Raw genomic sequence first — 115,343 nt, 5'->3', positions numbered from 1 at the left:
TAATGACTTTTACGTCACTGGTTTTCACTGCGGCGTTAACCAGCATTTTGGATTTGATTTGGGTGGTGATCCAGCTGTCTTTACTGATTTGTCCGACAGAAATTGGCTGACCGACACGGATTTCATTATAGACTTCATTGACATTTTCGACGCCTTTCGCCAGATTGGTGGCAATCTCTTGCAGGCTTTCATTCGGTACTTGCCCGATCAATAAAATACGTCCGCTGTAAGACACGACGCTGACACGCGCCTCTGTTTTAATCTGTTCATCTTTTTTAATTGCCGATAAGACTTTTTCTTCCAGCGTTTCATCGTCCACCTGTGTGCCGATTGTTCTTGGATCCGTTCCGACTTTTGTTGCAACCGCCGCCGTTCCGGCTACGCCTGCCGCAATACAGCCTTGTAGTAATATTGCACTGCCTAAAATAACGGCTAATTTCTTAAGGTTATGAATTTTCATCGTTAAGCTCCTTTGTGTTACTGAATTGGATTTAGATTCATTCCACTACCCATGAGAGAATAATGTGTGATCAATCAGTTCGCAAATCACATTGACAATAAATAAATGATGCTCCAGAATCCGGCTTTCTTTTACCGCAGGTGCGGCGATTTCCAGATCATGTTCAGTTAAAAATCCTTGAATATGATCATTTCGTGCACCGGTCAATACTATGACATTGATTTCTTTATTTAGTGCGCAATTAATTGTATCTAGAATCGTTTCTTCGTTACCGAAAGGCGAAAAGACCACCAAAATATCGCCCTGTTGTGCAATTGCGTTAAATTGCCGTTGATATAAACCGTTTGGAGTGCTGTCAGAAATAATTGCCGAACCGATAGCATTATCCAAACTCAGCAGTACGGAAGGAAAGCTCGGTCGTTCCAGCTCATAGCGGTTAAGTAAATTAGCGACTAGAAACTGCGCATTGGCATAAGAGCGTCCATGACCACAGACAATAATCTTATTTCCGCGCAACAGACAGCTCACCATGGTTTGTACTGCCTGCACAATGGCGTCCGGCAGCAGTTTAGACGCCGAAATATGGGTTTGAATACTTTCGCTATAGAGGTCTTTAATTTTATCTAACATAATGCTTATTCTAAGAAATTGGGAATCCATTCGATATCGTCAAGGGTTTTTCCGAAAGCGACCAGATCAAAACGGCAATCTGTATCTTCCAGACTGCAATCCCGCTGCGCCAGCCAAAGATTCGCCGCATCCAACCATTTTTGTTGTTTAGTCCAATCTACGCTGTCAACGGCGGAACCGAAAAGATCGTTTTTGCGCTGGCGCACTTCCACAAAGACGATGGTCGTTCCCTCGCACATCACCAGATCCAGTTCACCGCATTTAAAATATTGATTGGCAGCGATAAATCGCAGCCCTTTGGATTCTAAGAAAAGGCGGGCCTGTCGTTCAAAGCCCGCCCCTTGTTGACGTGTGGAAGCAAACATCTTAATTGCTGAGTACCGTGATGCCGCCGTTTTGGTATTGGAACCATGTCATATCACGTTCGACATTACAATTCGGACCGGCACTCAAAATACCGGTTAAGCCGGTGACGCTAAAGCCTGGCACCTGGCGCAGTTCATTAAACTGGTTGATCAAAAGCCAAGCATCGGAACCCATGGCATACAAGCGCATCAATGAGTAATCGCCGTTGGTTAACGCTTCCACCTGTTTATATTGTTCGGACTCGGTGTCTTTAAAGAACGGAATATCGCTAAACTGCAACCCGTTCATCAGCAAACGGTATTCCGGACCGTTATTGGAGGAGTTACTACGTGAACTCGCATACAGTTTCAGATGGCTGCCGGAATTGTCAATTACGGTTTTAATCTCGCTTAATTGTTCGCTGGTCGCAACAATATACAGACCTTGCGCGTTTTCGCTTAAACCGGATTGCAGCGCAAAGCTAATATCGTCGGCTTTATTGTAGAATTTGATATTCGCATCGGTTGCGGCAAGTTGTTGCCAGCGCACATTAAAGGCAGAGGCGGTGCGCTGTCCCAAATCGCTTTGCGGTACGATAACCAATGGATTGCGGATTCCGTCGTTCCAAACTCTATTGGCAGCGGATTCCGCTTCGTCTTCCGGTGCCAGACCGTAATAGCACAGCTGACCGATAGCTCGGGCATTGGCGGTGGAATTCAGTGACAGCACGCTTAAGCCCTGAACCGCGGACGGATTATTTAAGACGGCGTCGACATTTTGTTTCAGTAGCGGACCGACAACGGTATTGATGCCTTGCTGTTTGACTTGCGCCAGAATACTGTCAATCGGTGTGGCAATGGTATCAAACACCTGCACTTGAACGGCGGAGTTGCCACGGGCATGATCAAAGCCTTGCTTAATGGTATTGCCGATCAATTGCGCATCACCACTTAACGGTAGTAATAAAGCGATTTGATTCAAGCTGGTTTGCTGGAAATTAAACAGCCCCTGTAATTCCGTCGGGAACAAATAAGCGGCCGTATGGTTAGGGTAGCTGTTTTTCCAGTTTTGCAGTGCCTGACTGAGTTGTGCTGGTTGATTTAGATTATCATTATAGGCTTTTGCCAGTGCCAGCCAGCCGCCTAATGCCGCATTACCTTCTGCCGCGGTATTATTGATTACGCCTTTATTGGTACTACGCAACAACGCCCAAGTGCGGTCGTTATTTGCCTGTTTTCTTTGTGTATCGGTTAAGTAACTGTCAATTTGAATCCGTGCTTTAACGGCATCAATCGGATCATTGCGGTTTTCGGCGATGCGAGCCACCACTTCATAATAACGGGATTTTTGGGACGGGCTCAATAGTGCCAGATTAATGGCGGTTAATTGGGTTTGGGCGCTTTTATTTTTGCCTTTGATTGCCGCGATATTGGCATCAATAATGGATTTGTCCAGCAGTTGCTCATCGTTTAGATCTTTCAGCTCGGCTAACAGCGCTTGGGCTTGCGGAATTTTGTTTTCCGTGACCAGAACCCGGGCGGCTAACAGTTTATAAGTCTGTTTATCTTCATTATCATTGGTTTGCTCGATTTTATTCATATAAAAGTCGGAATTGGCATTGGCATCGTTTTTCAACACGCCGGTGAAGCTGCTGCCGAATAAAGTGGTACAGCCTGCGAGCAAGAGGGCGAATAAAAAAGGCATTAATTGATTTTTAAAATTAATGCGTTGTAATAGAATAGTCATAATTACTCCGTTGTTCAAACAATCTGTACGGATCTTACTTATCTGAATAATTAAAAGCAAATAAAAGAAGTTAAAAAATGAATAATTTAGCCGGAATCCTATATATTGTCGCCACACCGATTGGTAATTTGCGCGATATTAGCCAGCGTGCGCTGGATGTGTTTGCCCAAGTGGATTTAATCGCCGCCGAAGATACCCGCCATAGCGGATTGCTGCTGGCGCATTACGGTATTAAAAAGCCGTTTTTTGCCTTACACGATCATAACGAACAGCAAAAAGCGGCGCAATTGGTGGAAAAATTACGACAAGGGGCGCATATCGCATTAGTTTCTGATGCCGGCACACCGTTAATCAGCGATCCGGGTTTTCATCTGGTCAGACAATGTCGCCAAGCCGGTATTCAAGTGGTGCCGCTGCCGGGGGCATGTGCAGCGATTACCGCGCTGTGCGCATCGGGCATCGCATCTGATCGTTTCTGTTTTGAGGGATTTCTGCCCGCAAAAAGCAAAGGGCGGCGGGATAAGCTGGAAGCCCTTGTCGATGAGGAACGCACGCTGATTTTTTATGAGTCTACCCATCGGATTACAGATTGTCTGGCGGATATGGAAATCTTGTTCGGCGCGACGCGTTATGTGGTGCTGGCGCGAGAAATCACGAAAAGCTGGGAAACCATTTATGGCGATACGCTTGCGTCGCTGCGGCACTGGCTGGCGGAAGATCCGAATCGCACTAAAGGCGAAATGGTGTTAATCGTCGAAGGTAAACCAAAAGTATCAGACGCCGAATTTTCCCCTCAGGCGGTCAAAGCCCTGAGGTTAATCGCCCGTGAGTTGCCGCTAAAAAAGGCAGCGGCAATTGTAGCGGAGATTTACGGATATAAGAAAAATGCACTGTATCAATTCGGCTTGGCGCAGTTGGAATAACGGTTAATTGAAGGCGCCGGGCATGATTTATTGTAATAAAACCATTATATAATCCCTTGGCTTTGTGTATAATTGCGCCAGTTTAGAGGAAGGACAGTCGTATGAGTCAGTTTTTTTATGTTCACCCAGAAAATCCGCAGCCCCGCTTGATTAATCAGGCGGTGGATATTTTACGTCGCGGTGGCGTAATCGTTTATCCGACGGATTCCGGCTATGCGCTAGGCTGTATGCTGGGCGATAAACACGCTATGGATCGCATTGTGCATATCCGACAGTTGCCGGAAAATCATAACTTTACGCTGGTGTGCAGCGATTTATCTGAGCTGTCGAATTATTCCGTGGTAACCAACAGCGCCTATCGTTTAATTAAAAACAATACGCCGGGGCGTTATACCTTTATTCTCACCGCCACCAAAGAATTACCGCGTCGGTTAATGACCTCCAAACGCAAAACCATTGGTATCCGCGTGCCGGACAATCAGATTGCGCTGGATTTATTGAAAGCGTTAGGCGAACCGATTTTATCCTGCTCACTGATGCTGCCGGGTGAAGAACATCTCACCCAATCGGATCCGGAAGAGATCCGTGAGCATCTGGAACATCAAGTAGATCTGATTATCCACGGCGGCTATTTGGGGCAAAAACCGACCACCGTAGTTGATTTGACCGAAGATACACCGGTGATTATTCGTGAAGGCAGCGGCTCGGTAACTCCGTTCATCTGAGTGCTGCGCCGATTATTTAACAAGACGCTTGGGAAAGCGACAAAGAGGAATTATGAAATCAAACAAGCTAAATTCTCGTTCAAATCGACCGCACTTTAATGCTGAAAAGCGTGATAAAAGTGCGGTCGATTTTAGCACCGTTTCCGCTACGGTAAAAAACAAAAAACCGGCGGAAGGGGAAAAACTACAAAAAGTGCTGGCACGCGCCGGTCAGGGATCGCGCCGTGAAATTGAGGCGATGATTGCCGCTAATCGAGTCAGCGTGGACGGCAAAATGGCAACGCTGGGCGATCGCATTGATGTCAATTCGGCGGTGAAAGTGCGCATCGACGGGCATATTATCAATCTGGCGCAAGCGCAGAAAGAAACCTGCCGTGTGCTGATGTATTACAAACCGGAAGGAGAATTGTGTACCCGTCATGATCCGGAAGGGCGCGCGACGGTTTTCGACCGGCTGCCGCGTTTAACCGGCGCCCGCTGGATTGCTGTGGGGCGGCTGGATATTAATACTTCCGGCTTATTGCTGTTTACCACCGACGGTGAATTGGCAAACCGCTTAATGCACCCGAGCCGGGAAGTGGAACGCGAATATTCGGTGCGCGTGTTCGGACAAGTGGACGATGCCATGCTGGCGCGTCTGAAAAAAGGCGTTCAGCTGGAAGACGGTCCGGCGAGTTTTAAAGTGATTAAGCCGGTGGGCGGGCAAGGCATGAATCAATGGTTTGACGTCACCTTGATGGAAGGGCGCAACCGCGAAGTGCGGCGTTTGTGGGAATCGCAGGGCATTCAGGTCAGCCGCTTGATTCGCATTCGCTATGGCAATATCAAACTGATGAAATCGCTGCCGCGCGGCGGATGGGAGGAAATGCCGCTAGACGAGGTGAATTATCTGCGCGATTTGGTCGGCTTGCCGCCGGAAACCGAAACCAAACTGGAGGTCGGTAAAGTGCGGCGACGCCCGAAAACCGGACAAATTCGCAAAGCGGTGAAACGTTACACGGAATTGAATAAACGCTATAAAAAATCCTAAAAAACATACCGCACTTTTCTCAGGCAACCATACAAAGTGCGGTTTATTTTGTGAGAATTTTATGAAAATACAACAACTGCGCTACATTGTCGAAATCGTCAATCAAAATTTAAACGTGACCGAAGCCGCCAATACGCTGTTTACCTCGCAGCCGGGGATCAGCAAACAGGTGCGCCTGCTAGAAGACGAATTGGGACTGGAGATCTTTGAACGTAACGGCAAACATATTAAAGCCTTGACCCCGGCGGGCAAAAAAATTGTCTCTATTGCACGCGAACTGTTGGTCAAAACCCAGAGCATCAAAGCGGTTGCCAATGAATATACCCAGCCCAATCACGGCGTGCTGCGCATTGCAACCACCAATACGCAGGCGCGTTACATGCTGCCTGCGGTGGTAGAGCGCTTTTCTAAACAATATCCCGATGTCAGCCTGCATATTCATCAGGGATCGCCGATGCAGATTTATGATGCCTTGCTGTCCGGCGAAGTGGATCTTGCCATTACGACGGAAGCGCAGTATTTATTTGATGATGTTGTGCTGCTGCCTTGTTATCTGTGGAACCGTTCGGTGATTGTCAAGCCGGATCACCCGCTGGCGAAATGCGACAATCTGACCATCGAAGAGCTGGGTAAATATCCGCTGGTGACTTATACATTCGGTTTTACCGGTGTCTCGGATCTAGATTATTCTTTCAACAGTGCCGGAATTTTGCCGAATATCGTATTTACTGCGACGGATGCGGATGTGATTAAAACCTATGTACGTTTGGGGTTGGGCGTGGGGATTATGGCTTCCATGGCGCATACTGCGGCAGATTCCGATTTGCTGGCGATTGACGCCGGTCACCTGTTCCGTGCCAGCATGACGCAGATAGCCTTCAAACATAGCGTCTTTTTGCGTAATTATATGTATGATTTTATTAATTATTTTTCACCGCACTTAACCCGTCCGATGGTGGAAAAGGCAGAACGCTTGCATGATAATAATGCGGTTAAAAAATTATTTGATAATGTCGAACTGGAAGTTCGTTAACATGCAACCTATTAAATGAAAACCCGCCGTTTCATGTTGTTCGAGACGGCGGTTTTTTATCGGCGGAATACGGATGCCCGCGGCGGCATTAGTTAATGCCGATCCAGTTCGGTAGCGCCAGTGAAATCGCCGGAATATAGGTAATTGCCAATAAGAAACTCAGTAGAATAAGCAGCCACGGCATCGCCGCGCGCACCACATCGGTTAATGGCATTTTTGATACGGCAGACGCTACAAATAAATTAAGTCCGATTGGCGGGGTAATCAGCCCGATTTCCATGTTTACCACCATGATGATGCCTAAATGAATCGGATCAATTCCCAGCTGGATTGCGATCGGAAACAGAATCGGAGCAAGAATCAGAATAATTGCCGAGGGTTCCATAAATGCTCCAGCGATCAGCAGGATAATATTCACTACGATGAGGAACGTCCATGGCTGTAAATCCCATTCAATAACATGTTCTGTGATCAGTTGCGGAATTTGTTCGGTGGTTAATACATGGGCGAACAACATTGCGTTGGCGATGATAAACATCAGCATGATGCTGAGTTTGGCGGATTCCAGCAATACTTTCGGGCAATCGCGTAGTCTGACGTCTTTATAAATAAATACCGCAACGAAAAACGAATACACCGCAGCGACGGCTGCCGCTTCCGTCGGGGTAAAGATACCGCTATAAATCCCACCAAGGATGATTACCATCAACAGCAGACCCCAGCTCGCTTTGCGCGCAGCGCTGCACCATTGACGCACACTGGCTCTGGGCTGTGCTGGTAGTTTTTTAACCCGCGCAACAAGATAAATTGCCAGCATTAACACTATGCCGAGCAATGTACCCGGTATAACACCTGCCATAAATAAACGTCCGACCGACGTTTCCGTTGCCGCGGCATAAACCACCATGACAACGGAGGGCGGGATTAAGATCCCTAAGGTTCCTGCATTACAGATAATACCGGTACCGAAGCCGACCGGATAACCGGAACGTACCATACCGGCGATGGCGATAGAACCTACCGCCGCGACGGTGGCAGGGCTTGAACCTGAAAGTGCGGCGAACAGCATACAGGACATGACGGCGGCAATCGCTAGACCGCCGCGAATATGTCCGACCGTGGCATTGGCAAAATCAATCAGTCGTTTGGCGACGCCACCGGTGGTCATGAATGCGCCGGCAAGTAAAAAGAACGGAATGGCTAACAGGGTATAATGTTCCGATGTTTCAAACAACTTAATCGCCAGTGAGCTGAGCGAATCCTGACTGAAAAACAGAATGGTTACTGCGCCGGATAATCCCAGCGATACGGCGATTGGAACGCCGATAAACATAAAGACAAATAACAGCAGAAATAATACCAGAATTGTCATTTCGCCTCCTTGCGGGTTAGCTTCAGCGCGTCTTCGCTTTCATCGGCAAGCCCCAAATTGCGTTGTTTGCCGCGTAAAATACGGATCAGAATTTCAATAAAACGGATTGCGATTAGTGCAAAGCCAAGTGGCATAATTAAGCCTGTTTGCCACAGCTGAATGTTGAAGTGATGTAAATCATCGGCGCCCACGCCGGTCAGATACATAGCGTGAATCCATTGGTAGCTTGCCGCGCTGATTAAAATACCATAAGTCAAACAACACAATCCGGCGATAATACTGACCGTTTTCTGACTTGAACGGGATAAATGTTTAACCAGAATATCAACACCGATATGACCTGCGGTACGAACGCCGTAAGACGCACCGAAAAAAATCAGCCAGCCGAAACAGACTTTGGTTACCGCGATACTCCAAGTCATTTCCTGAGCCGTCAGCATAATCAATTCTCCGACCGGTTCGGTAAATGGCGCGGTCACGGGGAAACGGTCAGCCAGATCAAAAAACACATTATAAAGATTGTTGAAGATGACATAAAAAAATGTCACTAATGTCATCACCATTAATAAAATTGCGATAAAACATTCCTCAAAACGCTCCCACAACCACTTTAGAGAAGCCATTTTTTACTCCTGCTGCAATAGATGATAAAAGTGCGGCATTAAATTGCCGCATTTTCATGATAGGCGATAACGTCGTTATTGAATATTGGAGGCTGCCGCCGCCTGAATCAGATCGGCACCGATAGCGTCTTCAAATTGTTTCCATACCGGTTTGACCGCATCGCGCCATTGGCTGCGTTGTTCAGCCGTCAGCGTGATAATCTGGCTTGAGCCGGAATCAATAATTTTCTGTTTATCGGCAAGATTCAGCGCATGAGATTGCTTGTTCACTTCAGTGGAAACCTCTGCCAAAATGGTGATTAATTCAGCGCGGATATCCTCGGGCACACTATGCCAGAAGTCTGTGTTGACGATAACCATGTAAGAGAGCAATCCGTGATTCGATTCCGTAATATATTTTTGTACTTCATTGATTTTCTGTGAAAAAATATTGGAATATGGATTTTCTGCACCATTAACCACACCAGTTTGTAATCCCTGATACATTTCACCAAACGCCATTTTACGCGGTACAGCTTTTAATGCTTTGAACTGCGCATCCAGTACTTCGGAGTTTTGAACGCGGAATTTTAAACCGCGCGCATCTTTCGGCAGTCTCAATTCTTTGTTCGCGGAAAGTTGTTTGAGATCATTATTCCAGTAAGCTAGCCCGGTGATGCCTTTATCTTCCATGGATTTCAACAGGGATTTTCCCGCGTCACTTTGTTCGAAGCGTTCTACTGCATTAATATCATCAAACAAAAACGGCAAATCAAACAGTTGAATTTTAGGCGTATATTTATCAAATTTGGCTAGAGAGGGAGCAAGCATTTGAACATTGTTCAAAAGCAGCGCTTCCATTTCCTTACCGTCGCCATAAAGGGAAGAGTTGGGATAGACTTCAACTTTCACTTTGCCTGCCAAACGCTGTTCAACCAGTTTCTGAAACATTAATGCGCCCTGACCTTTTGGCGTTTCGTTGGCGACAACATGTGAAAATTTAATAATAATCGGATCATTGGCCCATGCTGATAATGAAAAAGCGGCACTGAACGCAAATGCCGTGATCATGTTTGTTAGTTTTTTGTATAACATTGTGTTTACCTCACTCGATAGGGTTATAAATCAGAAGATTCGTCAGCTAATTTGCCTTGTTTTTTACAAAAGTAAACATTTTGTTAACAAAATTTTGACAAAGATCTCAAAAAATTTAATTCCCTCTGACCGGAGATGCCGAAATAAAAGAGTGAGTTTTCAATAGAAATATGATAAAAATAAACTCTTTTTTATATAATTTATAGGAAACAACTATGTCAGAGCTACAGAACATCATTGAAGCGGCATTTGAACGCCGCGCTGAAATTACGCCGAAAACCGTAGATGCGCAAACTCGCGCAGCGGTAGAGCAGGTTATTGACGGTTTGGACAGCGGTAAATACCGGGTGGCGGAAAAAATCGACGGCGAATGGGTGACCCACCAATGGCTAAAAAAAGCGGTACTGCTGTCGTTTCGGATTAGCGATAATCAGCTCATTGACGGGGCGGAAACCAAATATTACGACAAAGTGCGGTTGAAATTTGCAGATTATGATGAAGCCCGTTTTCAGCAGGAAGGATTCCGTGTGGTGCCGTCTGCGACCGTGCGTAAAGGTGCATATATCGCTAAAAATGCGGTATTAATGCCGTCTTATGTGAATATCGGCGCTTATGTCGGCGAAGGCACCATGGTGGATACTTGGGCGACTGTTGGTTCTTGTGCGCAGATTGGTAAAAATGTGCATTTGTCCGGCGGCGTAGGGATCGGCGGTGTGCTGGAACCGTTACAGGCCAATCCGACCATTATCGGCGATAACTGTTTTATCGGCGCGCGTTCAGAAGTGGTTGAAGGCGTAATTGTAGAAGACGGCTGTGTGATTTCCATGGGCGTATTTATTGGTCAGTCCACCAAAATCTACGATCGTGAAACCGGCGAAATTTATTATGGTCGCGTACCGGCGGGTTCGGTGGGAGTGTCTGGCAGCTTGCCTTCGAAAGACGGAAAATACAGTTTATATTGCGCGGTTATTGTGAAAAAAGTGGATGCTAAAACCTTAGGTAAAGTCGGCATCAATGAATTATTGCGCGCCATCGACGAATAGTCAGATTTAATAACATAAGCCAAATCACTGAAGGTTTGGCTTTTTTATTGCCCGTATAATTAAAAAACCGAATCGTTAATCTATTAGGCATTGTATGGCGAATGAACATTTAGTCAGATTTTATTATATTTTATTGATGGGAGTCGGTTTTCCTATTATGCGTTTTATGAGTATCCAATTTGATACGTTAAATAATAATGCAGTGCGGTTTCTTTCCGGTGGATTTTTATTTGTTGTAATATGTCTGTTTAAATATAAACATGAATTAAAGAAAATAATTGAAAAACCGAAGCACATTATCTATTTGCTGATGTTGGCGGTTTTTATGACCGGTAATATGTATTGTTTTATAAATGGTCTTAAATATACTTCCGCATTAGCCGGCAGTATTTTCGGTATATTAGCCATGCCGTTATCTGTTGTGATGGCATCGGTCTTTTTTAAGGATGAACGCACTAAAGCGGGACAACCGAATTTTTATATCGGCGGTTTCTTCGCCGTGTTAGGTTCGCTAATTTTTGTGCTTTATGGTAATCAATCCGACGAAGGAGATGATTTTATTACCGGTGCTTTGTTTTTGAGCGCCGCTATTGTTATCCAGTCGATACAAAATCTCATTGTTAAAAAAGTTGCCGAACAGCTAAATGCAATCGTAATCAGCGCCTCCACCGCCACCATATCCGGATTGATTTTCTTAATTCTAGCGATATATACCGGACAAATTCAGCATTTACGAGATGCAAGTGTTGGATTATTAACTGGTCTGGTTTTGGCCGGTATATATGGCATGCTGACGGGCATGTTATTGGCATTTTATATTGTCCAGAAACAAGGCGTCATCGTTTTTAATCTTATTCAGTTAACCGTTCCTTTATCTACCGCCATAGCCGGCTATTTGGTTTTAGATGAAGTGATTTCTATTTACCAAGGTATCGGCGCAATTATTGTTATTATCGGTTGTATTGTATCGTTGAGAAAGAATAGGAAAATATGATGTATTTAATATTGTCAATATCATATTAGTTTTATTATAATTTTTGATTAATAGATAAATTACGTATCTGCAATTGATTTATTTTTCTATAGATTATGAGAAACTATTTATGCCCATAAACGATTATTGTCTGATATAGTAAGTATTCATTTAATAGCAATAAGTTCTCAGAGTAGAATAAACCTTACTAAATAAACTATCTAAAAAGATACCCCTAGAAATTAAAATTTCTAGGGGTAGAGCTTTGCGTAATCTTTCGATCACTTATTGTAATAACGATCTATATTTCGCAGTGTCATCATTACGCGAGCTACTATATAATCAATTTAATTTCTAGTCAAATAAAAAAGGAGAAAATCATGACGTTGCGTTATATTTTAGGCTTGGATTTGGGGATTGCCTCTGTTGGCTGGGCTGTGGTGGAAATTGATGAAAATGGATACCCGATTCGGTTGATTGATTTGGGTGTGAGAGCTTTTGAAAAAGCAGAAACTGCCAAAGAAGGGAAATCGCTCAATGAAGAACGCCGTTTGGCACGTGCTTCTCGCCGTTTGATTCGCCGTCGTGTGCAACGCCTAAAACAGGCAAAACGTTTACTGAAAGAAAATGGCGTTCTGCTTCCCTCAGATTTTATCTCTTCTCAACTTCAACTTCCGATTAATACTTGGCAACTACGTGTAAAGGGGCTATCTGAAAAATTAGAACGTCAAGAGTGGGCGGTGGTGTTGCTCCATTTGATTAAACATCGTGGCTATTTATCGCAACGTAAAAATGAAGCCCAAACTGAAAATAAAGAGCTTGGAGCGATGTTAGGCGGTATTGCGGAAAACCAAAAATTATTACAATCTGCTGAATTTCGCACACCTGCGGAAATTGCGGTGAAAAAATTTGTGGTGGAAGCCAAACATATTCGCAATCAGCGAGGGAGTTACGCACACACTTTTAACCGCTTAGATATTTTGGCGGAAATGCAGTTGTTATTCCAAAAACAGCGTGAGTTGGGTAATCCTTTTACATCTGCAAATTTTGAGAAAAATATGACCGCTTGTTTAATGTTCCAAAAGCCCGCCCTTTCTGGCGAGGCGATTTTGAAAATGCTTGGACATTGCACTTTTGAAACCGACCAATATAAAGCCGCGAAAAATAGCTATTCTGCCGAGCGTTTTGTTTGGCTAACCAAGCTCAATAATCTTCGCATTTTGCACGAAGGCGAGGAGTTTGCTTTAACGGAAGAGCAGCGCCGTTCTATTATTGATGAGCCTTATAAAAAGGCGAAATTGACCTATGCGCAAGTGCGTAACTTATTGAAGCTACCCGAAACGGCGATTTTTAAAGGCGTGCGCTATCGCCAAGATAAAGTGGCAGAAAGTGCAACGTTAATGGAGCTAAAAGCGTGGCATGCCGTTCGCAAAGCCCTGGAAAGTAACAACTTAAAAACAGAATGGGAAGAGTTGAAAACTAAGCCTGAATTATTGGATGAAATCGGCACGGCATTTTCGTTGTACAAAACAGACGATGATATTCGAGCGAAACTGGGTGATAAATTGCCCGAAGCGGTGCTGGAATGCCTATTAGCACAGCTGAATTTTGATAAATTTATCAATCTCTCTTTGCAAAGTTTAGCCAAAATTCTACCGCTTATGGAGCAAGGCGTGCGTTATGACGAGGCTTGCCAACAGGTTTACGGCGATCATTATGGGAGTAAAACGAAGCAAAATGAGATTTTCTTGCCCAAAATTCTTGCCGATGAAATTCGTAATCCTGTAGTTTTACGCACACTCACGCAGGCACGTAAAGTAATCAATGCCGTGGTGCGTCGTTATGGCTCGCCTGATCGGGTGCATATTGAAATCGCACGCGAGTTGGGAAAATCTTTCCAAGATCGGCAAAAATTTATTAAGCAGCAGGAAGAAAATCGTAAAGCGCGAGAAAGAGCGGGTGAAAATTTTCGAGAAATATTTCCGCATTTTGTGGGCGAACCGAAATATAAAGATTTGTTGAAATTGCGTTTATATAAAGAACAAGATGGAAAATGTCTTTATTCTGGAAAAGCATTAGATTTGACACGTTTACTAGAAAATGGTTATGTTGAAGTAGATCACGCCTTGCCGTTTTCTCGCACTTGGGATGATAGCCAAAATAATAAAGTTTTGGTTTTAAAAGCGGAAAATCAAAATAAAGGCAATCGTACGCCTTTTGAATGGCTTGGCGGGGTTGAAAATAGCGATCGTTGGAAAATGTTTAAAGTGAACGTGGAAATGAGCGCATTTTCTTATGCGAAAAAACAGCGGCTTCTTACGCAAAAATTAGATGAAAAAGGTTTTAAAGATCGCAATTTAAATGACACGCGCTACATCAGTCGTTTTATGATGAATTGGATTGCGGATAATATGTTATTGAAAGGTAAAGGAAAACGGCAGGTTTTTGCACCGAATGGACAAATCACGGCATTGCTGCGCGGGCGTTGGGGGTTAACGAAAAATCGGGAAGAAAGCGATCGTCATCATGCTTTAGATGCAGTTGTTGTCGCCTGCGCAACGGTTTCGATGCAGCAAAAGATTACTCGTTTTATGCAATATGAAGCGGAGCATCCTTATAGACAAAATTTGGGACGTGTTGATGTTGAAACAGGTGAAATTATTCCGCTACATTTCCCAGCGCCTTGGGAGTATTTCCGTGAAGAAGTGATGATTCGCGTGTTTAGTGATGTGCCGAAAGAAGATTTAACTATCCAGCTACCTGCTCGCCTAGAAGCCAATCACGAGTTTGTGCAACCGTTGTTTGTATCCAGAATGCCAACACGGAAAATGACGGGGCAGGGGCATAAGGAGACAGTGAGATCTGCAAAAAGGCTAGAGGAAAAAATCAGTATAAAGCGTGTTGCTTTGACAGAATTAAAGTTAGATTTGTTAGAAAATATGGCTAATTGTGAACGTGAAGTTGAGCTTTATCAAGCCTTAAAAGAACGTTTAAATGCTTTTAAAAATGATCCTGTAAAAGCCTTTGCTGAGCCTTTTTATAAGAAAGGTGGGCAATTGGTGAAAGCCGTTCGAGTTGAGTTCTTACAAAAAGCTGGCGTATTGGTACATCAAGGAGCGGGTGTAACGGATAATGCAACAATGGTGCGGGTAGATGTCTTTAAGAAAAATGGCAAATTTTTCTTAGTGCCAATTTATACTTGGCAAGTGGCGAAAGGGATTTTGCCGAATAAGGCCATATATGGCAGTGATGAAGACAATTGGTTGGAAATAGACGAAAGTTATCAATTTTTATTTCCTATGTATCCAAATGATTTAATCAAAATTGTAAAACAAGAAGGAAAATTACAAAACGAATATTTTGGTTATTATAAGGAATTGGATAGATCCGATGCACGAATTATTATTTCTAGCCATGATAGAGATATTCGTAAAGGAAATGTGAAGCAAAAAGGGAGCGACAAGTTAACTGGAAAATTTAGGATTTCAACTAAATCAAAAGTAATTTCTTTTGAAAAATACGAAATCGATGAGTTAGGAAAAAATATCCATCTTTGTCGTTATTCAAAACGTCCTAATGTGCGTTAATTTTGATCCCTGTGTATGTTTATACACAGGGATTTTTTATATGGGAGAAAATATGAGCTGGCGAAGTTTATTAATTAGTAAAGGTGGTAAGCTTTCTTTAAAAAATAATCAGTTGCTGATTTGGCAAGAAGAGAAAGAATTTAGTGTACCCTTGGAGGATATTGCCATTATTGTGGTTGAATGCCGAGAAGTCGTGATTACTGCGCCGCTTTTATCAGCATTTGGATTATATGGAATTACTTTATTAACCTGCGATGAACAATGTTTACCTTGCGGACAATTTTTGCCCTTTAATCAGTATTGCCGACAATATAAAACTTTAAAGTTACAACTTGAAATGTCTCAGCCGTTAAAGAAACAATTATGGCGAAAAATTGTAAAACAGAAAATTTTACATCAAAGCTGGGTATTAAAAGAAATTGGTTGTGAAGCCGAAAGTCAGCGTTTAGAAAAGATGGCAAAGCAGGTTAAATCAGGCGATAAAGATAATTTAGAAGCACAAAGTGCGGTGCTTTATTTTCATACTTTGTTTGGTAAAAAATTTAGCCGTAAAACGGAAAATAATATAAACGCTCATTTAAATTATGCTTATATTGTATTACGTTCAGCGGTGGCAAGAAGTTTAGTTTTACACGGCTGGTTGCCGCAATTTGGGATTTTTCATTGCAATGAATTAAATGCCTTTAATTTAGCCGATGATTTTATTGAGCCTTTTCGTCCGATAGTGGATTTGCGGGTATGGCAACTTTGGGAAAACGGCACATTATCTGAGCATTTATCGCCGTCAACAAAACAGTCGTTGATTAAATTATTGCATTATCAAATGACCTTTCAGCAAGAAACATTAAGCGTACTGGCGGCAATCGATGGTTGTGTCGGTTCGCTACAAACGGCATTGCTCAACAAAAATGCGGATTGGCTAAAAATGCCAGAAATTCGATCGCTTGCGGAGCATTTTTATGAGTGAGGCAATATTTATGCGGATAATCGTCTTTTTTGATCTCCCCGTAACTACAAAAGCGAAACAACGAGCAGCCAACCAGTTTCGCCAATTTTTACGTAAAGATGGCTATCAAATGTTGCAACTTTCAGTTTATTCTCGCATTGTACGCGGACGAGATTCTTTGGAAAAACATAATAAGCGGTTAAGAGCCAATTTGCCCGAAGAAGGATCTGTTCGTTGTTTGGAAGTCACTGAAAAGCAATTTGCTTCAATGGCAATTTTACTTGGCGAGAAGAAAATCCAAGAAAAAACAGTGAATGCCGACCAATTTTTACTGTTTTAACGTGATTTTTTGCAATAAAAAACCGCGCAACGCCTTGATATATAAGGCTTTGCGCGGCTTGAATTATAACACTGCGAAATATAGATGGGAATTACAACTATGACCCCTTTATGGGGATTCTTAAGGGGATTATAACACTGCGAAATATAGATGGGAATTACAACTACTGCACACTTAGATAAGACGGCTTTTAAATTATAACACTGCGAAATATAGATGGGAATTACAACGGTGGTTGATGCTTATCGTGCAAACAAGAAATTATAACACTGCGAAATATAGATGGGAATTACAACTCAAAATTTTCACTTACGGCACGTTTAAATATTATAACACTGCGAAATATAGATGGGAATTACAACTAACGGCTTTTGCGTGCTACGCTCGGTTGGATTATAACACTGCGAAATATAGATGGGAATTACAACTTGTTGTGCCAACATGCCCACTCGGCTTAAATTATAACACTGCGAAATATAGATGGGAATTACAACCAAGGCACTTGCACAAAGCGATCTTCGGTTATTATAACACTGCGAAATATAGATGGGAATTACAACTTAGAAGTCCAATATTCCGATGAATTATTGATTATAACACTGCGAAATATAGATGGGAATTACAACTGCCGTCGCAACTAATCAAGCTGCCGACGTATTATAACACTGCGAAATATAGATGGGAATTACAACTGGATTCATGAGGCTATGTACGCCCTCATTATTATAACACTGCGAAATATAGATGGGAATTACAACATGGTGCCGGACGATATAGATGATAACCCCATTATAACACTGCGAAATATAGATGGGAATTACAACGATAAAATGCTTAGTTCCAAAGCAGTTGGAAAGTCGGTCAGCCCAAATCTGCATTCTTTGGCTGTCGCAAATGCAGATAAACTATATGAAAATGCGTTATATGGCCGGGCAAAACCCGACAGGTCAAATGATCCTAATATTACCGCTATTCATCGTTTATTCTTAGCGATTGAAGACGGTAACAATCAGTATTTGGTCAAGCTGACAGTCAAAGAGATCGCGCGTAAAGACCAAGCGAATAAACTATATACTCTTGAAGCAATAGAATTAAATGAAAAATCTCCCGCAGCTCAATGGGTTGACTCGACTATTCAAGCTGATGGGCTTGACCCGACTTCAATCCGCTCTACGGGAGATATTTGTAAGCTAGCAGAAAATGCACAAAAAAGCAATATCAGCGGTAGGCTAAATAGATTGCTGAAAAAGAGCTCAAGATAAAAGAAGGGAATCGATGAATTTACGCGAAATAGCCAATAGCGCGATCACAGCCGTGAATCCTAATGTCTTGGTTACACTTAAACTGAATGTGGGCTATGGAACTGATGACACTGGAAAGAGAGTTGCAAAGTTTGAGGATGTGAGTGTCGAAATTCAGCCTCAGAGCTTGTCAACGCAGGACTTGCAGTTATTTGATAGCCTTGCCCAGCAAGGGCAACTATTGAATGTATATGTAAGTGGACAAATGCACGCCTTAAGGCGAATCTCGCAGCAAGGTGCAGATAAGTTAGTGTTTAAGGCGTTCGGAGAGAAATCGGAATCAGAATGGTTAATTAAATCCATTACAGAATCATTCCCCGAATGGTGCAAGGTGGTTGTATGGCGACAGAATTAAATACAACGCATAATGATATTTATCGAGAAGTCCGAGAATTGTTGCTCGGGCTTTTTAATTTATCAGGGGAGCGAGTTATTCGTGGATATAGCGACAATGTGCCATTGCCAGAAGGTGGTTTTATCTTGATGAATATTATTCACGGGCAAGATCTATCAACAAATAGCCATAATTATTCCGTTGAACGGGGAAATGTAGAAGTCACACAAAGCGTTGAATTGCAAATGCAAATTGATTTCTATGGTGATCAAGTAAGGAATTTTGCTCGCACTTTTTACAAGCTGTGGCGAGATTTTTATTCCTGTGAGCTGCAAGCCGTTGTATTGCGATAATCCTAAATGCTTACCCTTTACGAATGAAAAGAGCCAGTACGAAGAACGATACCTTGTTACGGCTCACCTAACTTATAACCCCGCTATTACTCATGAACAGGCGTTTATGGACAAAGCGGGAGAAATTGAACTTAATAAACTATAAGAGGAAAACTTATGTTGAAATCCATTCCGGCATCAATTATAACCTGCGAAATATAGATGGGAATTACAACTGATAGATTATGATTACCCTATGCAAATATTGAGAAACTTATCATCTTTATGTACTGAAAACAAAAGGTATATAGAATAGTGAAATGGTAGTTATTTTATATCCTTGCATTGAATATAAGTTATAGTGAATGTTAATCAGAGTTCTGAGTAGATGATTTTTACATACATTATATCTTATTTCTTCCAAACGATATGATATTCCCGTTCTTCTTCACGGTGAGAGATTAAAAATTTAGCGAAAATATCGTCCATTTCGTCCTGTTCGTTGAGTAGACCGATCCAAACTTCGGCGTATGCTTCGGGGTCGATAAGCACACCGATTTCCTGTTCCCAATCTTCAGCGGTTTCGACGAATTCAACGGCGCCACGTTCTTCAAATTGGAGGTTAAATAGCATAATATCCGCCGGATCAAGATTTTCGCCCGCCATTTCAAGAAAAATATCGTAGGCGATGTCAATTGCGGTATCAGGGTCAATCGGTTGAATTTGAGTAGTCATGGTTCTTTCCTGTAAGGTTAAATTGGCGCTATGATAGCACAAAATAAAAAGTGCGGTTGATTTGCGCACTGAATTCAAGTTCGGTAAACACGGCTTAAGGCGTAGTTGGTTTGGGATAATATCATACAATCAACGATTTTTTCGTGCTCATTCCATAATGTCGCATTATTCAATGAGGGGGAGAAGATAATCGGCAAAAAATGGTGAATCTGAGATTCACCATTGCCGTCAGGGTTTATTTTTCTGCTTTTAGAATACCGGAAGAGCCTTCCGAATAATCCCGCGGTTGGTTGTCTTCGCTTGGATCGCCGTCAGCGTCTGGCTCGTTTTGGTGTGCGATAAGATTTTGCGCGAACAATTCCTTATCGGCCAGCTCCGGTAACAATGTATTTGATGATGACGCCAGATGACGATAAAGTTTCTGATAGTCTTGTGCCATCGTTTTCAACAATTCGGCGCTTTCGGCAAAATGTTTTTCCAGTTGTTGTTTTTGATTGCCGAGTTCATGTTTGACTTGCTGTAATTCCGCTTCGGTTTTCACTTGTTTTTTTACCGATCCTTTGGTGAAACGCAACAGCACGTAGCCGATAATTACCCCGACAACCAAACCGATAAGCGCGGCTTGCCACATTTCGGCAGTCCAATTTTGCATAATATACTCCTTAATAAGCTGTAAAGATCGTTTGTTATCATAACGTTAAATTAGGCATATTTCTTTGCGCCGGATCACAGTATGATAAATCGGCGCACAGTTTGACCTGACGCCGGTTTATGCGCAGTGCGGTTTATTGTCGGTGTTCGCGTTTGGCTTTTTGCAGTTTGGCATAGGCGGTAAGCAGTTTCTGATGGGCGTGGAAATGCTGTAACCGTTCGTCGTCGGCTGGCAAATCGTAAAACGGATTGCTGCCTTGTATTGCGTTCCAAGCAAACTCTACCGCAGTATTGCCGTACATTTTCTCAAATACCATGCGGTATTGTTCCGGCGTGCGTGCGCTATCGGAAAACAGCTCAAGAGAGCTGATTAAACAGCGGTAATAGTTGGCACGCGCTGGGCTGAAGACCGAAGCGCTCATATTTAATGTCCAAGTCGCCCATTCCAGTGCATTGTCCAGATCCTGAATCGCCAAATACAACATGGATTTCAGCTCGCCAATACGCAGCGTTGTCCAGCCTGATTGCGGCGGGGCGACAATGCCGATAAATTCGCGCACTCTGGTGGCGTCGTCAATGCCTTGTTCATCCAGTTCCGCCAACAATTCTCGGTAGGTTTCCTGCGTATGATGAAAATGCGGCAGATCGAGCAAAATTTCACGCCAGTCCATTCCCATGTTGTTATTGGCGTAAATCAGATCATCGGCAGGATAAATATCTGACATGCCCGGCACGATAATGCGGCAGGCATACACATCCAGATGAGTATAATCCATAATATAGACTTCTTTTTGCTGCGCTTGAAAGATCGCCATGAGATTCTCGTATTCTTGATGGGTATTGCCGGAAAAATCCCAATCGGCGAAGGCAAAATCCGCCTCTTGTTTAAATACGTCCCATGAAATTAAGCCGCTGGAATCAATAAAATGGGTTTCCAGATTGGCGTGATCGGCGACGTCATCATTATTAAACGACGGCGGGGTGAAAACATCCAAATCCTTTAAGCTGCGCCCTTGTAACAATTCCGTAACGGTGCGTTCCAACGCCACCTGAAAATTCGGGTGCGCGCCGAAAGACGCAAAACAGGTGCCGTTGTGCGGGTTCAGCAAGATAACGCAAATCACCGGGTATTGACCGCCCAAGGACGCATCATAAGCCAGAATCGGAAAACCTTCTTCTTCCAGTTTCCGAATTGATGCTTGCACCGAAGGATAGCGCGCCATCACATGTTCCGGGATCAACGGCAGGCTGATAGCCTCGGCGATGATTTTATTTTTTACATAGCGTTCAAACACTTCCGACAATCCCTGTACTCGGGCTTCATAGCGAGTGTTGCCGGCGGACATCCCGTTGGAGACATATAGATTCGCGATAATGCTTTGCGGAAAATAAACCGTGCGTTGATCCGACTGGCGTACATAAGGCAGCGCCACAATGCCGCGTTCAGCATTGCCGGATTGCAGATCGACCAGCAATTCCGGGCTCAGTTCGTTATTCGGATCATAATAATTCAGCAGTTCCTGATTTAAAATACCCGACGGCAGCAATCCGTCGTCTTCAATCGGAAACCATTTTTCCGACGGATAATGTACAAAGTCGCCATTAGCGATATCTTGCCCGAGATAAAAATCGGCGAAGAAATAATTGGTTGACAGACGTTCGAAATATTCGCCCAGCGCCGACGCCAGCGCAGCTTTCTTGCTTGCGCCCTTGCCGTTGGCAAAACATTGCGGGCAATCTTTGTCGCGAATATGCACGGACCACACGTTTGGTACCGGATTCAGCCACGAGACTTCTTCAATATCAAAGCCAAGTGCGGTCAGTTTTTGTTGAAATTTCGCGATACTCTCTTCAAGGGCGGCATCTTTACCGGGAATAAAGGTTTGTGCTGTCATGCTGTCTTCTCTTGTAGGTTAAAGCAGAGCATAATAGGGGAGTTTGCTTAATCGGGCAAGCATAATGTACTGCTGCTTGCTGATTAACGCCTGTTTTTGAACCTGACCGCCTACGCTTAGTTTTCCTTCATCTGTTTAAAGGCGTTGGCTGGTTCCAGATTACCCGCGGCGCGGAAAGACATTTTCTGCGGTTGCAGAGTGAGCGGATAAACCCGTTTTTGTGCGCAGATCACGGTTAACGGCGCAAACGGTCCGCGCTCATTGTGCAGGGGTAAATGTTGCTGCGCCAGAATGTCAAAATTCAGCAGTTCCAACCAATCGATCACTCGGCACAGCAAATATTGCCGAAAAGGAAAAGGCTGTTGCACTTTAACGCCGAGCGTGCGCTTAAACAATAGACGACTGAACGGGTTAAAGAGTGAAACAAACAAATAGCCGTCGTCGCACAGTACACGGTTGATTTCGCGCAGGATTTGGTGCGGATCCTGACAGAAATTTAACACGTTGAGCAGCAGGCAGGCATTGATCGAATCTTCAACGAAAGGCAGTTCCAGCGGGCTTGCTTGTATCAGCGAGAGATTATCGTCAGCTAAAAGTGCGGTCAGATTTTCGTCAATTTCTGCCGAGACGATTATTTGATGCAACTGCGGCAATTCACAGCGAATTTCGGCGCTGAGTCCGCCGATTTTTAACAAATGATCGCCGACAATATTCGGCAACCAGTTGGCAAAATAGCGGTTAAGTGCATTACAATACTGGCTACCGCGCTGCAACTGCCGCCAGCTGGTAGGCTGATTGAAGTCGGCGGAGGATTTTGCGTTCCATTTCATTATTAACCTCGAGGATAATTACATGTTATTTCCGATTCCTGCACTTCATGATAACTATATTTGGGTTTACGGACGAGAAAATTTGCCCGTAATTGTGATCGACCTTCCGGAAACCGAGAATTTGTTTCGCTTTTTAACCCAGCATAAGCTGGAGGTGGAGGCATTGTTGCTGACGCATAAACATGATGACCATGTCGGCGGCGTGAGCGCATTTAAACGCGCTTATCCACAAGTACCGATATTGGGGCCGGCAGAAACCGCTGACAAAGGCGCCACACAGCTGGTGAGCGAGGGAGAGATTGCCACTACGCATTACCAGATTAGGGTGCTGCCCAGCGGCGGACATACCGCGCAACATGTCAGCTTTCTGATCGACGGACACTTATTTTGCGGCGATTGTTTGTTTTCCGCCGGCTGCGGCAGAGTGTTCACCGGCGATTACCAGCAAATGTTCGATTCGCTTCAGCGATTAAAAGCGCTGCCCGATGAGACGATTGTTTGCCCCGCCCATGAATATACCCTGAGCAATCTGACTTTTGCCGCGACCGTCGCACATGATCCAGCAGTCGTGCGTCGCTATTTGGCACAGGTGGAAGAATGGCGGGCGGCACATAAACCCAGCGTGCCGACCAGATTAGGATTTGAGAAATCCATTAATCCGTTTTTACAGGCAAATTCGCTGGCTGAATTTACGGCGTTGCGTAAAGCGAAAGATGATTTCTAATCAAATCAGGTTATTCTGCATAAAAATAGGGAATCTGATTTGCTACGCTGAGCATAATTGCTTAAAATGACAGGGTTTTATTTTCTATTTTGAGAATGTGGGGATATTGAGCGCGAAGTGCGGTCAATTTTCAACGAGTTTATGACAATTCTTGTGTTAGGTATTAACCATAAGACCGCTTCTGTGGCATTGCGCGAAAAAGTCGCTTTTTCTGAAGAAAAGCGGCTTTTGGCGTTACGCCAACTCAGCCAATCCGCACTGGCGGACAGTGCGGTGATTCTCTCCACATGTAACCGCACAGAAGTATATTTTCACAATAAACAGATCCCGCCGCACGAGGCCAACCATTGGCAGCAACGCTGTATACACTGGTTTGCCGAAGTACACCAGTTAAGCGTGGGCGATTTGAACGATTGCCTTTATTCGGCACAAAATCAGCAGGCCACCGAACACTTAATGCGCGTTGCCTGCGGGTTGGATTCGCTGATACTGGGCGAACCGCAGATTTTAGGTCAGGTAAAACAAGCCTATCAAATCAGCGCACAATTTTATCAACAGCACCAAAGTGCTGTTTCCGGTGAGTTTTCGCGCTTGTTTCAGAAAACCTTTGCCGCCGCTAAACGGGTGCGTACGGAAACCGACATCGGCGAAAATGCGGTGTCCGTTGCTTATACCGCCTGTACCTTGGCGCGCCAGATTTTTGACAGTCTGAGCAAACTGAATATTGTACTGGTCGGTGCTGGAGAAACCATTGAACTGGTCAGCCGCCATTTATTGCGTCACGGGGTGAAAAGCCTGACTATTGTCAACCGCACATTAGCCCGTGCGCAGGCGCTGGTGGAAAAACTGGAGACGGATCAACATATTCGCATTCTAGCGTTGAATGACTTGCAGCAAGGGGTGGATTCGGCGGATATTATTATCAGTTCCACCGGCAGCCAACAGGTACTGATTACGCAGGAAATGGTGCGACAGGCGCAGCGCAAAAGACATCACCAGCCGATGTTGATTGTGGATATTGCCGTGCCGCGCGATGTTGAGCAAAGCGTTGGTGAGCTGGAAAGTGTTTATCATTACACAGTGGATGATTTGCAACATATTATTCAACGTAACGTCAGCCGCAGAGAACGGGCGTCAACGCAGGCGGAAACCATTATCCAACAGGAAAATCAGGATTTTTATCAATGGCTTAAGGTTCATCAGTTTTCCGGATTGATCCGCGCTTACCGCGACAGTGCGGAACAAACCCGTCAGGCATTGTTGGAAAAAGCGCTGTTATCGCTGCGGCAGGGTGAAAATGCTGAGCAGATATTGCAGGAATTAAGCTATAAACTGACCAACAAACTGATTCACCAACCCACCCGCGCAATGCAGACGATGGTGAAATCCGGTAACGCGCAGGGTTTACAGGCATTTTCCGACAGCATCGGCTCCACTTCGGAAGAATGAAGATAACTGAACATTATAAAAGTGCGGTCCTTTTCACCGCACTTTTGCCGTTTACAGCACAATGGTTTTATTCTGGTAAACAAAAATCCGGTCATGCAAGGCGAGATCCAGCGCCCGGGTCAGCACGCTTTTTTCCACATCACGCCCGGCGCGCATCATGGCATCAGCACTATAGGTATGGTCGATATTGATCACGTTTTGCATAATAATCGGACCTTGATCCAACTCATTATTGATGAAATGTGCCGTTGCGCCGATAATTTTCACACCGCGTTCATACGCCTGCTGGTAAGGTCTGGCACCGATAAACGCTGGCAGGAAGGAATGATGAATATTGATAACACGATTCGGATAGCGGGCGACGAACTGCGGATTCAGCACGCGCATATATTTCGCCAGCACGATGTAATCTGGGGCATAATCGTCGATTTTTTCCGCCAGCAGTCTGTCGTGTTCGACTCGGCTTAATCCTTCGTGACTGATGCAGTGAAACGGCACTTCAAAGCGTTCCACTAAGGTTCTTAAGGTGTCGTGGTTGCCGATTACCGCGGCAATGTCTACATCCAGACCGCCATAATAGTTTTTCATCAGAATATCGCCGATACAATGGGCCTCTTTGGTGACCAGAATTACAATCCGTTTTCGCTTGGCGCCGATTAAGCGATTATTGGTGCCTTGCGGCAGACTGAATGCTAAATCCGCTAATAGGGTTTCCGGATTAAAAATGCCTTGCAGTTCGGTGCGCATGAAAAAATGTTTCGTTTCAAAATCGACAAATTGATTATTATGAATAATATTAAGCTGGTGTTTATAGCAAATATTCGTAATTTTGGCGATCAGACCTTTATCGTCGGGGCAATCGGTGAGTAATATTTTATTTTCGATCATAATATTATGCCGCAGTTATTGTCAGATGATAAAAAAGTAAAAACCCATAAATATAACTAAATATGGGTTTTAGATGGTGAATAAATCGGGTTAAATTTCAAAATCGGTCAATGATTTTCCCGCATCCAGTGCGGCTTGAATCGTCCGTGGTGTTCTGCCTTGACCAGTCCAAGTTTTTGTTTCACCGTTTTCATCGGTATAGCGATATTTGGCGGGGCGCGGTGTTCTTTTCTTGCGTGGCGGGGTGCTGTCCGTGTTCAGGATTTCGGCGAGTTCGTCGGCGGTGATGCCGTCTTGTTTCAATAATGCGCGGTATTTTTCAATACGCTCTTGGCGTTCGGCTTCTTGTTGTTGCAAACGGGTGGCTTCTTCTCGTTTTTCCGCCACAACGGTTTGCAGTTTATCTAAAATGCTTTCCAATTGTGCCAAGCTTAATTCACGGGCAGCTGCACGCAGGCTGCGAATATTTGTTAATGTTTTTAATATTTCGCTCATTGCTATTCCTCTGATGTATTAAAAATTAATTAAACGAACTTAAAACAGTTGCTGCATAATAACGAAAATATGTTGTAAGGTAAATGTAATTTTAAATTAAATGCCATATTTTTATATATACGCAGAATAAGTGCGGTTAAAAAAATAAAAAATTTTTATTTTTGCTCTTGGCATTTTTATCAACTTATTGTAATCTTTGCTGCGTCCTATGTATGTAGAGGTGCAGCCATTATAAGTATTTTTTCTGAGTGGATAGCGATGAGGGAAAAGGAAAGGAATGGTTGCCGAAATCAGTTAAAAGTCATTTTAACTGGTTGGGGGCGTCATCGAAAGAGGCGTCACTGTCATAGTTTGGTTAATCACTATGGAGCGCTACTGGTTAGGTTAGGTCATTACTTTTTTACCTGCCTTTTTATTTTAAATCAGACCCATTCTTTAAAATAGTTAACTTCAGTGGTTCTCCCTTATTTTAGGTAGAACATAAATGGAACTTGTAGATTATTCCACCTCGTTGTGGTCGGTTGTGCCGCCGATTTTGGCATTGTTATTGGCAATCATTACGCGCAAAGTGATTTTGTCTTTAAGCGTCGGGATTATTATCGGTTCATTCATGCTGGCGGATTTCAATCTTGTTGCTGCGCTGACATATTTGTTCGGCAATGTGACTTCGTTAGTGTACAGCGGTGATGGCGGCGTTAATTTTGATACTATTAATATTCTTTTATTCCTGTTATTGCTCGGTATTTTGACCTCATTGTTGACCGTGTCGGGCAGTAACCGTGCCTTTGCCGAATGGGCGCAGCAACGTATTAAAGACCGCCGCGGCGCAAAGCTAATGGCGGCGTCTTTGGTGTTTGTAACCTTTATCGACGATTATTTTCATAGTTTGGCGGTCGGCGCGATTGCCCGCCCGGTAACCGATAAATTTAATGTTTCGCGTGCCAAACTTGCCTATATTCTTGATTCTACGGCGGCACCGATGTGTGTGATGATGCCAGTATCCAGCTGGGGCGCGTATATTATCACCCTGATTTCGGGCTTGCTTGCCACTTATGCGATGACTGATTATTCACCGATCGGCGCATTTATGGCGATGAGTGCGATGAATTTCTATGCGATTTTTTCCATTCTGATGGTATTTTTTGTGGCTTATTTTTCTTTTGATATCGGTTCTATGGCAAGACATGAAAAACTGGCGATGGAAAAGGGGGGAGAAAGTGAAGAAATGCAATCCGGCGTTACAGGGCATGTACGTAATCTGTTTTTGCCGATTATTGTCCTGATTGCGGCAACGGTCTCTACCATGCTGTACACCGGTAATCAGGCGTTAGCGGCGCAAGGACAGCCGTTTTCCGTATTAGGTGCATTTGAAAATACCACTGTCGGCGTTTCACTGGTGGTTGGGGGTTCTGCCTCCATTGTGATGGTCACGCTGTGCATTCTGTTTGACCGTCAGGTCAGTGTCGCCGATTATCTGAAATCGTGGTCGGTGGGAATGAAGTCTATGCTCGGCGCGATTTTAATTCTGTGCTTCGCGTGGACAATTAATAATGTCGTCGGCGATATGAAAACCGGAACCTATCTGTCCGGTCTGGTATCGGGAAATCTGCCCGTTGCCGTGTTGCCTGCCTTGTTGTTTATGTTAGCCTCAATCATGGCATTTTCGACAGGCACCAGCTGGGGAACATTCGGAATTATGCTGCCGATTGCCGCAGCGATTGCGGCAAATGCCGCACCGGAACTGATGCTGCCTTGTTTGTCTGCGGTGATGGCGGGTGCGGTGTGCGGTGATCATTGCTCGCCGGTTTCCGATACGACGATTTTATCTTCTACCGGGGCGAAATGTAATCACATGGATCACGTTACTACTCAGCTGCCTTATGCCTTAACTGTAGCCGCCGCGACCATTGTCGGTTATCTGGTTGTGGGTCTAACGCAGTCGGGCGTATTCGGTTTTATTGCGACCGGAGCAACTTTGGCGGCATTGATTTTGCTGTTTAAGAAACGCTGAGTTGCGATCAATATCACACTTTATAATAAAAATATTTAATTTTGTATATTTTATAAAATGCGGCATAAAGTCGCATTTTTTTGTATTTAAGTAAAATTATTTTTATAAAATGCTTTATATTTAATAAATACGATATTTAATTCCTTAAAATTAGTGATTTCATTGAGATAAAGACGCAGATTTTCATAGACAAGCCATTTTGATTCGGGTAAAAATAATCGCAGGAAATAAACAATCAACCGGCAGCCGAAGTGCGGTGAATTTGAGAGGTGAAAATGAAGAAATTATCCGGTGCAGAAATGGTAGTGCAGTCCCTGCGTGATCAGGGCGTTAAATATGTTTTCGGTTATCCCGGCGGTGCCGTGTTGGATATTTATGATGCCATTCATACCTTGACAGGCATCGATCATATTCTGGTGCGACACGAACAAGCGGCGGTGCACATGGCCGACGGCTATGCGCGGGCTACTGGTGAGGTTGGTTGCGTGTTGGTGACTTCCGGTCCGGGCGCTACCAACGCGATAACCGGTATCGCCACCGCTTATATGGATTCTGTGCCGCTGGTAATTTTTTCCGGTCAGGTCATGTCGAATCTTATCGGCAGTGATGCGTTTCAGGAATGCGATATGGTGGGCATTTCACGTCCGGTGGTTAAACACAGTTTTCTGGTTAAACGGGCGGAAGAGATTCCGGCGATCATTAAAAAAGCCTTTTATATCGCCTCGACCGGACGTCCCGGTCCGGTGGTAATTGATATTCCAAAAGACGTAGTAAATCCGGCGCATAAATATCCTTATCAATATCCCGAGGAGATCGCTTTGCGCTCTTATAATCCGACCGTACACGGACATAAAGGTCAGATAAAAAAAGCGCTGAAAGCCTTGTTGGTTGCCAAAAAACCAGTGTTATTCGTCGGCGGTGGCGCGATTACCGCCAACTGCCATGTGCAGCTGACAGAATTTGCCCAGCGTCTGCATTTACCGGTGACCGCTTCATTAATGGGCTTGGGCGCTTATCCGGGAACCGACCAGCAGTTTTTGGGCATGTTGGGGATGCACGGTACCTTTGAAGCGAATACCGCAATGCACCACAGCGATTTGATTTTGGGGATCGGAGTGCGTTTTGATGATCGTACCACCAATAATCTGACCAAGTACTGTCCGCATGCTAAAGTGATCCATATTGATATTGATCCGGCCTCAATTTCTAAAAACGTCCCGGCGGCGATCCCGATTGTGGGGAGCGCCGACAGCGTACTGAGCGAATTTTTAGCGCTGCTGGAGGATGAAAATTTGCTCAGATCGCAGGCGGATCTGAGTGATTGGTGGAAACAGATTGAAGAATGGCGAGCAAAAAAATGTCTGGAATTTGATCGCCACAGCCAAGTGATTAAACCGCAGCAGGTGATCGAAACCGTGTACCGCTTGACACAGGGAAAAGCCTATGTCGCATCCGATGTCGGTCAGCACCAAATGTTCGCCGCACTGCATTATCCTTTTGCCCAGCCACGCCGTTGGATCAATTCCGGCGGTCTCGGCACCATGGGATTCGGCTTACCCGCAGCACTTGGAGTGAAACTGGCGCACCCGCAGGAAACCGTGGTTTGTATTACCGGCGACGGCAGTATTCAAATGAATATTCAGGAACTTTCCACCGCGCAGCAGTACGGTATTCCAATTGTTATCATCAGTTTAAACAACCGTTTTCTGGGCATGGTAAAACAATGGCAGGATTTAATCTATTCTGGACGTCATTCACAATCGTACATGGATTCGTTGCCGGATTTCGTTAAACTCACGGAAGCCTATGGGCATGTGGGTATTCAGATAGATACGCCACAAGAATTGGAAGAAAAGCTGGCACAGGCATTTTCCTACAAAGACAAGCTGGTTTTTGTGGATGTAAAAGTGGATGAAACGGAACATGTTTACCCGATGCAGATTCGCGGTGGCGCCATGAACGAGATGATTTTAACTAAACCGGAGAGTGCATAATGCGTAGAATTTTATCAGTCTTATTAGAAAATGAATCGGGCGCATTATCGCGCGTCGTCGGCTTATTTTCCCAACGTGCGTTTAATATCGAAAGTCTGACTGTAGCGCCCACGGATGATCCGACTTTATCACGCATGACAATAGAGGCTTATGGCGATGAACAGGTGCTGGAGCAAATTGAAAAGCAACTGCATAAACTGGTGGATGTGTTTAAAGTGATCAATCTGAGCGATTGTGACCACGTGGAACGTGAAGTGATGCTGGTTAAGGTGAAAGCGCAGGGCACATCAAGAGACGAGCTGAAACGCCTGACAGAAATTTTCCGCGGGCAAATTGTGGATGTGAGCCAGAAATCTTATACCATTCAACTGGTTGGTACCAAAGATAAACTGGATGCTTTCGTCGGCACAGTAAAAGAGGAAAGCCCGATTATTGAAATTGTGCGTTCCGGTCTAATCAGCCTGTCGCGCGGTGAGAAAAACTGCTTATAAGTGGATTCACCCTTTAGCGAAAGTGCGGTCGGATTTTTAAAAGAAATCGACCGCACTTTTTATTTCAGAATAAATAATCCCGATTTTTGTTGACCGAAATTTAATGTTTATGTTAAAAGAATATATGTTTTTTATTATTTTGGTTAGGAGAGTAAATGGTTCAATATATTAAGTATTTTATGAAACTTGAGTCGTCCAGCGGCATTATGCTGTTGTTTTTCGCCGCATTTGCCATTCTGTTGGCAAACACGCCGCTAAGTCACTTCTATTTTGATTTTCTTGATGCGCCGGTAGTGGTGCAATTCGGATCGCTTGTTGAAATTAATAAACCGTTGTTAATGTGGGTGAATGACGGGTTTATGGCGGTGTTTTTTATTCTGGTCGGTTTGGAAGTTAAACGTGAACTGCTGATCGGCGCGATTTCCAGTTATCAAAAAGCCATCTTTCCGGCTATCGGCGCAGTGGGCGGGATGGTGGTTCCCGCTTTGGTTTACTGGTTGATTAATCAGGACTCTCCGGCATATCAGGACGGCTGGGCAATTCCTATGGCAACGGACATCGCGTTTGCACTGGGCGTATTGGCGCTGTTGGGTAACCGAGTTCCTTTTGCGCTGAAAATCTTTTTACTGGCATTGGCGATTATCGATGACTTGGGCGCCATTGTCGTTATCGCTTTATTTTTCTCCCATGATTTGAGTACCCAAGCGTTAGTGCTGGCGACTATCGCAATTATTGGCTTGATTTTGTTAAACCGGTTTAAAGTCTCGAATTTAGGCGCTTATGCGATTGTCGGGCTGATTTTATGGGTATCGGTATTAAAATCCGGCGTGCATGCCACGCTTGCCGGCGTCATTATCGGTTTCTGTGTGCCGCTGAAAGGCAAACGCGGACGTAAAGTGCTACATGATATGGAACATGCTCTGGCACCGTGGTGTTCGTTTTTTATTCTGCCGCTGTTTGCCTTTTCCAATGCCGGCGTATCTTTATCGGGCATGGGCTGGGAAACATTGACCTCGCCGTTAACATTAGGCGTAACCTTAGGGCTCTTGCTGGGTAAACCGCTGGGCGTCTTTTTATTCAGTTATTTCGGAGTGAAATTGGGGATTGCCAGATTATCCGAGGGCATTAACTTTAAACAGGTATTTGCCGTTTCGGTTCTGTGCGGTATCGGTTTTACCATGTCGATGTTTTTGTCCGGTCTTGCCTTCGGCAGCAGCAACAGCGAATTGAATACCTTCGCCCGTCTTGGCATTTTGCTGGGTTCCGGTGCATCGGCGATTATCGGTTATTTTTTATTACGTTATTTTACCAAGCCGAAAATACCGGCACTGAAAAAGCTGGAAAGCCGCTAAAGGATTGAGGGCGACCGACTGTCGCCCTTTTTTTATGCTTGTTTAAATGCTGTCGCCCAAGTGTATCTGATAACCTAAATTGATCATACTGCTTTGCTGTGGAATACCGTTGAGGCGGTTTAACAGTTCCTGCGCCGCAGTTTTACCGATGTCCAGTCTGGGAGTGATGACCGTGGCAAGCTGCGGCGTCATGGATTGTCCTACATCGTGTCCGTGAAAACCGGCAATAGCGATTTGCTGCGGTATTTTTATGCCCAATCGCTGACATTCAAATAAAGCGCCGATAGCTAAATCGTCATTCGTGCAGAATATGCCGTCGGTCGCGGGGTAGTGCTGCAAGGTTTGGCGCAGCAGCTGGGCGCCCAGCGTAAAAGACGATGGCTGTTCGGTGATCAGGCTGTGCGGTTCCAAGCCGTGTTTACGCATTGCCTGTTCGTAGCCCTGCATTTTCAGTTTGGTTCGTTTATCCATGCGAGCGGTAAAATACACGACATTGTTGTGACCGCGTTTAATCATGGTTTCGACCATGGATTGCGCCGCGGCAATATTATCAAAGCCGATGACCTGCCGATTTCCCACATTGCTACAATCCATAATTTCAATCACAGGAATATTAGCAACTTCCAGCATTTTCAAGGTGCGTTTGCTGTGGTGATTTTCGGCTAAAATCAGCCCGTCCACATTATAGGAAAGCAGACTTTCGATGCGTTGTTCTTCTTTTTGTTCGCTGTAACCGTAATGCGCCAGCATCGTCTGATAGCCGGCGTTATCCGTTACCAGCTCAATGCCTTTTAGCACATCGGCGAAAACCTGATTTGTTAACGACGGCAGTAACACGCCGATAGCGCGGCTTTTGGCATTGGACAGAATATCCGGCGCGCGGTTTGGAATGTAGCCGAACCGCTCTATTGCCGCGGCAATTTTTTGCCGGGTGTCCGGCGCGACGGAATCGGGATTGCGCAAATAGCGACTGATGGTCATTTTGGTAATACCAAGATGATCGGCAATATGCTGTAAGGTTGGGCGTTTACGTTTATTCATGGAGGCGTAACTGTTGCTGTTTCGGCTTATTCTAACTCATTCATAAAAAGAGAAAAGCGAAATTTGTGACACTGCAACTAAATCAGGCATAAACCGCTTGTTTCCATCGGCTGAAAAATTTTACAGAAATTAACCGCACTTTATTCGTAAAAGCGTATAATGCCAAAACCACTGGTCATTTTATTACTTGCGGGAGAAAATATGGAAGCACAACAGTCACAGCAACATCTTAACGAGATTCAAAGCGAACTGGAGGAAACTGTCGCCCATACCGTCCGGCTGACACAATACAGTCACGGTGCGGGCTGCGGTTGTAAAATTTCGCCGAAAGTATTGGAAACCATATTGCACTCGGAAATGGAGAAGCTGACTGATCCTCATTTATTGGTCGGCAACGAAACCAAGGATGATGCGGCGGTTTATGATATCGGCAATGGCATTGGAATTATCAGTACGACGGATTTCTTTATGCCGATTGTGGATGATCCCTTTGATTTCGGTCGCATCGCCGCCACCAATGCCATCAGCGATATTTTCGCCATGGGCGGCAAGCCGATTATGGCAATTGCGATTCTCGGTTTCCCGATTAAATTACTGCCGCCTTCTGTCGCCCGACGGATTGTCGAGGGCGGTCGTTTTGCTTGTCAGCAGGCGGGGATTTCCCTTGCCGGCGGGCATTCTATCGATGCGCCGGAACCGATTTTCGGTCTGGCGGTCACTGGCATTATCGACACCCAAAAAGTGAAAAAGAATGCGTCGGCACAGCCGGGTTGTAAGCTCTATCTGACCAAACCGTTAGGTATCGGTGTACTGACTACGGCGGAGAAAAAAGGAAAACTAAAAGCAGAACATGTGGGATTGGCAACAAAGGTCATGTGCCGCATGAACAGTATTGGCAGTCAGTTTGCCGATATTGAAGGCGTAACCGCAATGACCGATGTGACCGGTTTTGGCTTATTGGGACATTTGTCAGAAATCTGTGCAGGCTCGAATTTAAACGCGAAGGTTTATTTCGATAAAATTAAAACGTTGGACGGCGTGCCACGCTATATTGAAAAAGGCTGCATACCGGGCGGAACAAGCCGTAATTTTGACAGCTACGGTGATAAAATCGGTCCGATGACGGATTTGCAAAAAGCCATTTTATGTGATCCGCAAACATCCGGCGGTTTACTTATCGCGGTCAAACCTGAAGCGGAGGCTGCGGTGTTTGCCGCCGCTCAACAGCAGCATATTGATTTATTTGAGGTCGGCGAACTGATTGCGCCACAAGGAGATGACGTCCTGATTCAGATCCTCTGAGCAATTAATCACACATCAACAAGGGCGTGCTATGCGCCCTTGTAGGGTAAGTTACGGGGTAAGCCGCAAAAGCATAAATCACTGCATTAGAAACGCATCATTACGTTTAGCTACGTCGGCTAGAATACTTGTAAAACGCTATAATTACTTGATGTTGTAAAAATTTTTGAGAAGTTATGAAAAATTACAAGAGAAGAAAATGGTGCGACTAGCTGGACTCGAACCAGTGACCCCCACCATGTCAAGGTGGTGCTCTAACCAACTGAGCTATAGTCGCCCTGCGAAAGTGCGGTAATAATATAGCGTTTTTTTTGTGAATACAAGGGCTTTTTCTAATTTGGAATTTGTTTGTCATAAAATTAATCAATTGTTCAATTTCTTTACGATTTTTTTATAATTTGTGATCTCGATCTGATTTTGTTTTCAGCGTATAATACCCCTCAGTTTTTCGCCGTCGCAGATATGCTGTGAGCGGTAAAAGAATGTTTTAAATTAATCGTAATAATTGACGGAGTAAATAATGTCTAGAAGACTGAGAAGAACAAAAATCGTGTGTACTATGGGGCCATCGACAGACCGCGGCAATAATTTGGAGAAAATTATTGCGGCCGGTGCAAACGTTGTGCGTATGAATTTCTCACATGGTACGCCGGATGATCATATCGGTCGTGCGCAGCGTGTTCGCGAAATTGCAAAAAAACTGGGCAAAACGGTTGCCATTCTGGGCGATTTGCAAGGACCTAAAATCCGTGTTTCGACATTTAAAGACGGAAAAATCTTTTTGAATATCGGCGATAAATTCGTGTTGGATGCTGATTTACCGAAAGGCGAAGGTACACAGGAAGCGGTCGGTCTGGATTATAAAACCCTGCCGCAGGATGTGGTTCCCGGTGATATTTTGTTATTGGACGACGGTCGCGTGCAGTTAAAAGTGTTATCTACTGAAGGTGCAAAAGTCTTTACCGAAGTAACGGTCGGTGGTCCTTTATCCAATAATAAAGGGATCAACAAGCTGGGCGGTGGTTTATCGGCGGATGCGCTGACAGAAAAAGATAAAGCGGATATTATTACCGCGGCGCGTATCGGCGTAGATTATTTGGCGGTGTCTTTCCCGCGTTCCGGCGAAGATTTAAATTATGCCCGCCAATTAGCTAAAGAAGCGGGATTAAATGCAAAAATCGTTGCCAAAGTTGAACGTGCCGAAGCGGTTGCAACCAGCGAAGCGATGGACGATATTATTTTAGCTTCCGATGTGATTATGGTTGCCCGTGGTGATTTAGGGGTGGAAATCGGTGATCCGGAATTAGTCGGCGTACAGAAAAAATTAATCCGTCGTTCGCGCCAGTTAAATCGTGTCGTGATTACAGCGACTCAAATGATGGAATCCATGATCAGCAATCCTATGCCGACCCGTGCGGAAGTGATGGACGTTGCCAATGCCGTGTTGGACGGTACCGATGCGGTTATGCTGTCCGCTGAAACAGCTGCCGGTCAATATCCGTCAGAAACTGTGGCGGCAATGGCGAAAGTCTGTTTAGGTGCGGAAAAAATGCCAAGCATCAATGTTTCTCGTCACCGTATGGACGCACAATTCGATACGATTGAAGAATCTGTAGCGATGTCGGCGATGTTTGCGGCAAACCATATGAAAGGCGTGGCGGCAATTATTACGATGACCAGCAGCGGTCGTACGCCATTATTGATGTCGCGTATCAGCTCCGGTTTACCGATCTTTGCTTTATCCCGTAATGAAGCGACATTAAACCTGTGTGCGCTTTACCGCGGTGTCACACCGATTTTCAGCGAAGAAGTCAGTCGCACGGTTGAAGGGGCGAAAGCCGCAATTCAGTTGTTGAAAAACAAAGGATTCTTAGTAACCGGTGATTTGGTTCTGTTGACACAAGGTGACGAACTGGCAACCGGCAGCACCAATACCTGCCGCACTTTAGTGGTGGAATAATCGCGTTTATCGGTAGAGCGAAAACGGTGAGAATTATTCTCACCGTTTTTTGTTAGAAAGTGCGGTCGGATTTTGGCAAGAAATCGACCGCACTTTTTTATTTGGCGTTATTTATCCTATATCAAGACAGAGCAAGCCGTTTGTTATGGAATTGCTGTAATGTGCAGCGATGACCGATGCTCAGGATAATCATTTGCGGCAAACGCTTTCTGATCATGGCGTAGAGTAATTCTTCCGTCGGTTCGTCCAGCGCCGATGTCGTTTCATCTAAAAATACTACATCCGGTTTACTCAATAGAATTCGGATAAACGCCACTCTTTGCAGTTCGCCCGGTGATAAAATAACTTGCCAGTCATTATCAACATCCAGTGCCGGAATATATTTCTCTAAACGGCATTCCCGCATAGCCTGTTCTAATTCATCATGCTGAATAGCGATGTGCGGATAACAAACGGCTTCACGCAGTGTACCTTGTGGCATATAAGGTCGCTGCGGCAGAAATAAGGCCTCCGCACCGCAGGGGCGTTCGGCATGTCCCATGGTAGCGAAAGGGTAAATTCCCGCGATGGCTTTTAGCAATGTCGTTTTGCCACTACCGGAAGGACCCTGAATCAATAATGCATCGCCGTTGCGTAATTCGATATTGATATTGGCCAGAATAATGTTATCTGCTTGATCGCGAATACCGAAATTGCGCAGTGACACACGATTTGTACATTCCACCGGCTGATGCACTTGAGTATTATCCAGCTCATCCAGTTTGCCGATAAAACCGGCGAGACGGTTTAAGCGTGCTTGATACAGGGTGAATTGTTCATAAAATAAACGGAAAAAAGACAGTGCGCGCATCAGGCGATTAAAAGATTGAACGGTTTGATGCATATCGCCCAAAGTGACTTGCCCGGCAAAAAAGCGCGGTGCTTGTAACATTAGTGGTAGGATCATCGCAATTTGCGTTACGCCGGTGTTAAATCCGTCCAGCCCTAACATTTTACGCACAATCGCCCAGCGGTTTTGAATGACCGTATTGAATTTCTCGCTTAAATTCGACCGCTCTTTTTGTTCGCCCTCATAAAAGGCGATGCTTTCCGCGTTGTCGCGCACTCGAATCAGCGAATAGCGATAGTTACCGTTGAAATGTTCTTTATTAAAATTCAGTTTGACTAAAGGGTAGCCGATCCAGATTGATAATGCGGTTGCGGCAATAATAAAAGCATAGATAAAAAAGACGACACCTTTCGGAATTGCCAGACCGAATAAAACCAACAACCCCGACAGCCCCCACAGAATCAAGGTAAATTCAATGGTTGACACCACCGAGTTAATCACGCCGCGTACCAGTTCCACCGTACTTGAGATAAATTCCCGTGCATCTTGTTCAATACGCTGATCGATATTGTCCGGAATCGCTTTGATATATTTCAGCCGATAATAATTTTTATTTTCCAGCCAACGCATCAGCATTTCCGCATTAAGTTTTTCCAGCCAGCGGATTTCAAATACCTGCTGCATAAAATAATTAATAATGGAATGAATAATTTTAAACAGTACCAACATCACGTTGATACTGGCAAAAAACCAGAACGCGTCGGCTTTTTTGTTCTGTAATGAGCTGTATAACCCATTGTAAAAAAAGGTATTTAATACGCTTATTCGAACTTCAAGCAAAATCAACGCAAACAAAATCAGTCCCAAAGCGATAAGTTTCAGTTTATTGCTTTTGGCGATACAAGGCTGTGTGATCAACCAGAATTTCTGACCGAAATCCGTTTGCTTGAGTATTATCGCTGTCAGCGAAAAGCACAGCGTTAGCCAAAAAAGCGCGCTGATAAGCCAGTAAAAACTATTATTCAGTTCCGTTTGCCAGTTCATCTGTTTATTCCGCTATAAAAACGACAAAAGGGCAGTGAGACTGCCCCGGAATAATATTTAAAATTAGAATGAGTATTCAACATTCAACCAGTATGTACGCGGTAATCCGACCACAGCGAAGCTACGATCATAACGTCCACGCTGTACTTGCCAGTAATTCTGATTAAATAGATTTTCTACCGCGCCACGCAACGTAAGCGTCTGTTTTTGCGTCATGTGAATGACATATTTAGCACCGATATCTACAGTCGTATACGGTGAGAATTTATATTTTTTGGCGTAATCCTGATAAGAGGAACCGTAGTATTGAATCGCCGCATTTAACGTTAAGTTTTGAACAAATGGCGTATCCCATTCAATTGCGCCTTTATAAATAATGCGCGGGCTGGCAACCTGTACACCGGTTACAATCGTACCTTGATCTGCATAAGCCGTACCGAAAGTGGTGTAGTCAATCAACTCGCCTTTGTTATAGGTAATTCCGAAACTCGGACGCAACGTACCGTTTAATAAAGTGGCGTAGGCGTTAAACTCAATACCACGGTTGCGTTCCTTGCCTTGCTCTGCGCCAGTTAACACATTAACTCCGGGACGGCGGATTTGGTATAGACTTAATGTGGTGGTGAATTGTTCTCCCCAGTTTTTACGCACACCGACTTCAATTTGGCGGCTGACAATCGGTTTTGCCATTATACCGGTATCTTCGTCAATAGCACCCGGTTCTAAATCCTCCAGATAGTTTCCATAAAACACTACATTCGGATTAGGCACATAAGCAAGCGTTGCCATTGGACTGAAACGACTTTCATGGGCTTTGATGTTTTTTGCATAATCATGTTGTTTGATCCATTGATAACGCCCGCCGAGGGTTAAACGGATTTGGTTGCCATACAAACCCAGCGTATCGGCAAAAGCTAGGCTGTGTGCCTGCATTTTTTCATCAGTACTTTGAACTAAGCCCGAATAAGTTGGCGAAGTCGGGAAGACAGGATTATAAATAGTTAATCCGGTATAAGCATTTTTTAATGTACCGTAGTTGACGACCGGCGTTTGATCAAAATCACGATAGCGCGTAACGCTGTCAAAAGCTATACTCCAGTTATTTAACACCGAAGCGATTTCAAATTCACCCTGTAATTTCAGATTGCTGCTGGTCGTGCGAGTGCGATAATCCATGCCGCGCATGGAACGAATACTATAATTGCCAGCAGAATCAACCATTCGCACCTGACCGAAAGCACCGTAATATTTTGATTCCATATGACCGATACCGCCGGATAACATCATGTTATATGGCAGATCATATTCAAAAGTGGTCATAATGGTTTGATCTTCTGTGGTTTGACCGGACCAGCTCGGGATTAAATTAGTTTTACCGTTCGGTGCGGATGGTAAAGCGAAATTCAACAGCTGAATATCCTGCACACGAGCACGACCGCCGTTGGTTTTACGCTTGCTGTACATATAATCTATGCCGACACGTAACGTTGCGCCCCGATAATCTGCGCCGATGGCTAGCTCTTTATCTCGTTCGTTATAACCGGCACGTGCAGTATCGCCGGCACGGTATTTTCCGTTAATACGTACGCCCCATTCTTTATTTGCACCGAAACGACGACCGAAATCAACACTTTCCTGTAAACGATTATTGCTGAACCAACCGAAACTGATCTTATTAATATCTTCATCGGTAGCGCGTTTCGTTTCAATATTCATTGCCGCGCCAGCCGAGCCTTCAGGATCCATACCGCTTGTGACCGTAGAAGCGCCTTTAATCAATTGAGCAGAACTGACTCCAGCAGTCGGCGAATTATAAGTAGAGTATAAGCCGGCTAAACCGTTGAGGCTGATTTGACGGGCGTCTAATTGCAAGCCGCGCACATAAACCCCCTGCAAGGTATTGGTTTCGCCACCAAAATTCATTACCGAGGCATCGGTTTTGGCAATTGCATCTACTACGTTACGCGGTTGTTGATCTTCAAACGCTTTCTCATCATAGTTCACCACGTTGATAGGTGAGGCAAAGGCAAGCTGGTTGCCAAGCAGACCTAGATTTGCGACTTCTTTTTGTTTACCGTCAGCAGCCTTGGCTTTTTCCAGCTCTGTGACAATGTTGATTTGTTCTAAACTACTATTATTAGACAGCTGATTGGTTTCAGCTGCTGTTCCGAAAGAAACACCGGCAAAAAGTGCGGTGTAAATTAGGCTTAATTTAAACTTCATAAAAATCCTATCGTGATCAAAGAAACGGTAAAAAATCCGCGCGATTATAGCGAAAACCGCCTCTTTTAACAATAGGAATAATTATCATTTATTATGAGTTATTTTAACTTTTCCAGCTTGGCGAATAAAACCGACTCCGGTAGCGCTTGAATTTTACGCATACGCCGCAGCAGTAGTGCCGCCGCAATAGTGAGACTGACGACAAATCCGATCCAAAACCCTGCGGCGCCAAGATTTTGCACAATCAGATCGGTTCGTGCCAGCGTATAGCCGAGCGGCATGCCTACTACCCAATAGCAGAAAAGGGTGATATATAAGATCGCCTGCGTATCTTTATAACCGCGTAATGCGCCGCCGGAAACCACTTGCACGGTATCGGAAAACTGATATAGCGCCGCAAGTAACAGCAAATTGCCTGCCATGCTGATAACTGTCGGATCGTTTACGAATATCAAGGCAATATGGGTACGGAAAAATACGGTGATAAATGCAGTAACCAAGGCGATAGTCAATCCCACGCCAAGGGCGGCATAAGTCACCTGTTTGGCGTGCGGTGCCGATCCCTCGCCTAAACGTTGTCCGACCAAAATGGTTGTCGCCATACCTAAAGACATCGGCAACATAAACACGAAAGAACTGGTATTCAAAGCGATTTGGTGACTTGCCACCACATTGGTGCCGAGCGGCGATAAAAAGAGAGATGCCAGCGCAAATAACGCCACTTCACAGCATAAGGCGAGGGCGATAGGCACACCCAGACGCAATAATTTGGTTAAGGTATTGAAGTCCGGCTTTTCAATCAATTGAGCAAAAATATTCAGATCACGTTGATTTTTGGCGCGCCGACTGTAAGCAATCATCATAATACACATTGCCCAGTTGACAATTGCGGTGGCAATGCCACAACCGACGGCACCGAATGCCGGTATGCCTAATTTGCCGTAAATGAAAATATAGTTTAGCGGGATATTCAGCAATAAGCCCAAAAAGGTAATCACCATTGCCGGTTTGGTTTTTGCCAGACCGTCACTTAAGCAGCGAAAAGTTATCATCAGCAGATACCCCGGCAGTCCCCACAGCATTGCATGCAAGTAGCCCATGGTGATTTGTGCCAGCTTTTCGTCCATTTGCATATGTTGGATTACAACGTCACTTTTGTAGATTAGAAAACATAGCGGAATAGCACTTGCCAGTACAATCCACAGCCCTTGGCGTACTTGATGGGCGATTCTGTGACGTTGTCCCGAACCGTTCAAATAAGAAATTGTCGGCGGCAGCGCCAGCAGTAAACCGTGCCCGAACAACACCAGCGGCAACCAAATGGACGCGCCGACAGAAATCGCCGCCATGTCGGCGGCACTGACACGTCCCGCCATAATGGTATCCACCAGTCCCATGGAATTTTGAGCGATTTGCGCAAACAGGATCGGGATCGCAATGGCAATCAGTTTTTTGGCTTCCGAATGATAGGCTTTAATAGCGTTAAATTTCATAAAAATCCGAGTTTGTTATCCGAGTTTGGTATATAATAGCGAAAAATTTTAGAGCTGAGAGAATATTATGTTTACAGGAATCGTACAAGGAACAGCACCAATTCATGCTATTACTGAAAGGGTCAATTTTAGAACACAGACAGTAAAAATGCCACCGGAATTATTACATAATCTAGAAGTCGGTGCATCGGTAGCAAATAGCGGTGTTTGCCTGACCGTCACCGCTATTAACGGCGATCTAGTCAGCTTTGATTTAATGACGGAAACTCTGCGCATTACCAATTTGGGGCAACTGAAAGTCGGTGATTTCGTCAATATTGAACGAGCTATGCGCATGGGAGATGAAATCGGCGGGCATGTGTTATCTGGTCACGTTTATTGCACGGCAACAGTGATACAGCGCATTCCTTCACCAAATAATCTGCAAATTTGGTTTGAACTGCCGCAGGCGGTGTTGATGAAATATATTTTAACCAAAGGTTTTATTGCCGTTGACGGTATCAGCCTGACCATCGGCGATGTACAGGGGCAACAATTTTGTGTTAACCTGATTCCGGAAACCCTCCAGCGCACATTAATTGGTCAACGTGCGGAGGGCGATTTAGTGAATATTGAAATCGATCCGCAAACACAAGCCATTGTGGATACGGTAGAACGTTATTTATCCGTCAGAACCTAACTGATTCTAAAGTGCGGTGAAAAAAATGAAATTTTCCACCGCACTTTTAACTTCTGATAGTCAGATAATCGCTTATGCAACACAATGATTTTCTCTCTTCGCTGCTGTTTTCGGCCGGCGTCACTTTCCCGATTCTGTTTATGCTGCTTCTCGGCATGTTGTTGCGTAAGCGCCGTTTTATTGATGATCGTTTTTGCGAACAGGCAAGCAAAATCATTTTTAATATTACATTGCCGGTCTTGCTGTTTTTCAATATTTATAACAATCCGATCACGCATCTTGAAGAGCAGGTTCGTCTGCTCAGCGTCGGGGCGTTTGGTACTTTGTCGTTGTTTATTCTTGCCGAAGTGTTTGCGGCGAAATTTATTGCGGAAAAACGTGAGCGCGGCATCTTTGTGCAGGGCGTTTATCGCTGCAATGCCGGTATCTTAGGGTTGGCTTTTTGTATTAATGCTTACGGTGATGCGGCGTTGGCCGGTGCGTCGATTTACACCGCCGTCTCTGTTTTTCTATATAATATTTTCGCCGTTATTACGCTGAGTCGTTCTTTGTCTGACGACAAAGTGAGCCTGCGTGATATGCTGTTCAGCGTGCTGAAAAACCCGTTGATTATCGGTATTTTGCTGGGTTTACTGGCAAGCATGCTTAACCTGCGGTTGCCAAAGGCGCTGATGACCAGCGGCAACTATCTGGTGAATATCACATTGCCTTTGGCGTTGATCTGCACCGGCGCCAGTATTGATCTGAGAAGCCTGTTTAAAACCTCCAGTGTGTCATGGATGGCGACCTGCGGGCGAATTATTGTGGCACCAGTTTTTATGGTACTGCTGGGCAAGGCTTGCGGATTAAACGGCATGAATTTAGGCATTGTATTTCTGATTACCGCGACACCACTGGCCGCCGCAACCTATGCCATGGTGCGGGGAATGGGCGGAAACGCCGTAACCGTTGCAAATATTATCGCGCTGACCACTTTTGGCTCAATGTTCGGATCGGCAATCGGAGTTTTGCTGTTAAGTCAGCTTGGTTGGATTTGAAAAAATTGTTTTAACCGGTTAGCAGGGCGTTATCTATCGCGGGCTGCTAAGGCGTTTATCCGAACCCGTAAATGTTCGCCTTGTGACATTAATTGATGAATTCTGGCGGTTTCTAGGCAGAGCATGTTGCGATAACCCTGCGCACTCATGCCGCCGGTGGGTTTATGCCACGGATTCCAAAGAACAACGTCGCTGGCATAACGATGTTCGATCACAATATTGCGCTGATAAACCGGATCCATAATGGTATTTGTGACAGGGTCGGAGACGGGATAAATACAATCCACATTTTGTGTAATTTGGCGCGGTGAAGGTACGCTTTCTTGTTGTTGGGTCAGAGAATTAAAACAACTGGTCGGTAAACCGGCGACAGAAACCGATTCAATGGCGCCGATATTAAAATAGCTGTGTAACGCGACTTGTGCCGGTTGTTGACCGTAGTGGACGAATGTCAGTTCGCAGTGGCTATCAAACTGCATGCTAATTTTCGCTTCAATCAGATTATCCGCGGAAAACAGTGAAAATTCCAACCGCACTTTTTCCTCTTCAATCGCATAATCACTGAGCTGCCAGAGCGAAATTCGCGCGTAGCCGTGTGAGGGCGCTTGCGCCGTGCCGAACCACGGGTAGCAAATTGGTACGCCACCGCGAATGGCATTGCCAAGCGTAAATGGTTCGATTTCGCTTAACCACAACACATCCTGTGCGACACCGCGCGGTTTCCAGCTGAACAGCTGTGCGCCCTGTAAAGCGATTAATGCGCTGCCGAGTTTGTGATTTAACGCAAGCACGGGAATTTCATTATATTGCTGTAGGCTGAGTTCGGGTGTGATGGATTTGATATGGCTAATAGTTGGCATTTTCTTTTCTCCTATACTGTTTTTTTATTCAGTGAGCTTGCGAAGTCTGATACAATACGCGCCAAAAAAGGCAGTATGCGAACGATAATGGCGAAGATTGAACAAATAAGCAAGGTATTTTCCGAGGACGGCGAGCTAAGCCGTCACATCAAAGGTTTTCGACCGCGCGCCGAACAACTTGCCATGGCGACGGCGGTGGGCAACGCCATTGAGGCGAAAAGCACCTTAGTGGTGGAAGCGGGAACCGGCACCGGAAAAACTTTCGCTTATCTTGTTCCTTCGTTGCTGGCAAATAAAAAAACCATTATTTCCACCGGCTCCAAAAATTTACAGGATCAATTATTTGAGCGTGATTTACCCGCCGTTAAACAGGCATTGTGTTACAACGGTAAAATCGCCTTATTGAAAGGGCGTGCCAATTATCTGTGTTTAGAACGACTGGAACAAGTGATCGCACAGGGCGTGTTGGGGGATCGTTCCGTGTTGGCGGATTTGGCTAAAGTCAGAAAATGGCATAACGCAACCCGCACCGGCGATTTGGCGGAATGCGTAGCGTTGGCGGAAGACAGCCCGATTTTACCGCAGTTAACCAGCACGACTGAAAGCTGTTTGGGCAGCGATTGTCCTCATTATGCGGACTGTTATGTGGCGTCTGCGCGGAAAAAAGCACTGAATGCGGATTTGGTGGTGGTGAATCATCATTTGTTTTTTGCCGATATGGCGGTGAAAGAAAGCGGTTTCGGCGAATTGATCCCGAATGCGGAAGTCATTATCTTTGATGAAGCGCATCAGCTGGCGGATATTGCCAGTCAGTATTTCGGGCAATCGCTGACGGCGCGTCAGTTTTTCGATTTATGCAAAGACATCAATATTGTTTATCGCACTGAAGTGAAGGATATGGCGCAGCTTGGTGTGGCGTCGGATAATCTGCTGAAAGTGGTGCAGGATGTCCGTTTATTGCTGGGTGAGGGAAATCATCGGGGCAACTGGCGCGAACTGCTGGCGCAAAGTGCGGTCAAAAAAGGCGTCGAATTGCTGCTGGAAAAGCTGGATTTTACCTCGCAGGTCGTCAAACTGGGATTAGGGCGTTCGCAAACGCTGGACAGTATTTTCGAGCGGATTGGTGCGCTGAAAACTCTGTTGAAACGGCTACAGGACACATCCGTTGTCGGCTATTGTTACTGGTATGAAACCATGGGACGACATTTCGGCTTGCATATCACACCATTAACCGTGGCGGACAAATTCGGCGAACAGATGAAAACCAAAGAAGCGGCATGGATTTTTACCTCCGCAACGCTGGAAGTAGGCGGCAGTTTTGCGCATTTTTGCGATCGTTTAGGGATTAGCGGCGGTGAGCGGAAAATTCTGCCCAGTCCGTTCAATTATCCCCAGCAGGCGCTATTCTGCGTGCCGCGTTATTTGCCGGGAACCAATCAATACCGCACTTCCGCAACGCTGGGCGGTATGCTGTTGCCGGTGATTGAGGGCAATAATGGGCGCTGTTTTGTGCTCTGCACCTCGTATGCCATGATGCGCGAGCTGGCGGCATATTTTCGTGCCAATAGCGAATTGACGGTGTTGCTGCAAGGCGAAACGGCAAAAAGCAAGTTGCTGGAACAATTTAGTCGCGGACAGCGCACGGTGTTGGTTGCCACCTCTAGCTTTTGGGAGGGCGTGGATGTGCGCGGCGAGGCATTGTCGCTGGTAATTATTGATAAACTCCCGTTTACCGCGCCGGACGAACCGTTATTAAAAGCACGCATTGAGGATTGTCGTCTGCAAGGCGGCGAGCCGTTTAACGATATTCAGATCCCGGCGGCGGTGATTGCGCTGAAACAAGGCGTGGGGCGTCTGATTCGTGATGTCACCGATCGCGGTGCGGTGATTATTTGCGACAGCCGTCTGGTGATGCGTCCTTACGGCGAAATTTTTTTAAAAAGCCTGCCAAATGCAAAACGCACCCGGGATTTAAACAAAGTGGTACAATTTTTAACTCATATTCAACACGGATAATAAGCATGACAACGTTATTAGCTTTAGACACTTCAACGGAAGCCTGTTCGGTGGCATTGTTACATCAAGGTGAAAAAATCGCCGCTGACGAATTAGCGCAGCGTTCCCACACCAAACGGATTTTGCCGATGATTGATGCCATTCTGGCACAGGCGGGAATTGGCTTGTCGCAGGTGGATGCTTTAGTGTTTGGACGTGGACCGGGCAGTTTTACCGGCGTACGAATTGGTGCCGGCATTGCACAGGGGTTAGCGTTGGGCGCGGATCTACCGGTAATTCCGATCTCTAATCTGACGGCAATGGCCCAGCAGGCAAATGAACAATACGGTGCGACGCAGGTGTTATGTGCCATTGATGCCAGAATGAACGAGGTATATTTCAGCTATCTTGCGGCTGCAAAAGTGCGGTCGGATTGTGGCGAGTTTATTCAGTGGCAACCCGTTATCAGCGAACAGGTATGCCGTCCGCAGCAGGTGCTTGAACTGACAGCCGATTTCAGTGGCGAGCAGGCAAGAGTCGGCACCGGCTGGAACGCTTACCCGGAGTTTGCGTCAGCAGGGTTGATACGCAATACCGCGATTGAACTGCCTTCGGCGCAATATATGTTGTCATTGGCGTTGCCGCTGTATCACCAGCGGCAATGGATAAGTGCGGTGGAAATCGAACCGGTTTATTTGCGAAATGAAGTCACTTGGCAAAAATTGCCGGGACGAGAATAATCGACGAGGCCCGCCGTAAATCATTGAGTGAGCGTACATAAGGAGACAAAGATGAAAAACTATAGTTTATTTCCTTTACTTGTGTTGATGCTGGCAGCCTGTGTATCCGCCCCGAAAGGGTTGGAGCGCGAACAGTTCGGCATTCGCAATATACAGCAAATTCAGGCAGATGATTACAGTTGTCAATGTAAACGGGTTCGCTTAGGCGGCAAAGTATTGACGGCAACGGCATTGAAAAATCAAACCAAATTGGAAATTCTCAGCCTGCCAGTCTCCGAATATTCGGCGAAACCGTTGCCAGACAGTGCCACCGACGGGCGATTTATCGCCTACATTGAAGGTTTTGTCGATCCGGAAAGCCTGAAAGAACAATATATTACGGTGGCGGGGCGACTGCTTGCGCCGGAAAGCGGGAAAATAGACGATGCGTCCTATCAATACCCGGTGGTTGCGGTGGATCACTATCGGCGCTGGACGCTGACGCGCGAATATTATTACGATCCCGATGATTATTATTGGGGCGGTTATTGGGGCTTTGCCCGTCCCCGTTGGGGATTCGGTGGTTCTTTTTGGCATCCTGAACCGCGATTGCGCTATAGTTTGTATTAAAACCGCCTAACATGCTAAAATCCGTCGCAATTTTCCGACAACAATAAGGATAACAAATGGAAAAACCTTGGTTTAGAAATTACCCGGAAGGAAGCGAGTTTGAATTGAACACTTCCGTCTATGAAAATATTCTGGATATGTTTGATAAGGCAATTAGGGAACATCCGGATCGCGCCGCTTACATCAATATGGGACAAATATTAACCTTTCGTAAGCTGGAAGAGCGCAGTCGTGCATTTGCCGCTTATCTGCAAAATGAGTTGAAACTTAAACGCGGCGAGCGAGTCGCGTTGATGATGCCGAATCTATTGCAGTATCCGATCGCGCTATTCGGTATTTTGCGTGCCGGGCTGGTGGTGGTGAATGTGAATCCGCTTTACACCCCGCGCGAGCTGGAACATCAGCTGCAAGACAGCGGCGCCAAAGCGATTGTAGTGGTTTCCAATTTTGCCTCTACGTTGGAAGAAGTAGTGTTTAACACCAATGTTAAGCATGTGATTCTAACCCGCATGGGCGATCAGCTTTCGTTCGGAAAACGGACGTTAGTCAATTTTGTGGTGAAGTATGTTAAAAAGCTGGTGCCGAAATATAAACTGCCACATGCCGTGACCTTTCGCGAAGTGTTGGCTGTCGGCAAACATCGCCAGTATGTACGACCGCATCTGGAGCGTGATACGCTGGCGTTCTTGCAATATACTGGCGGAACCACTGGAGTTGCCAAAGGCGCGATGTTGTCGCACGGCAATATCATTACCAATGTGTTTCAGGCGAAATGGATAGCTTATCCGTTTGTCGGCGATCATACCCGTGAGCGCAAAGCCATTCTCGCACTGCCGCTGTATCATGTGTTTGCGTTAACCGTCAATTGTTTACTGTTTATCGAATTGGGTGTGACGGCGGTACTGATTACCAATCCGCGCGATATCGACGGGTTTGTGAAAGAATTGAGAAAGCACCGTTTTGTTGCGATTACCGGCGTAAATACATTATTTAATGCCTTACTGAATAATGAGAATTTCAAAGAGGTAGATTTTTCCGCACTGAAACTTTCTGTCGGCGGCGGCATGGCAATTCAACAATCGGTGGCGATTCGCTGGCATGACACGACCGGCTGCAATATTATCGAAGGCTACGGCATGACGGAATGTTCACCGCTAATTGCCGCCTGCCCGATCAACGTGGTTAAGCATAACGGCACGATTGGCGTACCGGTACCGAATACCGACATTCGGATCGTCAAAGAAGACGGCACGCAGGCTGAGTTGGGAGAACCGGGCGAGCTGTGGGTGAAAGGTGAACAGGTGATGCAGGGATATTGGCAGCGACCGGAGGCGACGGCAGAAGTGCTGAAAGACGGCTGGATGGCGACCGGTGATATTGTGATTATGGACAAAAGTTATAGCCTGCGGATTGTGGATCGTAAAAAAGATATGATTATCGTATCCGGCTTTAATGTGTATCCGAATGAGATTGAAGATGTGGTGATGTTAAATTATAAAGTCGCCGAAGTGGTGGCGATCGGCATCCCGCATGAAGTTTCCGGCGAAACTATCAAGATCTTCGTAGTGAAAAAAGACGATAGCCTGACGCGCGACGAATTGCGCCAACATTGCCGTCGTCATTTAACCCGTTATAAAGTGCCGAAAGATATTGAATTTCGCGATGAACTGCCGAAGACAAACGTCGGCAAGATTTTACGCCGAGTGCTGCGCGAAGAAGAGATAGCAAAGCGGGCGGCACAATAGTTTAATAATGGGATGGGCTTCAATGCCCATCATTTTTGCCCGTGATTTTACGGGCGTTTCTCGGTTTATAATATATGTCCATAGCAATAAAAGAAATTCAAATGACACCGCACTTTAGGCTGATTACCGACAATCAGGCATTAGCTGAAGTTTGCCAACAGGCGCGTTTGCAAACTGCGGTAGCGCTGGATACCGAATTTGTGCGTACCCGCACGTTTTATCCGCACTTGGGGCTGATTCAGTTATATGACGGCGAGCAAGTCAGTTTAATTGATCCTAATCAGATTGATGATTTTTCGCCTTTTGTGGCGTTACTGGCGGATCGGAATCTGTGTAAAGTACTGCATGCCAGCAGTGAGGATCTGGAGGTTTTTCAGCATTATTTTAACCAATTGCCCCGCCCGATGCTGGACACGCAAGTAATGGCGAGTTTTTTAAATTTCGGTCATTCCGTCGGTTTTGCTGCACTGATTAAGCATTATTTTCAGCTGGACATCGATAAAGGCGCATCGCGTACCGATTGGTTGGCGCGCCCGTTATCACCAGTTCAACTACGATATGCGGCAGCGGATGTATGGTATTTGTTGCCGTTATTTCGGCAAATGTTATCCCAGCTGGCGCAAACCCGTTGGCAAAGTGCGGTGGAAAATGACTGCGAATCGCTGCTTGTAAAACGGGAAAAAGATAAAGACAGCGAAAAGGCGTATTTGAATATTGCTAATGCTTGGCGGTTGGACAGGCTTGAACTCATGCGCTTGAAACTGCTGGCGAAGTGGCGTTATCAGGAGGCTATGAAACGGGATCTGGCTTTGAATTTTGTCGTAAAAAGCGAGCATTTATGGCTGGCGGCCAAACATCATCCCAAGCATACGTCGACGCTGTTGGAAATGGGCTTTTCCGCCTCCGAAGTTCGCATTCACGGTAAAAAGATATTACAGCTTATCGATCAGGTTAAACGCATCGATGAGCGGGATTTCCCACCGCGCATTGAACGCCTTGCCGATGATCCACGTTATCGCGGCGCCTTGAAAATGTTACAGACTGAATTAAAACGCATTGCGCCGACGGATTTGCCTGTCGAGGTCATTGCCGGTAAAAAAACGTTGGAAGAATTAATGCGCTGGTGCTGGTTACAAGACCGCGACGAAGCGTCGCCGCCTGAGTTATTATGCGGCTGGCGCCGCGAATTCGGATTGCCGCTGCTGGCATCTTTACAAAACTTTTAATTTATAGATTGGCAAGTTTGTTCGCCACAGAGTAAAATTGAACACTCATATATTTTCTATGTGAGATTTTCACTAACACAGTTAAGGATAGTACAATGAATAACCTATTGAAAATCGGAGCGACAATTGTCTTCGCTCTGTTCGTAGCAGCTTGTAATAAAGCGGATCCGGCGGCAGATTTTAAAAAACTGACTGATTGGGGCGCAGCGAACCAACAGGCGCAGGCGACTTTCCAGGCGGAATTCCAGAAAAAAGTCGCTACTCAAGATCCGCAGCAAATTGAGCAGGCGGTCAGTGAGTTGAATGCGAAAATCAGCGAAATTGAAAAAAGCCTGAATGCGCTTGATATTCAAAGCCCTGAAATCAAACCGCTGAAAGAAAAAATGAAATCTACGCTGGCATTATCAAGTGATTTAATGAAAGACAGTATTGCGCTGATGAAAAATCCGACTGAAGAAGGCGTTAAAGCGTTACAAGATAAAACCCAGCATGCGGTGCAAGCAACCAATGAATTGCAACAATTACAGGCGCAGCTTGCTGAAAAATACGGTGAGAAAAAATAATCGGTAGCGTATTTGCATCATTCAACAGCCATTCGTTGTGACGGATGGCTTTTTTGTGCGAGGAATAAATACTTTGCCTTTTATTTAGACTTCATATACACTCCATAACCGTTAGTCGGGGTGCTTCCGTGATGGGAGGCTGAGATAACACCCGTGAACCTGATCCAGCTAATACTGACGTAGGAAACTAATTATGCTCAATCCATTTGTCCGCCGTTTTATTCTGTGTCATTTTTTCCCGCATTCAGCTTGCTGTTTCTGATAACCTGTTAACTCACTTAATAAGGAATGATGATGTTTGATATAACAACGATGCTTCGCTTATATTTTGTCGCCGGCAGTCAGGATTGCCGTCATTTGAGCGGCGATCCTACAGCGCATTTATTACGCATTTTGCAGCAGGCGCTGGAACACGGTATTACTTGCTTTCAGTTCAGAGACAAAGGGGCGGGCTCGCTGGAAAACGATCCTATAGCACAGCAGCAATTGGCGGTACAGTGCCGTGATTTATGCCGCCGTTACGCTGTCCCTTTTATTGTCAACGATGATGTCGGGCTGGCATTGGCTATTGAGGCGGACGGCATTCATGTCGGACAGTCGGACATGCGGGCGGCGCAAATTCGCGCAAAAACTGACCGCACTTTAATTGTCGGATTATCTGTTAATACTATGGAACAAGCACAGGCAAATAATCATCTTAAAGAGATTGATTATTTTGGTATCGGTCCGATTTTTCCGACTCAATCGAAAGCTGATCAGAAACCAGCGGTCGGCATGTCATTTATTGCCCAATTAAGACAGCAAAATATCAACAAACCTTTAGTGGCGATTGGCGGAATCACGCGGGACAGCGCGACACAACTGAGAGCCTTCGGTGCCGACGGTATTGCAGTGATCTCGGCGATTACACGCGCCCAAGATGTGCCTGCCGCAGTAAACGCTTTACGCCATGCAGTTGATTAACAGACAAAAATAAGCCGGGGCGGATAAGTTTCCCCGGCGGGATTAAAAGACAATACGATGCTCTTTGATAGGGTACTGTTAGCTTAATCGCCCAGTTTTTCAATTAATTGTCGATTGATATCGGACAGCGCATTGAGCTGCGCATCCGCCAGCGACCAGCGCGGATCGGTTTTCATTGATTGATCGGGGATCACAATACATTTCATCGATGCAGCTTTCACCGCGGTCATGCCAACTACAGAATCTTCAATGCCGAGACAATTGCAAGGCGCGCTATTTAGCATATCTGCTGCATGCAGATAAACCTGCGGGTGCGGTTTGTTATAAGCAAGCTCGGTGGCGGAGGAGAGATAGTCAAAATACTGTGCGATGTCGCAGCGCTGGGTGATTTCCTCCAGCAGTTTGCGTGGCGAGGCGGAAGCCACCGCCAGCCGATAACCTAGGGCGGTCAGTTTTTCTAACGTTTCTTTTACTCCTTTCATCAATGGCTTTTGGTCTAAAATCAGGGCAATGGCATGCTCATTTAAACGGCTTGCCATTTCCTCCGCTGGCAGTGGCGCTTTATGGTATTTTTGATAGATTTTATCCACGATCCCGCGCGACGGCAAACCGGTCAGCGCAACCATATCTGCCCATGTGGCGGGCAGATCAAAAGCGTTGAAGATCTCAACGCCCGCTTGTTTCCATAAGGGTTCGGAGTCAATTAACACTCCGTCCATATCAAAAATTATCGCGTTAACAGTCATCTATTCTCCTAATAGTTGATGAATGAATTTTCTGGTCAGCTCAATATAATTGCCGTGAAAACGGTGGCTGAAATTAAGCAGGTAGTAGAGTTGATACAGTGCTTTGCGTTCCTGATAGCCCGCTTCCGGCGCATAAGTGCGGTAATAATTTTGATAGAATTCCGCACTGAACGGCTGGAACAACTCGGTAAAGGCAATGTCACATTCCCGGTCGCCCCAATAGCAGGCGGGATCATAAGTGACAATGTGTCGGTCTGCCTGCGCGCAGTTTTCAATCCACAAGTTACCGTGTAACAGTGACGGTTGCGGGTGATGTTTTGCCAACCGTTCCGCCACGGTGCGGACAATTTGTGCAATATCACCGAAATCCAGATTTTTCTCTTTACAGATTTGCAGTTGCCAGCCGATCCGCTGCTCGCTGAAAAATTTCGCCCAGTTATCCTTCCACGCGTTCGGCTGATACACCGGTCCCAGCCATGTGTCGAAATCCAGCCCGTAATGTTCGCTTTTACTGTTGCGATGAAGGTGCGCCAGTTGTATACCGAACTCAGCCATTGCCGGTGCGCTAGGTGGGCTGAGCCGTAAGGCTTCCAGCAACAAAAAACTATGCCCTTGCGAGCAGCCCATGCCGTAAACCTGAGGAACCTGAATCGTATTGGTTTTTGCCAGCAAAGTCAGCTGATCCGCTTCGGCGCGGAACATGGAACGGTACGATTTTTCGTTTACTTTGACAAAAACCGGTTGAATGCCATCATCAATCACCCAAGCCTCGTGCATTTCGCCACTGTGCACTTTGGCTTTTTCTTTAATGGAATAGTACGCGCCGAATTGATCAGCCAGCACTTGAGATACCGATTTCCACATAGCGTCCTCCTTTGCTCATCACATTGGTTCGCTTTGATAATAAAGGGAATTGTCCGAATATTCTGTGATTGAAGTCAAGTTTTTATAAATCTTCCCCAATTCCTTGATACCGCGTTGAAAAGTGCGGTACATTAGCACGGCGATTTAATTAATCGGAGTGAAAACTATGAAATTGTATATTTATGATCATTGCCCGTTTTGTGTGCGTGCCCGCATGATTTTCGGTCTGAAAAATATTGCGGTGGAAACCGTTGTGCTATTAAACGATGATGAAGCCACGCCGGTGAAACTGGTGGGGCAAAAAATGGTACCGATTTTACAGAAAGAAGACGGTAGCGCGATGCCGGAAAGTCTGGATATCGTACGTTATGTCGATACTCATTACGGCAAGCCTTTATTAACGGAACAAGTGCGCGCGTCGCTGGCAGACTGGATCAAAAAAGTCGGCGAATATTATAATCATTTGCTGTTGCCGCGCTTTGTGCAGTTGGGGCTGGCGGAGTATGCAACAGCAAGTGCGCGCCAGTATTTTATCGGCAAGAAAACCGAAAGTATCGGCGATTTTGCTGAAAACCTGGCACAAAGCGCACAGTATATTGCGCGACTGAACGCCGATTTAGCCGAACTGAATGCGCTGATCCTCAGTGAACATGCCGTCGGCGGTGAATTGTCGCTGGAAGATATTTTGCTGTTTCCAATGTTGCGTAATTTAACCTGTGTGAAAGAGTTGGTTTTTCCTGATAAGGTGCAGGCTTATACTGAACGTATGGCGACATTAAGCAACGTAGCGCTTTATACGGATCGTGCGCTGTAATAACGCCTTTTTAGTTGCTCGAAATCGTGCTAAAATGCACCGCACTTTTATTGTACATTGTGGGTACGAATAAAAGTGCGGCGCGAGCGCCACTCAGACTCAAGGGATTTGTAATCCCTTATTTTATTTCTCACTATTGAACATGTAACCTTTCGTATGGGTTACCACTGTATAAGGATTTAACATGCCTATTATTACTTTACCTGACGGTTCGCAACGTCAGTTCGACCATCCCGTTTCCGTCTTGGAAGTTGCACAAAATATCGGCGCAGGTCTTGCCAAAGCAACCATTGCGGGACGGGTGAACGGTGTACGTCATGATGCCTGCGATATAATTGAGCAGGATGCCAGCCTTGAAATTATTACAGCAAAAGATGAAGACGGTCTGGAAATTATCCGTCACTCCTGTGCACACCTGCTCGGTCATGCAATCAAACAGCTTTTCCCGGATGTTAAAATGGCTATCGGTCCGACCATTGATAACGGTTTTTATTACGACGTGGATTTGGATCGCGCGTTAACGCAGGAAGATTTGGATAAACTGGAACAACGCATGCTGGCGCTGGCGAAAACGAATTACGACGTGGTGAAACAACGCGTTAGCTGGCAGCAAGCCTACGACACCTTTAAGGCGCGTAACGAGCCGTACAAAATAGCGATTTTAGATGAAAACATTGCTAAAACCGAGCATCCCGCGTTATATCATCATGAAGAATATATCGATATGTGTCGCGGTCCGCATGTGCCGAATATGCGTTTCTGTCATCATTTTAAATTACAAAAAGTGGCAGGTGCATACTGGCGCGGCGACAGCAAAAATAAAATGTTACAGCGTATCTACGGCACCGCATGGGCGGATAAAAAACAATTGGCGGATTATCTGCATCGGTTGGAAGAAGCGGCGAAACGCGATCACCGTAAAATCGGCAAAGCATTAGACCTATACCACATGCAGGAAGAAGCGCCGGGCATGGTGTTCTGGCATAACGACGGCTGGACTATTTTCCGTGAACTGGAAACCTTTGTTCGTACTAAACTGAAAGAATACGATTATCAGGAAGTGAAAGGGCCGTTTATGATGGATCGTGTGCTGTGGGAAAAAACCGGTCACTGGCAAAATTACGGCGATTTGATGTTCACCACACAGTCGGAAAACCGCGAATATGCGATTAAACCGATGAACTGTCCGGGGCACGTGCAGATCTTCAATCAGGGGCTGAAATCTTACCGCGATTTGCCGATCCGTATGGCGGAATTCGGTTCCTGCCACCGCAACGAACCGTCCGGCTCGCTGCACGGGTTAATGCGTGTGCGCGGTTTCACCCAAGACGATGCGCATATTTTCTGTACTGAAGAACAAATTGAATCGGAAGTCACCAGCTGTATCCGCATGGTGTATGATATTTACAGTACGTTCGGTTTCACCGCAATTGAAGTGAAGCTGTCTACTCGCCCGGAAAAACGCATCGGTGCCGATGACATGTGGGATCGCGCTGAAGAAGGGCTTGCCAACGCATTACGACACAACGGGCTTGAATATGAAGTGCAGGAAGGCGAGGGCGCGTTTTACGGACCGAAAATCGAATTTGCCTTGCGCGACAGCTTGGATCGTGAATGGCAGTGCGGTACGATTCAGCTGGATTTCGCCTTACCGGGACGTTTAAACGCTTCATATGTGGCGGAAGACAATGATCGCCGAACCCCGGTAATGATTCACCGCGCGATTTTAGGTTCAATCGAACGCTTTATCGGTATTATTACCGAAGAATATGCCGGTTTCTTCCCGCCATGGTTGGCGCCGGTGCAAGCGGTGGTCATGAACATCACCGACAGTCAGGCGGATTATGTGCAGAAAGTAGTGAAAACCCTTTCTGACGCCGGTTTACGCGTGAAGTCCGATCTGCGCAACGAGAAAATCGGTTTCAAAATTCGCGAGCACACCTTACGTCGCGTGCCTTATATGCTGGTTTGCGGCGATAAAGAAATCGAAGCCAGCAAAGTGGCAGTGCGTACCCGTAAAGGTCAAGATCTCGGCACCTTCACCGTGGAAGAATTCTTAGACATTCTGAAAAAACAAGTACGCGGGCGTGAACTGAAATTGCTTGGAGAGGAATAGTTTTTGCTGTAATTTACTATTCTAATAGCATAAATATAAAGTGCGGTCAAAAATTTAAGTTTTTTTGACCGCACTTTTGTTTTTTCTGCAAATATTCGTCGGGTGTTTTTTATATGAACTGTGAACGGAATCACAGATATGTGTACGATGGGTTGTTATAATGTAAAACAAATGTTTCCGAATAAGGAGGTGAATGAAGTCTTTTTGTGATCAGTCAAAACCGGTTGTTTAATTTTTTTTCATAAATGATTTATAAATTAACATAATAATTTCCATAGGAGGAAATCATGATTATCGGTTGTCCAAAAGAAGTCAAAGTTCATGAATATCGCGTCGGATTAACGCCAGCAAATGTGCAGTCTTATACCGAAGCTGGTCATTCGGTTTATATTGAGCATAATGCGGGGACGGAAATCGGCTTTTCTGATAAGGCATATCAAGAAGCCGGCGCAATATTGACTGATAAAGCCAATTTATTCGCGAAAAGTGAGATGATTATCAAAGTAAAAGAGCCTATCGAAACTGAATATCATTATTTCCGTGAAAATCAAATCCTTTATACTTACCTTCATTTAGCCGCAGATAAACCCCTCACCGATATGTTGCTTGAACGAAAAGTACAATCCATCGCCTATGAAACGATTAAAACCCCGGCAGGATTGCCTTGCTTGGCGCCAATGAGTGCGATAGCCGGACGTTTGGCGGCATTGGAAGCGGCCAAATACAGCCAGAAAACCTTTGGCGGTAGCGGTGTGCTGTTAAGTGGCACGGCCGGCACACCCAAGGCGAAAGTCGTGATTTTGGGCGCCGGTGTGGTTGGTTTGAATGCAGCACAGATCGCAATGGGAATTGGTGCAGATGTCACGATTCTGGATATTAATGCGGCACGGCTTGGATATATTGATCAAATTTTTAATATGCGCATTAACACTTTAATCAGTTCGCGCGGTAATATTCTGCGCTTATTGCCTGAGGCGGATGTGGTTATCGGTGCAGTACTGATTCCCGGTGCAAAAACGCCGCACTTATTACGCCGTGATGATCTTAAAATAATGAAAAAAGGCGCCGTATTGGTGGATGTGGCAATTGATCAGGGCGGCTGTTTTGAAACTTCTAAACCGACAACCCATAATGATCCGATTTATGTCGTTGATGACGTGATTCATTATTGTGTGGCGAATATGCCGGGATGTGTTGCACAAACATCGACCCTCGGGCTGACCGATGCAACACTGCAATACGGTTTAAACATTGCTGCGCAAGGTGTAAAAGAAGCCTGTTTATCTGATCCTGCGTTATTGCAGGGGCTGAATACTTACAAGGGTAAATGTACCTTTAAAGGGGTAACGGAAGCCTTTGGTCTTGAATATACCGAACCGCAAGTCGCATTACGCAAATAAAAATCGTCTATCCTGATTTTTTTCAAAATATTCTCTGGTTTTAGAGGTTGTTGGAAAATATTATCCGCAGCCTCTGAGAACAGGGCGACTTTTTAACCCCTGAAAAGAGGTGGAATATGAATCAGAATATAACAAAGAATACGCGGCTGTCCTGGTCCAGTCAGTTAGCTTATATATTAACAGTGGCCGGCGCTACAGTTGGTTTTGGTGCTACGTGGCGTTTTCCTTATTTAGTTGGAGAAAACGGGGGCGGCGCTTATGTCTTATTATTCTGTATTGCCATGATCGTTATCGGTATTCCAATGATTCTGGTAGAAAATGTTATCGGACGGCGTATGCAAGTAAATGCAATTGATGCCTTCAGCGGTCAGGCTAACGGTAAGAAAATTCATAAAGGCTGGAAGGTTCTGGGTTATATGGGATTGTTGGGCGCATTCGGCATCCTTGCCTATTATATGGTGTTGGGCGGTTGGGTATTAACCTATATCGGCGCTTTGATTGCTGGTAGTTTGGATCTATCACAGCATGTTACCATTGAGACCACTTCCGCATTTTTCCGTGATCATATCCATGATTCGCCAAAAACTGTCTTAATTTATACCGCACTTTTTGTCGCAATAAACTATATTATTCTTATCAGAGGAATTAAAGAAGGCATTGAGCGTTCTGTAAAAATATTAATGCCGCTGCTGTTTGTTTTTCTGATTATTATGATAATTCGTAATGTTACCCTGCCGGGAGCAATAGAGGGAATTCAATTTTATTTGATCCCGGATTCTTCTAAAATAACCAAAGCGCTTTTTGTTTTTGTACTGGGGCAGGTTTTCTTTGCCTTAAGTTTGGGATTCGGCGTACTGATCACGCTGTCGAGCTACCTTTCCAAACAGGAAAATTTGGTTAAAACTGCAGTGGTCACGGGAATAATGAATACCTTCATTGCTGTGGCGGCAGGGTTTATGATCTTTCCTTCCTTATTTACTTTTCATGTGGCGCCGAATTCTGGTCCTACACTGGTATTTCAAAGTTTGCCAATCGTGTTTTCACACATGTGGGCGGGAACGATATTCGCCGTTATTTTTTTCGGTTTGCTGATTACGGCGGCACTCACGACCTCTATTACCATCTATGAAGTGTTGGTCACCGCATTACAGGAAAAGACCAAACTCAGCCGCAAACAGTCCATTACTGTCATTCTTGCAGGCACTTTTATATTTGGTAACGTGCCTTCCGTACTGGGCGATAATCTATGGCAACATGTTCGTATTATGGGACTGAGTATTTTTGATGCGTTTGATTATGTCAGCGGCAATATTTTGTTTATCCTTACCGCATTAGGTAGTGCGATATTTGTCGGTTACGTGTTAAAAGATGAAGCGAAACAGGAACTGGGCGCCGGGAAACGCTTGACCAAGCTTTGGTTCAATTATGTCCGCTATGTTATTCCACTGATTATTCTAATAATTTTTATTCATTCACTTTGATTTTTCATTTATTTTTTAGGGCGTGTGAGTATCCCATTTTATTCAAATGTACCTTTGTACTTGGGGGCAGAAAGGACGGAACTTTCCGCTTGCATAGGTTGTGAAAATCCTATAGAATTTCGCCTGTTTTCGTGTATTTATTAGCACGAAAAGATTTTGATCTTCTGCATATTGCAGTTTGATTGTGGTTTAAAATCGTAAGAGGAATAAGACTATTAAAACCGTAAAAAAAGCACCGGCAATGAATCGCCCGAATCGTATTAATGATGAAATTCGTGTGAAAGAAGTCCGTTTGATCGACCAAGACGGCGAGCAGGCGGGAATTGTAAGCATTCAGGAGGCTTTGGAAAAAGCCGAAGCATTAGAATTGGATCTTGTCGAAATCAGTCCTAACGCAGAACCGCCGGTGTGCCGTATTATGAATTACGGCAAGTTCCTTTACGAGAAAGGCAAGGCTGCAAAAGAGCAGAAGAAAAAGCAGAAAGTTGTGCAGGTGAAGGAAATTAAATTCCGTCCCGGCACAGACGAAGGCGACTATCAGGTAAAACTACGCAGCCTGATTCGCTTTTTGGAAGACGGGGATAAAGCGAAAATCACTGTTCGTTTCCGCGGACGTGAAATGGCTCACCAAGATATCGGTTTAGACGTGCTGGAACGTGTTAAAAATGATTTGGCCGAGATTGCCGTGGTGGAATCTGCACCGGGTAAACTTGAAGGTCGTCAGGCGATTATGGTGCTTGCCCCGAAAAAGAAATAATCAGTGCATTTCAAGTAACAAAAGTGCGGTGAAAATTCCAAGTGTTTTTTCAACCGCACTTTTATTCGCCTGATTATTTATGATAGAGCCTGTTAGATTTAAAGTGACTACAAGGCAAACCGCTGAAGACAGTGTAATTTGCACGGCGCAGCAGTTTAACGTAGTAATCACTTTAAAGATAAAGGCGTGATTAATGTTAAAAACAATGCGGAGTTATTAAACAATGCCTAAAATTAAAACAGTACGTGGTGCCGCTAAGCGTTTCAAAAAAACAGCTTCCGGCGGTTTCAAACGTAAACAATCTCACTTACGTCATATTTTGACTAAGAAAACCACTAAACGTAAACGCCATCTGCGTCATAAATCCATGGTCGCGCAAGCCGATCAGGTATTAGTCGTAGCGTGCTTGCCATACGCATAAACACGCGCGTACGGATAGTAAATTTTAGTTCATTAATAGACATAGGAGATTAAATAATGGCTCGTGTAAAACGTGGTGTTATTGCAAGAGCACGCCATAAGAAAATTCTTAAGGCTGCAAAAGGTTATTATGGTGCGCGTTCACGCGTTTATCGCGTTGCGTTTCAGGCAGTTATCAAAGCCGGTCAGTATGCTTACCGTGACCGTCGCCAGCGTAAACGCCAGTTCCGTCAGTTATGGATCGCACGTATTAACGCAGCGGCGCGTCAGAACGGTTTATCTTACAGCAAATTCATCAACGGTTTGAAAAAAGCGTCAGTTGAAATCGACCGTAAGATTCTGGCTGATATCGCCGTATTCGATAAAGTGGCTTTCGCTGCTTTAGTTGAAAAAGCAAAATCCGCACTTTAATTTTAAGGTACGGAAAATTAGGACGCTTTAGGGCGTCCTTTTTTGTACTTTAGTCACCGAATATTTGTTGTGATAACGCCGAAAAATCGAACTGAATTCGTTGTATTTTTCGATAAGGCTTTCCGTATATTGAATGATATTGAACATCAGTTATCATTTCACCGTTTTTTAGCAGTGTAATAAGAGGCTGGATACAGGTGGAATAAGACTGTTTATCAAAAATGGAAAAAATAATCTTAATAAAATAGGTTTCTTCTCCCGGTCGGATAGGCGTATCCCGGGGTAACCAAGCTCGTCCAATTCCAATTTGACAATTTTCAGGCATGCCGTTATCTTTTAAAATCGTATCCCACAAGGATTTTGTATTATGTTGATATTCCTTTTGATTTACCTTGATTAAAAAACTGTCTATTATCCCTGTGCCCTCACCATAATTACCCACATTAATTTTAACTATCATTCGTTCACTATGCTTATCGTCCATTGTGATAGAGGGGGTAAAATGTATATAAGGTTCCTTTCCTCTCACTGTTAGATCATATGTAATATATAACGTAAACAGTGATAAGCAAAAAGAGAGAATAGACAAGAAATTCTGTTGACTGAAACAATGGGAAAGGAAAGATATTAGGTTTTTTATACGTTGGTTTTCCATTTATGTTGTTTGCCTTGAGAGTAGGTAATAAAAAACCGCTACCCAAAGATTGAGTAGCGGGGAGGTCTTAATATAAGAAAGATTTCTAAAAAGACAACTGCATTTGCAGTGCACTAGCATTAACTAAGACTGAGGAAATGCGAAAGAGTTCACAAAATTTTTAAAAATATTCCCGTTAAGCTAAAAACTGCTTGATCCGTTTTGTGATTCCTGCTGCGTCCAGTTTTAAATCCGCCAAAATTTCCTGTTGTGTGCCTTGTGGAATAAAAAAGTCTGGCAGCCCTAATTGCAATAATCGGCAATGATGCGGTTGTAAATGAAGCACTTCTGCCACAGCGCTGCCTGCGCCGCCTTGAATGGCATTTTCTTCTAGCGTAACGATGAGAGCATGACTGTCGGCGATTACATGAATCTGTTTTTCGTCAATCGGTTTGACAAAACGCATATCAATCACGGTGGCGTTCAGTTCTTCTGCGGCTTGCAATGCCTGCGGCAATAAGGTCCCGAAATTTAAAATGGCGATTTGTTCCCCTTGACGTACCAGTTTGGATTGTCCTAGCGGTAATGCCGCCAGTGGTTCCAACGAAACGCCACGCGCATTGCCGCGCGGATAACGTACCGCCGCCGGTTTACCGCAGTGATAGCCGGTATATAGCATCTGGCGGCATTCGTTTTCATCACTCGGTGTCATAATCACCAGATTAGGAATGCAGCGCATAAAACTGATATCAAAGGCACCTTGGTGAGTCTGCCCGTCCGCACCGACGACACCGGCACGGTCAATGGCGAATAAAACCGGCAAGTTTTGAATCGCCACATCGTGAATCAGCTGATCATAAGCCCGCTGCAAAAAGGTAGAATAAATCGCGACGACCGGTTTATAGCCGCCGATAGCCAACCCTGCCGCAAAGGTGACGGCGTGCTGCTCGGCAATTGCTACATCGAAATATTGCTGCGGAAAGCGATTGGAAAATTCGACCATTCCCGAACCTTCACGCATGGCGGGCGTAATACCGATTAATTTAGGATCTTGCTGCGCCATTTCACATAGCCAATTACCGAAAATCTGCGAATAGGTCGGCGTGGCGGATGATTTCGGTAGCTCGCCGCTGCGACGGTCGAATTTAGGCACGCCGTGAAAACCGATAGGATCTTTTTCCGCCGGGGCATAACCTTTGCCTTTTTTGGTTTTAACATGCAAAAACTGCGGACCGCTGAGCGAACGCATATTTTTCAGCGTATTGATCAGCTCGTCAAGATTATGTCCGTCAATCGGACCGATATAATTAAATCCCAGTGTTTCAAACAGCGTGCCGACCGGCGAGACGAAACCTTTCATGTGCTCTTCGGTTTTTTTCACAAATTCTTTAATTGGCGGCAGACCGGATAGAATTTTTTTACCGCTTTCGCGAATGGTCGAATAGAATGCGCCGGAAAACAGGCGGGCGAGATGATTATTCAAGGCGCCGACATTTTCCGAAATCGACATTTCATTATCATTCAGAATCACCAGCATATCGGTATGCAGCGAACCGGCATGATTAAGTGCCTCAAATGCCATTCCGGCGGTAATGGCACCGTCGCCGATCACACAAACGGTTTTTCTGCCCGCATTTTCTTTCTGGGCGGCGATAGCAATGCCCAGACCGGCGCCGATAGACGTGGAGGAGTGACCAACGCTGAGCACGTCAAACTCGCTTTCTTCTCGCCACGGGAAAGGATGCAAACCGTCTTTCTGGCGGATAGTGGACATCCGATCGCGTCGTCCGGTCAGAATTTTATGCGGATAAGCCTGATGACCGACATCCCAGATAAGCTGGTCAAAAGGTGTTTTAAATACATAATGCAGCGCCACTGTAAGTTCCACCGTCCCCAGTCCGGAGGCTAGATGCCCGCTGCTTTGACTCACACTTTCCAACAGATAATCACGCAGTTCGCCGCACAGCTGCGGCAGTTGCTCTTTGCTTAAAAGACGCAAATCATCAGGAGAATTAATTAATGATAAAAGAGGATAATTTTGCATTGTTAATCAATCCCAAAACATTCTAAATTCGGACCGCACTTTTCGTCATTGCGTTCCATTCGTTATTATTTCAATTACGCGCAATATCAGCTTTTGCGGTTAATGATAAACGCCGCCAGCGCACGTAATGCAGCGGTATCAAACGGCACTTCGTCCAATGCCGACAGCGCTTGCTGGTAAAGTTCCTGCGCTTTTTGTTTGGCACCGTCCAGCCCGAGCAATTTCGGATAAGTACTTTTATCTGCGGCGATATCGGCGCCCACGGTTTTGCCGGTAATGCTGCTTTCGCCTTCAATATCCAAAATATCATCCTGTACTTGAAAAGCCAGTCCGATTGCGGCTGAATAGCGCACCAGCTGCTGTTCTAACCGGGCGTCGGCAAACTGTGGTGAACAGATAAACCCCGCTTTTAAGGCGGCAGAAAGCAGCGCGCCGGTTTTATTGCGGTGAATTTTCTCCAATTGCGCCAGCCCCACTTGTTGATGTTCGGCCATTAAATCCAGACTTTGCCCCAGACACATGCCATGCACACCAGACGCCTGCGCTAAATTCTCCACTAACGCCAGTTTTTGCTCGGCAGATAACGCCGGTGTCTGCGTAAGTATTTCAAACGCAAAGGTTTGCAGCGCATCGCCGGCTAAAATGGCTGTCGCTTCGTCAAAAGCAATATGACAGGTCGGCTGACCACGGCGCAGATTATCATTGTCCATTGCCGGCAGATCATCGTGAATCAGTGAATAAGCATGAACGGCTTCAATCCCAGCGGCGGCGTAATCTAACTGGGTCATCTGTGCTCCCAGCATTCGTCCGGTGGCATAAGTAAGAAAAGGTCTGACCCGTTTGCCGCCGAGCAACAAACCGTATTTCATGGCTTCTGCCAGCGGGGAAGGGCGGCTGTCGATAAGAGAAAGGCGATTGGCTAAAAACTGATTGATGCGCTGTTGCAGCTGCTGTAAATCCCGGGTAAATTGATACATACAATTCACTTGTCTATTCATTCGATTGATAATCACTTAATGCGGCGCTATCGCTTTTTTGCAGTAAAATTTGAATGCGCTGCTCGGCTTGCTGTAAACGTTCTTGCCCTTGCTGCGCAAGTTTGATGCCGGTTTCAAAATCTTTTAAGGCATCTTCTAGCGATAATTCGCCGCTTTCCAAACGGGAAACGACAGCTTCCAGCTGATTGAGGGTCGTTTCAAAATCTAATGCCGGTTTTTCTGCAGGCTTGCGTGCCATGTATTCATCCTTTAGCTCAAACTGATTGAAGTGAATCATTGTACTGTATTTTTAGATTATTGTTAAAAGATACTGCGGTTTTTGTGATAGATCTGACAGATTTTCATGCCAAACCGCGTGCCGAGAGAAAATAAAGCCCGAAATTTGCGTAATAACCACCGCACTTTCAGCATTGCCAAAAGGAAATTGGGGATTAACGCAAGATGTTGTACAATAGCGCGGTTTTTTATCTGACAATCAATGAAATATGAAATTTGTAATTAAACTTTTCCCCGAAATAATGATTAAAAGCGAAAGTGTGCGTAAACGCTTCGTAAAAATTCTGACCGGCAATATCCGCAATATTCTGCATAAATACGATGAGACAATTGCGGTGGTGCGCCATTGGGACTATATTGAAGTGCGGTCAAAAAATGAAGAAAATCGACCGCACTTAATTGAGCTGTTGCAGCGCATTCCCGGCATTCATCATTTTCTGGAAGTGGAAGAAATGCCTTTTGTAACGCTGCATGATATTTTTCAGCATACGTTGCGCCAGGTCGCCACTCAGCTGGAAAACAAAACCTTTTGTGTGCGCGTAAAACGTAAGGGAAAACATGCCTTCAGTTCGTTGGAGGCAGAACGCTATGTTGGCGGCGGGCTGAATCAGCATGTTGCCAGCGCCAAGGTAAAACTGACCAAGCCCGATGTGACGGTGCGCATTGATATTGAAGATGATCGGATGATGCTGATTAAGGCACGCCACGCAGGCATCGGCGGTTATCCTATCGGCACACAGGAAGATGTGTTGTCGCTGATTTCCGGCGGATTTGATTCCGGCGTATCAAGTTATATGCTGATTCGCCGCGGTTCTCGCGTGCATTACTGTTTTTTTAATCTGGGCGGGGCAGCCCATGAAATCGGGGTAAAACAGATGGCGTATCATCTGTGGCAGCGGTTTGGCAGTTCCCATAAAGTGCGTTTTGTGGCGATTAATTTTGAACCGGTGGTCGCCGAAATTCTGGAAAATGTGGATAACGGTCAAATGGGTGTGGTGCTGAAACGTATGATGGTGCGTGCAGCGAGCAAAGTGGCGGAGCGTTTTGCGATTCAGGCGATTGTTACCGGTGAGGCGCTCGGTCAAGTTTCCAGCCAGACGCTAACCAATTTGCGCTTGATCGATGAAGCCGCTCAAACCTTGGTATTGCGTCCGCTCATCAGCCATGATAAAGAGCAGATTATCGCCATGGCGAAAGAAATCGGTACCGATGATATTGCCAAATCCATGCCGGAGTTTTGCGGCGTGATTTCCAAAAATCCGACGGTAAAGGCGGTGAAAGCAAAAATTGAAGCGGAAGAAGCGCATTTTAATTTTGCGGTGCTGGAAAGTGCGGTGCAAAATGCGCAATATTTAGATATTCGTCAGATTGCCGAACAAACGGAAAAAGAAGTGGTCACCGTGGATACGGTTTCCGTTCTGGGCGCCAAAGATGTGATTTTGGACATCCGCAGTCCGGAGGAAAGCGATGAAAATCCGCTGGATGCAAGCCAGCAGCCGGTTATTGTGATGCCGTTTTATAAATTATCTTCACAGTTCGGTACGTTGGATCAGGATAAAAACTATGTGCTGTACTGCGAACGCGGCGTTATGAGTAAATTGCAGGCGTTATACTTGAAAGAGAACGGTTTTCTGAATGTGAAGGTGTTTCGTAAACCGTCCTGAGCAGGAATGCGGAGGAAAACAATGGGAAAGGTGCATAATAACGTTAGTCTGCGGGAAACGCTTTTTGCGCTGGCACTGACGCAATACGGCGCCGAAGCGGAATATTTATGGCGTACAGCGCCGGATGCAGCGGTTTTGCGGCATGCGGATAACCGCAAATGGTATGCCGTATTTATGTTGGTGGAACGGCAAAAACTCGGTCTTTCCGGAACGGGTAAAGTCGATATTATGAACGTAAAATGCGATCCCGTTTTGCACAGTACTTTTGTGGCGCAGCCGGGCTTTTTGCCTGGTTATCATATGCATCACGGGCATTGGCTGAGCGTAATGTTGGACGGTTCGGTAGATAAGGAAACGGCTATTTTTCTACTCAACAGCAGTTTTGATCTGACTGCCAGCCGCACTACCCATAAACAATTCGGCATCACCCGCTATACCGAATGGCTGGTTCCCGCCAACCCGAAATATTATGATATCGAACGTCAATTTAATGAACACGACGTGATCTACTGGAAACAGAGCAGCAATATCGCCGTTGATGATACGGTGTATATTTATGTTGCCGCGCCAAGTTCGGCGCTGCGCTATAAATGTCGGGTGCTAGAAGTGAATATTCCACGCGAGTATGAAAAAGGCGATTTGCGCATTAAACGGGTGATGCGGATACAATGTTTGCGAAAATATGAACCGCACTTATTCGGACGGGACAAACTGCGCGAATTCGGCATATCTGCGGTGCGTGGTCCGCGCCACATGCCGAGCGCATTGAGTCAGGAAATCGCGCGCGTAACCGAAAACGAACAAGCGCCATGATGCAGTTTCGCCTTTAAGGATAATCCAACTCGCCCAGCAAATCATCAATCGCTTTGCATAATAATGTTCGGTCGTGTCGGTAGCTGATGTCGTCAGCTCTGAGCCGGCGCGCCGTGATTTTGACCGGACTGAGTGCATAATCTTGGTTTGGGTCAAATTGCACCACCGCACCGTCGATGATAGGTTTACCCACGGTGTCATTGATCCAGTTAATCCGATCCTGTAATGATAAGGTCGCGGCGGGGCTGCGTTCGATCCCCAAATTATCAATAAAGATTTTTTTCGCTGTACTCTGTTTAAGCACCTCAGCAATCTCGCTTAGCAAAATTGGCGGCATAATGCTGGTGAGAAAACTGCCCGGTCCGAACAGAATCACTTCGGCATTTTTTAACGCATTCACCGCTTCCGGCGTGGCTTGCACCAGCGGAACCAGAAAAATCGATTTCGGCAGCTCGGTTAGCTGATCGATCCCCACTTCGCCCACAATGCTGGAACCGGAATGCAGCGTTGCCGCCAAATGCACCGGGCTTTCCGACATTGGCACGATAAAAGATTTCACCCGCAGCAGATCACGAATCAGATTCACCCCTTCGGTTGGGCGAATATGCATATTTTCCAGCGCTTTCAGCATTAAATTGCCCAGATTGTGCCCGGCAAGCTCGCCGACGCCGGAAAAACGGTATTCAAACAGGGAAGACGCGGTGCTGGGTTGCGTAATAATCTGATTCAGACAATTACGCAGATCACCCCAAGCGATACCGCCCTGATCGGTGCGAATACGACCGGTCGAACCGCCGTTATCCGTAGTGGTGACAATGCCGGTCAGTCGTTCCTGCATAAAACTCAAGGCAGACATGACACGACCTAAGCCGTGACCGCCACCAATTGCGGCGATGGCGTTGACTTCATCTAAATTTTCATGACGACTATGACGTATTAAATCGACCATTATCTTTCCTTCGCACAAGATATTAAGTTAGCGACATATTTGTGTGTCCGGCGACGAACCGCCCGTTTCCGGCGGCTAGTATTCCAAACATCGACTAAGAAGTAAAGTCAAGTGCGAACGGCGGCACCAAGTTGCAATAAAAAGAATTTCGCTATATAAATTATTACATAATTGATTTACAAGATATTTTTGTATTTTGTTAACTGGATCAAATTTCCGTGATGTATTAAAATAGCCGAGTATTTTACAATATGAAACAAATTTATCGCATCACTCCGAGCTTGTCAGCCTAAGTTTTTGTTGTTTCGGTCAGCGGAAATAAGGCGGCAATGCCAGCAACCGTTGCGGTTGCTCAGGGATAATGCTGGAAACGGCTTGTCCTCTCATGTTTTAGAAAGGTGTCAAATGCAACAAACCATTCCGATTAACCATGTCGGTGGCGGGTGCTTGGTCGATCCGTTCCGACGTGAATACTATTATTTGCGGCTGTCCGTCACGGATGTCTGCAATTTTCGTTGTAACTATTGTTTGCCCAACGGCTACCGTCCTGAATCCCATAAACCGCGTTTTCTCAGTCTGCCGGAAATCGAGCGGGTGGTGTGCGCATTTGCTCAATTAGGCACGCAGAAAGTCCGTATTACTGGCGGTGAACCCACATTACGCCAAGATTTTCTCGCGATTATTGAATCCGTCTGGCGCCAACAAGGAATTCGGCATATTGCCTTAACCACAAACGGCTTTCGTATGGCAAAAGACGTTGCAGACTGGAAAGCGGCGGGCATTACTTCGATTAATGTCAGTGTGGACAGCCTGAATCCGCGCATGTTTCATTCGATTACCGGCGTTAACAAATTCGACGATGTTATGCGCGGTATCGAACGGGCATTTGCGGCGGGCTATCAGAAAATCAAAGTCAATTCCGTGTTGATGAAATCGCTCAACGATAAAGAATTTGACGCCTTTCTCGCTTGGATCAAAGACAAACCGATCCAAATGCGCTTTATCGAATTAATGCAGACCGGCGATATGGATCGCTTTTTTCATCAGTATCATCTTTCCGGGCAGGTGCTAGCGGATAAATTACAGCGCACCGGCTGGCAATTACAGCAACGCACGTATTTAGACGGACCGGCGAAAGTGTTTCGTCATCCTGATTATGTGGGCGAAATCGGCTTGATCATGCCTTATGAAAAAAATTTCTGTGCCAGCTGCAACCGGCTGCGGGTCTCGGCAAAGGGAAAATTGCACTTATGCCTGTTCGGTGAAGCGGGTATTGAATTGCGCGATTTGTTGCAGTCGGACGAACAGCAGGCGTTATTACAGGCGCGTATCTTTGCCGCATTGCAGGGAAAACGCGAGCATCATTTTTTACATCAGGGCGACAGCGGGGTGAGAAATCATCTGGCGAGCATCGGCGGCTAAGCGGAGGAAACGACTAATGACCGCATTCACTCATATCAACAGCAACGGCGAAGCCAACATGGTGGACGTTTCAGGCAAACAGGAAAGCGTAAGGGAAGCGCGCGCGGAAGCATTGGTGACAATGTCACAGGACACGCTACAAACGATTATGGCGGGCAAACATCATAAGGGCGATGTTTTTGCCACCGCGCGTATCGCCGGGATTCAGGCGGCTAAACGCACCTGGGAATTAATTCCGTTGTGTCATCCTTTATTATTATCCAAAGTGGAAGTGAACCTGAACGTGTTGCCGCACACCAATCAGGTACGTATCGAAAGCAGATGCAAATTAAGCGGCAAAACCGGCGTTGAAATGGAAGCGTTGACCGCCGCATCCGTTGCCGCACTGACTATTTACGATATGTGCAAAGCGTTACAGAAAGATATTGTCATCGAACATATCCGTTTATTGGAAAAGTGCGGTGGAAAATCAGGACATTTTATTGCCCAAAAACCCCAGGAAATCCCATGTTAAAAGTATTATTTTTTGCACAGACTCGAGAGATTCTCGGCGTTGATGAATTAAATCTAAACGCAGAATTCGCCACTGCAGAGGCGTTGCGCTGCCATTTGGCGGCGAAAGGGGAGCGCTGGGCGTTGGCTTTACAGCAAGACAAATTACTGGTGGCGATTAATCAGACCCTATCGCCGTTGGAAAGTGCGGTGAAATCCGGCGATGAAATCGCCTTTTTCCCGCCGGTGACCGGAGGTTGAGATGACAAACGTACGGATTGCCGTGCAGCAACAGCCTTTCGATCAACATGCGGTGTACCAATGGCTGACCGAACCGACATCGGTTGGGGCGGCGGTTGTGTTTGTGGGCAAGGTGCGCGATTTGAATTTAGGTAATCAGGTATCAAGTTTATATCTTGAGCATTATCCGGCAATGACGGAAAAAGCGCTGAAAGAGATTGTTACACAGGCGCAAAGCCGTTGGGATATTCAACGCGTCTGGCTGATTCATCGGGTCGGTTTGCTACATACCGGGGATGAAATCGTGCTGGTTGGTGTCAGTTCCGCACACCGTGGTGATGCTTATCATGCCAATGAATTCATTATGGATTACCTGAAAACCCAGGCGCCGTTTTGGAAAAAAGAATGCACGGACAGCGGTGAACGTTGGTTGGAACCGCGGGAAAGCGATGCGGATGCGCAACAGAAATGGACACAAAACTGACCGCACTTTTTCACCATATTGCTTATTCTTAAACGACGGGCGCAGGTTTCCCCCCGCCCGTTTGCTTTTTTCGTTTACGCAATGTGCGCAAACGCCTGCTGTAAATCAGTCAGAATATCCTGGATATTTTCAATCCCGCAGGATAAACGCACCAGTCCCGGTGAAATATGCGCGTCTTCAAGCGCTTGTTCGCTCAGTTGACGATGTGTAGAACTGGCCGGATGCAGTGCGCAAGTGCGAATATCGGCCACATGCACTTCGCGCGAGATGATTTTTAATCCGTTCAGCCAATCAATCGCCGCCTGTTTGCCGCCTTTAATTTCAAACGAAATCACGCCGCACAGACCGTTCGGGACATATTTTTGTTTCAGCGCGTAATCCGGCGAACTTGTCAGCGCCGGGTAATTCACTGATTTCACCTGCGGATGCGTGCTCAGATATTCGGCAACTGTGAGGGCATTGCGATAATGTGCCTGCATACGCAGCGGTAAGGTTTCCAGCCCCAGGTTCAGCAGAAAACTGTTTTGTGGCGCCGGTGTTGCACCTAAATCGCGCATAAGTTGTACGCGGGCTTTAACGATATATGCGGCGGCGCCGAAGGCTTGTGTATAAATTAATCCGTGATAGCTTTCGTCCGGTTGTGTAAATTGCGGATAGCGACCGTTATGCCAGTTAAAATTGCCGCCGTCAATCACCGCACCGCCAAGCGCGACCGCATGCCCGTCCAGATATTTGGTTGTACTGTGAATCACAATGTTGGCGCCGAATTCAAAAGGACGGCAGAAATACGGCGTGGCGAAAGTATTATCAATCAGTAACGGCGACTGCGCTTTGCGGGCAAGTTGGGCGAATTTCTCAATATCTAAAATACGCAGTTCGGGATTGGCGATGGTTTCGCCAAAAACCGCTTTGGTGTTTGGTTGAATCGCTTTTTCCAATTCTGCCAGCGGCAGATTTTGATCAACAAAAGTGACCGAAATGCCCATTTTTTTCAGCGTATGGGCGAAAAGATTATAGGTGCCGCCATAAATGGAGGAGGCGGAAATAAAATGATCGCCAGCTTCCAGCACATTTAGCAATGCATAAAAACTGGCCGCCTGTCCCGAGGCGGTACAAAGTGCGCCGACCCCGCCCTCAAGTGCGGCGAGTTTTTCCTCCACCGAAGCGGTAGTAGGATTGGCAAGCCGGGTATAAAAATATCCCGCTTTTTTTAAATCGAATAACTCGCCGATATCTTCTGCCGTATCATAGGTAAACGTGGTACTTTGTACAATCGGCGGCACGCGAGATTCGCCGTTTTGTGGCGAATATCCGGCATGTAAACAAGCGGTTTCAAATTGCATAGAATCTCCTTTTAATCACAAACGGTATCGGCAAAAAAGCCTAAAATATTAACCGCACTTTCGGCGAAACCATCGCCAATCCCGAACTTCAGGTATCTGTGCGATTATCCGCAAAAAAATACCCGATCACAAATATCGGCATGCCGGGTCGGATACGCGGTACTATACTCTCGGATCGGAATGGGCTAAAACCTCCGCCGTTTGCGCGGCTCTGAATTCAGTTAAACGCGCTGCAATGGCAGGATCAAATGCCGCCAGAATTTGTGCCGCCAACAAGCCGGCATTTGCTGCACCGGCAGGACCGATCGCCAGTGTGCCGACCGGAATGCCTTTCGGCATTTGCACAATCGAATATAAACTGTCTATACCGCTTAACATTGCGCTTTTTACCGGCACACCCAATACCGGCACAATCGTTTTTGCTGCGATCATGCCCGGTAAATGTGCCGCCCCCCCGGCACCAGCAATAATCACTTTATAGCCGTTTTGCACCGCACTTTCGGCGAAGCGGAAAAGTTTGTCCGGTGTGCGGTGTGCTGAGACGATGTCAACCTGATAAGGCAAGTTTAGCCGGTCAAGTATCTCGGCGGCTTCTTGCATCGTCGCCCAGTCGCTTTTTGAACCCATTACAATGGCAATTTGTGGAGCTGTCATAAGGTTATTTTCCTGTCATTAAAAAACTGCGCTAGCATAGCATAAAGCGCAATTTAAGCAAACGGTTGCGTTTTGCAGTGCGCTGAATTCAACGATTGGATTTGCCGCAAATCTATTCTTTTGGCGCCGATTTCTATGAATCGGATCACAAAAATAAAATTTGCCGTGTTTATTTCCTTATATATTGAGGGGATAATACGGCGGTTACGAACAGGACAATAATGAGGAGAGCTTGTATGAAATTGAAAAAACTGGCGCTATGCACGCTTTTGGCATGCGGCGTTTCAACAGGATTTGCGGCGCAGCTGCCGAACATTACCATTCTGGCTACCGGCGGCACCATTGCCGGCAGCGGAAAAAGTGCGGTCGGTTCCGAATATCAGGCGGGGCAGCTGACTATTGACACACTAATTGAAGCGGTGCCGGAAATGAAGGAAATTGCAAATATTAGCGGAGAACAAGTGGTTAAAATCGGTTCTCAAGATATGAGCGATGAGGTGTGGTTAAAGCTGGTTAAAACCATTAACAACCAGTGCCGGAATACGGACGGTTTTGTTATCACCCATGGCACCGATACCATGGAAGAAACCGCGTATTTTCTGGATATGACGGTCAAATGCGAAAAACCGGTGGTATTAGTCGGCGCAATGCGCCCGGCAACGGAAAAAAGTGCCGACGGACCGTTGAATTTGTATAATGCGGTGGTGGTTGCGGCGGATAAAAAATCTGCCGGACGCGGCGTGCTGGTAGCGATGAACGGCGCGGTTTTAGGTGCCAGAGATGTGACCAAAACCAGCACCACGGCGGTACAGACCTTTTCCTCGCCAAATTTCGGCGCGTTAGGTTATATCCATAACAGCAAAGTGGATTACGAACGTTCGCCGGAAAGTCGGCATACCGTCAATACGCCGTTTCATGTTGATAATCTGGATAAATTGCCGAAAGTCGGTATTATTTATGCCTATTCCAATATGCCGACTGAACCGCTGCAAGCCTTATTGGATGCGGGTTATCAGGGCATTGTGGCAGCCGGTGTTGGCAACGGCAATGTCAACGCTGCAAATCTGACGCTGCTGGCGCAGGCGGCTAAAAACGGGGTTGCGGTGGTGCGTTCTTCTCGGGTACCGACAGGTTATACCACCCGTGATGCGGAAGTGGATGACAGCCAATACGGTTTCAGCGCATCCGGCACCCTCAACCCGCAAAAAGCACGCGTATTGCTGCAACTAGCTCTCACCCAAACGCAGGATCCAAAAGTGATTCAGCAGTATTTTGAGCAGTTTTAACGGTTGAAAGTGCGGTGAAATTTTATGAATTTTTTCACCGCACTTTTATTACCCGTCTAGGAAATGGCGCAGAAAAACACACTGTGAGCAAACGAAATCCCGCTTGCAACTTGAGCTTAAAAATCATATCCTAACGGCAATTTTTCCATTCCATTTCTGGTTGTATTTTAGGTCGTTGCTATGCTCGCTAAAGCTAAATATAGAAAAGATTATAAAACCCCCGATTTTACCGTTACCGATATCTACCTTGATTTTCAACTTGACCCACAAAAAACCGTCGTTACGGCAACAAGCCGATTTCAGCGTTTAAATTCTGATGCCGAAACATTGCGTTTGGACGGGCAGGGATTTCAGTTTGCCTCAATCCGCTTAAACGGTAAAGTGTTTAAGGATTATCAACAAAATAACGAAAGCCTGACCTTGAATTTAACCGCACAGGAGGCGGAACAGTTTGAGCTGGAGATCGTGACCAATTTGGCGCCGGCGGACAATACCTCCTTACAGGGGCTGTATCAATCGGGCGATGCACTGTGCACGCAATGTGAAGCGGAAGGTTTCCGTCAAATTACCTATATGCTAGACAGACCGGATGTGTTGGCCCGTTATACCACCAAAATTACCGCCGATAAAAGCAAATATCCTTATTTGCTGTCTAACGGCAATCGCATTGCCAGCGGTGAAACTCAAGACGGGCGTCATTGGGTGGAATGGCAGGATCCTTTTCCAAAACCGAGCTACTTATTTGCTTTAGTCGCTGGCGATTTCGATTTGCTACGCGATAAGTTTACGACTAAAAGCGGCAGAGAAGTGGCGCTGGAACTGTATGTGGATCGTGGCAATCTGAACCGTGCCGATTGGGCAATGCAAAGCCTGAAAAAAGCGATGAAATGGGATGAACAACGTTTCGATCTGGAATACGATTTGGATATTTATATGATCGTGGCGGTGGATTTCTTCAATATGGGCGCCATGGAAAATAAAGGGCTGAATATTTTTAATTCTAAATATGTGTTGGCAAACCCGCAAACCGCAACAGACGACGATTATTTGGCGATTGAAAGTGTGATTGCGCACGAATATTTTCACAACTGGACGGGGAACCGCGTCACCTGCCGCGACTGGTTTCAGCTAAGTCTGAAAGAAGGGTTGACGGTTTTTCGTGATCAGGAATTTTCGTCCGATACCGGATCGCGGGCAGTTAATCGCATTAATAATGTGAAGTTTCTACGCACCGTGCAGTTTGCCGAAGACGCAAGCCCGATGTCGCATCCGATTCGCCCGGAAAAAGTGATCGAAATGAATAACTTTTATACCATGACAGTGTATGAAAAAGGCGCGGAAGTGATTCGCATGCTGCATACCTTGTTGGGGGAACAAGGTTTTCAGGCTGGGATGAAGCGGTATATCGCGGAAAACGACGGCAAAGCGGCAACCTGTGAGGATTTTGTTTCCGCCATGGAGCGGGCAACGGGGGCGGATTTAAACCAGTTTCGCCGTTGGTACAGTCAATCCGGTACGCCGGAGCTGACGGTTAGTGACAGTTATGATGAAAAACAGCATATTTATCGTTTGCATGTCTCGCAGATCACTCCGCCAACCGCTGATCAAATGGATAAAGTCAATTTGCATATTCCGTTGAAAATCGCGTTGTATGATGAAAACGGCATTGCTCAAGCATTGCAGCACGACGGTCAGGCGGTGAGTGATGTGCTGGATGTTGTGCATAAAGATCAGACTTTTGAGTTCCATAACATTTACAGTCGTCCGGTGCCAGCATTGTTATGTGATTTCTCTGCGCCGGTCAAACTGGATTATGATTACACTACTAACCAATTGATTACACTGCTGAAATTCGCTAAAAATGATTTCGTCCGTTGGGATGCGGTGCAAATGCTGTTCAATGCGGAGTTACGTCGTAACTTATCCAATTATCAACAAGCATTGACCCTTGATTTTTCTGCGGAAATTCTGACCGCACTTTATCAGGTGTTGGAGCACTATCAACAAGACCCGGCGTTAACCTGTCTGATTTTAACGCTGCCGAAAGAAACGGAATTTGCCGAGTTATTTAAAATTATTGATCCGGACGGCATTACCGCGGTTCGTGATTTTATGCAGCGCACTATTGCCGATAATCTGAAAGAATTACTGCTGAAAACCTATAACCGAATTCGCTTGGAAGAATACCGTGTTGAGCAGCATGATATGGCATTGCGCGGTTTGCGTAATCTGTGTTTGAATTATCTGGCTTATACCACATTGGGTAATAATTTGGTCAACAAACATTATCTCTATGCCGATAATATGACCGACAGCCTTGCCGCGCTAAATGCCGCGACCAAGGCACAGCTTGCCTGCCGTGAAAATCTGTTGCGCGATTTTGAGCAAAAATGGCGGCAAGACGGGCTGGTAATGGACAAATGGTTTGCCTTACAGGCGAGCCGTCCGGATGAACATATCCTGCATGAAGTGGTGCAGTTAATGGATCATCCGAGTTTTAATTTTAATAATCCTAACCGAGTACGTGCTTTAATCGGTACTTTTACGGCACAAAATCTGAAAGCGTTCCATGCCGCTGACGGTTCGGGCTATCGTTTTTTAACGGATATTTTAATCCGCCTGAATGAAAAAAATCCGCAGGTGGCTTCACGTTTGATTGAACCGCTGATCCGTTTTGCGCGTTATGATGCCCAAAGACAAACCTTGATGAAACGAGCGTTGGAACGTTTAAGTGAAGTGGATAATCTGTCTAAAGATTTGTATGAAAAGATAGAAAAAGCACTGCGCTAACCGCCTGATAATTTCAACACGGCGGATTGTCTAACCTCTGAAAAGTGCGGTAAAATTAACCGCACTTTCGATTAATTTTGCGGCGGACCCAGTGTCCGCCTTTATAATCATCATCTCCGAGAGATAAACGACTATGTATTCATTGATCAGAAAAGCGATTTTTTCCCTTGATGCGGAAAATGCCCATGATTTAACCATCCAATTACTGAAAATCGCCGGCAATTCACCGCTGCAACCCTTAATGAAAGCGGCGCTGGCTTGCCCGAAAGGCAATGAAAAAACCGTGATGGGGATTACTTTTAAAAATCCGATTGGACTGGCGGCGGGCGCCGATAAAAACGCGGAAGCCATTGATGGTTTCGGTGCAATGGGATTCGGTTTTATTGAGGTCGGCACCGTCACACCGCTGGCACAAGACGGAAATCAGAAACCGCGTCAGTTTCGTCTGATTGAAGCCGAGGGCATTATCAACCGTAACGGTTTCAATAATAAAGGAATCGATTATGTGGTGGAAAATGTCAAAAAAGCGAAATATCGCGGTGTTATCGGTATCAATATCGGGAAAAATAAAACCACTCCGATTGAAAGGGGAAAAGAGGATTATATTTACTGCCTGAACAAAGCCTACAATTACGCTGGCTATATTACGGTAAACATTTCCTCGCCGAACACACCGGATTTGCGCCGATTGCAATATGGCGAGGCGCTGGAAGATTTATTACAGGGCATTAAAGCGCGCCAGAAAGTGTTGGCTGAGCAATATAATAAATATGTACCGATCGCGGTTAAAATTGCGCCGGATTTAACTGAAGCGGAAGTGGTGCAGATTGCCGATACCTTGCGTCGTTATGCCATAGACGGCGTCATTGCAACCAATACCACCATTTCGCGTGATGCGGTCACCGGATTAAAACACGCCCAGGAAACTGGCGGTCTGAGCGGAAAACCGCTACAACATAAAAGCACTGAAATCATCGCGCGCCTCCATCAAGAATTACAAGGTGATATTCCGATTATCGGCAGCGGTGGCATTGACGGTGTAGCAAACGCACAGGAAAAAATGAATGCCGGCGCCGCCTTGCTACAGATTTATTCAGGTTTGATTTACCACGGTCCGGCACTGGTTAAAGCCTTGGTAAAGGCGATTAAATAGCGGAATGGTTTGTAACCATAACATTTGAGAAATCCACCGCACTTGATACTTTATTTTTAGGAGCCTCATGACGAAAGTCTATGATTTACATTGCCACAGTAGTGCGTCAGACGGCGTGTTGACGCCGGCGCAGGTGGTGCTGCGTGCGGTTGAGCAAGGGGTGAACGTGCTGGCATTAACCGATCACGATACGACGGCGGGATTACCTGAAGCGCGAACGCAGGCGGCATTAGCAGGGATTAGGCTAATTAGCGGGGTGGAAATTTCTACCGCATGGGAAAACCGGGCAATTCATATTGTCGGACTTCACATTGATGAAACGCATGAAAAAATGACCGCACTTTTAGCGGAGCAGGCTCAAAAACGTCATCAACGCGCCATTGAGATCGGCGATAAGCTGGCAAAAGCGGGAATTCCCGATGCGTTTGCGCAGGCGTGCAAACTCACCGCAGGAGAAGTCACCCGCGCTCATTATGCCCGCTATCTGGTGCAGATTGGCAAAGTATCCAACGAAGGGCAGGCGTTTAAGCGATATCTTGCGCAGGGCAAATCTGCGTATGTGAAAGCGCAATGGGCGGATATTCCTACCGCCATTGAAGTGATTCATCAGGCGGGCGGGGTAGCGGTATTGGCACATCCGCTGCGTTATACGTTAACCGCGAAATGGGTAAAAAAGCTCATTGCCGCGTTTAAACAATGGGGTGGTGATGGGCTGGAAGTAGCAGGTTGCGGACAGACGAATGATCAACGTCAGCTATTAGCCCGCTGGGCGGTGGAATTCGATTTATTCGGTTCTGTCGGCTCGGATTTTCATTATCCTTGTGGCTGGGTGGAATTGGGACGCTCACTGCAACTGCCCGAACATTGCCCGCCGATTTGGCAGCTTTGGGAATAAAAAAGTTGGTGCGATAAAAATAACCTGCGCCCAACTTTAACGCGCACAAGCTGTTTTAGTCAAAATGCACCTTGTTGTTAAATTTTAATTTATTGATTTTATTTATAAAATCATAAAAGCACGGCGTGAGTTCGCAGTTATCCCCACATCGGCTTGGTTATTTTGATATTCGTCTTATGCTATCTTGCAATGGTATATTTAGGCGCGTGATAACTAAAAATTTTAGGCTATTTCTTGGAAATCCCTATAGGGTTTGTGGTAAAATAAACGCCCTTTTTATGAAATTACCCAAGGTCGTCGGAGGAATAGATGACAAGCGCTGCAAATAAACGTTCAATAATGACTCTTTTTTCTGATAAAACAGATATTTACTGCCACCAAGTACGCATCGTACTGGCGGAAAAAGGGGTTGCTTATGAAACGGAAATTGTAGATCCGCAAGCATTATCGGAAGACTTAATGGAATTAAATCCTTATGGCACGCTACCGACGTTGGTTGACCGTGATCTTGTTCTGTTTAACTCCCGAATTATTATGGAATATCTTGATGAGCGTTTTCCTCATCCGCCGTTAATGCCGGTTTATCCCGTAGCACGTGGTAAAAGCCGTCTGTTAATGATGCGTATAGAACAGGATTGGTACCCGGTGTTGGTAAAAGCGGAAACTGGTTCGAGCGCCGAACGCGCAAAGGCATTGAAACAGTTAAAAGAAGAAATTTTAGCCATTGCGCCGATTTTTAATCAAACCGCATATTTTATGAGTGAAGAATTCAGCTTGGTAGATTGCTACATTGCGCCGCTATTATGGCGAATGCAGCAATTAGGCGTAGAGTTTACCGGCGCTGGCAGTAAAGCGGTGAAAGCCTATATTGAGCGAGTTGCTCAGCGCGATTCGTTTTTACAGTCGGTGGGCGAGTCCGCACCTAAAAACCTGATGGATGAGAAATAAGGATAACACTGATGCAACATCGATCCTCACCTAAGCGTCCTTATTTATTGAGAGCCTATTATGACTGGTTAGTGGATAATGATTTCACGCCGTATTTGGTTGTGGATGCAACGTATTTCGGGGTGAAAGTGCCGGTTGAATATGTAAAAGACGGACAAATTGTATTAAATTTATCTGCCAACGCCACCGGAAATTTACAGCTTACCAATGACTTTATCCAGTTTAACGCTCGTTTTCGCGGTATTCCGCAGGATATTTATATTCCAATGGGGGCGGCACTGGCTATTTATGCTCGCGAAAACGGCGATGGCGTAATGTTTGAACCCGAAGCCGCTTATGATGAGTCGGATAGTGAAATAAACGTCGAACAGCCGTTGGATTTTACCGACGCGGTAGATAAGCCAAGTACAGAAAATAGTTCTGCAAAAGCTAAGGTTAAAAACAAATCCACTTCTCATCTGAGAATTATCAAATAGAAAATTCTTCTCTAATTTGAACCGCACTTCGGCGGTATTGATAAAAATAACGTGCAGATTGTACAAAAAAGTAAGGGCGGATATCATATCCGCCCGTTATGTTGGAGTTATTAGAAGTTTGCGTTGCGCGGTGAACGCGGGAACGGGATCACTTCACGAATGTTTTGTAAACCGGTCACATACACAATCAAACGCTCAAAGCCTAAACCGAAACCTGAATGCGGTACGGTGCCATATTTACGCAAATCACGATACCACCAATAATCTTGCGGATTTAAGCCCATTTCAGCCATACGCTTATCCAGCACGTCTAAACGTTCTTCACGCTGTGAACCACCGATAATTTCACCGATGCCCGGCGCTAAGACATCCATTGCCGCAACGGTTTTACCGTCGTCATTTAAACGCATATAGAACGCTTTGATTTCTTTCGGGTAATTTTTTACCACGACCGGTGATTTAAAGTATTCTTCCGCAAGATAGCGTTCGTGTTCGGAAGACAGATCAATGCCCCAAGCCACCGGGAACTCGAATTTCTTACCTGATTTTAATAGAATCTCAATGGCATCGGTGTAATCAATTTGGGCAAAATCAGAATGAACAAAATGTTCCAAACGGGAAATCACATCTTGATCGACGTGTTTTGCAAAAAATGCCAAATCATCCCGACGCTCGTTTAAGACCGCGCGAAAGACATATTTCAGCATATCTTCCGCAAGTTTTGCATTGTCATTTAGATTAGCGAAAGCAACCTCCGGTTCAATCATCCAAAATTCGGCCAAATGACGGGTCGTATTTGAGTTTTCGGCGCGGAACGTCGGACCGAAGGTATAGATTTTGCTTAATGCGCAAGCATAGGTTTCGCCGTTAAGCTGTCCGGATACGGTTAAAAATGATTCTTTACCGAAAAAATCTTGCGAAAAATCCACCGCACCTTGCGCATTACGCGGTAAGTTTTCTAGATCTAACGTGGAAACACGAAACATTTCGCCGGCGCCTTCGGTATCGGAGGCGGTGATTAACGGTGTGGCAACCCAATAAAAGCCTTGCTCGTGAAAGAAACGGTGAATAGCTTGCGCCAAGCAATGACGCACACGGGCAACCGCGCCGATAATATTGGTACGCGGACGCAAATGCGCCACTTCGCGCAAATATTCAATACTGTGACGTTTGGCCGCCATCGGATACGTATCGGGATCTTCCACCCAGCCGACGACTTCTACGCGGCTTGCTTGCATCTCAACCGCCTGCCCCTGCGCCGGCGATTCTACCACGGTACCGGTTACAATCACGGAACACCCGGTAGTTAAACGCAGAATTTCATTTTCGTAATTGGCTATATCATTATTAGCGATCACCTGAATCGGATCAAAACACGAACCGTCATAAACGGCTAAAAAAGAAAGCCCGGCTTTGGAGTCGCGACGGGTGCGAATCCAGCCGCGTACTGTGACGCTGTCGCCGATAGCGATTTTACCCTGCAATACATCAACAATTGATGCGATTTTTGTCATATCCACCTCAGATTAAATAATTTCGAATAAAAACCCGCTTAGTTTACCGCAAGTCAGTTAAATTACCAAAATGAATTCATTTTTTGTTTTTGTGACTTAGCACACATAATTGGAGTAAAAATCTTGTTTTTAAGCGCTTAACTGGTATAAATGAAATAATTTTATGGTATAAATTAAATAGAGCATGATATGACCAAGGTAAGAAGAGAAGATAAATTACCGTTAAAATTAAAACAGTTAGGTAAAATTTACCGTTTAATTGAACAGTTTGAAGAGATTTCACGCATTGATTTATCCAAATTATCCCGCTTAGCTCCCGCCACAATTACCGCATTAACCCGTAAGCTGATAGAAGAAAATCTTATCATTGAAAGAGCGGTACGAAATACGGAAACCCGAGGACGCCCGGCAGTAGGGTTGTGTGTCTCGCCGTTTTATTGGCAATCCTTATGCGCAATTTTATTTGAAGATCGCTTTAATATCCTGCTATACGGGCTGGACGGTTCATTACTGCAACAAATCGATTATCCTTTAACCGAGGCGGACTTAACCCGGTTGGATCAGGTTTTGCTTCAGTGCCTGAAACAATTTACCCTGCAAATCAAGCCGCAATTAAATCACCCGATCACCTTTTCTATCGCGGTTGTCGGGGAACTGGATCGCCGTACCAATAAATTGTGCCGTCTGGGGCAAACTAGACTGGAACTGGATTTAAAAGCATTATTTGAACCGCACTTTAATATCCCGGTTCTTGTGACGGAATATTTTCAAGATTGGTTATTGGCGGAGGGAACCTTAGGCAGTGTAATCGGCTGTGATAACGTGCTTTTTGTCCAGCTAGATGATGTCATCAATCTGAATGTGCTGTCACAAGGTAAAATTCTGTATGACAAATCGCGCATGAATATCGATCGCATGATAGTGCCGAAATTGAGCGCACTACAGGACGGATTACATCCGAATTTACCGGAAGTCACCCGCTATCAGGCAAGTCGCCAAATTACTCACGATGCGATTTATCAACTGACGGATCAGTTTTATCCGAACAACGCCTTGCCCAATAATGCCGAAAAAATTCAGTTTTTATGCCAAAAAGCGCAGCAAGGGGAGCGTCCGGCAATAGATATTTTATATCATATCGCCGACGTGCTGGCTTATTTGCTGATGAACCTGGTTAATCTCTTTGCCTCGCAAAAGATTATGCTTAGCACCAGTTTATTGACGGCTAAGGATATTTTTTTACCGCGGCTGAACGCCCGTTTAAGCGATTATCTCAAACCTTATAAACACAAATCCGAAGTGATTGTCAGCCAATATGACTGGAAAAGCCCGATTGTGATTACCGCCGCAGTCAAACAGGGGATTTATGACGGCAGTTTGCTGGCGCATTTAATTCAAGATAAACGATAAAATGCATCAAATCTTGTGTTAGCTCAATATCCGTAACTAAAAATTCCTTTAGAATCCCTCCGAACAACATAACAAGAGGAAGGATAATGAGCAGCTTTTTTGTCACCGGTACGGATACCAATGTCGGTAAAACCATTTCCAGCCGTGCGATTATTCAGGCGTTACAGCATGCAGGAATTCAGATTGTCGGTTACAAACCTGTTGCCTGCGGTCAGGATGAGCCAGTTTATACGGAAACACAACGCTTCTTTGAAAGTGATTATGGCTTGGAAAATAATCCGGATGTACTGACATTAATGAATTCCACCAATGAGAATGTCAGTTATCAGGATATCAACAGCTACAGTTTTGAGCACACCCTGCCGATGTTAACGGCAGAAAGCGAACGGATTGATATTAATAAAATCAATACGGATTTGGATCGTTTGGTCGGCAGTTACCAATCCGTTCTAGTTGAAGGCGCCTTTGGCTGGCTGACACCGATAAATAAAGATTACACCTTCGCCGATTGGGCAAAAAGTCGGAATATGCCAGTGGTATTGGTGGTCGGTATTAAAGAAGGTTGCATTAATCATTCGTTATTAACCGTACAGTCAATACAACAGTCGGGGCTACCGCTAATCGGATGGATTGCCAATCGAATTAACCCGGGATTAGGGCATTATGCCGAAATTATCGATATGCTAAGCGCAAAAATTGATGCACCGTTATTAGGAAAGATTCCTTATGTGCATAAACCGGAAATCCAGGAGTTGGGGCAATATATTACCAATATTGAACGCTTGACTTATCTGCAAACCGAGCTGGTGAAATAGCCATTGATAGCAAAGTGCCCGTTAATTCAATAGATTTAGCGGTTTTTTGGCATGATTTCTTCCTAAAAAAACCATTTTTCGGATAAAAATTAACCGCACTTTGCTACCAATAAAGATTTACATAGTCTAACACTTCATTTACAGAAAATTTTATTCTCAATATATTCAATGGGTTAATTTCTTATTTTTAGTTTTTTCAGCGGTTATATCAAATATTTTCAGTGAAAAAATGCAAATAAGAGTTCCCTTTCAAAAAAAATTGTTACACAATAGCACCCAGCGCAGACCGAGTTTGTGCATTATGATGATTTAATCAATTATAGGAGTAATGATGAAAAAATCACTATTAGCAGCCTTAGTGTTAGGTGCGACATTAACAGTAACCGGTTGTTTCGATAAAAAAGATGACGCTTCACAGCAGGTTGAACATGCCAAAGATAGCGTATCCGAAGCTAAAGAAGCCGTTTCTCAGGCTGCGGCGGATGTTAAAGACGCGACTGTCGCGAAAGCGAAAGAAGCTAAAGATGCAGTGATGGACAAAGCTGCCGAAATGAAAGATGCCATGTCGGATAAAGCCGCTGAAGCTAAAGACGCAATGTCAGATAAAACTGAAGCAGCAAAAGACAGTGCTCAGGAAATGAAAGATGCTGCCGCAGAAAAAGCTGAAGAGATCAAACAGGATGCTCAAGAGCTAAAAGATTCTGCAGCAGAGAAAGCGGCTGAAATGAAAGACGCCGCTGATGAAAAAGCAGCAGAAGTAAAAGATGCGGTAAAATCCGAATAATTTTTACACTTGGTTGTGAAAGCAAAGGCCGGAGAAGGTGTTCCCGGCTTTTTTATTGAATAAAAACATTATTCATTTTGTATTTCGCCCGATTTTTGTTAAAATTAGGTCGATTTTGGGGCTGATTCTGGATTCGACGGGATTAGCGAAGCCCAAGGTGCACGTCGAGGTGCGGTAGGCCTCGTAAACAAACCGCAAAAAAATAGTCGCAAACGACGAACAATACGCTTTAGCAGCTTAATAACCTGCTCATAGCCTTCTCTCCCTAGCTTCCGCTCGTAAGACGGGGATCAAGAGGAGTCAAACCCAAACGAGATCGCGTGGACGCCGCAGCTATAGGATCGAAACGCTAAATTGAAGATAGCTAGTTTATTCTTCGCGTGTCTGTCCGCAGGGGATAAATGAAATCAAAGACCAGACTAAACGTGTAGGACTGAAGGTAGAGTAATTTCGGACGGGGGTTCAACTCCCCCCAGCTCCACCAATTAATATCATAATAGACTAACAAGCCGGAATCATTGGAAAAAAGAAGTGGTTCCGGTTTTTTCTTATCAGAATTGAAAATCATATTGTTATGGTGATAACGTGGCATAGTGAAAAGTGCGATGAAACTTTGAAAAAAATCACCGCACTTTTGCTTTAGTGAGAATTAGCAGAAAACAGGTTGATCACCAAAACGCCAGCGATAATCAATCCGATACCGATGCCGCCCGCCAGATCGATTTTTTGACCGAACACAAAATAAGCCACAATCGCAGTGAGTATAATGCCCACGCCGGACCACACCGCATAGGCAATGCCTACCGGCAGGGTGCGCAGTACAATCGCCAATAAATAAAATGACAGACCATACAGCAGCAGTGCGCCGACGGTCGGTGCTGTTTTGGTAAAACCGTCGCTGGCTTTTAATAGGCTGGTTGCGATAATCTCCAGACCGATAGCGCCGCTAAGTAAAATCCAATGATTCATAATCCGCGCTTATTCCAGCCAAGTCACGATATCTTCTATTGGTTTACGGTATTTAGCTTTGATTTCCTTGGCGCGATAGCCGAACGTCACCATAACGGAAACGCCCCATTCATTCGGATCAAACGCCCCGGTTTCAGCCAGAATTCGGTTGACTTCGGCATAATTGAATCCTTCCACCGGACAGCTGTCTATTCCGATAAGCGCCGCGCCGGTCATCATATTCGCCAGTGCGATATAGGTTTGTTTGCAAGCCCAGTCAAACAGCGCGCGCTCGCTTTCCAACAGTTTCATATCCTCTGTTTGGAACGATTGATAACGCGAAATGGCTTTATTTATTTGCTCCTCATTTAGGCCGCGTTTTTCCAAAGCACGACGGAAATAGTCAGAATCATAGCGGGCATTTTTCTTCGCTAAAATCGCCACAACATAGCTGGCATCATCAATTTGTGTTGCGATTCCCCAGCCCACGGCTTTAATTTTGGCGCGAATTGCTGGGTTTTGAATTACAAGAAATTGCCAAGGTTCAGAACCTACCGAGCTCGGCGATAAACGAGCCAATTCCAGAATATACTGAAAATCTGCTTTGCTGACTTTCTTTTGCGGATCATAGTAACGAGTGGCGGCGCGGAAATGAAAGCTGTCCAACACTTGCTGTTTTGTGATTGAATTCATCGTTTTCCTCCTGTTTGAGTGATGAAAATTCGGCTTATTATAAAGGAAACGATATCCGTTGTCGGCACATCAATGATTTATTTCTGTTGAAATGAAAAATTACAAGGACTGAATACGATAGGGCATCAAAGTCAGTCCTTAAATCAGGTGCGGTTCAAAAATAAGAAAATTTCAACCGCACTTTTTGTTGCTTGACAAGAAATCAGTCAATTGCTTTAAATGGGATCGGCGTATCGGCGCGCAAATCTGTCTGTATGTCTTCGTCATCGGCATCAAGCAACGGGGCAACGGGAATTTCCGGTTTATCAAAGGCAATATCGCCTTCCACCCCCTCAATGATTTGCCCGCGCTGGATACGTTTGAAATCAAATAAAGTGGCGTCGCAAAGATGGGAAGGAACAATATGCTGCATGGCGCTGAACATGGTTTCAATTCGTCCCGGATATTGGCGATCCCATTTTTGCAGCATGTCTTTTACCACCTGACGCTGCAAATTCGGTTGCGAACCGCACAGATTACAAGGAATAATCGGGAACTGTTTTGCCGCGGCATATTTCTCAATATCTTTTTCTTTGCAATACGCCAGTGGACGAATAACAATCTGTTTGCCGTCATCACTGATCAGTTTCGGCGGCATGGATTTCAGTTTTCCGCCGTAAAACATATTTAAAAACAGGGTTTCCAGCATGTCGTCGCGGTGATGACCGAGGGCGATTTTGGTCGCGCCAAGTTCACTTGCCGTACGATATAAAATGCCGCGGCGTAAGCGGGAACACAGCGAGCAGGTGGTTTTTCCCGCCGGAATTTTTTGTTTGACGATGCCGTAGGTGTTTTCCTGCACAATGTGATATTCCACGCCGATATTTTCCAGATACTGCGGCAGAACATGTTCCGGAAAGCCCGGCTGTTTCTGATCTAAATTCACCGCCACAATATCAAAGTGAATCGGCGCACTCAGGCGCAGATTGAGCAAAATATCCAGCAGCGTATAACTGTCTTTACCGCCGGACAGGCAAACCATCACTTTATCGCCGTCTTCGATCATATTAAAATCAGCAATGGCATTGCCCACATTACGGCGTAACCGTTTTTGTAATTTGTTCAAATTATAGGTGTGTTTCTTGTCTTTTTCGCTTTGCGCGCTTGAATTCTCAGTCATCATGATAATGCTATCGGGGTTAAAAATAAAAAAGCCTGCGTATAGTAAGGGGTAATGTAGTTTTTTCCAATAAAAATATTTTATCGGCAGAAAAGTGCGGTGCGTTTTGCGCGCGTTTCGCGTTAAAATTCGCGCTATTAGATCCCTTAAAAATCCTGTATAATCAAGCGCAATTTTATGTGTATTTTTATCTAGTTGTGAGAGAAACGAAATGCTCGAAACTTCACAAACCATCCCGGAATTAGTGTCTTGGGCGAGGGAGCGCGAGTTCTCGTTGAATTTACCGACAGAACGCCTGTCTTTTTTACTTGCTATCGCCGTTTACAATAATGAACGTCTGGACGGCGAGCTGCTGGAAACCGATCTTATTGATCTTTTTCGCCATATTTCCGCCGCCTTCGAACAATCTCCGGAAACGATTTCCACCCGTGCCAACAATGCTATCAATGAATTGGTTAAACAACGCCTGTTAAACCGGTTCAGCAGCGAGTTTACCGAAGGGCTGGCAATTTACCGCCTAACCCCGCTCGGCGTTGGCGTATCCGATTATTATATCCGCCAACGCGAATTTTCCGCATTGCGTTTGTCGGTGCAGCTGTCTATCGTAGCGGACGAAATTCAACGCGCATCGGAGGCGGCGGAGGAAGACGGCGACGAACACCATTGGCGACGCAATGTATTCGCGCCGCTGAAATATTCGGTGGCAGAAATTTTCGACAGCATTGATTTTTCCCAACGCGTGATGGACGAAAATCAACAGACCATTAAAGATGAAATTGCCGAATTATTAACCAAAGACTGGCAAGCGGCCATTGCCAGTTGCGAGAAATTATTGGACGAAACCTCCGGCAATCTGCGCGAATTGCAAGATACGCTAAATGCCGCAGGTGATAAATTGCAGGCACAATTACTGCGTATTCAAAACTGTGTGATCGGGCGCAGCGACCTGTATTTTATTGACCAGCTGATTACCGATTTGCAGGCAAAACTTGATCGAATCATCAGCTGGGGACAACAGACCATCGATTTATGGATCGGCTATGACCGCCACGTACATAAATTTATTCGAACCGCAATTGATATGGATAAAAACCGCGTCTTTTCACAGCGTTTACGCCATTCCATTCATCATTATTTTGATGATCCGTGGTATTTATGGATCGCGCAAGCAGAGCGTTTGGTCGATTTGCGCGATGAAGAACTGGCACTGCGGGAGGAAGACGCGCTGGGCGAGTTGCCGGAAGCGCTGCAATATGAAAGTCTGGCGGATCTGCACGAGCAAATCGTTGAACAGATGCAGGGATTACTGATTGACTACCGTGAACACGGACGCCCAATTAATTTAAGCATGCTGTTAAAAACCCAGCTGGAACATTACCCATTGTCACGTCATTTTGACGTGGCGCGGATTATTGTGGATCAGGCGGTGCGTTTGGGTATGGCAAGCGCGGATTTGGCCGCCGTTTACCCGCAATGGGAAGCGATTAACCAGCACGGCGCGCAAGTGCAGGCGCATACGATCGATGAATATAAATAAAGAGATGAACCAATGACAGACAATCTTCAAGATATTATTTCCGTGAAACAAGCTCAGGCGCTTGCCAATCCGTTATTTCCGGAAGTGGACAGCCGGCTGCGCGCCGGCAGACATATCGGCACGGAACATTTAGATGAGCATGCGTTTTTAATGGATTTTCAATCCGAGCTGGATCAGTTTTACCGTCGTTATAATGTGGAGCTTATTCGCGCGCCGGAAGGTTTTTTCTATTTACGTCCGAAAGCCACCACACTTATCGCCCGTTCCGTGTTAAGCGAGCTGGAAATGCTGGTCGGTAAAGTGTTGTGTTATTTGTATTTAAGCCCGGAACGTTTGGCGCAGCAGGGCATTTTTACCACGCAGGAAGTGTATGACGAACTGCTGAATTTAACCGATGAGACAAAATTATTGAAAGCGGTAAACCAGCGTTCTTCCGGTTCAGATCTGGATAAACAAAAACTGGCAGAAAAAGTGCGTGCTGCGCTAAATCGCTTGCGTCGGCTGGGCATGATTTATACCATCGGCGAACAGCACGGCGGCAAATTTACCATTTCGGAAGCGGTATTTCGTTTCGGCGCGGAAGTGCGTGCCGGTGATGATCCGCGCGAAGCCCAGTTACGTCTGATTCGCGATGGGGAAGCCGCAACGCCGGCGTCGTTGCAACTGGAAAAAAGTGCGGTGGAAAAAACGGAAGAATCTGATGATGCCGATGAACAACTGCAAGATGATGGGGAAGAAGAATAATGTCTGACATGCTGGAACTGGAAAATAATATGCAAATGCCTGAAAACCGACAAACGCCACTATCCGGCGCTGAAGCGTCGGTAGGTCATTCTCCGGAACGGGGAAAATTCCGCTCGCTCACGCTGATCAATTGGAACGGTTTTTTTGCCCGCACTTTTGATCTGGATGAACTGGTCACTACACTTTCCGGCGGCAACGGGGCAGGTAAGTCCACCACCATGGCGGGATTTGTGACTGCGCTGATTCCCGATTTAACATTACTGCATTTTCGCAATACCACCGAAGCCGGCTCCACCGGCGGCTCGCGTGATAAAGGTCTGCACGGCAAATTGCGTCCGGGGGTCTGTTATGCCGCATTGGATACCATCAATTCCCGGCATCAGCGCGTGTTGGTTGGGGTGCGGTTGCAGCAGGTTGCCGGGCGCGATAAAAAAGTGGATATCAAAACCTTTTCCATTCAGGGCTTGGAACTATCCTTAAATCCGACAGCGGTGTTTACCGATGCCGTCGGTGAGCGTCAGGCGCGGGTGCTCAATCTAAACGAATTAAAAGATAAAATTGAAGCGCTCGGTGCGCAGTTCAAACAATATCATTCTATCGGTGATTACCATTCTATGATGTTTGATCTCGGCATTATTCCGAAGCGCCTGCGTTCTTCCTCTGATCGCAGCAAATTTTATAAACTGATTGAAGCCTCCCTCTACGGCGGGATTTCCAGTGCAATCACCCGTTCTCTACGCGATTATCTGCTGCCGGAAAACCTCGGCGTGCGCAAAGCCTTTCAGGATATGGAAAGCGCATTGCGTGAAAACCGCATGACCCTTGAGGCGATTAAAGTTACTCAGTCGGATCGTGATTTATTCAAACATCTGATCACCGAAACCACCAACTACGTAGCGTCTGATTATATGCGTAATGCCAATGAACGCCGCGGTAATATTGAAAGTGCGCTGACATTCCGCAAAGATTGGTATCGCGCCAAAGGGGAGCAGGATGTATCGCAGCATCGTCTGGTGGATCTCAGCCGCGAGGCGGCGGAACTGGCCGAAAACGAACGCACGCTGGAGGTGGATCACCAAAGTGCGGCAGATCACCTGAATTTAGTGCTGAATGCACTGCGTCATCAGGAAAAAATCACCCGTTATCACGAAGATATCGCCGCATTGCGGGAAAAATTAGAAGAGCAGAAAGCTGCGCTGGAAGAAGCCGGCGAGCAACAAGCCGAAAGTCAGGCGCGCTTTGAACAGACCGAGCAAGAAGTGGATCAATTGCGCGGTCAGCTGGCGGACTATCAACAGGCATTGGATGCTCAACAAACCCGTGCGCTGCAATATCAGCAAGCGATACAGGCGCTGGAAAAAGCCAAGCAACTATGCGGGCTGCCAGATCTGGCGGTGAAAAACGTAGATGAGTATTACGCCGAATTTGTCGAGCAAGCCGAAGAAGTCACCCACAACGTGTTGGATTTTGAGCAGAAAATGTCTATTTCGGCGGCGGCGAAATCACAGTTTGACAAAGCTTATCAGTTAGTGTGCAGCGTTGTCGGCGAACTGCCGCGTGACGATGCCTGGGAAAGCGCTAAAGCCTTGTTGCGCGATTATCCGACGCAACGCATTCAGGCGCAACAAACACCGCAGCTGCGAGCCAAACTGCACGAGCTGGAACAGCGTCTTGCACAGCAACAAAGTGCGGTGCGTTTATTGCAAGATTTTAATCAACGCGCCGATTTAGCGCTGGCCACGGCAGAGGAACTGGAAGACTACCATGCCGAGCAAGAAAACCTGCTGGAAGAGCTCAATGCCGAGTTGTCCGAACAAGTGGAAAGCCGCTCGACGCTGCGACAAAAACGCGAACAACTGACCGCACTTTATCATGACAATGCCAATAAAGCGCCGGCATGGCTGACCGCACAGGCAGCGCTGGAACGGTTGCGGGAGCAAAGCGGCGAACAATTTGCCGACAGTCAGGATGTGATGAATTTCATGCAGAACCTGTTGGTGAAAGAACGCGAATTAACGATTCAGCGTGATCAGTTGGAACAAAAACGTCAACAACTGGACGAACAAATTTCTCGCTTAAGTCAGCCGGACGGTTCGGAAGATGCCCGTTTAAATATGCTGGCGGAACGTTTTGGCGGCGTATTGCTGTCCGAGCTTTACGACGATGTGCCGTTTGAAGATGCGCCGTATTTTTCCGCCTTGTATGGACCGGCGCGTCATGCCATTGTGGTGCGCGATCTGAATGCGGTGAAAGCACAGTTGGCACAATTGGAAGACTGCCCAGACGATTTATATTTGATTGAAGGCGATCCGGCGGCTTTTGACGACAGCGTATTAGCGGCGCAGGAATTGGAACTGGGTGTTGTCGTTCAAGTGTCCGAGCGCGAACTACGCTATTCAAAATTCCCGGAAATTCCACTGTTCGGTCGCGCTGCACGAGAAAAGCATTTGGACGCCTTACAGTTACAGCGCGAAGAAGTGGCGGAGCAGTATGCCCAACGCGCTTTTGAGGTACAGAAATGTCAGCGCTTGCACGAGCATTTCGGTCAGTTCGTTGGTCTGCATTTAGCCTTAGCATTCCAGCCGAACCCGGAAACGCGAATGGCGGAAATTAACCGTGAACGTACAGATATCGAGCGTGAACTCAATCAGCTTGCCAGTGATGAACAGCAAATTCGCCTTCGCCTTGATAACACCAAAGAAAAAATCCAGTTATTGAACAAACTTGTTCCGCAGCTGGGCTTACTTGCCGATGACGATTTGCCGGATCGTATTGACGAATGTCGTGAACAGCTGGATGCGGCAGAACAGGATGAGATTTTTATTCGCCGACACGGCGAGACGTTGTCACAACTGGAACCGATTGCCAATACGCTGCAAAGCGATCCGGAAAATTATGAACGTTTGAAAGCCGATTACGAACAGGCGCTCAGCCGGCAAAAACAACTGCAACAGCGTGTTTTTGCCTTGGCTGATGTGGCACAGCGTAAAAATCACTTCAGTTATGAGGAAACGGTAAAATCGGAAACCTCCGAACTGAACGAACAACTGCGCGCCAGACTGGAGCAGGTACAGCAGCAGCGGGAACAGCAGCGCGAACAGGTACGCCAGAAACAAGTTCGTTTCACCCAGTACAATCAGGTTTATATTGAACTGCGTAGTGCCTATGAAGAAAAAAATAAAATGCTGAATGAACTGATTGACGAAATCAGTCAACTCGGCGTGCGTGCTGACGACGGTGCGGAAGAACGAGCCAGAGCGCGCCGCGATGAATTATCGCAGCAGTTGTCCATCAGCCGCCAGCGGCGCACTTATATTGAAAAACAATTAACCTTAATTGAAAGCGAAAGCGAAAACCTCAACCGTCGGATCCGCAAAGCGGAACGTGATTACAAAACCCAGCGCGAACTGGTGGTTGCCGCCAAAGCCAGCTGGTGTGCGGTATTGCGTTTATCGCGCAACAGTGATGTGGAAAAACGCCTAAACCGCCGCGAACTGGCGTATTTATCGGCGGACGAGCTGCGTTCCATGTCGGATAAAGCCTTGGGGGCATTACGTACGGCGGTCGCCGACAACGAATATTTGCGCGACGCATTGCGCATTTCCGAAGACAGCCGTAAACCGGAAAACAAAGTGCGGTTCTTTATCGCGGTATATCAGCATTTGCGCGAACGTATCCGCCAAGACATCATCAAAACCGATGATCCGATTGATGCGATTGAACAAATGGAAATCGAGCTTTCCCGCTTAACCGACGAATTAACCGGGCGTGAGAAAAAATTGGCGATCAGCGCCGAAAGCGTGGCGAATATTATGCGTAAAACCATTCAGCGCGAACAAAATCGTATCCGCATGTTGAATCAAGGATTGCAGAATATTGCGTTCGGTCAGGTAAAATCCGTGCGTTTGGTGGTCAATATCCGTGATACTCACGCCATGCTGCTGGATGCGCTTTCCGGCAATCAGGACGATTATCAGGATCTGTTCAGCGACAACCGTATTACCTTCTCGGAAGCTATCGCAAAATTATATCAACGCCTAAATCCGCACATTGATATGGGACAACGCACTGCGCAAACTATCGGCGAAGAATTGTTGGATTACCGCAATTATTTAGATCTCGAAGTGGAAGTCTATCGCGGTGCCGACGGCTGGTTGCGTGCGGAAAGCGGTGCATTGTCCACCGGCGAAGCGATTGGTACGGGGATGTCTATCCTGTTAATGGTGGTACAAAGCTGGGAAGAGGAAAGTCGCCGTATCCGCGGCAAGGATATCGTGCCGTGCCGCTTGTTATTCCTCGACGAAGCCGCCCGTCTGGACGCAAAATCCATTTCAACCCTGTTTGAACTATGCGAACGTCTGGATATGCAGCTTCTCATCGCCGCACCGGAAAACATCAGCCCGGAAAAAGGCACCACGTATAAACTGGTGCGTAAAATTTCCGGCAATCAGGAACACGTCCACGTCGTCGGATTACGCGGATTCGGCGCGACGGAGTAGTTTCGCATAAAAGTGCGGTTGAAAATTTCGGGGTTATGCAATAATTGCATAAAACCCGAAATTTATTGTTTGTCCAAAAACTATAAATTATTCAATATATAACCTCTTATCAATAAAGGAGCATTTATGCACTACCTCATTTTTGCCATTCTTTGCAGTGTTGCGGTTTCCGTGTTGTTAAAAGTGGCGCGTAAGAAAAATATTGTGATTGAACAAGCGATTGCGTTTAATTATATTGTAGCACTTTCTTTGGCGTATTTTCTGCTGAAGCCTGATTTCAAGGGGCTAGGATTTACCGATTTTATCCTACAAAGCGAACATGCGCCGATTTTTCTCGCATTGGGGATTTTGTTGCCCTCGGTGTTTATTATTATGTCCAAGGCGGTGGAATTCGCCGGGATTGTGCGTTCCGATGCGGCGCAGCGTTTATCACTGTTTTTGCCGATTTTGGCGGCATTTCTGATTTTCGGTGAGCAGCTCAGTCAATCGCGCCTAATCGGGATTATTCTGGCGTTTTCCGCGCTGTTTTGTTTGCTTTCCAAACCGACTCAGACTATGCACGGCAGCACAGCAAAAGGCGTTGTTAGCCTGATTCTGGTGTGGCTGGGTTATGGGGTGATTGACATTCTGTTCAAGCAGATTGCCAAAATGGGCGGGGCATTTCCGACCACCTTATTTATTGCTTTCGTACTGGCCGCCTGTGTGATGTTTATCTACTTATTGCTGAAACGTACACAATGGACAACCCCAAGTTTGCTCGGCGGGATCATTCTGGGGGGATTGAATTTTATGAATATTCTGTTTTATATCAAGGCACATCAGAGTTTTAATGAAAATCCGACGCTGGTTTTTGCCGGTATGAATGTTGGCGTGATCTGCCTGGGCACCTTGGTCGGCGCCGTAGTATTTAAAGAGAAAATCAGTAAAATCAATGGAGTAGGGATTCTGCTCGGTATTGCGTCGATTATTTGTTTATTCTATTTAGAGACTATTCTGGCTTAGAGCGCATTGTGATGTACAACGATTTTTCATTTTTTATTTACGACTACGAAAGTTTCGGCGTCAATCCGGCGACGGATCGCCCGGCGCAATTTGCTGGCATTCGCACCGATAGTGATTTCAATATTATCGGCGAGCCGGTGATACTGTATTGTAAACAAACCAATGACTATCTACCAGCGCCGGAAGCGGTGCTGCTGACCGGTATTACGCCGCAGCATTGCAATGAGCACGGGCTGCCCGAGCCGGAATTCGCGGCACGAATTTTGCAAGAATTCAGCCGACCGAATACCTGCGTAATGGGCTTTAATAATATTCGTTATGATGATGAAATGACGCGCTATACGTTTTATCGTAATTTTATTGATCCCTACGAATACAGCTGGAAAAACGGCAACTCGCGCTGGGATTTGCTGGATGTGGTGCGCGCCTGTTATGCATTGCGCCCCGACGGCATTCACTGGCCTTTGGACGAGGTGGGGATGCCGTCTTTTCGTTTGGAAAATTTAACGCGCGCCAACGGTATTGAACACAGTAATGCACATGATGCGATGGCGGATGTGTACGCCACCATTGAAATGGCGAAATTAATCAAACGAAAGCAGCCCAAACTGTATCAGTATTTTTTTGAGAATCGCGGCAAAAAAGAGATTGAAAAGCTAATTAATACCGCAGAAATGACACCGTTGGTGCATGTTTCCGGCATGTTAGGCAATTATCGCGGCAATACCACGTGGATCGCGCCGTTGGCATGGCATCCGACCAATCAAAATGCGCTGATTGTCTGTGATTTAGACAGTAACATTGCCGATTTACTGCACAAAAGTGCGGTCGAATTACAACGGAATTTATACACGAAAAAAACTGAACTGGAAGAACGCGGCGTGCTGCCGGTGCCGTTAAAACTGGTGCATATCAATAAATGCCCGATTGTTGCGCCAGCAAAAACATTGCTGCCGCAAACCGCTGCGCGCTTAGGCATCGACCGTGAACACTGTTTGGAAAATTTGAAAAAACTGCGTGCCTCAACAACAATTCGCGAGAAAGTAATAGAAATTTTTACTGATGATCGGTCATTTGAACCGAGCGATAATGTAGAAACTGAGCTTTATAGCGGCTTTTTTAATTACAATGATAAAAATAACATGGCAATTCTGCGCGAGTTGCCGCCGGAAAAATTAGCCGACAGCGGTTTAACCTTTCAGGATCAACGTATTCCGGAATTGTTATTCCATTACCGCGCCAGACATTTTTATAAAACCTTAACCCGTGCCGAGCAAGTAAAATGGGATAAATATCGCTGGCAGAAACTGGAAAAAAGTGCGGTGGAATTTCAGCAAAGTTTACAGCATTTGGTGGAAGAATATGCCGAGCAGCCTGAAAAACTGGCATTATTGCAACAAGTGTATGAATATGGTGTGCGATTGTTGGGATAAATGCCGCAATAAAAAGTGCGGTGCAAAAACCGATAGTTTTTCTCGTTTATACTTTCCAACCTAAAGAACGTTGATAATGAAACTGTGAAGATAACATTCACAGTTTCATTTTTACTTATTCCGCTAATTCGGTTTGTTCATGCGCCATTAATTCCTGTCCCACGTCATCCAGCAGGCTGAGATAGCGTTCATATTGGGTCAAAATATCGGCGATCAGTTCGTTGCGAGTCATATACTGCACATCATAACCGGTTCTGCCATCGAAGAAATAAGTGATCGGCTGGTAGGTCATTGTGTGCTGAATATGCGGCAGATGATCATCGTCAATCAATTGTTCGGAAACTTCATGCCCGACCGATTTGATACCGTACATAAAATCACGCATCGATTCTTTTTTGATAATAATTTCAACACAAGGTTCTTCTGCGTCAAGATCTTGTACCACATCAACATTCAGGTTATGTACGCCAATCAACTCCTGACGCAGCTCGCGCATGGCAGGTAATGCCGTTTGTTTCAGGAATTTTAAAATATCTTTCTCCTGTGTCTGATTCAGCATTTGACCTAAGCGGGCTTTCCAGGTATCGCCGTTCCAAAATATGCTGGTCGGTGTGATCTGCGTTTCAAAATATTTTTTATCAATGGAAAGCCCTTTCCACAAACTGAAACACATAATCAGCATTAACACGGCGAAGGGGAGTGCCACAATCAGCGTCATCGTTTGTAAGGTAGCCAAACCGCCGGCCTTCAGCAAAACGATAGCTACAATTGAGATCAAGATGCCCCAGCTTGCAGCCTGCCAACGCGGCGCTAGCAAACTTTTGTCACGGGAAGCCATGTTGTTTAAAACATAAATACCCGAGTCCGCTGAAGTAATAAAGAACAATGAGATCACAAGTAGCGCAACGATGCCGGTTAATGTGGGTAACGGTAAAAATTCCAGAAATTTGAATAATAATTTTTCCGGTGTTGCGGTCATCTCATGCAAAATACCGCCTGCGACATGGAAATCGAGCCATAGCGCGCTGTTGCCAAAAATCGTAAACCATAATACGCAGAATAAACTCGGTACCGCCAACACGCCGAAAATAAATTCGCGGATTGTGCGACCGCGAGAAATACGGGCAATAAATAAACCGACAAACGGCGCCCACGAACACCACCATGCCCAATATAAAATCGTCCAACCGGTAAACCAACCAGTGTTTTCAGGTTCATAGGCATAGGTTTTAAAACTGAGTTCAATCAGATTGCTTAAATACGTGCCTAAATTGTCGCTGAAGGTGGCGAATAAATACAGCGTCGGTCCAGTAAATAAGACGAAAAGCATCAAGCAAATCGCTAAGGTGAGATTAATTTCGCTTAAAATTTTAACCCCTTTGCCTACACCTGAAATCGCAGACATAATCGCCAGCGCCATAACCACGATGATAATTCCCACCTGAATTGAAAAATTACTGTGGCTTAACCAGCCGAGCTGCTCCAAACCGGCACCTAATTGTGTGGCGCCGAATCCCAGTGTGGTGATAATACCAAACAGGGTAGCAATAAGCGCCATAATATCGATAATATCGCCGGCTCTACCGTTAATACGTTCTTTTAATAAAGGATAAAAACATGAACGCAGGGCTAAAGGCAGCTTATAGCGAAAACCGAAATAGGCGAGCGATAAGGCGATAACCGCATAAACTGCCCACGCGTGCATGCCCCAGTGAAAAAAGGTATGCAAGAGGGCTTCTTGCTGCTTATGTTCCACATCACCGGTCGTAATTGAAGAAAAAGAGTGAATCAGCGGTTCGGCAACGCCAAAGAACATTAAACCGACCCCCATCCCTGCGGCAAATAGCATCGCTACCCAAGACGGAAATGAAAATTCGGGTTCTTCTTCATCAGCGCCCAATTTGATGTTACCGAGGCTACTGATAGACAGAATCAACAAAAAACAAAGAAAGACGGAAAAAGCCAGAATATAAAACCAACTGAAATTGGTAAAGATCCCTGATTTTGCCCAGTCTAGCACCGATGTCGTTTGCTCCGGCACAATTAATGTCGCCAATACCAGCAAAACGACGAGCATTACCGTTGTACTGATGACAAACGGATTAAACGACGATTTTTGCTGAATAAGTTTTGAAAAAAACAAAACGATTATACTCCTATACGTGTCAATAATTATTTATGCCAAAATCATGATGTACCGCAGAACGTTCGATGCTGCGCGAACACAATAATTTATCTTAAAATAAAAACTTAATAATCAATAAGATATGATATTAGCGATACTGTCGCAGCTCTGTGTGATTGAACCTACGTCATGTACGAATTGAACGAAATTGCCTATATCATTTCTAAAAAATGCGCGGCATTATAACATAAAGTTATTAAAATTTTTATTCTTTTAAATAATAAGCTGTTAGGGTACTCAATAAGGGTTAAAGTGATTTTCACACGTGGCGGATCAGCAAATTTTAACGAATTGTTAATATCGGGCTATTGATATGGCGTCCATATTTTTAAATATTAAAAAGTAGCGTGATTTGCCGCGACAGATTTTGTGACATCGTCACTAAGATAACATCACTAAGGTAAAATATTAAATAAAGGTTGATTAGGTATTTCAAATTTAAAATCCAGATATTTTAGTCCTTATTTATTCTCAGATAACAGCCGACATCCGAGATACCTTTATTATCATTCCTTTCTATACCTTGAGCATAAACAGCTTATCTAAAAATTGCGGGTTCTAGGGGAGGCTGAAAAAAGACTTCTACAAATGTGACGTTAATATATCTTTTATTTAACATAATATACATTATGCGAAATTAGTTATGCGGTTAGCGAGAACTACGTATTATATAAATCACAAGCTTATGCACAAGTCACATTTATCAGTCAAGCAAGACAAATCAATACAAAATCACACAGTGTCACAGGCTTTTCGAAAGGTTTATTCAATAATCAATCGTAATGTCAAGGCTATGTAAATAAAAAAATTAACGGTTTAATTAATAGAATTTTGACGTCGCTACGTAAAATCTGAGGTTTATGTCAGTATTTTCTCTCTCGTTTTTTCTCTACTTTTTTCTACATTGATTTTTATTTTTTAGAATAATGATCGGATCACTGAAAGTACTATGTATTGGTGAATTAAATATTAGGATGAAGTGCGGTTAAAAATATTTTATTTTTTTGACCGCACTTTTTTCTAGCTATTGGCTTATGAAAGTGACATCGTCACTCGAATGTATTGCCGTTCTTAGAAGTCCATTTGAAAATTGTGAGTATTATCACAAAAGCAAAAAACGGCAGTTGACTTGCAACATATTGATTGCTAAATCTTAACAACCCCTTTACATTGAGGACTATACCATGAAATTTAAACTGTCAAAGTCATATAGTAAACTTCGTAGAGATATCACCTCTTACTATCGTATTGATGAAAAAACCGCCATTGACGCCTTGCAGCAAACGATTAATTTCACGCCGGAACAAGAAGCGCGCATACACAACAATGCAGTCGCACTGATTAACAAGGTTCGTAATATCAAAAAAAATCAATATGGTGTGGATGCCCTGATGCAGGAATTTTCACTGGGCGATGATGAAGGCATTGCGTTAATGTGTCTGGCGGAAGCCTTATTACGCATTCCGGACAATCAAACCCGTGACGAATTAATTCATGATAAGCTGAAAGAAGGTGATTGGAAATCGCACATCGGTAAGTCCTCTTCCCTCTTTATTAACGCCGCAGGATACGGACTTTTGCTCGGTAAAAAAGTCAGTCAAACCTTTGACGAAAATGATTTGTCCAATGCGTTGACCCGCAGTTTTGCGCGTTTGTCGGCGCCCGTTATGCGGCTTGCGATGATAAGAGCCATGAAAATTCTGGGCGAACAGTTCGTTACCGGCACCGACATTGCCAGCGCGCTAAAACGGGTACAAAAACGCATTGCCAAGGGTTACGCTTATTCCTTCGATATGCTTGGCGAAGCGGCAATGACAAAAGCCGACGCTCAGCGTTATTTTCAGGATTATCTACAGGCGATTACCGTTGTCGGCAATGAGTCGAAACAACGTGATATTTATCGTTCAAACAGCGTATCGGTAAAACTCTCCGCCATTCATCCGCGTTACAGTCGGGCGCAATATGATCGCGTTATGGACGAACTGTATCCTAAGTTAAAACAACTGTTTGTTACCGCCAAAGAATATGACATCAGCGTTAACATTGATGCTGAAGAAGCTAATCGCCTTGAGCTGTCATTGGATTTAATCGAAAAATTATTGGACGAGCCGGAGTTAAAAGGTTATCGCGGAATCGGATTTGTGGTACAGGCCTATTCCAAACGCTGCCCTAAGGTGATTGATTACCTCATTTCGCTGGCAAGAGAAAAACAAGCCTATTTGATGATAAGACTGGTGAAAGGCGCTTATTGGGACAGCGAAATCAAATGGGCACAAACCGACGGTTTAGACGGTTTTCCGCTATATACCAGAAAAAATCATTCCGATATTTCTTATATCGCCTGTGCCAAAAAACTGCTGGATGCGCAAGATGTGATTTATCCGCAATTTGCGACGCATAACGTGCAAACTCTTTGTACTGTTTATGAACTCGGTCAGGATAAAAAATACGAATTTCAATGTTTGCACGGAATGGGTGAAACGCTGTATGACAATATCATCGGCAAAGAAAATTTCGATCGCTTAGTTCGTGTTTATGCGCCGGTGGGAACGCATGAAACCCTGCTCGCTTACTTAGTCCGCCGTTTATTGGAAAACGGTGCCAATTCATCTTTCGTACATCAGTTAGTGAACGAAACCATTCCGGCCGAACAGTTAGTCACGCCGCCGTGGAAACGCTATGCCGAATCACAAGGGCACAGTAACAAAGCGGTGCGGCACCCGCTGGCATTGTTTAGCGATCGGCAAAATTCTGCCGGGTTTGATTTAACCAACGAGCTGACCTTGGAACAGCTGGAACAGGCATTTAACCAAGCCGATATTCCGCCGGCGAAATCCTTGGTCGCATTTGCTGAGGAGAATTGTCACGATGCAGCGCATCAGGTCCTCAACCCAGCGGATTTGCAACAATCAGTGGGCGATGTTGCATTTTTCAATAAAGCCTATTTAGACAAGGTATTTTCAAGCGCAAAAAGCAGCGACTGGCGACTAAAAAGTGCGGTGGAAAAAGCCACAATTTTACGCAAAACCGCTGATTTATATGAACAAAACTATGGCTTATTGATGAAATTATCGGTACTGGAAGCCGGTAAAACCCTGCCGAATGCGATTGCGGAATTACGTGAGGCAGTAGATTTTTTACGTTATTACAGTGTGCAAATTGAGCAACTGGAAAAAGAAAACAAACTTGCGCCGCCACGCGGAACCGCACTGTGTATTTCACCTTGGAATTTCCCGTTGGCAATCTTTACCGGGCAAATTGCCGCGTCATTGGCGGCCGGCAACGCCGTTGTGGCCAAACCCGCAGAACAAACCTCGCTGATTGCCTGTGCCGCCACTAATCTGTTTTATCAAGCCGGACTGCCCCGCTCTGCTCTGCAACTTATTCTGGGCGCCGGAGACATTGGTGCGGAATTGGTCAAATATCCTTTTGATGCGGTAGTCTTTACCGGTTCGACAGAAGTGGCAAAATCCATTAACGCACAACTGGCGCAAGCCGAGCACGACCCGGTATTGATTGCCGAAACCGGCGGGCAAAATGTGTTGGTGGTCGATTCCTCCGCTTTATCGGAACAAGTTACCGCTGATGTGCTGAGTTCGGCGTTTGATTCCGCCGGTCAGCGCTGTTCCGCACTGAGGATTTTGTTATTGCAGGAGGATGTTGCGGATAAACTCTATACGATGATTAGCGAGGCGATGCAGGAGCTGAGCGTGGGCAATCCGGCATTATTGGCAACGGATATCGGCCCGGTGATAGATAATGAAGCGAAACAAAATCTGGAAAATCATAAAGCTTTAATGCGTCAAATTGCCCGCCGTTACGTGGAATTGGAAACACCGACTCAAGGGCATTATGTGGCGCCTGCCGCCTATTGGCTGGATAATCTGGATCAATTGACACGTGAAGTGTTCGGTCCGATTTTGCATATCATTACTTATCGTAAAGATGAATTAGGCAAGCTATTGGCTGCCGTTAATGCCAAAGGGTATGCACTGACCGGCGGTTGCCACAGCCGTATCCGCAAGCAGATCAGTTTTGTAGAAAATCACCTAAACTGCGGTAATTTTTATGTTAACCGTAATATTGTCGGCGCAGTGGTCGGCGTGCAACCTTTTGGCGGTCACGGACTGTCCGGCACCGGGCCAAAAGCTGGCGGCGAGTTTTACTTACAGCGGCTAACCAGCACTGCCCAATATCACAGTCAGTTCGGCGATGCCGATGCCTTATTGACAGCAAAACCGGTACTGGACAGCATTACCGGGGAAGAAAATACGCTGGCATACTTACCTTGTGAGGTTGCTATTTTAAACGGAGATGCCGTGCAAGCCGAACAAGCGGCACAAAAATTGCTCAAACACGGTTTTTCCGTTTTGCTGCAACCTGAGCATCCGTTGGCAAAACAAGGCGCCTTAGACGGTGTGCGCGTATCGACTGATTTCGAACATTGTCAAAAAGGCGTATTTTTGACCGCACTAAGCAAAGAACAGAGATTATGGCATGCGCAACATCATCGTGCGATTTTTAAATGTTATGATTGGCGTGACACTCAGGATATTATGCCGCTGTATGATGAGTTCTCACGCAGTGAAAATACCACCGCGGCAGGCGGAAATGCTTCCTTAATGGCGGCGCAGGAACAATAACAGTTAAGGAGCATATATGCAGAATAATCAAATTTATATTACCTTTGGGCTTTATCTGGTTATCATTCTGGGCATCGGCATTTACGCGTATCGCTCAACCACCAACTTCGACGATTATATCCTTGGCGGACGAAAAATGGGCAGTTTTGTTACGGCGATGTCTGCCGGCGCGTCGGACATGTCGGGTTGGCTGTTGATGGGATTACCGGGCGCCATTTTTCTTTCCGGGTTGTCGGAGGCTTGGATCGCCATCGGTTTAACTATCGGTGCATATATGAATTATCGTGTTGTTGCCGGGCGGTTGCGTATTTTCACTGAAAATTATGCCAATGCGCTGACCTTGCCCGAATTTTTCGCACAGCGCTTTCCGCGCCAGAAGAAAGCGCTAAAAATTATTTCTTCTGCGATTATCCTGTTTTTCTTTACCATTTACTGCGCATCCGGCGTAGTGGCGGGGGGGGAACTATTCCAAAGCCTGTTAGGGCTGGAATATGCCACCGCACTTTGGTTCGGCGCGCTGGCGACGATCATTTATACCTTTATCGGCGGTTATCTGGCGGTCTCTTGGAGTGATACTATTCAGGCAACCTTAATGATCTTCGCTTTGCTGCTCGCACCGGTCATGGTGCTGATAAACCTGAGCTGGGAAGAAATCAGCATAGCGTTGGAAAACAAATCGACGCTGACGCAAATTCCCTATTCCAACTGGCTGCACAATGTTTCGGGTATCGGTGTCGTTTCCGCCTTAGCTTGGGGATTAGGCTATTTCGGTCAGCCCCATATTCTAGCGCGTTTTATGGCAGCCGATTCCGTACAGTCTTTGGTTAAGGCGCGGCGAATCGGTATCGGCTGGATGTTTTTATGTCTGGGCGGTGCGGTTGCCGTCGGCTATTTCGGGCTCGCCTATTTCACCGCTGGCAATATCGAACTGGAAAATGCGGAATCCGTCTTTATTGAATTGTCGAAACAAATGTTTAATCCTTGGATCGTCGGCATCGTGTTATCCGCTATTCTGGCTGCGATTATGAGTACCCTTTCCGCTCAATTATTGATGTGTTCCGCCGCAATTACGGAAGACTTCTACAAAGGCTTTTTCCGTAAAACCGCTTCCAGCCAGGAATTGGTCTGGGTCGGACGGCTGATGGTGCTAGCCATTGCGGCTATCGCAATGCTCATCGCACAAGATCCGAATTCCAAAGTAATGAGTTTGGTGTCCTACGCCTGGGCGGGCTTTGGTGCGGCGTTTGGTCCGGTGGTTATTTTATCGTTATTTAACCGCAATATCAGCTCTAAAGCCGCACTTTGGGGTATGCTTTCCGGTGCGCTGACCGTTGTGATATGGAGCCCGTTAATGCAATATTGGGGCTGGCAAGATCTGGCTAAATTATATGAAATCATTCCGGGCTTTTTAGTCTGTTCATTTATCACAATTACCTCTTCTGTGTTTGCGCCGGTAAATACACAAGTGGCGGAGAAATTTGATCAGGCGCTGGCGGAATTTAACCGCAGAAGTCAGGCGTAATCGCAGATAAATAAAAATTGCACCTTAATCGGGCGGTTATTTAACCGCACTTTTACGGTGCAATAAGCTAATCGATAATCAAAGTGCGGTGAAAAAACGAGTTAAATTTTTACCGCACTTTCTTTACATAAGAGTATTTAACGGCTGTCGCTTAAATGCGTCGGGTTTGCCAATAGGCTTTTTGCCAATACGGGCTGTTCATGGAAGAGTAAATCACGCCGCCTTTGGTCGAGGCGTGCAGGAATTTATCCTCTTTTACGTAAATACCGACATGGTAACCGTTCGGACCTCGACCGGTTTTGAAAAACACCAAATCACCGGTCTGAATCTCGCTCTTGCTGATTTTGGTACCGTAATTTGCCTGCTCTCTAGTCGAACGCGGTAAGCGGATACCGAAACGATCGAGAAACGTGGTTTGCACAAAGCCTGAACAGTCTACGCCGTTGCGGCTTTGTCCGCCCAGCATATAAGGCGTACCCGCCCATTCGTACTGCTGCTCGCTTAATAATGCGATGACCATAATCGGATCGTCTAACTGACCTTTGTAATCAATGGAAGAATAACGGGGTGTCGAACCCGAACAAGCAGCTAGAAAGACAATGCAGCTTGTTATTAACCCTGTTTTAACTAAACGCATTGAGTTTTCCCTCTATACAACATAATGAAAAGCTATCCGCAAATGCCGGATAGCTTGTGACAGGAGATTAGTTTTTCGGTTTGGTTTTTTCCACTCTGCTACGCAGTTTCTGACCGGGTTTGAACACCACGACCCGGCGCGCAGAAACGGGAACGCTTTCGCCGGTTTTCGGATTACGTCCGGGACGTGAGGATTTATCCCTCAGCTCAAAATTACCGAAACCGGATAATTTGACATCCCGCCCGTTTTCTAATGCCAGACGAATTTCCTCAAAAAAACATTCAACCAATTCTTTGGCATCGCGTTTGTTTAAATTGTGTTTCTCAATTAAGCTGTCTGCGAGTTCTACTTTGGTCAGTGTCATAATCTAATCTCTCAAGTAAGCGTTAAAGCGTTGTTTCAGCTCGGATAATATAACAGAAATCACCGCATTGATATCTTTTTCTTCCAGCGTTTTTTCCGTGTCTTGGATTGTCAGACTGATGGCCAGACTTTTCTTCCCTTCCGGTAAATTAGAACCCTGATAAACATCAAATAAACCGACATTCATCAATTGTTTTCCGCCTGCGTTACGGCACGCATCCAAGATCTCGCCAGCCGGAATATCGCTGTCCAACACAACGGCAATATCGCGTTTATTGGCAGGAAAACGGGAAATTTCTTTCGCATTCGGCACATTACGTTCCGCAATTGCCGCCCATTCGATTTCAAACACAATCGGTTTACCGGATAATCCCAGCTGCTGTACAATTTTCGGATGCACAGTTCCGATAAAGCCGATTTCCTTATCGTCCAGCATAATGGCGGCCGATTGCCCCGGATGAAGCGCCGGATATGATTTTGCAACAAAACGCAAGCGATTTCCAGCCTTTGTTAAGGATAAAATTCGCTCTAAATCCCCTTTCAGATCAAAGAAATCTGCATTTTCGCCTTTATGCTCCCAATGTACGGGGCGTTTATCGCCGACAATCGCCGCGCTAAGCATAAATTCCTGACGAACACCGCACGGTGCCGCCGCATCAGGAATAAAACGCAAGCCGCCTTCAAAAATACGAATCCGGCTTTGCTGGCGGTTTTGGTTATAAGCAACTGTTGTCAATAAACCCGGCAACAGTGATACCCGCATCGCGGACATTTCACGCGAAATCGGATTTGGCAGCATCAACGCTTCCTGCTGCGGATACAATAATTGCTGAACATCAGGATCAACAAAGCTGTACGAAACGATTTCCTGATAATCGCTATCTACAAACGCAGTACGCACACGAATCAGCTCGAGCAAATGTTCCGGAATCATTTTCATTTGCAGATGTGCCAGCGGTGCATGATTCGGAATACTGTTATAACCGTAAATCCGCGCCACCTCTTCAATTAAATCTTCTTCAATTTCAATATCAAAACGCCAGCTGGCGGATGTTACGCGCCAAACGTCTGCCGCATAGCTGACCTCAAACCCTAAACGACGGAAAATGTCGGTTACGGTATCCGTTTCAATATGATGACCTAATAATGCATCCAATTTGTGACGACGTAACTGAACCTGTTTCACTTTCGGTAAATGTTCATCGCTCACCGCCTCGCAAATTTCACCGGCTTCACCACCACAGATTTGCAATACCAGTGCTGTAGCCCGTTCCATGGCATTACGTTGCAGCGCAAAATCCACGCCGCGTTCAAAACGGTGTGACGCATCGGTATGCAAACCATATTGTCTGGCCCGACCGGTGATGGCAAGCGGGGCAAAAAACGCCGATTCAAGAATAATATCTTTGGTTTCGCCGTTAACACCACTGGCTTCGCCGCCGAAAATACCCGCCATTGCCAACGGACCTTTCTGATCGGCAATCACTAGGGTGTTGGCTTGCAGCTTGGCGGTAGTACCGTCCAATAAAACTAATTCCTCCCCTTCCCGCGCCATACGTACTTGCACAGGTTGGCTGACTCGCGCGGCATCAAAAGCGTGCATTGGTTGTCCGAGTTCAAGCAGAATATAGTTGGTAATATCCACAATCGGATCGATTGAACGAATATCACAGCGGCGCAGTTTTTCTTTCATCCAAACCGGTGTTTGCGCCTTCACATTGACATTTTTAATAACACGCAGTAAATAACGAGGGCAGGCGTTTGGCGCAGACACATCAATGGCGACTTTATCCGTGATGCTGGCTTCAACCGGTTCAATGTGCGGCGTATTAACCGACATACGGTTCAACACCCCGATTTCACGCGCAATGCCGGCAATACTCAGGCAATCGGCACGATTGGGCGTGAGGCTGATTTCAACGGTGTTGTCGTCCAGTTTCAAATAGTCCCGCAAATTCGCCCCAATCGGCGCATCGGCAGGTAATTCTATAATACCGCTGTGATCATCGGAAATACCCAATTCGTTATAGGAGCACAGCATGCCTTCGGAAGGCTGACCGCGCAGTGTTGTTTTTTTAATTTTAAAATTACCAGGCAACAGCGCACCTTCGATGGCACAAGCGACTTTTAATCCCTGACGGCAGTTCGGTGCGCCGCACACAATATCCAATAACGTCGCACCGCCGACATCCACTTTGGTGACGCGCAATTTGTCCGCGTCTGGATGCGCTGCACATTCCACCACTTCGCCAACCACAACCCCGGTAAATGTACCGGCAACATTATCCACGCCGTCAACTTCGAGTCCCAACATGGTGATTTGTTCGCATAACTGTTCCGTGTCGATTACCGGGTTTACCCATTCACGCACCCATAATTCGCTAAATTTCATAATCTTTCTCTGTCCGATTCGTTACATTACCAAGGCATATCTTATTGTTGCCTGTCATCTCATTATTTAAACTGTTTCAAAAAACGTAGGTCGTTTTCAAAGAACGAACGTAAATCCGTTACATTGTAACGCAACATGGTTAACCGTTCGACTCCCATGCCGACCGCAAACCCGGCATATTCTTCCGGATCAATGCCCACATTGCGCAACACGTTCGGATGCACCATGCCGCAGCCTAACACTTCCAGCCATTTGCCGTTTTTGCCTTTTACATCTACTTCGGCGGAAGGTTCGGTAAATGGGAAATAAGACGGACGGAAACGTACTTCCAGATCCTCTTCAAAAAAGGCGCGCAGAAAGTCATGCAACAAGCCTTTTAGTTCGGTAAAGTTCGCATTTTTATCCACATAAAGCAATTCAATCTGGTGGAACATCGGGGTATGCGTTTGATCATAGTCGTTGCGATATACCCGCCCCGGCGCCATAATCCGAATCGGCGGCTGCTGTTTTTCCATAGTGCGGATTTGCACGCCGGAAGTCTGGGTTCTTAACAGACGTTGTGCGTCAAACCAGAATGTATCGTGATCGGCGCGCGCCGGGTGGTGCGCCGGAATATTCAGGGCATCAAAATTATAGTAATCGGTTTCCACTTCCGGACCGGTTTCCACGGTAAATCCCAGATTGGCAAAAAATTTGATTACCCGCTCAATAGTGATGGAAACCGGGTGCAGACCACCCAGCTCGGTTTTACGCCCCGGCAAGCTAACATCAATCCGCTCCTGCGCCAGTTGTGCATCCAATGCTTCCTGCTCCCATTGGGCTTTCTTCGCGTTAAACGCGTCCAGCACTTTTTGCTTCGCCTCGTTAATCTTTGCGCCGATTGCCGGGCGTTCTTCTGCCGCCACATCGCGCAGCCCTTGCATTAACTGGGTAAAATGTCCTTTTTTACCGAAATATTCCACCCGAATCGCATCCAGTGCATCCAGACTTTTATCGTGCAGCTCGTCGATCGCCTTTTTCGCCTGCTCCGTAATTTCTTTAAGGTTTTGCATACCTATCCTCTGTTGCTTTAAATAATTCAAAAAATGCTGTCAATGATAATACTAACATGTTAAAAAATCACGCCTTTATTCGTGGTTTCGGCGATTATTTGGTTTTTTGCGCGCAGATCGCCTCCCGCACTGAATTTTTATTAAAAAATGCACCGCACTTTGGCATAAGACGCAATACAATCTCTTCGCCTTGATAAATGAAGTTCAAGGCATAGGCATGCAAATAAGTGCGGTCGGATTTTTCTGCCTTTCCGCCATACAGCTCATCGCCTAGAATCGGGCTGCCGAGGCTTTTCATCGCTACCCGCAGCTGATGGGTTCTGCCGGTTTGCGGCGATAACACAAACAGTCGCAAATTCGCCTCACAGCTGACTGAAACAAAGCGGGTGATCGCGGGATTTTCGCGTTGCCGGGTGAGTTTCCACGCGCCGCCTCTCGCCTTTGCCATATCGCCGGCAATAACGCCTTGTTTTTTCTTCGGTTTATGCACAGATAATGCAAGATACGTTTTTTGAATGGCATGTTGCGCAAATAGGTGGGATAATTGCGCGGCGGACTGTTCATTTAAAGCCAATATCAATAAGCCTGAGGTGACTTTATCCAAACGGTGTACCAGCCAGACTCGCGGCAGCCGGAGCTGACGCGCAACGATTGTAGTCAGACCGATGGCATTGTTATCTTTGTGTACGCTGACACCACAGGGTTTATTTATAATGATAAAATCCGGATGGGTGTAAACTATTTCAATAGGTTGCATAGTGATTAAATAAAGTGCGGTTAAAAAATAATGCGTTTTTCCATTGAGCAAATTATACCATACATTATCCCCGCTATAATTTGGGTGCTGACCATTTCCATTACACTGCGGTTGATCATTAAAAAACAATCGGTCTCCGCCACCTTGTCTTGGCTGATGGTGATTTATTTGGTGCCGGTGGTCGGTATTCTCGCTTATTTGATTTTCGGTGAAATTAATCTCGGCACTCGGCGGGCAAAGGCGTTTCGCAGCCAATTGCCGAAATTCAACTGCTGGTTTGATAATCTCGCTCAGTGCCACAATCTTATCAATACTCGCAATACCCTGCTTTATCGCCCGCTGTTCGATCTGGCGAAAAAACGGCTGCATATTCCCTGTGTGCTGGGTAATGAATTGCATATTCTGGATACGCCAGCAAGCATTATCAACAGCATTATCCGCGATATTGATGCCGCCACGCAGACTATCAATATGGTGTTTTATATCTGGTCTGACGGAGGACTGATCAATCAGGTGCAAACCGCACTGATTAACGCCCGCCGCCGCGGCGTGGCAATCCGAATTCTGCTCGACAGCGTAGGCAGCCGCAGTTTTCTGAAAAGCCATAGCTGTAAAATCATGCGGGATAACGGCATTGAAATCACCGAAGCGCTGCATGTGAATTTATTGCGTATGTTTCTCAGCCGGATTGATTTACGCCAGCACCGCAAAATTATTGTGATCGATAATCAATTGTCCTATACCGGCAGTATGAATATGGTTGACCCCAAATATTTCAAACAAGACAGTCATGTGGGCGAATGGGTTGATATTATGGTACGTATCAACGGTCCGGTGTCGCCGGTGCTCAACAGCCTACATGCGTGGGACTGGGAAATTGAAACCGAACGCGAATTACCGTTGGCGTTGCCCGACTGTCCGCTGCTGCCAATAGACAACGACAATTCCCATGCAGTGCAAATTTTGGCGACCGGTCCGGGCTTTCCTGATGATTTGATGGCACAATCACTGTCCCTTGCGATTTTCTCCGCACGGAAAAGTATCACTATCACATCACCTTATTTCGTACCCAGCCACAGTATCGCCGAGGCATTACAGATCGCCGCGCTACGTGGTGTAGAAGTCACACTGATTTTACCGCAGAAAAACGATTCGGTAATGGTCGGCTGGGCGAGCCGCACTTTTTTTGACGATCTGATGGCAGCCGGGGTCAAAATCTATAAATTCAACAAAGGATTACTGCACACCAAAAGCATATTGATCGATAATCGGCTAGCACTGGTCGGGACGGTAAACATGGATATGCGCAGTTTTCTGCTCAATTTTGAAGTCACGATGGTGGTGGAAGATCTGGCTTTTGCCAACGAAATCACATTATTACAAGAAAATTATCTGAACAATTCCACTCAATTGGATTATGCAAAATGGAAAACTCGCCCGGTTCATCACCGCATTATTGAGCGCCTGTTTTTCCTGTTCAGCCCGCTGCTGTAAGGGCATATGACCAAAAACAGCGGACGGTATCTCAACCGCCCGTTATTTTTTCACAGCATTGCCAGAAAATCGGCAACGGTATGAAAAGAACCGAATATCAGTACCAGATCGTTTTCCTGCGCATTTGCTAGCGCACGTTGCACGCCTTGCGCCACATTATTTGCGCTTTCGCCCGCCGCGGATTGATGCACCAACCCTGCCGTTTGTTGCAGAGTCGCAAATAATGCCTCGCCGGATTGCCCGCGCTCACCGTCTAGCCCTACGCAGTACCAATAATCAATCAACGGTAACAACGGCGTCAGCACTCCGACGGCATCTTTATCTTTCAAAATGCCGCACACTGCGATTATTTTACCGTCGTTCTGCCCTTTAAGTGCGGTCAGTTTTTCGGCTAAATAGCGTGCGGCATGAGGATTATGTCCGACGTCAATGATCACGCGCGGCAACCTCTCAACCGGTTTTCCAAGGCATCGCCCCAGCGCCGTGCGTTTTTCCACCGACAAGGTTTGAAAGCGTCCGGTTAACGCCACTTGCTGCAATGCTTGACGAATATGCTGCAGCGTAATAACAAAAGGTAAATATTGAATAGCAGCCAGTGCGGTCGCGGCGTTGGCGAGCGGAATTTGCGCAAACGGCAGATTTTCCCACCGCACTTTTTCATTCTGCCAATCCCAAGTTTCACCTTGCAGCGTAAACCGCCAGTCCTGATCGCGGCAGGCTAACGGGCAACCCAGCTTATGCGCCTGTTCCAGCATGGATGCCGGAATATCCGGTTCGCCGATCACCACCGGTTTGCCGGCACGAAAAATACCGGCTTTTTCAAACCCGATTTGTTCGCGCGTCGAACCGAGGAAATCCGTGTGATCGATATCAACGCTGGTAATCAACGCAATATCGCTGTCCACCACATTGGTCGCATCCAAACGCCCGCCCAGTCCAACTTCCAGAATAACCGCGTCCAATTTTGCCTGTTTGAATAAATACAACGCGGCCAATGTGCTGAATTCAAAATACGTTAACGATTGAGTTTTATGCCGCTCAATAAAAGCAAACGCGCGGCAATGGGCGTCATCATCCAGCTCACAGTTTTGGATCAGCACCCGTTCGTTATAACGCAGCAAATGCGGTGACGAATACACCCCGACACGATACCCTGCGTTCAGCAACAGTGTTTCCAGCAAACGGCAGGTCGTGCCTTTGCCATTGGTGCCACCGACGGTGATCACAAAAGGCGCCGGAGTCAATAAATCCAACGCCTGCGCCACCGCGGCAACCCGCTCCAGTCCCAAATCAATCGCCTTAGTATGGCTATGTTCTAAATAAGAAAGCCACTCCTGAAGGGACGAAGTGGCTTTTAACGGTTTACTTGAATTATTCATGGGTTGCAACAAGAGTTTCCGTTTCTGCTACTAATAATTCAGATTCAGGCTCAATAAAAGGCGACGGTTTATTACTTAGTTTGCCTAATAAACTTGCCAGAGTTTCACGCATATCGGCCCGTTTTACAATCATATCAATTGCGCCTTTTTCCAGCAGAAATTCCGAACGCTGGAAACCTTCCGGCAATTTTTCGCGAACGGTTTGTTCAATCACTCGCGGACCGGCAAAACCGATCAATGCCTTGGGTTCTGCGATATTAATATCGCCCAGCATGGCAAAACTGGCGGAAACACCGCCCAAAGTCGGATCGGTTAACACTGAAATGAAAGGCACCCCCTGCTCCCGCATTTTTGCCAACACCGCGCTGGTTTTTGCCATTTGCATCAATGAAATTAGCGCCTCTTGCATCCGCGCACCGCCACTTGCGGAAAAACAAATAAACGGACAATGCTCCTCCATGGCTTTTTCCGCCGCTTTAACGAATTTTGCGCCGACTACCGAGCCCATGGAACCGCCCATAAAACTGAAATTCGACGCTGCCGCCACAACCGGCATGCCGTATAAGGTACCAAACACGGAAATCAACGCATCTTTTTCCCCGGTGTCTTTTTGCGCCGCAGAAAGACGGTCTTTATATTTTTTCAAATCTTTGAATTTCAGCACATCTTTCGGTTCCAGATCTGAGGCAATTTCCTGCACGCTGTCTTTATCCAGCAACGCCAGCAGACGCTCGCGCGCATCGATTCGCATGTGGTGCCCGCATTTCGGACAAACTTCCAGATTGCGTTTTAATTCGTCACGATATAACACCTGTTCGCAAGCGGTACATTTCGTCCACACGCCCTCGGGGACATTGGCTCTACGCGATGATGAGGCGGTGTTTTTACTAAAAATTCTATCAATCCAGCTCATAGTTAACCTTTTTTATCAATGAGAAAATTCCGGCTATTACACCATAATTCAGCCTAATATGCCAGCGCTAAAGGTCTGATGTGGCTACCAAAGTTCATCTTCTAAATACAGCGGCCCCAAGTTATGTCGCGGCAATGCAAAACGCGCCGGATAGCTGACATGCACCAAATATAAGCCAGCCGCTTTGGCCGTCGGCGCCGCCAAAGTGCGGTCTTTTTCGGCCAATAATTCGGCAATCCACGCTACCGGTCGCTGTT

99 protein-coding genes, 1 tRNA gene, 1 other RNA gene, 1 CRISPR repeat array and 3 riboswitches (2 of these 105 running past the window's edge) are annotated in these 115,343 nt (G+C 45.7%); of the genes, 60 read left to right on the top strand and 41 right to left on the bottom strand.

Features of this window, described 5'->3' with window-relative positions:
* The 4 genes in view from dolP to BN3349_RS06235 are tightly spaced (at most 45 nt apart) and all read right to left on the bottom strand, a layout consistent with a single transcriptional unit that may run on beyond the window.
* Positions 1-460, bottom strand: partial view of a division/outer membrane stress-associated lipid-binding lipoprotein gene (gene dolP / locus BN3349_RS06250; RefSeq protein ID WP_040976473.1) — the 5' portion only. The gene continues 125 nt to the left of window position 1, outside the view; the window shows 460 of its 585 coding nt (coding positions 1-460); it begins with the start codon at positions 458-460; its stop codon lies off the left edge, out of view.
* A gap of 45 nt (positions 461-505) precedes the next feature.
* Complete coding sequence (locus tag BN3349_RS06245) at positions 506-1,090, bottom strand: D-sedoheptulose-7-phosphate isomerase (RefSeq protein ID WP_040976472.1); 585 nt, start codon at positions 1,088-1,090, stop codon at positions 506-508.
* Positions 1,091-1,095: 5 nt separating this feature from the next.
* Complete coding sequence (locus BN3349_RS06240; protein WP_040976471.1) at positions 1,096-1,455, bottom strand: YraN family protein; 360 nt, start codon at positions 1,453-1,455, stop codon at positions 1,096-1,098.
* 1 nt (position 1,456) lies between these two features.
* The gene (locus tag BN3349_RS06235; RefSeq protein ID WP_040976470.1) at positions 1,457-3,181 is read right to left on the bottom strand and encodes a penicillin-binding protein activator; all 1,725 of its coding nucleotides are present in this window, start codon (positions 3,179-3,181) and stop codon (positions 1,457-1,459) included.
* 77 nt (positions 3,182-3,258) lie between these two features.
* Between BN3349_RS06235 and rsmI the strand changes: the two genes are divergently transcribed.
* From rsmI to cysB, 4 genes are all read left to right on the top strand, one after another.
* The gene (gene rsmI, locus BN3349_RS06230) at positions 3,259-4,104 is read left to right on the top strand and encodes a 16S rRNA (cytidine(1402)-2'-O)-methyltransferase (protein WP_040976469.1); all 846 of its coding nucleotides are present in this window, start codon (positions 3,259-3,261) and stop codon (positions 4,102-4,104) included.
* A gap of 101 nt (positions 4,105-4,205) precedes the next feature.
* Positions 4,206-4,829 (top strand): L-threonylcarbamoyladenylate synthase, encoded by a 624-nt coding sequence (locus BN3349_RS06225; protein WP_040976468.1) that lies wholly within the window; start codon positions 4,206-4,208, stop codon positions 4,827-4,829.
* Between the two features lie 52 nt (positions 4,830-4,881).
* Positions 4,882-5,859: a 23S rRNA pseudouridine(2605) synthase RluB gene (gene rluB / locus BN3349_RS06220; protein WP_040976467.1), complete on the top strand. Its 978-nt coding sequence runs from the start codon at positions 4,882-4,884 to the stop codon at positions 5,857-5,859.
* Between the two features lie 61 nt (positions 5,860-5,920).
* Positions 5,921-6,892, top strand: coding sequence for an HTH-type transcriptional regulator CysB (gene cysB / locus BN3349_RS06215; RefSeq protein ID WP_040976466.1), 972 nt, complete (start codon positions 5,921-5,923; stop codon positions 6,890-6,892).
* Positions 6,893-6,980: 88 nt separating this feature from the next.
* On the opposite strand, the gene dctM is transcribed toward cysB, so the two are convergent.
* From dctM to BN3349_RS06200, 3 genes are all read right to left on the bottom strand, one after another.
* Positions 6,981-8,264 carry a C4-dicarboxylate TRAP transporter large permease protein DctM gene (gene dctM, locus BN3349_RS06210; protein ID WP_040976465.1) on the bottom strand — a complete coding sequence of 428 codons (1,284 nt, stop codon included), beginning with the start codon at positions 8,262-8,264 and terminating at the stop codon, positions 6,981-6,983.
* Positions 8,261-8,887 (bottom strand): TRAP transporter small permease, encoded by a 627-nt coding sequence (locus BN3349_RS06205; protein ID WP_040976464.1) that lies wholly within the window; start codon positions 8,885-8,887, stop codon positions 8,261-8,263. Before BN3349_RS06205 ends, dctM begins: the two co-directional genes overlap by 4 nt.
* 75 nt (positions 8,888-8,962) lie before the next feature.
* Positions 8,963-9,937: a TRAP transporter substrate-binding protein gene (locus BN3349_RS06200; protein ID WP_218971805.1), complete on the bottom strand. Its 975-nt coding sequence runs from the start codon at positions 9,935-9,937 to the stop codon at positions 8,963-8,965.
* A gap of 239 nt (positions 9,938-10,176) precedes the next feature.
* Between BN3349_RS06200 and dapD the strand changes: the two genes are divergently transcribed.
* From dapD to BN3349_RS06165, 8 genes are all read left to right on the top strand, one after another.
* On the top strand, positions 10,177-11,004 hold the full coding sequence (gene dapD, locus BN3349_RS06195) for a 2,3,4,5-tetrahydropyridine-2,6-dicarboxylate N-succinyltransferase (protein ID WP_040976462.1): 828 nt from the start codon (positions 10,177-10,179) through the stop codon (positions 11,002-11,004).
* A gap of 94 nt (positions 11,005-11,098) precedes the next feature.
* Positions 11,099-11,998: a DMT family transporter gene (locus tag BN3349_RS06190; RefSeq protein WP_040976461.1), complete on the top strand. Its 900-nt coding sequence runs from the start codon at positions 11,099-11,101 to the stop codon at positions 11,996-11,998.
* A 359-nt stretch (positions 11,999-12,357) separates the two neighbouring features.
* The gene (gene cas9 / locus BN3349_RS06185) at positions 12,358-15,564 is read left to right on the top strand and encodes a type II CRISPR RNA-guided endonuclease Cas9 (protein WP_040976460.1); all 3,207 of its coding nucleotides are present in this window, start codon (positions 12,358-12,360) and stop codon (positions 15,562-15,564) included.
* 52 nt (positions 15,565-15,616) lie between these two features.
* Complete coding sequence (gene cas1, locus BN3349_RS06180) at positions 15,617-16,531, top strand: type II CRISPR-associated endonuclease Cas1 (protein ID WP_040976514.1); 915 nt, start codon at positions 15,617-15,619, stop codon at positions 16,529-16,531.
* Complete coding sequence (gene cas2 / locus BN3349_RS06175; RefSeq protein ID WP_040976459.1) at positions 16,524-16,850, top strand: CRISPR-associated endonuclease Cas2; 327 nt, start codon at positions 16,524-16,526, stop codon at positions 16,848-16,850. Before cas1 ends, cas2 begins: the two co-directional genes overlap by 8 nt.
* Before the next feature lie 62 nt (positions 16,851-16,912).
* Positions 16,913-17,674: a CRISPR direct-repeat array (repeat unit 36 nt; unit sequence ATTATAACACTGCGAAATATAGATGGGAATTACAAC).
* Between the two features lie 6 nt (positions 17,675-17,680).
* Positions 17,681-18,112, top strand: coding sequence for an LPD3 domain-containing protein (locus tag BN3349_RS11970; protein ID WP_143933746.1), 432 nt, complete (start codon positions 17,681-17,683; stop codon positions 18,110-18,112).
* A 13-nt stretch (positions 18,113-18,125) separates the two neighbouring features.
* Positions 18,126-18,506, top strand: coding sequence for a hypothetical protein (locus BN3349_RS06170; protein ID WP_040976457.1), 381 nt, complete (start codon positions 18,126-18,128; stop codon positions 18,504-18,506).
* Positions 18,491-18,838, top strand: a complete 348-nt coding sequence (locus BN3349_RS06165) for a phage neck terminator protein (protein ID WP_245853750.1) — start codon at positions 18,491-18,493, stop codon at positions 18,836-18,838. Before BN3349_RS06170 ends, BN3349_RS06165 begins: the two co-directional genes overlap by 16 nt.
* 390 nt (positions 18,839-19,228) lie before the next feature.
* On the opposite strand, the gene BN3349_RS06160 is transcribed toward BN3349_RS06165, so the two are convergent.
* From BN3349_RS06160 to BN3349_RS06145, 4 genes are all read right to left on the bottom strand, one after another.
* Positions 19,229-19,552: an HI1450 family dsDNA-mimic protein gene (locus tag BN3349_RS06160; protein WP_040976456.1), complete on the bottom strand. Its 324-nt coding sequence runs from the start codon at positions 19,550-19,552 to the stop codon at positions 19,229-19,231.
* 235 nt (positions 19,553-19,787) lie between these two features.
* On the bottom strand, positions 19,788-20,204 hold the full coding sequence (locus tag BN3349_RS06155; protein WP_040976455.1) for a Z-ring associated ZapG family protein: 417 nt from the start codon (positions 20,202-20,204) through the stop codon (positions 19,788-19,790).
* Positions 20,205-20,337: 133 nt separating this feature from the next.
* On the bottom strand, positions 20,338-22,098 hold the full coding sequence (ycaO, locus tag BN3349_RS06150; RefSeq protein ID WP_040976454.1) for a 30S ribosomal protein S12 methylthiotransferase accessory factor YcaO: 1,761 nt from the start codon (positions 22,096-22,098) through the stop codon (positions 20,338-20,340).
* A gap of 116 nt (positions 22,099-22,214) precedes the next feature.
* Complete coding sequence (locus BN3349_RS06145) at positions 22,215-22,928, bottom strand: class I SAM-dependent methyltransferase (RefSeq protein WP_040976453.1); 714 nt, start codon at positions 22,926-22,928, stop codon at positions 22,215-22,217.
* A 22-nt stretch (positions 22,929-22,950) separates the two neighbouring features.
* Here BN3349_RS06145 and gloB point away from each other — a divergent pair, with 22 nt between their 5' ends.
* Positions 22,951-23,652, top strand: coding sequence for a hydroxyacylglutathione hydrolase (gene gloB / locus BN3349_RS06140; RefSeq protein WP_040976452.1), 702 nt, complete (start codon positions 22,951-22,953; stop codon positions 23,650-23,652).
* 141 nt (positions 23,653-23,793) lie between these two features.
* Complete coding sequence (hemA, locus tag BN3349_RS06135) at positions 23,794-25,101, top strand: glutamyl-tRNA reductase (RefSeq protein ID WP_040976451.1); 1,308 nt, start codon at positions 23,794-23,796, stop codon at positions 25,099-25,101.
* Between the two features lie 51 nt (positions 25,102-25,152).
* On the opposite strand, the gene purU is transcribed toward hemA, so the two are convergent.
* A complete protein-coding gene (gene purU, locus BN3349_RS06130) occupies positions 25,153-25,989 on the bottom strand; it encodes a formyltetrahydrofolate deformylase (RefSeq protein WP_040976450.1) in 837 nt (278 codons plus the stop codon).
* A 90-nt stretch (positions 25,990-26,079) separates the two neighbouring features.
* Entirely contained in the window at positions 26,080-26,484 is a 405-nt protein-coding gene (locus tag BN3349_RS06125) for an H-NS family histone-like protein (RefSeq protein ID WP_040976449.1), read from the bottom strand.
* Positions 26,485-26,691: 207 nt separating this feature from the next.
* Positions 26,692-26,867, top strand: a riboswitch (Lysine riboswitch).
* 101 nt (positions 26,868-26,968) lie between these two features.
* On the opposite strand from BN3349_RS06125, the gene BN3349_RS06120 reads away from it, so the two are divergent.
* The 4 genes from BN3349_RS06120 to nhaA all read left to right on the top strand — a co-directional run bounded on the left by BN3349_RS06120 (position 26,969) and on the right by nhaA (position 32,332).
* On the top strand, positions 26,969-28,495 hold the full coding sequence (locus BN3349_RS06120; protein ID WP_040976448.1) for a Na+/H+ antiporter NhaC family protein: 1,527 nt from the start codon (positions 26,969-26,971) through the stop codon (positions 28,493-28,495).
* Between the two features lie 275 nt (positions 28,496-28,770).
* Positions 28,771-30,489, top strand: a complete 1,719-nt coding sequence (locus tag BN3349_RS06115; RefSeq protein WP_040976447.1) for an acetolactate synthase 3 large subunit — start codon at positions 28,771-28,773, stop codon at positions 30,487-30,489.
* Positions 30,489-30,980 carry an acetolactate synthase small subunit gene (gene ilvN, locus BN3349_RS06110; RefSeq protein WP_040976446.1) on the top strand — a complete coding sequence of 164 codons (492 nt, stop codon included), beginning with the start codon at positions 30,489-30,491 and terminating at the stop codon, positions 30,978-30,980. Before BN3349_RS06115 ends, ilvN begins: the two co-directional genes overlap by 1 nt.
* A gap of 155 nt (positions 30,981-31,135) precedes the next feature.
* Positions 31,136-32,332, top strand: coding sequence for a Na+/H+ antiporter NhaA (gene nhaA / locus BN3349_RS06105; protein WP_040976445.1), 1,197 nt, complete (start codon positions 31,136-31,138; stop codon positions 32,330-32,332).
* Positions 32,333-32,374: 42 nt separating this feature from the next.
* Here the strand turns inward: nhaA and gntR are convergent, their stop codons facing one another.
* Positions 32,375-33,373 (bottom strand): gluconate operon transcriptional repressor GntR, encoded by a 999-nt coding sequence (gene gntR / locus BN3349_RS06100; RefSeq protein ID WP_040976444.1) that lies wholly within the window; start codon positions 33,371-33,373, stop codon positions 32,375-32,377.
* Between the two features lie 159 nt (positions 33,374-33,532).
* Between gntR and selD the strand changes: the two genes are divergently transcribed.
* Positions 33,533-34,675, top strand: coding sequence for a selenide, water dikinase SelD (selD, locus tag BN3349_RS06095; RefSeq protein WP_442412730.1), 1,143 nt, complete (start codon positions 33,533-33,535; stop codon positions 34,673-34,675).
* A 200-nt stretch (positions 34,676-34,875) separates the two neighbouring features.
* Here selD and BN3349_RS06090 read toward each other — a convergent pair.
* Positions 34,876-34,952: transfer RNA gene (locus tag BN3349_RS06090), tRNA-Val, on the bottom strand.
* Between the two features lie 243 nt (positions 34,953-35,195).
* Between BN3349_RS06090 and pyk the strand changes: the two genes are divergently transcribed.
* Positions 35,196-36,635, top strand: a complete 1,440-nt coding sequence (gene pyk / locus BN3349_RS06085) for a pyruvate kinase (protein ID WP_082024883.1) — start codon at positions 35,196-35,198, stop codon at positions 36,633-36,635.
* 121 nt (positions 36,636-36,756) lie between these two features.
* Here the strand turns inward: pyk and BN3349_RS06080 are convergent, their stop codons facing one another.
* From BN3349_RS06080 to BN3349_RS06070, 3 genes are all read right to left on the bottom strand, one after another.
* The gene (locus BN3349_RS06080; RefSeq protein ID WP_040976442.1) at positions 36,757-38,508 is read right to left on the bottom strand and encodes an ABC transporter ATP-binding protein/permease; all 1,752 of its coding nucleotides are present in this window, start codon (positions 38,506-38,508) and stop codon (positions 36,757-36,759) included.
* 63 nt (positions 38,509-38,571) lie between these two features.
* The gene (locus tag BN3349_RS06075; protein ID WP_040976441.1) at positions 38,572-40,731 is read right to left on the bottom strand and encodes a TonB-dependent receptor; all 2,160 of its coding nucleotides are present in this window, start codon (positions 40,729-40,731) and stop codon (positions 38,572-38,574) included.
* Between the two features lie 98 nt (positions 40,732-40,829).
* Entirely contained in the window at positions 40,830-42,224 is a 1,395-nt protein-coding gene (locus BN3349_RS06070; protein ID WP_040976440.1) for an MATE family efflux transporter, read from the bottom strand.
* A 67-nt stretch (positions 42,225-42,291) separates the two neighbouring features.
* On the opposite strand from BN3349_RS06070, the gene BN3349_RS06065 reads away from it, so the two are divergent.
* Entirely contained in the window at positions 42,292-42,903 is a 612-nt protein-coding gene (locus BN3349_RS06065; RefSeq protein WP_040976439.1) for a riboflavin synthase, read from the top strand.
* Positions 42,904-42,977: 74 nt separating this feature from the next.
* Positions 42,978-43,940, top strand: coding sequence for an AEC family transporter (locus tag BN3349_RS06060; RefSeq protein ID WP_040976438.1), 963 nt, complete (start codon positions 42,978-42,980; stop codon positions 43,938-43,940).
* Between the two features lie 29 nt (positions 43,941-43,969).
* On the opposite strand, the gene BN3349_RS06055 is transcribed toward BN3349_RS06060, so the two are convergent.
* Positions 43,970-44,800 carry a D-hexose-6-phosphate mutarotase gene (locus tag BN3349_RS06055; protein ID WP_040976437.1) on the bottom strand — a complete coding sequence of 277 codons (831 nt, stop codon included), beginning with the start codon at positions 44,798-44,800 and terminating at the stop codon, positions 43,970-43,972.
* 87 nt (positions 44,801-44,887) lie between these two features.
* Between BN3349_RS06055 and yoaA the strand changes: the two genes are divergently transcribed.
* The 7 genes from yoaA to thiE all read left to right on the top strand — a co-directional run bounded on the left by yoaA (position 44,888) and on the right by thiE (position 52,641).
* Entirely contained in the window at positions 44,888-46,816 is a 1,929-nt protein-coding gene (gene yoaA, locus BN3349_RS06050) for a DNA repair helicase YoaA (RefSeq protein WP_040976436.1), read from the top strand.
* Positions 46,816-47,535, top strand: a complete 720-nt coding sequence (gene tsaB / locus BN3349_RS06045) for a tRNA (adenosine(37)-N6)-threonylcarbamoyltransferase complex dimerization subunit type 1 TsaB (protein ID WP_180334839.1) — start codon at positions 46,816-46,818, stop codon at positions 47,533-47,535. The genes yoaA and tsaB overlap by 1 nt, the downstream gene beginning before the upstream one ends.
* A 51-nt stretch (positions 47,536-47,586) precedes the next feature.
* Positions 47,587-48,144, top strand: coding sequence for a Slp family lipoprotein (locus tag BN3349_RS06040; protein ID WP_040976434.1), 558 nt, complete (start codon positions 47,587-47,589; stop codon positions 48,142-48,144).
* Positions 48,145-48,200: 56 nt separating this feature from the next.
* Positions 48,201-49,889: a long-chain-fatty-acid--CoA ligase FadD gene (fadD, locus tag BN3349_RS06035; protein ID WP_040976433.1), complete on the top strand. Its 1,689-nt coding sequence runs from the start codon at positions 48,201-48,203 to the stop codon at positions 49,887-49,889.
* Positions 49,890-49,963: 74 nt separating this feature from the next.
* A complete protein-coding gene (gene rnd / locus BN3349_RS06030) occupies positions 49,964-51,115 on the top strand; it encodes a ribonuclease D (RefSeq protein WP_040976432.1) in 1,152 nt (383 codons plus the stop codon).
* A gap of 95 nt (positions 51,116-51,210) precedes the next feature.
* The gene (locus BN3349_RS06025) at positions 51,211-51,678 is read left to right on the top strand and encodes a PM1805 family lipoprotein (RefSeq protein ID WP_040976431.1); all 468 of its coding nucleotides are present in this window, start codon (positions 51,211-51,213) and stop codon (positions 51,676-51,678) included.
* Between the two features lie 106 nt (positions 51,679-51,784).
* Positions 51,785-51,881, top strand: a riboswitch (TPP riboswitch).
* A 91-nt stretch (positions 51,882-51,972) separates the two neighbouring features.
* A complete protein-coding gene (gene thiE, locus BN3349_RS06020; protein ID WP_040976430.1) occupies positions 51,973-52,641 on the top strand; it encodes a thiamine phosphate synthase in 669 nt (222 codons plus the stop codon).
* An 83-nt stretch (positions 52,642-52,724) separates the two neighbouring features.
* On the opposite strand, the gene hxpB is transcribed toward thiE, so the two are convergent.
* The gene (hxpB, locus tag BN3349_RS06015) at positions 52,725-53,387 is read right to left on the bottom strand and encodes a hexitol phosphatase HxpB (protein WP_040976429.1); all 663 of its coding nucleotides are present in this window, start codon (positions 53,385-53,387) and stop codon (positions 52,725-52,727) included.
* Complete coding sequence (locus tag BN3349_RS06010; protein ID WP_040976428.1) at positions 53,388-54,251, bottom strand: fructosamine kinase family protein; 864 nt, start codon at positions 54,249-54,251, stop codon at positions 53,388-53,390.
* A 166-nt stretch (positions 54,252-54,417) separates the two neighbouring features.
* On the opposite strand from BN3349_RS06010, the gene grxB reads away from it, so the two are divergent.
* The 7 genes from grxB to rplT all read left to right on the top strand — a co-directional run bounded on the left by grxB (position 54,418) and on the right by rplT (position 61,650).
* Positions 54,418-55,065, top strand: coding sequence for a glutaredoxin 2 (gene grxB, locus BN3349_RS06005; protein WP_040976427.1), 648 nt, complete (start codon positions 54,418-54,420; stop codon positions 55,063-55,065).
* Positions 55,066-55,249: 184 nt separating this feature from the next.
* Positions 55,250-57,181 (top strand): threonine--tRNA ligase, encoded by a 1,932-nt coding sequence (gene thrS / locus BN3349_RS06000; protein ID WP_040976426.1) that lies wholly within the window; start codon positions 55,250-55,252, stop codon positions 57,179-57,181.
* Between the two features lie 287 nt (positions 57,182-57,468).
* Complete coding sequence (gene ald, locus BN3349_RS05995; protein WP_032109044.1) at positions 57,469-58,581, top strand: alanine dehydrogenase; 1,113 nt, start codon at positions 57,469-57,471, stop codon at positions 58,579-58,581.
* 116 nt (positions 58,582-58,697) lie between these two features.
* Positions 58,698-60,062, top strand: coding sequence for a sodium-dependent transporter (locus tag BN3349_RS05990; RefSeq protein ID WP_040976425.1), 1,365 nt, complete (start codon positions 58,698-58,700; stop codon positions 60,060-60,062).
* 241 nt (positions 60,063-60,303) lie between these two features.
* Positions 60,304-60,819, top strand: a complete 516-nt coding sequence (infC, locus tag BN3349_RS05985) for a translation initiation factor IF-3 (protein WP_048736344.1) — start codon at positions 60,304-60,306, stop codon at positions 60,817-60,819.
* Positions 60,820-61,042: 223 nt separating this feature from the next.
* Positions 61,043-61,240 carry a 50S ribosomal protein L35 gene (rpmI, locus tag BN3349_RS05980; RefSeq protein WP_032109042.1) on the top strand — a complete coding sequence of 66 codons (198 nt, stop codon included), beginning with the start codon at positions 61,043-61,045 and terminating at the stop codon, positions 61,238-61,240.
* A 56-nt stretch (positions 61,241-61,296) separates the two neighbouring features.
* A complete protein-coding gene (gene rplT / locus BN3349_RS05975) occupies positions 61,297-61,650 on the top strand; it encodes a 50S ribosomal protein L20 (RefSeq protein ID WP_005546410.1) in 354 nt (117 codons plus the stop codon).
* A gap of 49 nt (positions 61,651-61,699) precedes the next feature.
* On the opposite strand, the gene BN3349_RS05970 is transcribed toward rplT, so the two are convergent.
* From BN3349_RS05970 to xseB, 4 genes are all read right to left on the bottom strand, one after another.
* A complete protein-coding gene (locus tag BN3349_RS05970) occupies positions 61,700-62,305 on the bottom strand; it encodes a hypothetical protein (RefSeq protein ID WP_143933745.1) in 606 nt (201 codons plus the stop codon).
* Positions 62,306-62,480: 175 nt separating this feature from the next.
* Positions 62,481-64,328 (bottom strand): 1-deoxy-D-xylulose-5-phosphate synthase, encoded by a 1,848-nt coding sequence (gene dxs / locus BN3349_RS05965; protein ID WP_040976423.1) that lies wholly within the window; start codon positions 64,326-64,328, stop codon positions 62,481-62,483.
* Positions 64,329-64,414: 86 nt separating this feature from the next.
* Complete coding sequence (gene ispA, locus BN3349_RS05960; RefSeq protein WP_040976422.1) at positions 64,415-65,305, bottom strand: (2E,6E)-farnesyl diphosphate synthase; 891 nt, start codon at positions 65,303-65,305, stop codon at positions 64,415-64,417.
* Positions 65,306-65,318: 13 nt separating this feature from the next.
* Positions 65,319-65,564 (bottom strand): exodeoxyribonuclease VII small subunit, encoded by a 246-nt coding sequence (gene xseB, locus BN3349_RS05955; protein ID WP_040976421.1) that lies wholly within the window; start codon positions 65,562-65,564, stop codon positions 65,319-65,321.
* A gap of 247 nt (positions 65,565-65,811) precedes the next feature.
* Between xseB and thiI the strand changes: the two genes are divergently transcribed.
* A complete protein-coding gene (thiI, locus tag BN3349_RS05950) occupies positions 65,812-67,266 on the top strand; it encodes a tRNA uracil 4-sulfurtransferase ThiI (RefSeq protein WP_040976420.1) in 1,455 nt (484 codons plus the stop codon).
* Between the two features lie 21 nt (positions 67,267-67,287).
* Positions 67,288-68,079: an MmcQ/YjbR family DNA-binding protein gene (locus tag BN3349_RS05945; protein ID WP_048736334.1), complete on the top strand. Its 792-nt coding sequence runs from the start codon at positions 67,288-67,290 to the stop codon at positions 68,077-68,079.
* A 13-nt stretch (positions 68,080-68,092) separates the two neighbouring features.
* Here the strand turns inward: BN3349_RS05945 and BN3349_RS05940 are convergent, their stop codons facing one another.
* Positions 68,093-69,028 carry a gluconeogenesis factor YvcK family protein gene (locus tag BN3349_RS05940; protein WP_040976419.1) on the bottom strand — a complete coding sequence of 312 codons (936 nt, stop codon included), beginning with the start codon at positions 69,026-69,028 and terminating at the stop codon, positions 68,093-68,095.
* Between the two features lie 261 nt (positions 69,029-69,289).
* A riboswitch (molybdenum cofactor riboswitch) is annotated at positions 69,290-69,445 on the top strand.
* Between BN3349_RS05940 and moaA the strand changes: the two genes are divergently transcribed.
* The 4 genes from moaA to moaE all read left to right on the top strand — a co-directional run bounded on the left by moaA (position 69,434) and on the right by moaE (position 71,666).
* On the top strand, positions 69,434-70,450 hold the full coding sequence (moaA, locus tag BN3349_RS05935) for a GTP 3',8-cyclase MoaA (RefSeq protein WP_040976418.1): 1,017 nt from the start codon (positions 69,434-69,436) through the stop codon (positions 70,448-70,450). Its footprint overlaps the riboswitch before it by 12 nt.
* Positions 70,451-70,466: 16 nt before the next feature.
* A complete protein-coding gene (gene moaC / locus BN3349_RS05930) occupies positions 70,467-70,964 on the top strand; it encodes a cyclic pyranopterin monophosphate synthase MoaC (protein ID WP_040976417.1) in 498 nt (165 codons plus the stop codon).
* Complete coding sequence (moaD, locus tag BN3349_RS05925; protein WP_040976416.1) at positions 70,958-71,203, top strand: molybdopterin synthase sulfur carrier subunit; 246 nt, start codon at positions 70,958-70,960, stop codon at positions 71,201-71,203. Before moaC ends, moaD begins: the two co-directional genes overlap by 7 nt.
* A 1-nt stretch (position 71,204) precedes the next feature.
* Positions 71,205-71,666 carry a molybdopterin synthase catalytic subunit MoaE gene (gene moaE / locus BN3349_RS05920; protein ID WP_040976415.1) on the top strand — a complete coding sequence of 154 codons (462 nt, stop codon included), beginning with the start codon at positions 71,205-71,207 and terminating at the stop codon, positions 71,664-71,666.
* 74 nt (positions 71,667-71,740) lie between these two features.
* Here the strand turns inward: moaE and BN3349_RS05915 are convergent, their stop codons facing one another.
* On the bottom strand, positions 71,741-73,009 hold the full coding sequence (locus BN3349_RS05915; RefSeq protein ID WP_040976414.1) for an O-acetylhomoserine aminocarboxypropyltransferase/cysteine synthase family protein: 1,269 nt from the start codon (positions 73,007-73,009) through the stop codon (positions 71,741-71,743).
* Positions 73,010-73,171: 162 nt separating this feature from the next.
* Positions 73,172-73,663, bottom strand: coding sequence for a 5-(carboxyamino)imidazole ribonucleotide mutase (gene purE / locus BN3349_RS05910; RefSeq protein ID WP_040976413.1), 492 nt, complete (start codon positions 73,661-73,663; stop codon positions 73,172-73,174).
* 236 nt (positions 73,664-73,899) lie between these two features.
* Here purE and ansB point away from each other — a divergent pair, with 236 nt between their 5' ends.
* The 6 genes from ansB (at position 73,900) to BN3349_RS05880 (ending at position 81,211) form a co-directional block, all read left to right on the top strand.
* Positions 73,900-74,949 (top strand): L-asparaginase 2, encoded by a 1,050-nt coding sequence (gene ansB, locus BN3349_RS05905; protein ID WP_040976412.1) that lies wholly within the window; start codon positions 73,900-73,902, stop codon positions 74,947-74,949.
* Between the two features lie 180 nt (positions 74,950-75,129).
* A complete protein-coding gene (pepN, locus tag BN3349_RS05900; RefSeq protein WP_040976411.1) occupies positions 75,130-77,739 on the top strand; it encodes an aminopeptidase N in 2,610 nt (869 codons plus the stop codon).
* Between the two features lie 133 nt (positions 77,740-77,872).
* Positions 77,873-78,892, top strand: a complete 1,020-nt coding sequence (pyrD, locus tag BN3349_RS05895) for a quinone-dependent dihydroorotate dehydrogenase (RefSeq protein WP_040976410.1) — start codon at positions 77,873-77,875, stop codon at positions 78,890-78,892.
* Between the two features lie 67 nt (positions 78,893-78,959).
* Positions 78,960-79,787, top strand: coding sequence for an RNase RNM (gene rnm / locus BN3349_RS05890; protein WP_040976409.1), 828 nt, complete (start codon positions 78,960-78,962; stop codon positions 79,785-79,787).
* 309 nt (positions 79,788-80,096) lie between these two features.
* Complete coding sequence (gene sspA, locus BN3349_RS05885) at positions 80,097-80,735, top strand: stringent starvation protein SspA (RefSeq protein ID WP_032109027.1); 639 nt, start codon at positions 80,097-80,099, stop codon at positions 80,733-80,735.
* An 11-nt stretch (positions 80,736-80,746) separates the two neighbouring features.
* Positions 80,747-81,211, top strand: coding sequence for a ClpXP protease specificity-enhancing factor (locus BN3349_RS05880; protein WP_040976408.1), 465 nt, complete (start codon positions 80,747-80,749; stop codon positions 81,209-81,211).
* Positions 81,212-81,321: 110 nt separating this feature from the next.
* Here BN3349_RS05880 and asnS read toward each other — a convergent pair whose 3' ends face one another.
* Positions 81,322-82,725: an asparagine--tRNA ligase gene (gene asnS, locus BN3349_RS05875; protein ID WP_040976407.1), complete on the bottom strand. Its 1,404-nt coding sequence runs from the start codon at positions 82,723-82,725 to the stop codon at positions 81,322-81,324.
* Between the two features lie 189 nt (positions 82,726-82,914).
* Here asnS and BN3349_RS05870 point away from each other — a divergent pair, with 189 nt between their 5' ends.
* The 4 genes from BN3349_RS05870 (at position 82,915) to ssrA (ending at position 86,218) form a co-directional block, all read left to right on the top strand.
* Positions 82,915-84,135, top strand: coding sequence for an ROK family protein (locus BN3349_RS05870; RefSeq protein ID WP_040976406.1), 1,221 nt, complete (start codon positions 82,915-82,917; stop codon positions 84,133-84,135).
* A gap of 86 nt (positions 84,136-84,221) precedes the next feature.
* Positions 84,222-84,950 carry a dethiobiotin synthase gene (bioD, locus tag BN3349_RS05865; protein ID WP_040976405.1) on the top strand — a complete coding sequence of 243 codons (729 nt, stop codon included), beginning with the start codon at positions 84,222-84,224 and terminating at the stop codon, positions 84,948-84,950.
* A gap of 331 nt (positions 84,951-85,281) precedes the next feature.
* Complete coding sequence (locus BN3349_RS05860) at positions 85,282-85,734, top strand: hypothetical protein (protein ID WP_040976404.1); 453 nt, start codon at positions 85,282-85,284, stop codon at positions 85,732-85,734.
* Between the two features lie 117 nt (positions 85,735-85,851).
* Positions 85,852-86,218, top strand: a transfer-messenger RNA (tmRNA) gene (gene ssrA, locus BN3349_RS05855).
* Between the two features lie 155 nt (positions 86,219-86,373).
* On the opposite strand, the gene BN3349_RS05850 is transcribed toward ssrA, so the two are convergent.
* The 3 genes from BN3349_RS05850 to ttcA all read right to left on the bottom strand — a co-directional run bounded on the left by BN3349_RS05850 (position 86,374) and on the right by ttcA (position 88,534).
* Positions 86,374-86,703 carry a DMT family transporter gene (locus tag BN3349_RS05850; protein ID WP_040976403.1) on the bottom strand — a complete coding sequence of 110 codons (330 nt, stop codon included), beginning with the start codon at positions 86,701-86,703 and terminating at the stop codon, positions 86,374-86,376.
* Positions 86,704-86,712: 9 nt separating this feature from the next.
* A complete protein-coding gene (locus BN3349_RS05845; RefSeq protein ID WP_040976402.1) occupies positions 86,713-87,375 on the bottom strand; it encodes an NAD(P)H-dependent oxidoreductase in 663 nt (220 codons plus the stop codon).
* Positions 87,376-87,577: 202 nt separating this feature from the next.
* Entirely contained in the window at positions 87,578-88,534 is a 957-nt protein-coding gene (gene ttcA, locus BN3349_RS05840) for a tRNA 2-thiocytidine(32) synthetase TtcA (RefSeq protein ID WP_101430484.1), read from the bottom strand.
* Positions 88,535-88,745: 211 nt separating this feature from the next.
* Between ttcA and mukF the strand changes: the two genes are divergently transcribed.
* The 5 genes from mukF to sbcB all read left to right on the top strand — a co-directional run bounded on the left by mukF (position 88,746) and on the right by sbcB (position 97,749).
* Positions 88,746-90,071, top strand: a complete 1,326-nt coding sequence (gene mukF / locus BN3349_RS05835) for a chromosome partition protein MukF (protein WP_040976400.1) — start codon at positions 88,746-88,748, stop codon at positions 90,069-90,071.
* Positions 90,072-90,083: 12 nt separating this feature from the next.
* Positions 90,084-90,815 carry a chromosome partition protein MukE gene (mukE, locus tag BN3349_RS05830; protein ID WP_040976399.1) on the top strand — a complete coding sequence of 244 codons (732 nt, stop codon included), beginning with the start codon at positions 90,084-90,086 and terminating at the stop codon, positions 90,813-90,815.
* The gene (gene mukB / locus BN3349_RS05825; RefSeq protein WP_040976398.1) at positions 90,815-95,314 is read left to right on the top strand and encodes a chromosome partition protein MukB; all 4,500 of its coding nucleotides are present in this window, start codon (positions 90,815-90,817) and stop codon (positions 95,312-95,314) included. The genes mukE and mukB overlap by 1 nt, the downstream gene beginning before the upstream one ends.
* Before the next feature lie 126 nt (positions 95,315-95,440).
* Positions 95,441-96,316, top strand: coding sequence for a hypothetical protein (locus tag BN3349_RS05820; RefSeq protein WP_040976397.1), 876 nt, complete (start codon positions 95,441-95,443; stop codon positions 96,314-96,316).
* Positions 96,317-96,327: 11 nt separating this feature from the next.
* The gene (gene sbcB / locus BN3349_RS05815; RefSeq protein WP_040976396.1) at positions 96,328-97,749 is read left to right on the top strand and encodes an exodeoxyribonuclease I; all 1,422 of its coding nucleotides are present in this window, start codon (positions 96,328-96,330) and stop codon (positions 97,747-97,749) included.
* Between the two features lie 115 nt (positions 97,750-97,864).
* Here the strand turns inward: sbcB and BN3349_RS05810 are convergent, their stop codons facing one another.
* Positions 97,865-99,892 (bottom strand): BCCT family transporter, encoded by a 2,028-nt coding sequence (locus BN3349_RS05810; protein ID WP_040976395.1) that lies wholly within the window; start codon positions 99,890-99,892, stop codon positions 97,865-97,867.
* Positions 99,893-101,118: 1,226 nt separating this feature from the next.
* Here BN3349_RS05810 and putA point away from each other — a divergent pair.
* Positions 101,119-104,577, top strand: a complete 3,459-nt coding sequence (gene putA, locus BN3349_RS05805) for a bifunctional proline dehydrogenase/L-glutamate gamma-semialdehyde dehydrogenase PutA (RefSeq protein WP_040976394.1) — start codon at positions 101,119-101,121, stop codon at positions 104,575-104,577.
* A gap of 16 nt (positions 104,578-104,593) precedes the next feature.
* Positions 104,594-106,099 (top strand): sodium/proline symporter PutP, encoded by a 1,506-nt coding sequence (gene putP / locus BN3349_RS05800; protein WP_040976393.1) that lies wholly within the window; start codon positions 104,594-104,596, stop codon positions 106,097-106,099.
* Positions 106,100-106,250: 151 nt separating this feature from the next.
* On the opposite strand, the gene BN3349_RS05795 is transcribed toward putP, so the two are convergent.
* The 5 genes from BN3349_RS05795 to BN3349_RS05775 all read right to left on the bottom strand — a co-directional run bounded on the left by BN3349_RS05795 (position 106,251) and on the right by BN3349_RS05775 (position 111,300).
* The gene (locus tag BN3349_RS05795) at positions 106,251-106,736 is read right to left on the bottom strand and encodes an NlpC/P60 family protein (protein ID WP_040976392.1); all 486 of its coding nucleotides are present in this window, start codon (positions 106,734-106,736) and stop codon (positions 106,251-106,253) included.
* A 67-nt stretch (positions 106,737-106,803) separates the two neighbouring features.
* Entirely contained in the window at positions 106,804-107,100 is a 297-nt protein-coding gene (locus tag BN3349_RS05790; RefSeq protein WP_040976391.1) for an integration host factor subunit alpha, read from the bottom strand.
* Positions 107,101-107,103: 3 nt separating this feature from the next.
* Positions 107,104-109,491: a phenylalanine--tRNA ligase subunit beta gene (gene pheT, locus BN3349_RS05785; RefSeq protein ID WP_040976390.1), complete on the bottom strand. Its 2,388-nt coding sequence runs from the start codon at positions 109,489-109,491 to the stop codon at positions 107,104-107,106.
* Between the two features lie 62 nt (positions 109,492-109,553).
* On the bottom strand, positions 109,554-110,543 hold the full coding sequence (pheS, locus tag BN3349_RS05780) for a phenylalanine--tRNA ligase subunit alpha (protein WP_032109007.1): 990 nt from the start codon (positions 110,541-110,543) through the stop codon (positions 109,554-109,556).
* A 94-nt stretch (positions 110,544-110,637) separates the two neighbouring features.
* Positions 110,638-111,300 carry a TIGR01621 family pseudouridine synthase gene (locus BN3349_RS05775; RefSeq protein ID WP_040976389.1) on the bottom strand — a complete coding sequence of 221 codons (663 nt, stop codon included), beginning with the start codon at positions 111,298-111,300 and terminating at the stop codon, positions 110,638-110,640.
* Positions 111,301-111,330: 30 nt separating this feature from the next.
* Between BN3349_RS05775 and cls the strand changes: the two genes are divergently transcribed.
* A complete protein-coding gene (gene cls / locus BN3349_RS05770; RefSeq protein WP_040976388.1) occupies positions 111,331-112,794 on the top strand; it encodes a cardiolipin synthase in 1,464 nt (487 codons plus the stop codon).
* A 50-nt stretch (positions 112,795-112,844) separates the two neighbouring features.
* Here cls and folC read toward each other — a convergent pair whose 3' ends face one another.
* From folC to truA, 3 genes are all read right to left on the bottom strand, one after another.
* Positions 112,845-114,173: a bifunctional tetrahydrofolate synthase/dihydrofolate synthase gene (gene folC, locus BN3349_RS05765; protein WP_040976387.1), complete on the bottom strand. Its 1,329-nt coding sequence runs from the start codon at positions 114,171-114,173 to the stop codon at positions 112,845-112,847.
* Entirely contained in the window at positions 114,166-115,086 is a 921-nt protein-coding gene (gene accD / locus BN3349_RS05760) for an acetyl-CoA carboxylase, carboxyltransferase subunit beta (RefSeq protein WP_040976386.1), read from the bottom strand. The genes folC and accD overlap by 8 nt, the downstream gene beginning before the upstream one ends.
* A gap of 84 nt (positions 115,087-115,170) precedes the next feature.
* Positions 115,171-115,343, bottom strand: the final stretch of a protein-coding gene (gene truA / locus BN3349_RS05755; RefSeq protein ID WP_040976385.1) for a tRNA pseudouridine(38-40) synthase TruA. 622 nt of this gene lie beyond the right edge of the window; the window shows 173 of its 795 coding nt (coding positions 623-795); the start codon falls outside the window, past its right edge — the gene reads right to left on this strand; its stop codon occupies positions 115,171-115,173.

This window comes from Necropsobacter massiliensis (genome assembly GCF_000827595.2).
Lineage (GTDB): Bacteria > Pseudomonadota > Gammaproteobacteria > Enterobacterales > Pasteurellaceae > Necropsobacter > Necropsobacter massiliensis.
The sequence above is the reverse complement of the archived record's forward strand: the minus strand, read 5'-3'. Positions and strand labels throughout refer to the sequence as shown.

Excerpts from the sequence above, each read along its gene's own strand:
- BN3349_RS05820 (WP_040976397.1), top strand. The coding sequence starts at position 95,441 with ATGCACTACCTCATTTTTGCCATTCTTTGCAGTGTTGCGGTTTCCGTG.
- rsmI (WP_040976469.1), top strand. The coding sequence starts at position 3,259 with ATGAATAATTTAGCCGGAATCCTATATATTGTCGCCACACCGATTGGT.
- BN3349_RS11970 (WP_143933746.1), top strand. The coding sequence starts at position 17,681 with ATGCTTAGTTCCAAAGCAGTTGGAAAGTCGGTCAGCCCAAATCTGCAT.
- putA (WP_040976394.1), top strand. The coding sequence starts at position 101,119 with ATGAAATTTAAACTGTCAAAGTCATATAGTAAACTTCGTAGAGATATC.
- pheS (WP_032109007.1), bottom strand. The coding sequence starts at position 110,543 with ATGCAAAACCTTAAAGAAATTACGGAGCAGGCGAAAAAGGCGATCGAC.
- moaE (WP_040976415.1), top strand. The coding sequence starts at position 71,205 with ATGACAAACGTACGGATTGCCGTGCAGCAACAGCCTTTCGATCAACAT.
- hemA (WP_040976451.1), top strand. The coding sequence starts at position 23,794 with ATGACAATTCTTGTGTTAGGTATTAACCATAAGACCGCTTCTGTGGCA.
- mukB (WP_040976398.1), top strand. The coding sequence starts at position 90,815 with ATGTCTGACATGCTGGAACTGGAAAATAATATGCAAATGCCTGAAAAC.
- pyk (WP_082024883.1), top strand. The coding sequence starts at position 35,196 with ATGTCTAGAAGACTGAGAAGAACAAAAATCGTGTGTACTATGGGGCCA.
- pepN (WP_040976411.1), top strand. The coding sequence starts at position 75,130 with ATGCTCGCTAAAGCTAAATATAGAAAAGATTATAAAACCCCCGATTTT.
- ycaO (WP_040976454.1), bottom strand. The coding sequence starts at position 22,098 with ATGACAGCACAAACCTTTATTCCCGGTAAAGATGCCGCCCTTGAAGAG.
- BN3349_RS06065 (WP_040976439.1), top strand. The coding sequence starts at position 42,292 with ATGTTTACAGGAATCGTACAAGGAACAGCACCAATTCATGCTATTACT.
- dxs (WP_040976423.1), bottom strand. The coding sequence starts at position 64,328 with ATGCAAAATTATCCTCTTTTATCATTAATTAATTCTCCTGATGATTTG.
- xseB (WP_040976421.1), bottom strand. The coding sequence starts at position 65,564 with ATGGCACGCAAGCCTGCAGAAAAACCGGCATTAGATTTTGAAACGACC.
- mukE (WP_040976399.1), top strand. The coding sequence starts at position 90,084 with ATGACAGACAATCTTCAAGATATTATTTCCGTGAAACAAGCTCAGGCG.
- BN3349_RS05850 (WP_040976403.1), bottom strand. The coding sequence starts at position 86,703 with ATGAATCATTGGATTTTACTTAGCGGCGCTATCGGTCTGGAGATTATC.
- BN3349_RS05860 (WP_040976404.1), top strand. The coding sequence starts at position 85,282 with ATGAAAAAATCACTATTAGCAGCCTTAGTGTTAGGTGCGACATTAACA.
- BN3349_RS05880 (WP_040976408.1), top strand. The coding sequence starts at position 80,747 with ATGCAACATCGATCCTCACCTAAGCGTCCTTATTTATTGAGAGCCTAT.
- infC (WP_048736344.1), top strand. The coding sequence starts at position 60,304 with ATGAATCGCCCGAATCGTATTAATGATGAAATTCGTGTGAAAGAAGTC.
- pyrD (WP_040976410.1), top strand. The coding sequence starts at position 77,873 with ATGTATTCATTGATCAGAAAAGCGATTTTTTCCCTTGATGCGGAAAAT.
- nhaA (WP_040976445.1), top strand. The coding sequence starts at position 31,136 with ATGGTTCAATATATTAAGTATTTTATGAAACTTGAGTCGTCCAGCGGC.
- selD (WP_442412730.1), top strand. The coding sequence starts at position 33,533 with ATGCCAAAACCACTGGTCATTTTATTACTTGCGGGAGAAAATATGGAA.
- BN3349_RS06010 (WP_040976428.1), bottom strand. The coding sequence starts at position 54,251 with ATGTGGAAATCGGTATCTCAAGTGCTGGCTGATCAATTCGGCGCGTAC.
- gloB (WP_040976452.1), top strand. The coding sequence starts at position 22,951 with ATGTTATTTCCGATTCCTGCACTTCATGATAACTATATTTGGGTTTAC.
- BN3349_RS06205 (WP_040976464.1), bottom strand. The coding sequence starts at position 8,887 with ATGGCTTCTCTAAAGTGGTTGTGGGAGCGTTTTGAGGAATGTTTTATC.
- BN3349_RS06075 (WP_040976441.1), bottom strand. The coding sequence starts at position 40,731 with ATGAAGTTTAAATTAAGCCTAATTTACACCGCACTTTTTGCCGGTGTT.
- folC (WP_040976387.1), bottom strand. The coding sequence starts at position 114,173 with ATGAATAATTCAAGTAAACCGTTAAAAGCCACTTCGTCCCTTCAGGAG.
- moaC (WP_040976417.1), top strand. The coding sequence starts at position 70,467 with ATGACCGCATTCACTCATATCAACAGCAACGGCGAAGCCAACATGGTG.
- ttcA (WP_101430484.1), bottom strand. The coding sequence starts at position 88,534 with ATGACTGAGAATTCAAGCGCGCAAAGCGAAAAAGACAAGAAACACACC.
- fadD (WP_040976433.1), top strand. The coding sequence starts at position 48,201 with ATGGAAAAACCTTGGTTTAGAAATTACCCGGAAGGAAGCGAGTTTGAA.
- moaA (WP_040976418.1), top strand. The coding sequence starts at position 69,434 with ATGCAACAAACCATTCCGATTAACCATGTCGGTGGCGGGTGCTTGGTC.
- BN3349_RS05970 (WP_143933745.1), bottom strand. The coding sequence starts at position 62,305 with ATGGAAAACCAACGTATAAAAAACCTAATATCTTTCCTTTCCCATTGT.
- BN3349_RS05790 (WP_040976391.1), bottom strand. The coding sequence starts at position 107,100 with ATGACACTGACCAAAGTAGAACTCGCAGACAGCTTAATTGAGAAACAC.
- BN3349_RS05940 (WP_040976419.1), bottom strand. The coding sequence starts at position 69,028 with ATGGTCGATTTAATACGTCATAGTCGTCATGAAAATTTAGATGAAGTC.
- ansB (WP_040976412.1), top strand. The coding sequence starts at position 73,900 with ATGAAATTGAAAAAACTGGCGCTATGCACGCTTTTGGCATGCGGCGTT.
- dapD (WP_040976462.1), top strand. The coding sequence starts at position 10,177 with ATGTCAGAGCTACAGAACATCATTGAAGCGGCATTTGAACGCCGCGCT.
- yoaA (WP_040976436.1), top strand. The coding sequence starts at position 44,888 with ATGGCGAAGATTGAACAAATAAGCAAGGTATTTTCCGAGGACGGCGAG.
- BN3349_RS06225 (WP_040976468.1), top strand. The coding sequence starts at position 4,206 with ATGAGTCAGTTTTTTTATGTTCACCCAGAAAATCCGCAGCCCCGCTTG.
- sspA (WP_032109027.1), top strand. The coding sequence starts at position 80,097 with ATGACAAGCGCTGCAAATAAACGTTCAATAATGACTCTTTTTTCTGAT.
- hxpB (WP_040976429.1), bottom strand. The coding sequence starts at position 53,387 with ATGACTGTTAACGCGATAATTTTTGATATGGACGGAGTGTTAATTGAC.
- pheT (WP_040976390.1), bottom strand. The coding sequence starts at position 109,491 with ATGAAATTTAGCGAATTATGGGTGCGTGAATGGGTAAACCCGGTAATC.
- BN3349_RS06155 (WP_040976455.1), bottom strand. The coding sequence starts at position 20,204 with ATGCAAAATTGGACTGCCGAAATGTGGCAAGCCGCGCTTATCGGTTTG.
- thiE (WP_040976430.1), top strand. The coding sequence starts at position 51,973 with ATGTTTGATATAACAACGATGCTTCGCTTATATTTTGTCGCCGGCAGT.
- BN3349_RS06080 (WP_040976442.1), bottom strand. The coding sequence starts at position 38,508 with ATGAACTGGCAAACGGAACTGAATAATAGTTTTTACTGGCTTATCAGC.
- rpmI (WP_032109042.1), top strand. The coding sequence starts at position 61,043 with ATGCCTAAAATTAAAACAGTACGTGGTGCCGCTAAGCGTTTCAAAAAA.
- purE (WP_040976413.1), bottom strand. The coding sequence starts at position 73,663 with ATGACAGCTCCACAAATTGCCATTGTAATGGGTTCAAAAAGCGACTGG.
- thrS (WP_040976426.1), top strand. The coding sequence starts at position 55,250 with ATGCCTATTATTACTTTACCTGACGGTTCGCAACGTCAGTTCGACCAT.
- ald (WP_032109044.1), top strand. The coding sequence starts at position 57,469 with ATGATTATCGGTTGTCCAAAAGAAGTCAAAGTTCATGAATATCGCGTC.
- cysB (WP_040976466.1), top strand. The coding sequence starts at position 5,921 with ATGAAAATACAACAACTGCGCTACATTGTCGAAATCGTCAATCAAAAT.
- BN3349_RS05795 (WP_040976392.1), bottom strand. The coding sequence starts at position 106,736 with ATGCGTTTAGTTAAAACAGGGTTAATAACAAGCTGCATTGTCTTTCTA.
- grxB (WP_040976427.1), top strand. The coding sequence starts at position 54,418 with ATGAAATTGTATATTTATGATCATTGCCCGTTTTGTGTGCGTGCCCGC.
- BN3349_RS06025 (WP_040976431.1), top strand. The coding sequence starts at position 51,211 with ATGAATAACCTATTGAAAATCGGAGCGACAATTGTCTTCGCTCTGTTC.
- asnS (WP_040976407.1), bottom strand. The coding sequence starts at position 82,725 with ATGACAAAAATCGCATCAATTGTTGATGTATTGCAGGGTAAAATCGCT.
- cas2 (WP_040976459.1), top strand. The coding sequence starts at position 16,524 with ATGAGTGAGGCAATATTTATGCGGATAATCGTCTTTTTTGATCTCCCC.
- bioD (WP_040976405.1), top strand. The coding sequence starts at position 84,222 with ATGAGCAGCTTTTTTGTCACCGGTACGGATACCAATGTCGGTAAAACC.
- BN3349_RS06165 (WP_245853750.1), top strand. The coding sequence starts at position 18,491 with ATGGCGACAGAATTAAATACAACGCATAATGATATTTATCGAGAAGTC.
- thiI (WP_040976420.1), top strand. The coding sequence starts at position 65,812 with ATGAAATTTGTAATTAAACTTTTCCCCGAAATAATGATTAAAAGCGAA.
- BN3349_RS06070 (WP_040976440.1), bottom strand. The coding sequence starts at position 42,224 with ATGAAATTTAACGCTATTAAAGCCTATCATTCGGAAGCCAAAAAACTG.
- cas9 (WP_040976460.1), top strand. The coding sequence starts at position 12,358 with ATGACGTTGCGTTATATTTTAGGCTTGGATTTGGGGATTGCCTCTGTT.
- rluB (WP_040976467.1), top strand. The coding sequence starts at position 4,882 with ATGAAATCAAACAAGCTAAATTCTCGTTCAAATCGACCGCACTTTAAT.
- moaD (WP_040976416.1), top strand. The coding sequence starts at position 70,958 with ATGTTAAAAGTATTATTTTTTGCACAGACTCGAGAGATTCTCGGCGTT.
- BN3349_RS05775 (WP_040976389.1), bottom strand. The coding sequence starts at position 111,300 with ATGCAACCTATTGAAATAGTTTACACCCATCCGGATTTTATCATTATA.
- BN3349_RS06055 (WP_040976437.1), bottom strand. The coding sequence starts at position 44,800 with ATGCCAACTATTAGCCATATCAAATCCATCACACCCGAACTCAGCCTA.
- cas1 (WP_040976514.1), top strand. The coding sequence starts at position 15,617 with ATGAGCTGGCGAAGTTTATTAATTAGTAAAGGTGGTAAGCTTTCTTTA.
- putP (WP_040976393.1), top strand. The coding sequence starts at position 104,594 with ATGCAGAATAATCAAATTTATATTACCTTTGGGCTTTATCTGGTTATC.
- dctM (WP_040976465.1), bottom strand. The coding sequence starts at position 8,264 with ATGACAATTCTGGTATTATTTCTGCTGTTATTTGTCTTTATGTTTATC.
- BN3349_RS06235 (WP_040976470.1), bottom strand. The coding sequence starts at position 3,181 with ATGACTATTCTATTACAACGCATTAATTTTAAAAATCAATTAATGCCT.
- BN3349_RS06190 (WP_040976461.1), top strand. The coding sequence starts at position 11,099 with ATGGCGAATGAACATTTAGTCAGATTTTATTATATTTTATTGATGGGA.
- BN3349_RS05915 (WP_040976414.1), bottom strand. The coding sequence starts at position 73,009 with ATGCAATTTGAAACCGCTTGTTTACATGCCGGATATTCGCCACAAAAC.
- ispA (WP_040976422.1), bottom strand. The coding sequence starts at position 65,305 with ATGTATCAATTTACCCGGGATTTACAGCAGCTGCAACAGCGCATCAAT.
- rnm (WP_040976409.1), top strand. The coding sequence starts at position 78,960 with ATGACGAAAGTCTATGATTTACATTGCCACAGTAGTGCGTCAGACGGC.
- BN3349_RS06160 (WP_040976456.1), bottom strand. The coding sequence starts at position 19,552 with ATGACTACTCAAATTCAACCGATTGACCCTGATACCGCAATTGACATC.
- gntR (WP_040976444.1), bottom strand. The coding sequence starts at position 33,373 with ATGAATAAACGTAAACGCCCAACCTTACAGCATATTGCCGATCATCTT.
- BN3349_RS06200 (WP_218971805.1), bottom strand. The coding sequence starts at position 9,937 with ATGATCACGGCATTTGCGTTCAGTGCCGCTTTTTCATTATCAGCATGG.
- BN3349_RS06115 (WP_040976447.1), top strand. The coding sequence starts at position 28,771 with ATGAAGAAATTATCCGGTGCAGAAATGGTAGTGCAGTCCCTGCGTGAT.
- BN3349_RS06170 (WP_040976457.1), top strand. The coding sequence starts at position 18,126 with ATGAATTTACGCGAAATAGCCAATAGCGCGATCACAGCCGTGAATCCT.
- BN3349_RS06240 (WP_040976471.1), bottom strand. The coding sequence starts at position 1,455 with ATGTTTGCTTCCACACGTCAACAAGGGGCGGGCTTTGAACGACAGGCC.
- purU (WP_040976450.1), bottom strand. The coding sequence starts at position 25,989 with ATGATCGAAAATAAAATATTACTCACCGATTGCCCCGACGATAAAGGT.
- BN3349_RS06060 (WP_040976438.1), top strand. The coding sequence starts at position 42,978 with ATGCAACACAATGATTTTCTCTCTTCGCTGCTGTTTTCGGCCGGCGTC.
- BN3349_RS05945 (WP_048736334.1), top strand. The coding sequence starts at position 67,288 with ATGGGAAAGGTGCATAATAACGTTAGTCTGCGGGAAACGCTTTTTGCG.
- cls (WP_040976388.1), top strand. The coding sequence starts at position 111,331 with ATGCGTTTTTCCATTGAGCAAATTATACCATACATTATCCCCGCTATA.
- sbcB (WP_040976396.1), top strand. The coding sequence starts at position 96,328 with ATGTACAACGATTTTTCATTTTTTATTTACGACTACGAAAGTTTCGGC.
- BN3349_RS05990 (WP_040976425.1), top strand. The coding sequence starts at position 58,698 with ATGAATCAGAATATAACAAAGAATACGCGGCTGTCCTGGTCCAGTCAG.
- BN3349_RS06125 (WP_040976449.1), bottom strand. The coding sequence starts at position 26,484 with ATGAGCGAAATATTAAAAACATTAACAAATATTCGCAGCCTGCGTGCA.
- ilvN (WP_040976446.1), top strand. The coding sequence starts at position 30,489 with ATGCGTAGAATTTTATCAGTCTTATTAGAAAATGAATCGGGCGCATTA.
- BN3349_RS05845 (WP_040976402.1), bottom strand. The coding sequence starts at position 87,375 with ATGAATTCAATCACAAAACAGCAAGTGTTGGACAGCTTTCATTTCCGC.
- BN3349_RS06120 (WP_040976448.1), top strand. The coding sequence starts at position 26,969 with ATGGAACTTGTAGATTATTCCACCTCGTTGTGGTCGGTTGTGCCGCCG.
- BN3349_RS06145 (WP_040976453.1), bottom strand. The coding sequence starts at position 22,928 with ATGAAATGGAACGCAAAATCCTCCGCCGACTTCAATCAGCCTACCAGC.
- BN3349_RS06245 (WP_040976472.1), bottom strand. The coding sequence starts at position 1,090 with ATGTTAGATAAAATTAAAGACCTCTATAGCGAAAGTATTCAAACCCAT.
- BN3349_RS05870 (WP_040976406.1), top strand. The coding sequence starts at position 82,915 with ATGACCAAGGTAAGAAGAGAAGATAAATTACCGTTAAAATTAAAACAG.
- rplT (WP_005546410.1), top strand. The coding sequence starts at position 61,297 with ATGGCTCGTGTAAAACGTGGTGTTATTGCAAGAGCACGCCATAAGAAA.
- mukF (WP_040976400.1), top strand. The coding sequence starts at position 88,746 with ATGCTCGAAACTTCACAAACCATCCCGGAATTAGTGTCTTGGGCGAGG.
- accD (WP_040976386.1), bottom strand. The coding sequence starts at position 115,086 with ATGAGCTGGATTGATAGAATTTTTAGTAAAAACACCGCCTCATCATCG.
- rnd (WP_040976432.1), top strand. The coding sequence starts at position 49,964 with ATGTCCATAGCAATAAAAGAAATTCAAATGACACCGCACTTTAGGCTG.
- BN3349_RS06040 (WP_040976434.1), top strand. The coding sequence starts at position 47,587 with ATGAAAAACTATAGTTTATTTCCTTTACTTGTGTTGATGCTGGCAGCC.